This is a genomic window from Kitasatospora sp. A2-31, assembly GCF_022288725.1.
Classification (GTDB): domain Bacteria; phylum Actinomycetota; class Actinomycetes; order Streptomycetales; family Streptomycetaceae; genus Kitasatospora.
The window spans coordinates 43985-159327 of record NZ_JAKNTA010000015.1 but is presented as its reverse complement, the minus strand read 5'-3'; the positions used below and the strand labels follow the sequence as shown (position 1 = coordinate 159327).

Sequence of the window (115343 nt, the reverse complement as noted above, 5' to 3'; positions counted from 1 at the left end):
GCGCGGGGCGGGGCCGGAGTACAAGCTCCAACCCGGCAGCCCGCGGGTGCGGGGGGAGATCACGTCGGAGGCCTTCGCCTCGGCCATCGCCGGCTGACCTCCGCGGGCGCGGGGAGGACGGAGATGGCCGCTCAGATCCTCAGCGTGTTCGCGGCTGACCCCGGGGGCGCGGGGAGGACCGCCCTCCGCGCTGCAAGGGGGAGGAGGCTTCAACGGGCTGGTTCCTTACAGCTGATCGTCGTTTGAGAATGAGGTTCGGAGTTTCCGCAGGCAGATGATGCTGCAGGCGAGTTGGAGCAGGCCGAGGTGGAGGTCGGCGCGTATCTCGTAGTGGATCCGCAGGCGCTTGAACTGGTGCAGCCACGCGAAGGTCCGCTCGACCACCCAACGCGTCTTGCCGAGCCCGGAGCCGTGGGCGATGCCACGGCGGGCAATCAAGGGCTTGATGCCGCGCTTCCGCAACGAGCGGCGGTACTCGTCGTAGTCGTAGCCGCGGTCGGCGAACAGCCGGCGCCGCCGGCGGCGAGGCCTGCCGCGCAGGCCCCGGATCGGCGGGATCGCGTCCAGCAGCGGCAGGAGCTGGGTGACGTCGTGGCGGTTGCCGCCGGTCAGGGTGAGGGCGAGCGGGGTGCCGTGCCGGTCGCCGATCAGGTGGTGCTTGCTGCCCGATCGGCCCCGGTCGACCGGCGAAGGTCCGGTGTGAGCCCCCCTTTGAGCGCACTGACGTGCGAGCCGTCGATCGCGGCGTCGTCCATCTCCAACAGCCCTGCCTTCCGGAGCTCGGCGAGAAGAACCTCGTGCAAGCGCGGCCACACTCCGGCCTCGGTCCAGTCCCGCAGCCGCCGCCAGGCGGTGATCCCGCTGCAGCCGACCCGCTCCGCAGGCACGTCCCGCCAGCTCACGCTCTTGCACAGCACGTACACGATGCCGGGCAGCGCGGCACGGTCGTCCGCGGCCAGCCGGCCGGGTTAGCGGTGGCGCCGCGGCGGACGAGGCGGCAGCAGCAGCGCCACCCGCTCCCACAGGTCATCGGGCACGAGATCATCCGGCACATGCAGCACTCTGCCGCCCGGAGGCCTCAACTGCCAGGCCCCTGAACCGATCTCATTCTGAAACGATCAGTAAGGAGGTGCCTCAGCCCTCGCTGTCCCCACTGCTAATGCCCTTCGCGTCACTGACGAGCCAGTCACTGCCCTGGCGGGTCAGGTGGACGACGATGTGATCCTTCTTCACGCCGCTGCGATTCTTCGTGTTGACGACCGTCACCCGAGCGGTGTTGTCGCTGGGTAGCTCCGACGATTCGGCCTTCCACCCCTCGGCGGCGGCGATCTCGTCGTCCGAGGGCGGATCGCTCGCCACCGCCGCCTTCGCCCTCCTTGTCTCCTCGTCGGTACGGCAGCCGCTGATATGGCTGTCGCGGCCGGTGGTGAGCCCGCACATGGTCTCGATGTCCCCGACGTATCCGGCCCGGGCCCAGTCGACGGCCACCTTCTCCGCCTTCTTCCGGGGTGACTCATTCGGGCTGTCCTGGGTCACCAGGAGCGTCGTGCCGCCGCTGACCACCACCACGGCGACGAGCGCCGCGATCCACAGGGTGCCGTTCTTCTTCGTGACCCGGGTGAGGTTGTGCTGGTCGCGGCCGACCGCCACGCCCCGACCGGAGGCGGTGACGGGCGAGTCGACCTGGACGAGGCTGTCCTGGCCGGAGGCCACCACGTGCACGTTCCGGTCCACCGCCTGAACCGCCTCGCCCAGGGCCGCCGCGAAGGCGGGGTCCTCGATGAGAACGTCCCTCAGCGCGGCCGCAAGCTCCGACCGCCGCTGCACGTCCGCGGGAGCGGCCTGTAGCGCCGGAACCGCCTGGGCCGTGGCCGAGTTGATCCCGAGCCTCCCCATCACCAACTGCGCGACCGCGCTCCCGACGACCGAACTGGCCTGGTTTGCGGCACCGGTGGCCGAGGCCACCAGGAAGTCCCCCGTGACGGCCGCCGACCTCTCCGCCAACTGAACAAGATCCACTGCATCCCCCTCGAGTGGTGTCAGCGCGAGTATCCGAGTCGTCAACTCCCTGCGCAAGTAGGCGGATCAACGCTGAACGGGTGTCGACTGCCTGGGCTGCTCCGTCAGACTGCGGCGATCACCGTAGACCCAGGTTTTGACGCGATAGTCGTGACGTTGGACCGGACTCTCCCCAGGCCCTACGCCGTCACGCCTGCGGGTACCCGGCATGAGTAGGGTCGATCCAGGCTGTTGCTGGTACTGCGGACTCCCCTCCGCGAGCGTGCCCGAGCAGGTCGTCCGGGACGAGCGGTTCTACTGGCGTGACAGCCGGGTTTGCTCCGAGTGGCCGGACAAGGACTCTGACTGGGCGTTTCGCCCCTGACCTCCGAAGTCAGGGACGAAACGCCCAGTAAGGCGCATCTTCTCTGCACCGGGTGCGCCTCAGCGCTTCGCGGGGTCCTGCAGGGCGAGAGCGCAGGGAGCAGCCCACAGGGGGACAACCCGTACGGGGGCAGTGCTGCTGCGGGAATCAGGGGTACCCCCGGGACCGGTCGCCGCCGGTCGGATCGTCCACGGGCGGGTGCTGATGGTGTGAGCGGAGGTCATGTCGGCAACCTATCGGCCGGGACCGACAAGATCTGAGCCGCCGACCCCGCCTGCGCGGGGAGAACTGCTCCACCTCGCTGACACCCGGGCGTGCCCACTTGTGAGCGGACAGTTCGAGATGGCTCTGGCGCGAATTCCGTGAAAGCCGCCGTGGTGATCTTCAGGTTGCGAGGAGTACGCGCTTGCGGAGGAGGTCGAGCTTGGCGCGTCCGAACATCTGCCTTTTGAGCATCTTGATGCGGTTGACGTGGCCTTCGACCGGGCCGGAGTTCCAGCGGAGCGTGAGGCCTGCCATGACCGCCTCCCAGTCCTTGCGCAGGCCCGAGGCGAATCCGCGTAGTTCAGGCAGGCGGCTGGCTTCGGCGTCCGCGGTCCACTGTTCGAGCTCCTCCTGTCCACGGCGGTTGACGAGCATTGAGGCGAACCGCGAGACGAGGTCACAGGCCTCGTCCGACTCCCGGCAGCGGCCAATGAGTTCCTTCAGCAGAACGCGGTCGCCCTCGGGCCGGTTGTCGGGGTGGGTGAGGACCAGCCTCGTCACGTCACGGACCTTGAGGACCGGCGGGCGGGTGGCGGGCTTGGCGTTGTCGCGTAACCGGTGCACGAACCGGCGCACCGTCCGCTCGCTGACGGTCAGGCCGCGTTCGGCGAGCTCCCGGTGGAGCCGAAGCGCGCTGTGGCAGCCCTCGTTGAACCGGGCGACCAGGTAGGCGGCGTGACCGTCCAGGCTGCTCTGCCTACCGGTCCGGCGGTCGCCGATCAGCTCCTCCGCCGTGGCGGCGCGCATGAACCTCCGCACCGTCTTCGGGTCCAGGCCCAGCTCAGCCACGACCTGGCTGTGCCCCATACCCTTGTCCATCAGGGCGTGAACGGCAGCGTGACGCTCGCGGGTGCGACGTACCCGTCGCCCTTCCGGCGCCTCGGACGGCACCACCTTCTCCTTCTCGGGCACGGGCGGCGCCCACCGAGGACGCAGGCGGGCGACCAACCGCTCGACCGCATCGCCGAGGTTCGCCCAGAGGTGATACCTGTCGGCGACCTGCGTAGCGGTGCCGGCGCCGCGGTCCGCGCCCTCGGCGTAGTAACGGGCGCGGTCGCGGCAGATCACCTCGACGCCGGGGTGCTCGGTGAGCCAGGCGGCCAGGGCGTCGGCGGACCGCTCGGGCAGGACCTCGACGGGGCGCCGTCGCTCGATGTCGATCAGGACAGTGCCGTAGTGGTGGCCCTTGCGCAGGGCGAAGTCGTCGACGCCGAGCACGCGCACCGGCTCGGTGGCCGGGTCCGGCAGTGCGCGGAGCAGGCGTATCAGGGCATCCCGGCCGACGCCGACCGCCAGGTGCTCGGCCAGCCGGGCACCGGCCCGGCCGCCCAGCGCGAGGGCGACGGCCTCACGGACCTTCCGCAGTGGCACGATGCACCGGCCGTACCGAAACGTCAGGCCTGGGATCTGCTCGGCGAAGGTCCGCTTCCCGCACTCCGCGTTGTGGCAGAAGAATCGGCGGACCCGCAGGTGCAGCACCAGCTCCTGCCCGCAGACCGCGGTGTCGCCGATCCGCCGCTCGTAACCGCTATGGACCCGCTCGGACCAGGCCCCGCAGCCCGGGCAGCTTGCGCCGGCTGTCCGGCCCCGGGCGTGAACACGGACCCACCGGCCAGCCGATCCGACGAACTCGATGTGCAACAGCGCGAACTGAGGGAACAGGACGGCCAGAAGATCAGCAACAGACACCCGTCATGATCGCCAACCGGCAACATCCCCGGGTGGCTTTCACGGAACTTGCGCCCCGGCCGTTTACAGGATTCGCCTCACAGGACGGGCCGCGCCCTGTGCGGGCTGGGCGGTGGTCCGGGATGGCGGGGTGCGAGAATTCGTGCAGGTCACCGCTCATATGCCGGGTTCCGAGCGGTTCCGGCCGAGGTCGACGGTGAGCGGACGGAAGGGCAGAAGAGCGTGGGAACGTACGGAACCGGGCTGTACTCGGACGACACCGCGTGCGATGCCCGTGATGCGTACCGTGAGGCTCTGGAAGCGGGGGTGGATACGGAGGAAGCCCGGACACAGGTGCTGAATGCCTTCGCCGAGGAACTCTCCGCCCCGGACGAGTACGTCGTGGTACAGCTGGCACTGGCGGACACCCAGTTCAGGCTCGGTCGGCTGAGCGAGCCCGCCCGGCAGGAAGCCCTCGCCGTGCTGGACGCCGGCGGCGACCTGGAACGCTGGCAGGAAGCCGGTGCCGCGGAGGTACGCCGACGTGCTGCTGTCCTGCAACGGCTCCGAGCCCGCCTGGAGAGCCCACAACCCGAACCACGCCCGGTCCGTGTCCGTCGCCCGAAGCCATCACGGGCCGTCCCCGGCCGGGTGTACGCGTACCAGGCGAGGAGCGGGCAACCGTACCTGATCCGGGTGGTCGGCATCGCGGCCGTAGGCTGCTCGACGGGCCCGGTCGTCCGGTTCCTCGACCATCCCGGGCCCGGCCTGCCGGACGCGGCCCACCTGGCGGAGATTCCCGAGCGGCGCTACCACCCGCGCTGGAAGCGGACCGAGGTGATCATCGCGGACGACGGCACAGCCGCACGCGAGCACGCCGGGCTCATCCTCGTCGGCGAGCACCCCCACACGCCACCACCCCCGTCCCCCAACGGCCGGACTATCTCCACCTGGACGCAACTCTGCGCCTACGTGGAGACCCGCGACAACCTGACCCCCACCGGCAACGACTCGGTGTAGCTCGCCGAGTCAACGAGCTGCGCTTCCTTCCTGGGCGGCTGGAGGCAGGCAGGCCCTGTCGTCAACCGGCAACACCTGTAGGCGGGTGTAGGCGGTTTTCACGGAATCCGCGCCAGAGCCTTCGAGATCCGTTCTGACGGACAGTTCAGCTCCCTTTGTATGGACAGCTGATCTCCATGACTACTGGGCCGTTCGTGTCGGTTCCAAACAGGTGACCCCTCCGGCGGTTGCTCGGTGCTGCTGACAACGAGCTCCCCGGCCGGAGGGGTCGTGAAGGAGTCTTACAGGGTGATCATGGAAATCTTCGAGGCGCTCGACGCCACTGGATGCGCGCATTCGGCAGCGCGATTGGTAGGTGTGGATCCCAAGACAGTGCGGCGATACGCGCGCAGGAGGGACGCTGGTCAACCCGTTGACCAGCCGATCCGGCGACCACGCCCGCCCCGCACGGGCCCGCGCCTCCTGCGTTCGCCACGCTCTCAACTCCTCTGTAAGTTGTGCGAGTTCAGCTCTCCTTTCGAGCCTTGGCGGCGGCGGTCCGCTCCCGGCGCCGCTGGACCTCGGCCACCAGCCGGGCCAGGTCCTGCTCTGCGACCCGCCGGCACGCGGCGTCCGCCGCCCGCAGCGCACCGGCCCCAGCGTCCAGCGCTGGTCCTCCCAGCCATGCACGAGCGGACCTCGGTCCAACTCGCATGCCAACCTGGCAATCTGTCTCTCACTGAGCCTCGGACGACCGGGTGAACCTTTGGACAGGACCCCGACCTCGCCTCGCTCACGCCACTGCTGTCGCCATCGCTCCACCGACCGCTCGCTCACCGCAGCGCGGCGGCGATGTCCCGGTTCTTCTCCCCGCCGTCGAAGCGTTCCACGGCTTCCAGCCGGATCCGCTCCCGCGCGGCCCTCTCAGCGTCGGTCAACCCGCCGCCCTGCGCGTATCTCACAGCTCAGGGCTACCGGAGCCGCCCAGCAGCTGTCAGGCAAACGGCTCCGACATCCCGCTTTCAGGTTCAGTAGCGCCTAGCTAGGCTAGTGCTGGAAGAGTACTTCCGGATTGTTCGGCGAGGGGCCGTCCAGGAGCGGACTGTGGATCCCCTTCAGCGTCTGGTCGAAGAACGCTGTCACGTACTCACGCGTGATCACGATTCCACGTTCGGGGTCGAGGGGCGGCGTCGGGAACCCGGCCTGCACCCGAAGCAGGTCCCCGTCGGAGAAGCTGAAGTGGTCGGCGTCGGCGACCGTCAGCCACTTCTTGTAGCCGCCGAGGGCAGCCCAGGGCTGATCCCAATCGGTGTTGGCGGCCGTACCCAGCATGAGGAACGGTCGGTTGATCTGGCCGGGCATCGGGACCGGGTGGAAGGTGCCGTCCATGTTCACCCCGGCCCGTACCCGCGGGTCGGCGATCATCGTGTCGGCGGCCGCCGCTCCGCCGAGGGAGTGTCCGGCCATGCCGATCTCGTGCTTGTCGATGAGGTGTGCCAGGCGCCACGCGCTATTGCCGTGCGTCAACTGGTCGATCACGAAGGACACGTCCCGCGCGCGGCTGACGGCTTCGGCGTCGACGTCGAGCGTTTCCGGGTGATCGCAGATCGCGCACGGCGGCGTCTGGCCGTTCGCCAGCGTCTCACCGCTGTCCTCGTAGGTGTGGCCGACTAGCGCGACGACGTAGCCGTGACTGGCCAGGTCGGTCGCGAGCGAGGTGAGCATCATGCGCGGGTTCTCGGACGCGGGTGAGAGGACCACCAGCGGATGCTTGCCGCGCTGCGGCCGGGCGCCGTCGAAGGCGTGAGTGGTGACGCTGGAAAGGCTCTCCGGGGTGACGCCGGAGCTCGCCGGCATGTGCTGGCGCTGGAGGACTCCGGCTGCCTCGCCGAGGGTCATGTAAGGGGCCGGAGTCCCGGTACCGGGGACGGCCGGGTAGACCATCGTGACGGTCAGTTGGCGGGGGCCGGATGACGGCACCCACGGGTCGGGACGGCTGGCGTCGGTGAGGTGGATGACGTCCTCGCCGGCGGCGTAAGGACCGGTCGGCGCGGGGAGCGCGCCCCGGAAGGCCCGCGGGGGCGCGGCGGCAGCCGTGGCGGCGGTCGCGTGCACGGCGGACGGCGAAGTCGTGGCGGCGAGCCCGGTGCCGCTCGCGGCCACTGAGGCGGCGAGACCCAGGATCGCGACAGCACTGATACGGCGCTTGCGGTTCGAGGTGGTGTTCACGGGCACGATCCTGCCCGGCCCCGCCCTGACGCTCGATCATGCTGACTTCCGTCTTGACGGTGGTACTGGTTGCACCCTGGGATCTCCGGCGGCGCGAGGTTCCCTTCGCCGGCATCGTCGAGCGCCACCTTCGTCTTGGCCTACGACGAACACGACGCCAAGCCCTACCGCTGGACCTACGACGGCAGCCCGTTCGAAGCCGCAGGCCCCTGGAAGGATCAACGCGGCGTTGCACTGGTCCTGCGAGACGTGATGCTCGCGGGACACGGGCCTGCCGGAACAAGGCACGCAGACGACTACCCGTTCTGAACCTGCCGCCCACCAGCCCGCGCCGCCGGGGCCGGGAGCTCGTCCGGTCCGTGGTCCCGCACCGCCGGCAGCGCCCTGGCCCGGTGGCGAGAGCGTAGCGACGCACCACCCTGGAGACCCCCTATGACACACGACCCGAGCGACGACAGCGCCGCCGAACTCGACTACAGCGGCACCGGAATCGACCTCGCCGATTCCCTTCTACGCCCTTCCCTGGCCTGGGCTCCGCAGCACGACCGCGATGACCCTCAGCAGAGCGCCGCCGACTACCGCACGCTCCTGCGCCTGGACCAACTGCTGTGGCCTCCGCCCCGCCAGGGCGGTGCCGGCCGCCGCGACCTCCCGGCCAACGCCGGCGCGAGCCAGACCAACCCCAGACACACCAAGGACTCCGACCATGGATTCCACCACCCGCACCGCCGTCGTCCCGGAGCAGCACGGGGACGACGTGCACACGATGTTCGGCCTCTCCTACGCCCAGCACCTCGTCCTGAACCGCTCACTCCTCCAGTCGATGCCGCCGACCTGGCAGGCAGCCTCCGTCCCGCTGATGCACCAGTTCAACGAGGCCTTCGTCGGCGTGCCGAAGACCCAGGCGTACAAGGTCACCGCGGCCACCGAGCACATCGTCGGCACCCTCGGCTGCGCGGGCTCAGGTAAGTCCACCCTGGCCAGCGCCTTCGACGACGACGTACTCAGTGCTGACGCACTGAGGGGCCCATTCACCGGCAACCGGGCCGACCAGAGCGTGCCTGCCAGAAGGCGAGCTGGTGCCGGGTGTCGAGGGTGTCGGGGTGGTTGGGGCCCAGCATGCGTAGCAGGTTCTGCAGCCGTTCCACGTTCGCGGCCGCGGCTCCGGCCGCATCCTCCGCATCGAGCAGCCAGTAGACGAGGTCGCTCCAGGCGGTGAGGGTGGCGGGGGTGGTCGGGGCCGAGGACCCGTCGCCGGTCATGCAGCAGTTCGGCCGTCGCGGCCGCAGCGCCGGCCGGATCCCCCGCCTTACCTCGCCACCGGGCGAGGCCGCTTCGGGCGGTGAGGGTGTCGGGTGGTCGGGACCCTGCACCCGCAGCCGCTCCCGCAGGAGCTCGGCAAACGCCGCCGTGGCCCCCGCCGCATCTCCCGCCATCCCCCGCCAAAAGGCGAGGTGGCTCCTGGTAATGAGGGTCTCGGGGTGGTCGGGACCCTGCACCTGTAGCCGGTCCTACAGGAGTGCGGCGAACGCGGCCGTGGCCCCCGCAGCATCCCCCGCCAGCGCCTGCCAGGAGGCAAGGTCGTGCCGGGCGAGAAGGGTGTCGGGGTGGTCGGAGCCGAGGTGGTGGCGGGTTGTCTCGGTGAGGTGGTGCAAGTGGTCGCGCGCGGCGGTGGCCTGTCCGGCCTCACCAAGGCTGAATCCCGCGCGGTACAGCACTGGGTGTGCGTGCGGCTGGTGCAGGGCTTCCTCCGCGACGCCGGTGAGGGCTTCGGTGTTGGCCCGCAGCACTTGGCCGAGTGCGGTGTCGGTCTCGATGGCGGGCCGGGTTGTCACGAGCGCAACGGCTGCGGGCCGGGCCCACCGGGACGCTGGTGGAGGGCACCTGCCTGGTCGAGCTCCAGGTGCTGCTACTGAGCGTGACAGTCACCACCGGCGTCGCCGCCGGCCCAGGCGGTGTCACGGCCGACCCCGATGTGGACCCGGCGGCCGCTGATCGACGGCATACGGCACGGTGGCGGACCCGCGCTCTCACGTCCCGCTTCCCTCTGTCCCGGTCTTCCGCACGCCATAGCGGATCCACCGCCGATTGACAACACAGGCCACGACCGGACCGCCGAGCATGGACAGCATCCAAAGTCCTACGCTGGCCGGCGAGTATATGTAGTACTGCCACCGGTTTGGCAGTGCCACCGGCAGGAGGAACAGTGCAAGAAGCGTCAGCCAGGTCGCTATCCAAGTGATCACCACGCGCGCCGCAAAGTACATGCTTCCCCTATGCCGAGCTCTTGATACTTGGGCGGCAGCGGAGCACACCAAGCCCCCGCTACTTGAACGCGTTCAATATAGCGCTGCGCTGCCGCAGGCAATACAACGGAGCCTGTGCTGGTCATAGCCACTCAGCGTGGGGTGGGCATCCCCGCCAGCGGGTTTACGGTTGGTCAGGGCCCGCGATCGAGCTGCCCATTGCGCAGACATCGAACCCCAGCGTCAGCGGCTCCTCGCATGGAGCTCATCGTCGGAGGAGCCGCCATCACCATCCAGGTCCTCTCCCGTACGACCGGCCCCGGCCGCGGGACAACGCATTGCACGGTCGACGCCCCCCGGGCCTCGTTTGCATTGGTCCAGGTCAGGCGCCTCTCGTACTGTCAGTGTGTCGACCTACGGTTCGTGATCATGACCCGACGCACGCGCTTCACCGTCAATGAGCACCCCGAGCTCGCCGCACAGTGGCACCCCACGCTGGACGGCGATCTCGACAAGGCCACGGTCGGCCCGGCTCACATTGTCGGGTGTTCTGGCAGTGGCCGGCCACGTCTGCCGGGCCGCCGTGCACAGCCGGGTGGCTGGCACCGGCTGCCCCCGCTGTGCGGGCTACGTGGCGCCGGGGAAGGTCACCTTGACAGAACACATGCCAGGGCTGGCCGCTCAGTGGGCATCCTCGCAACACTTTCACCCCCGACAGCGTGGGCTCCGGCTCCCACCGGAAGGCGTGGTGGAGCTGCCCTCAGGGCCGCGACTTCCAGGCCTGAATAGCCAATGTGTTCGGACGCCGGATGTCAGCGCTGCGGTCTGGACGGCACCGAGGCCCGCCCGCTGAGCGAACTGGCCGACCTGGCCGCGCAGATCGACGTAGACACCCACCCGAACATCGACCCAGCAGAGATGCCTCCCACCGACGCCGAGCCCGGAAAGCCTGACCTCGCTCAGTGCTCAACCAGTCTCATCCCACCTGGTAATTCGATGGCGCGAGACGCACCCAACATCGACTCTGGTCACCGTGTCAGAACCCAAGCATCAGATCCGCGCCCTCCACACGGCCACCAGCGTGACGGTCTACCAGGCATACGCACCGGAGATCGGCCTGCCCGCCGCACTCGACGGCCGGTTTCCCGCGACCTGGCAGCGGGACCGAATGACGTGGATCAAGCCGTCGTTCCTCTGGATGATGTATCGCTGCGGATGGGCTGCCAAGGAAGGCCAGGAGACCGTCCTCGCGATCGAAATCACCCGAGAGGGCTTCGACTGGGCCTTGGAAAACGCCTGCCTGGCCCACTACGAGCACGGGCTGCATCCCGACCGCGCCACCTGGAAACGCCAGCTCAAGCGAGCTCCGGCCCGAGTGCAGTGGGACCCCGAACGCGACCTGCACCTACAACCGCTTGCTCACCGCTCCCTGCAACTCGGCCTCGCCGGCGAAGCCGCCGAGCGCTACGCGGAGGAGTGGATCGTCTCGATCAGCGACGTCACCACGCTCGCGCACACGATCCATGCCCACGTCAGGGACGGAGCTCTGGACGCCGCCCACCAACTCCTCCCCGCAGAACGCCCTTACCCGGCGAGCGCCAGGCTTCTGGCTCATCTGCGCGGCTGAGTCTTCACCGACGATCTGGGCTGCAGACTCCTCGTTCCTGCACCGCCTGCCTGGGCGGCTCACGACGATCTAATACGCGATGCCATCAGTATTCCGCAGTTCAGACGCATGGCGGGTGAGGGCTACCGGTGTGGCGTTCGGTTTGGCGTCACGGTGATGGATATCCGAACGGCTGGATTGAAAGGTGTGCTGGTAGTCGAAGCTTCCCTGTAGAGGTCAGAGTCGGCTTGTCGGCCGAATGTGGGCCAGCGGGGCGCGTGTTGCTGTTTTGCGTTGCGTGGGCAGATCGGAGTCTCTATCCTCGTCGGCAACGCGTTGACGGAGACGAGTAGCCGAGGACCACGCGAGCAGAGAGAGCCGCCGGAAGCTGGGAAGGCGGACTCGTGCCCGAGGTGAAGACCCTCCCGAGTGCGGGGAGGAACGGCCTTCGGGTCCGATGCCCCGCCGGTTCGCCCCCGTCACAGGGCTGAACGAGACCGCCTTCAGGCGGTGAAAGTGCGGTGGCACCGCGAGTTCCCTTCTCGCCCGCACTCCCAAGGGATCATGACGACAGCTTTGGAGAGCTGCGATGATCCACACCACAACCCGCGTCCTCACCTCCGCCTTACCGGGTCACCTCGGCCGGACCGTCTCCGTCTCGGGCTGGGTGCACGCGCTCCGCCTCCAGCGGACGATGCAGTTCCTCGTCCTGCGGGACCACTCCGGTATGACACAGGTGACCCACCGCCGCGACGGCGGCCCTCTCGACGCCCTCCTCGACTCACTCACCCCCGAGTCCGCCGTACGGATCTCGGGGCGCGTGGTAGAGGCGCCCCAGGTAAAGCTGGGCGGCCTGGAGATCGTGCCGGAGAACATCGAGGTACTGAACCGCGCGGAGACGCCGCTGCCGATCGACGACCGGTCGGGCCCGGAGCACCGGCTCGACTGGCGGTTCCTCGACATTCGCAGGCGTCCGCAGGCCGGCCTTCTGTTCGCCGTGCAGACCACATTCGAGCAGGGGCTGCGCGAGTACGCCGCCCGGCAAGGCTGCACCGAGCTGCACACCCCCAAACTGATGGGCAGCGCGTCCGAGTCCGGTGCGGAGGTGTTCAGGCTCGGGTACTTCGACCGCTCCGCCTACCTCGCCCAGTCGCCGCAGTTCTACAAGCAGATGGCCGTGGCCGCCGGCATTGACCGTGTGTTCGAGATCGGGCCGGTCTTCCGGGCTGAGCCGTCCTTCACCTCCCGCCATGCCACGGAGTTCACCGGCGTGGACGTGGAACTGTCGTGGATCGACGACGTCGAGGAGGTGATGGCCTTCGAGGAGCGGATGCTCGCCCATGCCGTCGCCAGAGTCGCCGAGGCGCACGGCGAGAGCATCCGTGCGGTGTTCGGCGTCGAGGTGGTGGTGCCACAGGTGCCGTTCCCCCGCATCACCATGGCGCGGGCGCAGAAGGTCCTGCGAGCAGGGGGGTGGGACCCGGAAGGAGTGAAGGAGGACCTGGACCCGGACGGCGAACGCCGCATCGCCGCCTGGGCGCGGGAGCGCTTCGGCCATGAGTTCCTGTTCGTCACCCACTATCCGGCAAGCGTTCGGCCCTTCTACCACATGCGCCCGGCCGACCGGCCCGACCTCACGCTCAGCTTCGACCTGCTCTGGAAGGGACTGGAAGTCACCACCGGCGCTCAGCGCGAACACCGCTCGGACGTCCTGCTCAAGCAGACCGAGGAGAAGGGCGTGGACACCGGGTCGATGCAGGACTACCTGAACGTCTTCCGCTTCGGATGCCCGCCCCACGGCGGCTTCGGCGCGGGCCTGAGCCGGCTCCTGATGGTGATGCTCGGCCTGGACTCGATCCGGGAGGCGGTGTTCCTCTTCCGCGGCCCCAACCGGCTGACCCCCTGAGCAGAGCCCCGTCCGTCTGCACGCCCGTTTCCCCATCCACACTGCGGCCTCGCGATGGGATGGGGAAACGGCAGGTCACGCGGCAAGCGCGACCGGACCGGTTTCCGTTCCCGCGGCGCGACTGCGGGCGAGCCGGCGGGTCATGAGAGTGATGGCGCTCCAGAGGAGGTGGGCCTCGGCGTAGGCAGGCAGGCGTTCGTAATCACGGCAGTTACAGCGCGCTCGCATAAACTACGCCAGACTGCGTTCCACCACCCAGCGGCGGGGCAGCACGATGAAGCCCTGACCGTCCGGCGGCCGCCGGACGATCTTGAGAGTGTTGCCAAGCTCCCGCATCGCCCAATCGACGAGTTCGCCCGCGTAGGCGGAATCCGCCCAGATCACCGTGATCTGTACGGGCGGCTGTGGGACCTGGTCGAGGGCCTGGACGCGTTTCCGCGGGGGATCGCTTGTGTACGGGTGGTCAATGACCGCGATGCTCCGAGGCGCCGTGACCATCTACAGGGGAAATGGCTTCGCCGCGGGGTCCTGGTCACGGCATGATTCCGGTCGTGCATGAGGACGGAAGCCATCGCGCGCGGATGCGGTACACGCTGGTCGAGACGGAGCACGGCCGTGCCTGGGGCGTCTGCGCCGAGGCGGAAGGGCTGTTCGGGGAATCCCAGCGCGGGACCTACGAGCTGTTCGGCTGGGTTCCCCAAACGGAGGTACGCAGTTGGGTCGGCAGCCGGGTGTGGTTGGTGCCGGAAGACAAGGCGCTTGATTCCTGGCTGTTGGAGGACACGGAGAGCCTGGGGCAGCAGCCCGGGACGGACAGTCTCGTGCTCACTGGCCTGGACGACTACGAAGGACCACCCGAGGGATACCGGGGCCCGGTACGAGTGCACGACGGGCACCGATGGCTGGGCTCCTGTCGGGAATTCACCCGCGTCCTGCCAGCGAAACGGTCGGCGCCCCCGCTCGTCCTTCGGGGGCTCGCCCCGGGGGAACAACTTCAGGCGGCGTTGAGGAAGGGCACCCGGCAGGCGCTGGACCTGGAGCAGGCAGCCTTGGAGATAAGGGACGACCGGGGCGAGCCGCTCACCGATCGACTGCTGTGGACCAGAATCAGGGGCTGGCGCCCATCCTCCCTCGGGATGGATCTGATCGACCTGGAGCTCGACGGGGGACTCTTTTCGCCCGTTCCCGAATACGCCCGGCCCATCTGGGAACGGTGGTTCGCCCGGCCGCCGGACACCCTGGGTGCCTGGGTCGACCTCGACACCCGGCGCCGCGGGGCCTGGCTCGACCTCGTCCGTGAACGGGCCTGCTGGCGAACCCTCCGCGATCGGCCAGCTGGTCACGCCTACGAACTCGACGGCCGGCACATCACCGACGAACCCGGCCTCTACCTGGCCCTCGGCGAGGCGGTGAACGGGCCGGGCGGCTACTTCGGCGGCTGCTTGGACGCCCTCGTCGACTGCCTGCGCGGCACCTTCGGATACACCGCCCCTGCAAGCCTGCTGTGGTGGGACGCCGCGACCGCAAGGGAACACCTCTCCCGGGTACTGACGCCGGACGGCCAGTCCTACGACCTCTTTACGGAAGTCCTCGATGTCCTGGCCGAAAGAGGTATGAACGTCACCCTGGCCTGAGCCGCGGGCCGCCTGCGGGTCATCGTCCCTCCCCGATGGCTCTGATCCTCGCGCGTCGTGCTGTTGTCGTCGATGGGGACGTACGGTCCGCAGGTGCTGCGACTTGGAGCCTGGTCAACCCACTTCACGATGCGGGACCTGCCCGAGCCGGTACATCCAGCTTTCACACCTACTACGTCTCGGCCGGCGACATACCGGTCCTCGTCCACAACTTCACCTGCTTCGACCCGCTCGTTGAAGCCGCTAAGTCCAAGCTCCCCCAATGGGCCGGCGGATGGACAACCGGATTCGCCAGAGGAAACAAGGGGTCCCGGGATGGCTACAGCGTGCTCAGCGGCGTGGACAACGCAACAGGCCGTGAACTGGTCGGCCCTCGACACCCTACTGGGCGACAAGACGCTCGTGGTACATTACCCGGATCCAAAGAAACCTGGCGAGTGGACCAAGAACTCGCACGGGAGGGATTAGGCCAAGTGGAAATGATCAAGGGTATTGAGGCCCGATACAAAGAAGGTCACGGTAAGAGCCCGGCCATTATCACCACTGTCGAGGGAGTCGATGAGCTCATCGACGACCTCCTGGCCGGGGAGGACACGTTCTCCACACTGGCCGAGGCCTACTCGCTTGACCGGGGCCCGTCGCCTTCCGGATATCCAGGACACCAACTCCTGGTTGGCGTAAAGAAGAGTCTCAATCTGGGAATCGTGTCCTACATGGATGAGGATGGAAACGTCTCATCGGTCGGGTCGCCGGAGACACGAGTGAAGCCCACTTACCATTTCATGTGGCATATGACGGAATTCTTTGATCACTCGGAAGTTCCTATCCCACTCGTTCGTCAAGCAGTGAAGGAGTTTCTGCTTTCTGGCGGTCGGCGTCCCAGTTGCGTCGAATGGCAGCCACAAGATTAGGTCTGAGGTTTGTGACGGCCCGCCGGTTCTTCCGGCTGGCCGTTTCGGTCTCCTCTGATGAATTATCGATGCACCTTCGGCCGCGTGGAATACCGGAACGACGATCGACGCTAAGCACCATGATCGCAGCCCACCCCTGTCCCACCTCAGACGGCAGCTCCAGCGACTGCGCCGCAGACAACTGCTGCGGACGACATGATCCAGGCAGGGCCATAGGAACGGATCTCTTCAGGGATACTGCCAGTGCTCAACGACGACAGCAGGGGCTGGAGCTGGAGGAACTCCCGCTGCCAGGTCCGCGGACGGCTGCGTCGTCGTCAGGCAGGGCCCGGCAAGGCACCTCTCACGTCCCAATACAGGGCTACGGCCCCAGCACCGCCCGCGGCAGCCAGCGAGGCCAGCCCCGGGTCGTCCACCGAAACGGCCTGCTTCGTCAGCTGATACGTCATCTCCTGGTCCGCGCTGTGGCGGCAACCGTTTGGCGGACCACGAAGATGACTGCTACGTTTCCCGAGGCCGTGCGAGAGAACGAGGAGGTGGTACCCGTGAACGCAGTATCGACATGGGTGCTCCCCTCCGGGGTCACGGTCGGGCGATAGGTCGTCCGGGAGCGCCGTTCCACAGCACTGCCGAAAGGCACGACCGTGCACTTCACTTCTGAGCAGCGTTTCGACGACGGTGTCCTCGAGCGCGAATTCACCCTCGGCGAGATCCCCGGCTTCCTGTGGACGCCCGAGTCCGCGTCCGCACCGGCGCCGCTGATCCTGATCAGCCCGCCGCCGCTCGGACTGGGCAAGACGTACCCCCGGCTCGCGGCGCGGGCCCGCTACTACGCGGCGGAGTACGGCTTCGCCGTGGCCACCATCGAGCTCCCCGGCAGCGGTGACCGGCCCCGTCTGGCCGCCCTCGACCAGGCCCGCGCCGACCTGCGCCGGGTGATCGGGGCCGGTGAGCCGGTCAGCGGCGAAATCGTCGACGCCCTCATCCTCCCGTTGGTCGAGGAGGCAGTCCCGGAATGGCAGGCCACCCTGGACGCCCTTCTTGCGCTGCCCGAGATCGGCGGCCCGGTCGGGTATGAGGGGGGCATCATTTCCATCGGCGTCCGGCTGGCCGCGGTCGAGCCGCGCATCTCGGCCGCCGGTCTCTTCGCCGGGAGCCTCGTGCCCGCCGCCATGTTCGAGGAGGCCCGCGAGGTCACCGTTCCGCTGCAGATCCTGCTGCAGTGGGATGACGAAGGGAACGACCGACAGGCGGCTCTGAACCTGTTCGACGCCTTCGGATCCAAGGAGAAGACCCTGCACGCCAACATGGGCGGGCACACCGGCGTCCCGCAGTACGAACTCGACGCCGGGGCCCGGTTCTTCGTCCGGCACCTGAAGTGAGGCCGGGCCGCCGGGCCACCGGCAGACGATAAGCCGAGCTGGCCAGGATGCTGTTCGTCGAGGGCAGGTCCTGGCGTTCTTCTGCTGTTTGCCGCGGGCCCCTGCCAACCCGGCAGGGGCCCGCGGTGCCCAACGACATGAACTGTACGGTTTCTCCACAGCTTCGAGTGCCGCCCAAAGTCGTGTACAAGTGCTGTCGGTTCTCGGGTTCTGGCTCACTGTCCGTGAAGTGGTTACGGAGAGTCATATCTTCGGGGCCATGCGATGGCGGTTTGGATGGGCGCGAAGTTGGGGTGAGGTAAGTTCGAGGGCCCGGTTGTCGCGTCCGGCGCTCATGTGGTTGAGCCAGCGTTCGTACCAGTCGAGGAAGTCGGTGGCGGAGGAGACGTGGGGGCCCCAGAACCCGTCGCTGTTGCCGATGAGGACGCGGCCGGTGAGGGGACCGGTCACCGCGATGACGCATACGTCGGTGCAGCCCATTTCGATGACGTGGAGGAAGAGGTCGCGTTCGTGACGCCCGGACTCTGCGTCGTCGAATCCGCGGGGTGCCCCCCGTTCCTCACGCGGGTTCATGACCAGCAGGGAACACCGCTCCAGCGGCATGAGGCCATATAACGGCGCCGTGCCTGAGCCGCCGATGTGCGTGAGGAACTGCCGGTAGGCGTCGGGCAGGGCGATGTCGTGCTCGGCCTCGAACGCGGCGACGCGTGCTTCTGCCAGCTTCGGACCGAGGCGGAACTGGTGTTGCTCTTCTCCGAAGGAATGGCTGCGCAGTGGCTGGAACGGGATCGCGGCCAGCTTGCGACGCAGGCGGGGTATGCGGGGATCCATGGTGCATCTTCTCTCGTCCCCGTCACCCTATGGGTGGCTGTGGTCAGCTGGCCAGGAGAACCCCGAGGCCGCCCACGAACTGCGCACCGCGCTGGCCACCCTGCGCCTGGTGGTCGAAAGCGGCGCTGCCTCGCCCACCCGCGCGCCCGCAGCCGTCAACGAAGCGCTCCGCCTCGTTGACCTCCTGGGCCTGCTCGTCACCGGGCTGCTGGCCCGGGCCCGCGTCGAGGCCGGCGCCCAGGAGGTCGAGCTCACCCCGATGCGACTTGGGTGATTGCGTGGATGGACTCAACTGCCACTCAGGCCGAGGGTGCCGGACATACGGAAGGCGTCACCGCTGCCACGGCCGAGTCGGGCCGACCAGGCCAGCGCGTCGTCGAAACTGACATCGGCACCCGCCAGACGCGCGGCAGCGAGGTTGGGCGGTACCCCCGTTGCAGTCGAAGTCGACCTCGGGCTCCGGGAAGAGGAGGGAGCCGTCCCGCACCTCGTAGGCGCCTTCTTCCAGCAGGTCCAGGTAGTGGCCGAGCAGTGAGGTCACCGAGTCCGCGACGTACTCCGGGCTGTGGTCATAGTCGCGGCCCATCTGGATGACTTGACCAGGTCGGCCCTTGCAGGCGGGGGCGGTGTCCACGGCCAGGAAGTTACCGTCCTGGCCGGAGGCGAAGGGCAGCCAGCCCGGGTGCCCGCCACAGCGACGGACGGTGTCGGCGGGGTCGGCATCGAAGACGACCGCGTCCCACTCCAAGTCCCACCCGAACCAGAGTGGTTCACTCCATTCGGCCTGGGATGCGACGAGGCCTTCCAGCGACAGCCAGAGGTTGTTGCCGAACAGGTGGAGGTTCTCGTAGCCGTTGCCGTCGCCGTCGGCGATCAGGTACAGCGCCCGAAGGTCGGCGGGCAGCGGGGTGACGAGGCGGCGTTCGGCTTCGTCGAGTGCGGTGGCCGATGCGGGTGGCGGCAGTTGCTCGGGCTGCCCCAGGATCGACGCGCGGCGCTCCATGTACGCGTGGAACCGCGCCACCGCCAGGTACGGATCGCCAGCCGGGCCGGCCGTTCCCGGCTCCTGTCGGAAGCCCGGTTGGGGCAGCCGGTAGTCGTGGTCGAGCACGACCTGGAAGCCTGCGCCGTACCCGTGGGCGTTGGTGACCGCATCCGGGAATGCGACGAGGTCGAACTCTCCCGTTGGCCGCCACCGAACTTCCATGCCGGCGTGCTCCCAGCCCCGGCTGGCGCGAATGGCCTCCGCCAGGTTCAACAGCTCGGGGTAGAAGTCGTAGCGGACGAACGGCTGCCAGGGTTCCCCGGCGACGGTGTATCCACCGGACCTCGAGCTCACACCCACACCCGCAACGCAGTTCAGCATCGCCTCGGTCCAGCCCTCCGGCGCCCGCCTGGCGACCTCCGTGCCGATCCGCCGGACGACCTGCTCGGCCACCTCAATCACGTCCTGTTCCCCTCCTGTCGGCTTTGGCGGTCATCATCGCAGTGGGTCGTGACAGGGCACTCCACCGGTGTTCGGGCTGGTAGGCGAGAGGCCGAAGTTGGTGGCGATGGCCGCGCCGGCCGGCCTCAGCCCGCTCATCCGCGCGGTCCGACGTGGCGAGGCACGCGCGGGCAGGCCTGAAATGCTCGCTCGGCCGTACCCCCAGGACACCCGAGTTTCAGACCGGCCGCCCCACCTCGTTCGGCCCCGACGACTCGGCCAACGACCACGGACGACTGAAGCCAGCCGCTATCCCTTGCGCCACACCTGTTGCACTGCATACCTTCCTCGGTCATAGCCACTGAGCTGCGAGGACCGACTTGGAGTCCGCCCCAGGATCGGCGACCACCCGAGAACTGCTCGTCGGTGGCGGCTGGAATGCTGGGCGGGGCGGCGCCCGCCCGGGGCTCGGGCGGGGCGTCCGGGCCATGGACGACGGGGCGCTGATGAGGGGGGCGGGTGTACGGGGCGGACCACGGCGACCTCGGCCCGATGCCCGGTCACGTCTAGCGGGAACGCTGCGCCGGCCCGTTGGACGGTCCCCTGCTGTTCTCTGAACTACCCAACTTTGCGGCTCTGTTCACGATGACGGGTTGTGATTCAGCCCATTTGACTTGTCGTTCAACCACTTGATCGTCATCCACGTGTGCGGTCCGCAGCGATCGTCATGCGGAAGACTGTGCGGGTGACCCTTCCTGCTCTCCTTGCCGCTGCTGAAGAGATCAACGCTCACCTTATTGACCAGCTCAACCTCGCTCTTCGCCGACCCGGGATGTACGGGGGCGAGACGGCTCTTCGGATCCTGATTGAGCACCTGCTGTTCGTGGAACGCCGGCCCGAGGCGTGGGCCCAGCTGCAACGGGGCTGGGAAGACCGGGGACTCTGGACCTCGATCGGCATCATCGGGGCCTTCCAGGACTTGTTCCCCACACAGGCCGACTGCCATGAGATCGCCTCGGTGTATGCGGAGTCCGCGCAGCAGAGTGGCTGGCTCAAGCCCGACCGGGTTCTCACGGGGGAGGCGTACGAGGCCCTCACTGGCCGTGTCCGACGGTGGGTCGCTGCGGACCGTACCTGGGCGGACGTGACGGCGGAGTTCGGTTCTCCCCCTCTGTACGGGAAGACGCTCGGTTACCTCCCCGGGGAACCGTAGGTCTTCCACTTGTGGAACGGCAGCGGCCCACGGGCTGACTCGTGGCCACCCGAGCACGGGCAACCGCGGCTTCTCGCAGTACGCCTCGGAGTGGGTTCGTTCCGCAGGTCGTTTACCTTCACCCCCGAGGGCGAGCGGCACAAGCCCAACGATCGGTGATCCTCGCGGACGAACGTGCGGGCTTGACCGGTCGGCTTTCACAGGTTCCGTGCTTCGTTCGTGCGAGCGACGATCTGGTCGAACCCGGGGATACCCATGAAGACGGGGGAGGCCCTTCGCTCCTGTTGGATGTCGAGTTAGTGGAGCTTCTCCTGCGCTGCGGTGAGGCTGATGGAGAGCCCTCGACTTCGCCGAGCCAGCCCTCACGTTGGGCTTCGGCGATCCGGTCGGCGAGGTTGTCACAGATTTCAACCAGCCCGGGTCCTCTCCGCGGGGGAGATGATGAGGACGGGGCATCGGACGCAGGCTTCTCTGAACTGGGCTTGGGCGCTTGAAGCTCAGGCTGCGCCCGTCGACGTGTCGATGGATGCTGCGAAGGCCGCGAGGGTAGTGAAGTCGTCGTTCCGCAGGCCAATCCGAGGATTGACGTGGTGGAGCAAGACGGCTGCGTGGTGGTTCGCAGCCACGTGTGCAAGATCCGCGTCGCTCTGTTCGTCGTCCACCCAAGCGAACGGTCGGCCGTTGGCGTACTCCACCAATGGCTCCAACTTCCAATGAACCCCATCAGGGCGTTCGTTGAACAGGGCATCACCGAAGTCGACGAACGGCAGCTCAGGCAGACCGAGCGTAGGTCCGATCCACTTGTTCGCGTCGCTCATCCAGGTTGTGGCCCAGCAGATCTCGTATCCGAGAGCCAGCAGCGCCGGCCCGTGATCGGGGTTGAGCCATATCCGTAGTGGCCTCGTGTGGGTCCGCGGTGCCCCGTGCCCCTCAGCTGCCCCGCTCTGCTGTGGGACGCGGAGGGTGGTGTAGCCCTCGGGGCGCTTCTCGGGCTTCGCCGCATACGGATTCAGGGGTCCGTCGACGTCGAGGAACAGCAACGGCCGACTCATGGCACCCCCAATTTGCGCTCCCAATCTACCGAGCCACCGAAGCATATCCGTCGTCACGCGTTGCTGGAGCGTCCAGCGGCTGGCGTGAAGCCAGGCATCCCGAGATCGACCGCCGCGGCTGTGCGGGCTGTGGTGGCGTCCATCTGGGCGAGCTTGTCCTCGGCACCCGCGAGGCTGACTTTCGTTCCTTCGACTTCGCCGAGCCAGCCCTCACGCTCGGCCTCAGCGATGCGGGCGACGAGGTCGCCGCGCCCGGGGAGTCCCTGTGCCCGACAAGCACTCCCGCAAGAAGGCCGTCCGCGAACGGATGGCCGCCACTGGCGAGACCTACCGGCAGGCTGTGGCCGCGCTGGACCAACGGCGCTGGGCCGAGTGGAGCGCCCAGGCCATCGAACCCAGCCACGACGACGGATCCGGCTGGGGCACCTGCACGGTTCCTGACTGCCCCGAGTGCGCCGAAGGCCGACGCCGCGGCGAGGAGCAGCGCGTGGCCCATCAGGCGATGCTCGACGCCCCCCAGTGCCCCGGACCTGAGCGGTGCGTCCTGCCGGACTGTCCCGAGGGCTGCAACGAGGAGGAAGAGCTGGACTTCTCCATGTGCAGGGACTGCTGGGCCGTCGACTTGTCGGCCGACGGCGCGAACTGCCCCTCGAGCGACGCCCCGCGGTAGACCTATGGGCGTTGCTGCGGTCCCAGCGCAGAACGCCGCACCGCCAACAGCGTCACCGACGAGCACCTCGAGGTGCTGCGCCAGCTCCTCGAGTCGAAGAACGCCCTGCTGCGCCGGCATGGCCTGGACGGGGGCGCAGCAGGGGACACGTTCGTGCAGCTGACGCATGAGCTGCCGGCGTCGATCGCGGAGTGGCTAGTTGGCACCGCGCCGGAGCGCGGGGTGTCGGTGAGCGACTTCTTGACGGAAGTGGTGGAGCAGCGCCGGGGCAGCGTTGCGGCGCAGCGCCGGGAGGGGGGTGGGGTGCCCCGGGCGGACGGGGTCGAGTGGTTCAGCGTGCAGCGGCTCGCGGGGAGACGACTGGGACGCCGGCGACGACGCTGTACGGGCTGGTCGGCAGGCCGGACGGCCCCAACCCGATCCGGCTGGGTCCCAAGGGCGGACGCTTCCTCGTGCATCAGGTGGAGGCGGAGCGGTTCGCCCGTTCCCGCGGGCGCACGTTGGCGGCCTGAGACCCGACCGGGGACGGAGACCGCGTCCGGGTCGCCGTTGCTGCGCTGGAGGGTCTCGGCGGCGGTCCAGGTGCCGATGCCGGGCGCGGTCATCAGTCGTGCGTGGACGCCTGCGCTGGTCATGGCCGAGGCCTCTTCGAGTCGGGGTGCGAGTCGCACTGCAAGCTGGATGGTGTCGGCGCCGCTTGCTGTCCACCCCGGGGCGGACGGTGTTCCCGCCCCGGGCGCCGGACGGGCCCGTCGAAGCGCGGCCCGTCCTGCGCGGGCCCGTATTTCGCTCGTATCGGTCGACGGCGGCGGGCGTTTCGGTAGCGTGGTCGGGGAAAGATCGTCCGGAGTCGCAGGCCTGACAGGACGGCAGTGCGGTCGGTGTGGGCGTTCCGCGATCGGATCCCCCGTCGGCGCGCACGGCTTCGTGCCGTCCTGCAGCGCCTCGCGCCCCGGACCACCCCGCCCCGCCCGAAGGGACCGCCAGTGACCTCGCGCCACCCGTTCGCGTTCGACCCCGAGACCGGCACCACCACCTGCCAGGACTGCGAGGCGACCGGCCAGCACACCGAGTCCGAGGAGGAGGCCGCCCTCTGGCACTCCGCCCACCGGCCCTTCTGTGCCCCGTCCCGGTAGGAACGCCGGCCCCGAGGCGCACGCGGTAGCGGTCGAGGAGGTGAGCGCGGTAGCTGCGCCGGCAGGTCAGTGCTTCAGGGCGTCGGCGCCCCGGTAGCCGGTGGGCGTGCCGTGGGCGAAGGCGACGTCGGCGGTCATGTGACGGGTGCGCAGGGGCAGGATCTCCTGGTACTCGGGGGAGTCGTACCAGGCGCGCAGCCGGTCGTGGTCGGGGAACTCGATGATGATGAGGTCCTTCCCCCAGCTGCCCTCGACCGCCTCGACCTGGCCCCCGTGGACGAGGAACCGGCCGCCGAAGGGCTCCAGGGTGGCGTCGATGCGCTGGAGGTACTCGACGATGTCGGGCCCGAACTCGACGGCGTGGACGTTGGCGATCGCGTAGGCGGCCATGGGGTGCTCCTTCATCGGGGGCTCGTTCGCTGTCGTCTCCGACGGTAGGGGAGGCCGCGCGCGGTCGAATCGGTCACGGATCGGTCGTGCGCCGGTCATGCGTCGGTCGGTGGACGCTGCAGGGTGCTGCGGACGAGTGCTTGGTTCCTCCAAGTTTGTGCTTGGAATCTCCAAGTGGCCTCTCCTATGCTGTCCGTTCATGACCGCAATCAGGGAAGACGGCTACGAGCTGTCCACGGACGCGAGCCGGATCGATGTCGGCCTGGTGCACCACTGGCTGTCCACCGATGCGTACTGGGCGCTGGGTGTCAGTCGGGAGACGGTGGAGCAGGGGGTGCGTGCCTCGCTCAACTTCGGCGTCTTCGACGCCGCGGGCGCCCAGGTCGCCTACGCGCGGGTCGTCAGCGACCTGGCCACCTTCGCGTGGCTCTGCGACGTCTACGTCGCCCCCGCGCACCGCGGCAGGGGGCTGGGCACCTGGCTGGCCGGCGCCGTCCGCGACCACCTGGCCCCGTACCGGCTCCGGCGCATCCTGCTCGCCACGCAGGACGCCCACGGGGTCTACGCGAAGGCGGGCTTCACGCCGCTGCCCAACCCCGAGCGCATGATGGTCCTGAGCCGGACGTCCTGAGCCGGACGTCCTGGGCGGCAGCCTCCTCCAACCGGTCCAACCGGTCGGCTCGGGCACTGATCTGCCGTCACCGGCGCCGCGATCGCAAGTCCCGGCGCTCCGGTGAGCGGGGCGGGTGGCACGGGGGGCGGGGGCGCGCATGTGCGCGCCCCCGCCCGGTCGTCCACGGTGCTCTGCCAAGGGCGGACCGTCGATCAGGCCGATACCACCCTGGCGCACTGGTCGAGCCAGGTCTGTCGAGCCGCGTAGTCGCCGGGGATCCTGAACTGCACAGCCCAAAAGACGGAGCCGTAGATGTTGAAGCCGGTGTCGTGATCGACCACACCGGTCTGCGGCAGGCGATGCTTGGCCTGGTAGTTGATCACAGCCGTGTAGGTGGTCTGGCCGAAGGTGCCGTCGACCGTCAGGTTGGCCGCGTTCTCGAGGTTCAAACCCTGCTGGACGCAGGTGACCGCGCGGCCGGTGTCGCCAAGCTTGGCCACGACGGTACTGGTGGCGGCGCCGGCCGGCCCGGCAGCCAGGCCGATGGCGGCACCCGCGCCGAGGGCGAGGGCGGCGGCACGAAGAGCCCATGTCTTCTGCATGGATGTGTCTCCTCAGATCGACTGATAGTGCTTCAAAAGGTCTTCTTCAGCCGGGCCCGGCGAGAATCATGTTGCCCTCGTCGGCTCCGATCCGGACAGTCGATCGACCGCTCTGGCAGGAAGCTGTACGAACCACGGTTGCCGGCAGCCCGCGGGAGGCTCCAGTTGAGTGCCAGGCGCAACGGTGGTGCGGTCACGCACACGGCCGTCGGGCGGGCGCGCCGGTGGGCGGTCAGCCCTTCCCACCGGCCTTGAGGACCTGGGCGGCCGCCACGCCGGCGGCGCTGTTGCCGTGGCCGCCGCCCTCGACCTCGGCCGCGACCGCGAGGTCGCCGCGGTAGGCGATGAACCAGCTGTTGGTGCCCTTGCCGGTGCCCGTCTCGACGGTGCCGGTCTTGGCGCCGATCTGGCCGGTCAGTCCGGACATCGGGGCACGTGCGGTGCCCTGGGTCGCGGTCCTGGACATCATCGTCCGCAGGTCGCGGGCGACGCCCTCCGGCAGCTTGCCGGGCGCCGTCACCCGCTTCGCGTCCGGGACCAGGACGGGCTGGCGGAACGTTCCGCTCTGCACGGTGGCGGCGACCGAGGCCATCGCCAGCGAGTTCACCTGGACGGTGCCCTGGCCGATGAACTCGGCGGCCGCCTCGTCCTTGGTCTTCGGCACCGGGACGGTGGCGTCCCGGCTCTCGATGCCGATGTGCCACTCCAGGCCGAGGCCGAACTGCTCGCGGGCCACCGTCGAGACCGTCCCGAGCTGCAGCTTCTCCAGGCCCTTGTCGATGAAGCCGGTGTTGCAGGAGTGCGTGAAGTCGTCGGTGAGGGTGTAGTCGGGGAAGTCCCCGCGCTCGTCGTTGTGCCAGACCCGCGGGGAGTTGGTGGTGTCCTTGCACGGTACGGCGGTGTCCGGGCGGACCCCGGCCTCCAGGAGGGCCGCCGAGGTGATCACCTTCATCGTGGAGCCGGGCGGCTGCCCGCCCGAGACGGCGCGGTTGAACTGGTCCGTGGGGGAGTCCGTGGGCGAGAACGCCATCGCGAGGATGTGGCCGGTGCTCGGCTGGACGGCGACCAGCGAGGCCGGCTTCCCGCCCGCCGACTGCTGCTTTACCGCCTCCTCCGCGACCCGTTGCAGGTCGGCGTCCAGGGTGAGCCTGACCTCCGGTGCGCTCGACGGGGTGAGGACGAACAACTGCTCCGGCGCCTTCGCGGTGCCGTCGGTGATCACCACGGCCTGTCCGCCGACGGAGTCCGCACCGGCGGGCGGAGCGATCCGGGGCAGCACGGACCTGAGCGAGGGGAAGGCGTCGAGCGGCCTGCCGTTGTGGTCGGTCGGCTTCACCACGGGAGTGGGAAGCTGCCGGACGCCGATCGTCTCGCCGGTGTCGAGGTGCGGGTGGATCACGTTCGGCGCCCACCGGACGACCGCCCGGCCGTCCGCGGCCCGGATCACGCTCAGCGCGCCGTCGTACTCCCAGGCGGCGGCCGCGCCCTCGAACTCGGCCTTCACCCGGAAGCCGACGGTCGGTTCGCTCGGTGTGCCGGAGGGGGCCGGTCCCGTCGCGGTCGCGGCGAGCGAGCGCGGCTTCAGCGCCTCGCGGAACGCCGACAGTGCCGAGCGCGCCGTCTCCTGACGGTTGGTGAGGGCGGCCGCGGCCGTGACGTCGCCCCGGCCCCAGGCCGCCAGGAACTGCCGCGCCACCGCATCGGCCTCCTCGGCGGTCGGCGGCTGCTGCGCCATGGCCGCCACGGCGGTGGACTCCGGGTGGTCGCCGTCGCCCCGGGAGCCGCCCGACACGGCGTCGACCACGTTGTACGCGCCGTACCCGCCGACCGTGACCAGCCCGGCGACGACCCCGCCCAGCGCCAGCTGCCAGACCCGGCGTGAGGCCGACCGGCGCGCGGCGCCCACCTTCTCGTCGCCGTCGTACCCGATGTACTCGCTGTGCGCGGTGAGTTCGTCGAGCTCACCGTCTTCCCGATCCTCGAACAATGCTCTTCCCCCCGTGTGCTCCTGTGGCTGGCCCGACCCCCCGGAATCCCCTACCCCTCGGTCGGCCTGCCCGCCCCGTCGAGATGGTTCGGACCCGGCCCAGCCTAGACCGGACCTGATCGATTGTCAGCGGAGGGTCTGACGATCTCGAACGGGCGGTGCGTGGGCGGGCGTCCGCCGGGTGCGTCGAGGCGCCCCCGCGTCCGGCGGGGTGCCGGGCGCCTTGCCCTCGATAGAACGATTTCGTAGTATCCGAAATCATGAAGTCCGAATCCGTACCACCTGAGCGGTCGGTGCTGCTCACCCTGCAGCGTGCGACCCACGCCACGCTGCAACTGCTCGCCGCCGAGCTCGTCGACCTCGACCTGACCGCCTCCGAGATCAACGCGCTCGCCAATCTCGCCGACGGCCGGGGCCGGACCGTGTCCCAGCTGGGTGCCGCGGTCGGTACCCGCCCGACCACGCTGACCAGCGTGCTGGACCGGCTGGAACGGCGCGGCCACATCACCCGCGGTGTGCGCGCCGGCGACCGCCGGTCGGTGCTGGTCGAGCTCACCGACTCCGGGCGCGCCGCCGCGGCCCTGATCCGGCGGACGCTGGCCGATGTCGAGAGCCGCGCGCTGGCCGGGCTGCCCGCGGAGGCGGTCGCCGGCTACTACGCGGTGCTGGACGCGCTGATCGAGGAGGGCGCGTGAGCGGGGACGGTCGGGGCGCGGCGGAGGTGGTGCCGCAGTCCGCGGAACAGACCGGTGAGCGATTCGTCGTGCCGCCCGCCGAGCGGTTCGCGGGGCTGATGGCCGAGGTGATGGCTGCGGCCGAGCGGTTCGGGCACCGCCAACACGTCCACCTGACCTGGCTGGCCGTCCGGCGCCACGGCACCGCCGCCGCGGTGGACCTGGTGGGTGAGGGCATCCGGCGCACCGCCCTGGCCGCCGGGGCCCCGGAGAAGTACCACGCCACCATGACCCGGGCCTGGGTCGAGCTGGTGGGCCACCACGCAGGCCGCGCGGGGACCGCCCTCGACGGCGGCGCCGACCGCTCCGATCGCGCCGACTTCGAGGCCTTCGCCGACCGGCACCCCGAGCTGCTCGACAAGGCGCTGCTGAGCCGCTTCTACCGGACCGCGACGCTGGCGAGCGCCGAGGCCAGGGCCGGCTGGGTCGAGCCCGACCTCCGGGCCTTCCCCTGGCACGCCGAGAGGTAGCGGGCCCTGCGGCGGAGGAGGGGCCCGCGCTCAGCGGACCGCGTCGCAGTCGCCCGCGGGCCGCACCGCGCCCGTCCCCAGGCCGACTGCGAACCGCACCTCCATCGGGCCGTCGCCCCGGCGGGAGAGCACGACGAGCTCGGCGACCGGCGCCGTGGTGCTGCCCAGCAGCGCCGCCGCCTCGGCCGCGAGGACGCGCGGATCGCGCGTCCGCCCCAGCGAGAGGTGCGGCGTGAAGCCCTCCGCCCGGCCGCGGCAGCGGGGGAAGCGCTCCACCAGGGAGTCGTACAGCGCTGTCCAGGGACGGGCGCCGTCGGCCGCCGGGTCGAGCCAGACGGTGGAGTCGCGCCGGTGGCGGAAGCTGCGCACCCCTCGCAGCCGGGCGGTGAACGGGTGGTGCTCGGCCGCCGCGGCGGCCAGCAGCGGGACGGCCGCGCCGAAGTCGGACTCCGGGACGAACCCGAACAGCACGTTGACGTGGGGCGGCCAGCGGCGGATCTGCGGATCGTGCGCCCGCCGGATCTCCTGGACGGCCTCCCACAGGCCGGACGGCGGCAGCCAGGCCACCGCCGTCCGGGGGGTGGGTACGACGTCCAGGAGGCCGGGCAGGTCGTGCGGGCCGGGCAGGTCGTGCGGGTCGTGCGGGTCCGTGTCCACCCCTTCATCGTCGTACCGGGACGCCCGGCACGGCCGGCCGCCCCACCGTGTTCGGCACGCCCGGCCCGCCGTTGCCGCGGTCCCGCTCCTCCTCGGCACTGCCGACAACGGCGCCGTCGGCACCGCTGACAACGCACCGCCGGCAACGGACGCCACCGCCGGCAACGGACGCCACCGCCGGCAACGGGCGCCACCGCCGGCAACGGACGCCACCGCCGGCAACGGCGCCGCTCGCGGCGGCGTTCTCAGCCGGCCAGGGTGGTGCGGGCCTCGCGCTGCTCGCGGTCGGTGGTGGTGCGGGCCCGGTCCTGGAGGATGCGCAGGGCCTCCGGGGCCAGGCCGGCGTGGGCGGCGTCGGCCCACTGGGCGAGCAACGCGGCCGCCTGGTCGTGCAGGCGGGGATAACCGTCGGTGCCGCCCGGGTCGGCGGGGGCGAGGGGTGCGAGCCAGGTGGCGACCAGGTTGCCGGCGGGGTCGGCGGCGAAGCTCGGCGCGGACCCGCCCCCGGCGGCCCTCAGCCGGGTGAGCACCTCGCCCTGCCAGCTGCGGCGGGCACCCTCCCCACGGCTTCGCAGGACGTCGTCCGCGATCCCGTCGAAGGCGCCGGCGGGCGCGGCGGCGCGCACCAACGGATCGACGATCGCGTTCTGCTCCTGGCCGGGCGCGACGGCGGCGAGGCCGGCCGCGCCCTGGCGCAGGTCGGCGGCCCGCAGCGCGGCGTAACCCGGCGCGTCCTCGGCGAGCCCCCGCACCGCGCCGACCAGCTGCTCCTTCTGCACCGCGAAGTGGACGCCCTTCGCGTCCTGCCAGGCGTCGGCGCTCGGGCCGTCGTGCGCGGCGTAGACGTCGTCGACCCCCGTCAGCACGGCGTGCGTGTCGGCCGCGTAGTCGGCCAGGGCCTCGGCCAGCGGGCCCCGGACCTCGGGGTGGATGCGGTGGTCCGGGCGGTCGGCGAGGACGAGGACGACGGTGCGCATGGCGTGGGCCTGGGCGAGGGTGTGGACGCCGGGCCGGTCGCCGGTGGTGGCGCCGCGCAGGCCCTCCGCCAGCTCGCGGCAGGGCAGGTCGGACCGCCACACCCCGTCCAGGACGGTGCGGATCCGCCCGTCCGTGCGGAGACCGGCGCAGTCGCGGTCCGGGTCGTCGCGCCCGAGCGTCCACCAGAGGCCGAGGCCGGCCGCCGCCACCACCAGGGCGGTGGCGGCGGCAGCGGCGCGCGAGCGCCGGGGGGTCGGCAGCACCCGGGTTCGCGTCCGGGGGCTCATCAGGCGTTGCCCCGGCCGAGGTAGCGGCCGGCGACGTCGTTGCTGCGGTTGCGGCTGTTGAGCATGTCGTCCTGCAGGGAGTTGATGTCCGGGCTGTCGGGGTCCATGCCGCGGTCGCGGGCCCAGATGCCGATCATGTCCGACATCTGGCGGTTGGCGCCCAGGTAGGTGTCGGAGACCTTCGCGTTGGCCTCGGAGTTGTTCTGGTCCTTCTCCTCCAGGCTGACGGCGTAGGTCCAGGTGTCGACCAGGCGCTGGGCGGCGTCGCCGAGCGGGGCGATCGGGGTGATCGGTGCGCCGATGGTGTGGTACAGGACCTTGGCCTTCCAGTCGGCCTCGGCGTTCTTGTCGTCGCGCAGGTCCATCGCGGTGTCGGCGCGGATGGCGTCGAAGACACCGAGCGCGGCCGCGCCCTTGCCCATCGGGTCCTTCATCTGGGCCTCGGTGGGGTGGGGCCCGATGGCGGCGAGCTCCTGGTCGATCCGGCCCGTCTCGGCGCGGTGCAGGGTGCCGTAGGCGGCCGGGTCGTCCGACAGGCCGCGCATGAACCGGACCAGGCTGTCCTGGCCGACCGCCATCCGGACGGTGTCGCCGTCCTTCCACACCGAGTCGTGCCCGGTGTGGCCGTTGTAGACGTCGTTGCGGCCGTTGAGCAGCTCGTGGGTGTCCCCGACGTAGTCGGCGAGCGCGTTGGCGAGCGGCTGGCGCAGGGTGGCCTTGATCTTGTCGCCGCCGTGGTCCTCGTCCATGGTGACGATGGTGTCGTGCATGATCCGGGCCTGGGCCTCGGTGTGCTTGCCGTCGTGGGCGGTGCCGGCCCGCTCGCCGGTGGAGGCGGCCTCGATCGCGGCGGCCAGGCCGCTCTGCGACAGCGGGTCGTCGGCCCTGATCATGCCGGTGTAGCCGGTGATGTAACCCTGCGGCCAGTCCCGTTCCTTCAACAGGAAGTGCAGTCGCTTGTTGCCGCCGTCGGAGCCCGGGTCCAGGTAGGACGTCGCGGCCTCCGGCTGGCGCCCCATCACGCCGAGCACCTCGTCCAGCGGGTCCGCGCCCAACGAGGTGCCGTCGTGGGACGCCTTGTAGCTCCACAGCCCCGGGTGCTTCTTCTCGCTCGCGGTGATGTCGTCGGCGAGGTCGGTGAGGAAGGGCGTGGAGTACTTCGCGTCGCCCTTGGACATCAGGGTGCCCAGGATCTGGTAGCCGTAGACCGGCTCCGTGTTGGAGCCGAAGTTCTTCGTCCCGTTCTCCTTCAGCCCCTCGCGCCACTTCCGGTAGAACTCGGTGTTCGGGTCCTGGGTGGCCGAGGCGATGGCGCGGGTCAGGTCGGTCTGCAGGCCCGGGTACGCGGCCTTCCTCCCGCCGTCCTTGCCCGGGTTGTTGAGCTTCTCGGCGAGGTCGAGCGTCTTCTCCGGACCGAGCCGGTCGAGCAGGGTCTGCGAGAACTGCGGGCTGTCGGCGTCGGCCCGCATCAGGTTCGCCAGCTGCGCCCGCTCGTCGTCGTTCAGGCTGTCGATCCGGGTGGCGAGGTCGGCCGCGCGCTGCGCGTCGGCCGCGTCGCCGCCGCCCAGGGCCTTGCCGTTGAAGGTGTTGTCGATGCTGCCGGCCTTCGACGCGCTGCGCAGGGCGCGGGCGGCGCGCTGGTCGGCGTCGGTGGCCCGCTGGATGCCGGCCTCGATGGCCTGCGTCCACTTGCCCGCGGCCTCCTGGTAGGCCCGCTGCGTGTCGGCGTCGTGGTGGAGGTCGTTCAGGGTGCCCTTGTCGAGCGTGCTCGGGTCGAGGACGGCGACCCCGGTGCCGGTCACCTTGAAGCCGGCCTTGACCGCGCCGTCCGCGGCCTCGCGCACCTGTTTCTGCGCGGCCTCGAAGTCCGCGCGGGCGTCGTCGAGCAGGGAGGCCATCGCGTTCGCCTCGACCTGGGCGGCGGCGATCTGCTCCTTGGTGGCCATGAGCTGGAAGTTCGCCAGACCGGCGGTGCCGCCCGTCCACAGCCCGTTGCGGGTCACCGAGAGCACGTCCCGGTCGAAGTTGCCCTCCATGGTGTGGAACTTCTGGGCCATCTCCCGCCACTTGGCCGCGGCGGTGGACAGGGTGCCGGGGTTCGCGTTGAGGACGTCCTCGTATCCGAGCATGGTCACTTCACCTTGAGCGAGTCGGCGATGGACTGGTTGGTGGTGTGGTAGTTCAGCGTGGTCTGCTGCATGGCCGCGCTGTTCTGGTGCAGGCGCGCGGTCAGCTGGTCGACCTGCTCATGCCACTCGGTCAGCGCCGCGCGCAGTGCGCCGGCGGTGTCCCAGCCCTTGTGGGCGGCGGCCGCCGCGCCGGTCGACTCGTCCGCGGTCGCGCCGATGGTCTTGCTGTCCAGCGCCATCCCGTTGAGCGCCGACTGGGCCCCGCTCATGGCCTGGGTGTTGACGCTGAACTGGTCGTTTGCCGCAGGTGTACTCACGTCTGGACTGCCCCCGTTCGGATCGGTCTGCCTGGCGGCGCGCCCGCCGGGGCCCGGCCGTCTGCTCCGGCGGGCCGAACCGGCCCCACCAGCACCACTGGTGACGCACCGTCCGCGCGATCGTACGCAGGGCGGTGATCGTTCTGTCCAGGTGGGAAAGCGTAAAGATTTCCCCTGGAGGCGGGGGAGGAGCGGGGCGGCCGCGTCCCGTCGGTCGGCACGGCGCGGGGTTCGGCCGCCGGTCCGCAGGGGGGTGGTACCGCCGCTCACCGGGGTGCGCAGGCCCGGCTCACCGGGGGGCGGCCGGCCGGTGAGCCGGCGGTGAGGGCGCGGTGAGCGGGCACCGGCAGTCTCGAGCCATCGCCGGGCCGACGGAGGCCCGGACAACCGCACGAAGGAGCACGATCATGGGTGAGCTGACCGGCAGGGCGGCGCTGGTGACGGGTGGTTCGCGGGGCATCGGCCGGGCGGTCGCCCTGCGGCTGGCCGCGGCGGGCGCCCTGGTGGCCGTGCACTACGGCGGCAACGAGGCCGCCGCGAACGAGACCGTGACGCGGATCGAGGAGGCGGGAGGCCGGGCGTTCGCCGTCGAGGCCCGCTTCGGCGAGCCCGGCGCGGTGGACCGGCTGTTCGCCGGCCTGACCGCAGGACTCGCTGCCCACGGTGCGAGCGGGCTGGACATCCTGGTCAACAACGCGGGCATCATCTCGGGCAACCCGATCGCGGCCGTCACCCCGGAGGAGTTCGACCGGGTGTGGACGATCAACGTCAGCACGCCGTTCTTCGTCGTCCAGCGGGCGCTGCCGCTGCTCAACGACGGTGGCCGCATCGTCAACATGGGCTCGACCGCCAGCCGGTTCGCCGTCTCCACGCAGATCGCCTACACCGTGAGCAAGGCGGCGCTGGAGTCGATGGCGCCCTCGCTGGCCAACGAACTCGGCCGGCGCGGGATCACCGTGAACACGGTCGCGCCCGGTGCGGTGCGGACCGACATGACCGCCGGCCACACCGCCATCCCGGAGGTGGTCGCGGGGTTGGAGTCGATCACCGCGCTCGGACGCCTCGGCGAGCCCGAGGACGTCGCGGACGTGGTCGGCTTCCTGGCGGGCCCGCAGGGTCGCTGGATCACCGGCCAGACCGTCGACGTCTCGGGCGGCACCTTCCTCGGCCCGATCGTCCCGGCGTGAGCCGGTCCGCGCGCTCACTCGGACGGGGCCGGGACGGCCCGGCCCGGGCGCCCGTGCCGGCACTCGGGCCGGGCTGATCGTGCCGGCACCTGGCACGGGCGCCACGGTGATCGGATCTGCGCGACCCCGTCCGTTCGCCCGTGTCTGCAAGATCGAATCTGATGCATAATCACCCGCATGCTGTTCGGAATCCTCGGCGAGACCCGGGCGTGGCACGACGACGGGTCCGAGGTGCCCCTGGGCGGGCCCGCCCGCCGGGCGCTGCTGGCCCTGCTGCTGGTCCGCCCCGGCGAGGTGGTCTCCGCCGACCGCCTGGCCGAGGAGATCGACCCGGCCGCCGGACTCTCCGCCCACGCGGTGCAGTCGCAGGTGTCGAGGCTTCGCGCCGCTCTGGGCTCGGCCGCCGCGATCGAACGGGCGGGCGCCGGCTACCGGATCGTCGTGGCCGCCGACGCCGTGGACGCCGGCCGGTTCGAACGGCTCGCCGATCAGGGCCGCGCGGCGCTTCGCGACGGCGACGCGCACCGGGCCGCCGCGCTGCTCCGGGAAGCGCTCGGACTCTGGCGCGGGTCTGCGCTGGCCGAGGTCGCCGGGACCGAGACGGCCTATGCGGTCGCGGTCCGGCTGGAGGAACTGCGGCTCGGGGCACTGGAGGACCGGTTCGAGGCCGCCCTGCGCCTCGGCGAACACCGCACCGTCGCCGCCGAACTGCGGGAGCTGGTCGGCCGCCACCCGCTGCGCGAGCGCCTGGCGGCGCTGCTGATGCGCGCCCTGTCCGCCTCGGGCGGCCAGGCCGAGGCCCTGGTCGTGTTCGAGGAGAGCAGACGCCACCTGGCCGACGAGCTGGGCGCCGACCCCTCGCCCGAACTGGCCGCGCTCCACCGCGAGCTGCTCGACACCGGCACCGTGCCGGCGATCGCCGCACCGCCGGCCCAGCTCACCTCCTTCGTGGGCCGTGACGACGACGCGGCCGAGACCGCCGAACTGCTGCGGGTGGCCCGCCTCGTCACCCTGGTCGGCCCCGGTGGCGTCGGCAAGACCCGGCTCGCCGTCGAGGTCGCCGCACGCAACGCCGCCGACACCGGCGCCGGCGAGGTCTGCTTCGTGGAGCTCGCCCCCCTGAGCGACGGCGCCACCCCGGCGCAGGCGCTGCTCGGCGCGCTCGGCCTGCGCGAGAGCGGACTCCACGTGGACGGCTCGCGCACCCCGCTCGACCGGCTGGTCGCCGCGCTCTCGGACCGGCTGCTCCTGATCGTCCTGGACAACTGCGAACACCTCGTCGACGCCACCGCCGAGCTGGCCGCCAGGCTGCTCGCCGCCTGCCCCCGGCTCCGCATCCTGGCCACCAGCCGCGAGCCGCTCGGCATCATCGGCGAGAGCCTGCAGCAGGTGGGGCCGCTCGACGAGGACGCCGCCGCCCGCCTCTTCACCGACCGGGCCGCGGCCGTCCGGCGCGGGCCCACCGCCGACCCCGCGCTCGTCCGCCGGATCTGTGCCGCGGTCGACGGCCTCCCCCTGGCCATCGAGCTCACCGCCGCCCGGCTGCGCACGCTGGAGATCCACGACCTCGCCGAGCGGCTGGACGACCGGCTGGCCATCGCCGCCCGCGGCACCCGCGCCGCCGACCAGCGGCACCGGACGCTCCGCTCCGTCGTCGCCTGGGGCTGGGAACTGCTCTCCGAACCCGAGCGGCAGGCCGCCCGGCGGTTCGCCGTCCTGGCCGGCGGCGCGACGGCCGAGGCCGCGGCGCAGGTCTGCGACACCGACGCCGAGACCCTGGAATCGCTCGCCGACAAGTCCTTCCTCCAGGCCGCCCGCGGCCGCTACCGCATGCTCGAGACCATTCGTGCCTACGCCGCCGAACAGCTCGCGGCCGCCGGCGAGCGGGACGTGGCCGAACGCGCCCACACCGGGTACGTCCGGCAGCTCCTGCGCACCGCCGACCCGCACCTGCGGAAGGCCGAACAACTGGACTGGCTGCCGCTGCTCGCAGCCGAGCACGACAACGTGCTCACCGCGCTGCGTCGGACGATCGCGGCCGGCGAGGTGGAGACCGCGCTGGAACTGCTCGCCTCCGCCTCGACCTACCTGTGGATCCGCGGTACCGCCGCCTCGGTGGCACCGGACGCGGCCGCCCTGCTCGCGGCGATCGGCGACCGGTCGGCGATCGCCGACCCGACGGCGGTGGGGGACCGGGCCGGCGTCCGGGACCGGCACACGGTCGGTGCCCCGCAGGGCGTCCGGGACCCGGCGTCGGCGGGTGGTGCGGTGCCGGCCGGTGCGGTGCCCCCGGCCGGGCTCGGCGAGGAGTACGCGGTCTGCACGCTGCTCGCCGCGCCGGGCTCCGCCGGGATGCCCGTCTGGCAGCAGCACCGCGCCGCCGCCGAACGGGCGCTGGCCGCCGCCTGGCCGGGCGACCGGCCAGGACGGTACCCCGCCGCGCTGCTGGTGTGGATGATGCGCAACGCCGGCCAGACCGCCCTCCAGCAGCGCCAGAGCGCCTTCGAGCTGGTCTCGGCGCAGCGCGACTGCCCGGAACCGTGGGCCCGCGCGGTGGCGCGGTACGTGTCGGGCTTCGGCCCCCTCGGCGCCGGCGACCGGGAGGCCGCCGAGCGCGAGTTCGCCCAGGCCGGCGAGGGCTTCGACGCACTCGGCGACCGCTGGGGCGCCGCACTGGTCCTCGACCTGCTCGCCGGGGTGGCGGCCGGCCGCGGCGACCGCGCCCGGGCGATCGCCCTCACCGAGCGGGCGCTCGCCCTCACCGAGGAGCTCGGCGCCCTGGAGGACGCCGCCGATCTGCTGGTCAACCGCGGGGACCAGCTCGCCGCCGACGACCTGCCGGCCGCCCGCGCCGACTACGCCCGGGCCGCGGAGCTGGCCGTCCGCGCCGGCAGCGCCGACGGTCTGGGAGCCGCCCTGCGGGGCCAGGCCGACCTCGCCCTCGCCGAAGGCGACGCGGCCGCGGCCGAGCGGCTGTACACCGAGGCACTGGAACGGATCGACCCGCACTGGATCAAGGCCCTCGGCAACCGGGTCCGCGCACTCGCCGGGCTCGCCCGCGTCGCCGAGGAGAACGGGGACCGGGCCGGCGCCCGGACGCACTACCGCAGGGCCGCCGAGTCCGCGGCCGCGGTGGGGCCGTCCGCGCCGGACGTGCTGCGGGTGCTGGGCCTCCCCGACGCCCTGGTGGAGGCGGTGAGCCAGGGGTGAAGCCGGCGGTGAGGCCGGCCGTGAGGCCAACGGTGAGCCCGCGGCGAGCCGGTCCTGCGCGGTCTCCCCGGCTCCGACCGGGGAAGGACGCAACGGCGCAGCGGCGTGCGGGCGGCGACGGGAGATCCCGTCACCGCCCGCACGCCGTCAGGCAGGGGATCACTCGCAGCCGCGCTGCCAGTTCCAGCCGATGAAGGTGTGGCGCAGCTCGACGTCGAAGGTGCACGACGCGGTCGCGTCACCGTTCAGCTGCACCGCGGAGTGGTGGGTGTTGAAGTACCAGTTGCCGGTGACGTCGAAGATCCCCTGGTAGCTGAACTCGGCGTCGGCCTTGGTGTGGACGACCGCGCAGTCGGTGGTGCAGTCGTCCGTCTTGGCCGCGGACTTCACCGACCAGCCGGCGTTCCACGGCTCGCGGTTGTTGCCCTGGGTCGCCTCGGTGGCCGCGGTGGTGATGCGGCCGCCGTCGGTGGTCCACGTGGACGTGGTGTACAGCCCGGTCATCCGGATGTTGCAGCAGTCGAACATCTCGTTCCAGCTGCGCAGCTGCCGGGTGGTGCCGGCGGCGGCCGCTCCCTGGACGGCGGCCGCGGTCTTCGACGCCGCGGCCGTGGCCGGCCTGTAGGTGACCGGGCCGAACTGCGGCGTGCAGTCGGCGCCGATCGTGACCTGCTGCTGGACGGCCTGGCCCGGGGCCGGCGCCGGCAGCGAGCCGGTGAGGCGGACGGCGCCGCACTCCCGGCCCTGGCCGGCCGGCGACTCGGCCGGGGCGGCGACGGCGGTGGTGGACCCCAGGAGGGAGAGCAGGCCGGCCGCGGCCAGCGCGACAGTGGTGGAACGGAACGTCACGTTCCTTGCCCCTTCGACGATTTCGATCATGCTCGGACGGCTACGGAGCATATCCGTGAAGATCGCGTTCGAACGGGGATCGCCGAGAGGTTGGCAGGAAGGTGCAACCCGGGTCGTTCCGCATGCCGCCGCCCCACCGCGCGAGCCGCCGGCCGGGACACCCGGCGGTGGCGTGTTCGAGGCGGCGGGTCCAGCCTGGGCCTATGAAGGAATCGCCGGACGTGCGCCGCGCGGGTCCCGAGCACCCGCGGCACCGGGCGCTGATGCTGCCGGGCGGGATGTGCAGCGCCGAGTTCTACGCGGACGTGATGGCGGAGCCGGTGCTGGCCGAGGCCGGGCTGGCCGCCGTGGCGGTGACACTGCCGGGGTTCGGGCGCACCGTGCCGCCGGACGACCTCGCGATGGAGAACTACGCCCGACTGATGGGGGAGTGCGCGGCGGACGAGGCCTGCGACGTGGTCGTGGGCCACAGCATGGGCGCGAACGTCGCGATCGAGATGGCCGCCGCCGGTGACTTCGCCGGGCCCGTGGTGCTCCTGTCACCGACGTTCTCGAAGAAGGACGAGGCCGCGTTCCTCGGCGTCCTGGACCACCTGGGCCGGGTGCCGGGACTGGGGCCGCTGTCCTGGACCGCGGTGATCAGGACCCTGCCGCCGATGATGAAGAAGGAAATGATCAAGGGTGGGGTCACGGAGGACCGGGCGCGGACCCTCGCGGCGGACATGAGCGACAACGATCCCGGGTTCTGCCGCCCGTTGGTGCGGTGCTACTACGAATACCTGGACCGCCACCCGTCGCTGGTCGCCCGGCTCCGCGACTCCGGGCAGCCGGCCTGGGTCGTGCGGGGCGACCGCGACGAGATCGGGCTGACGGACGAGGAGCGCCGCGGGCTGGAGGCGAGCCCCGGGATCACCATGGTGACGGTGCCGGATGCCGGGCACCTGCTCCTGGTCGAGCAGCCGGCACGGGTGGCCGAGATCATCGTCGAAGCGGCGGAGGCGGTGGGGGTCTGACGGCCGGCAGCCCGGCCCGGCGCTCGGCCCCGCCCCGACCGGGCTGACCTGTGGTTATGCTGCGCCCGTGGGGCGCGCGGAGCCCCGGGCGGCCGGCCCGTGCCTCCGTCGCCCGGCCCGCCCGACGGGCCGGCCCGTGCCTCCGCCGCCCGGCCCGCCCGACGGCTCTCCGCTGCGCTGTGAAGGACCACCGACGATGAGCACCAGGACCACGACGAACGCCACCACCCCGCAGTTCGACGAACTGGACCGCCGGATCGTGGCGGCGCTGGTGGAGAACGCCCGGGCGAGCTTCAACGAGATCGGGGCGGCCGTCGGCCTCTCCGGCACGGCCGTGAAGCGCCGCGTCGACCGGATGCGCGCCGACGGCGTGATCACCGGATTCACGGCGACGGTGCGGCCGTCCGCCCTGGGCTGGGGCACGGAGGCGTACGTCGAGGTGTACTGCGACGGTGCGGCGCCGCCGAGACGGCTGGCCGAGGTGGTCCGCAACCACCCCGAGATCGTCGCGGCGATGACCGTCACGGGCGGGGCGGACGCCCTGCTGCACGTGCGGGCGGCCAGCGTGCAGCACTTCGAGGAGGTGCTGGAGCGGATCCGCGCCGAGCCGTTCGTCCGCCGGACGGTGAGCAGCCTCGTCCTCTCCGACCTGCTCGCCCCCGGCGGCGAGCGCGGCGCCGTGCCCGGCACCGACCGCGTGGCGCGGGGCGGCGGCGCAGCGATGCTGCGTTGAGGAGGCGGAACACGCAGCAGAGCTGCGACGGCGCGGCGGCGATGCCGCTTGTCGGGGAGCGGGCCCGCTCCCTAGCGTTGAGGACGTCCCCGAAGCGGCACGCGGGGAGCGCCCGCGTGCCCGCGGATCGCCTGCGCCACCCGTCCGCACCGATCCGCACCCGCCCGCACCCAGGAGACCGGACATGACCGCAGCCGCCCGCCCCACCGACCCCGCCGGCCCGACCCTTGCGGACCGGCCGGGCCGTTCGTCCGCGGAGCTGATCCGGGCCGAGGAGCCCGTCCTCGCGCACAACTACCACCCGCTGCCGGTGGTCGTGGCCCGGGCGGAGGGCGTGTGGGTCGAGGACGTCGAGGGCCGCCGCTACCTGGACATGCTGGCCGGCTACTCGGCACTGAACTTCGGCCACCGCCACCCAGCGCTCGTCGAGGCCGCACACCGCCAGCTCGACCGGCTCACCCTGACCTCGCGCGCGTTCCACAACGACCGGCTCGCGGCCTTCGCCGAAGGACTGGCCGGGCTGACCGGTCTGGACATGGTGCTGCCGATGAACACGGGTGCCGAGGCGGTGGAGAGCGCGATCAAGGTGGCACGCAAGTGGGCCTACGAGGTCAAGGGGGTGCCGGACGGGAGGGCGACGATCGTCGTGGCCGGCGGCAACTTCCACGGCCGGACCACCACGATCGTGAGCTTCTCCGACGACCCGGTCGCCCGCGACGGGTTCGGCCCGTTCACCCCCGGCTTCCGCAGCGTCCCGTACAACGACCTCGCGGCGCTGGAGGCGGCACTGGACGAGACCACGGCGGCCGTCCTGATCGAGCCGATCCAGGGCGAGGCCGGGGTGCTGATCCCCGACGACGGCTACCTGGCGGGCGTGCGCGAACTCACCCGGCGCGCCGGGTGCCTGTTCGTCGCGGACGAGATCCAGTCCGGGCTCGGGCGCACCGGCCGGACCCTCGCGGTCGACCACGAGTCCGTCCTTCCTGACCTGGTGCTCCTCGGCAAGGCGCTCGGCGGCGGCATCGTCCCGGTGTCGGCGGTGGTCGGCCGCCGCGACGTGCTCGGCGTGCTGCGGCCCGGCGAGCACGGGTCGACCTTCGGCGGCAACCCGCTGGCGGCGGCGGTGGGTTCGGCCGTGGTCGCGCTGCTGGAGAGCGGCGAGTACCAGCGTCGCGCCGCCGAACTGGGCGCGGTCCTGGAGTCCGGGCTCGCCGCGCTGGCGGGCAAGGGCGTGACGGCCCACCGGGTCCGGGGCCTGTGGGCGGGCGTGGACGTGGACCCGGCCATCGGCACCGGACGCGCCGTCAGCGAGCGGCTGCTGGGCGAGGGCGTGCTGGTCAAGGACACCCACGGCTCGACCATCCGGCTCGCCCCGCCGCTGACCATCACCCGCGACGAGCTGGAGTGGGCGCTGGCCGCCCTGGAGAAGGTCCTCACCGGTACGGAGGGCTGAGGGGAACACTCGGAGGGCTGAGGCCGGGGGCGGCGCCGGGGGCCGCCCCCGGCCCGGACGCGTGACCGGGGTCCAGCGGTGTCTAGGGTGGTGCCCATGGGCTTCCTCGACCGGCTGACCGGCACCAAGCACCCCGACCGCGGGGTCGAACCGCGCTCCCCCGAGGGTGTCCGGGCGGCACTGCTCGGCCTCAACGGGCCGCAGGTGCCGTACGTCGTGCGCGCCGCCGCCCCGGCCGAGGGCGCCGACCTCGTCGCGGAGTGGCGCCTGCGGGAGCCCGCCTGGCACCCGTACTTCGCCCGGACGCAGCTCGACCGGACGCTCCGGATCCGGATGCGGCTGCTCCCCGCCGCCCGGGAACTCCGGGCCCTCGACGAGCAGTGGAAGGTCACCTGGACCGGGGGCACGCCCACGTTGGTCCTGGAGCGCGAGTACTCCCGCGGCCAGGTCACCGAGTCCTCCCGGGAGTGGACGGTCGGGCGCCGGGCCGACGGCCGGGTCGGGGTGGCGGAGGTGTCCCGGTTCGACGCCGCCGCGCTGAAGGAGCCGCTGCGGAACGCCGTCCTCGCCGCAGGGTGGACGTGGCGCGGCGCGGTCTTCAAGCTCTGATCCGGCCCGGCCGGTTCCCCGGCCGGGCCCCAGCACCGTCGAGGCGGAAGCGGCGGTGCGTCACGGCCCTTCCTGCAGTGCGAGCTTGAAACCCTCGTGGCTGCCGCTGAAGCCCAGCGCGGTGTAGAAGCGGTGCGCGTCCTCCCGCTGCTTGTTGCTGGTCAGCTGGACGAGCGCGCAGCCGCGGGTGCGTGCCCGGGCGGTCGCCGCCTGCATCAGGGCGCGGCCGAGTCCGCCGCCCCGGCGGTCCGCGCGGATCCGGACCGCCTCGATCAGGGCCCGTTCGGCGCCGCCCTTGCCCAGGCCCGGGATGTACGTCGCCTGGAGGCAGCCGACCACGGTGCCGCCGTGGCCCCGGTCGTCGGCGCCCTCGACCAGGACCAGCATCTCGTTGCGCGGATCCGCCTCGATCGCGGCGAAGGCGTTCTCGTACGCCTCCGTGACGGCGATCGTCGCCGGGTCGACCACCGTCTCCTCGTCGGCGAGCAGGGCGAGCACCGCGGGCAGCTCGGCACGGGTGGCGGGGCGCAGGACAGGGGCGGGCGCGGGCCCGGGAGCAGCGGACATGGCCCTGACCCTAGAGCAGAGCGCCACCGAGCCCGCCGGACCCCCTGGGCGCCCACCGAAGCCCCTCGGAGGCCGCCGGAGCACGCGAGGCGTCCCCGAGGCGCTCTGAGGCGCTCTGAGGCGCCCTGAGGCGCCGCCATCCGCGCGATACTGCGTGACAGGTGCTCAAAATTGAAGATTCAGTTGGCGTTGTTGACTGAACTGAGCAGTGACTGATGCAATCCGGGTGCACGCTCGCTCCGCCGCGCATCTGTCTCCGTTCCGAGAGGGACCGTCATGCCCCAACCGAGCGGCACCATCCGAAGCCGGCTCGCCCGAGCCCTCGGCCACCTCCGCACCCGCGACCGCACGGGTGCCTGCGACCGCACCCGCACCGGGATCCGCACCCGGGCCCGGACCCGGACCCGGACCCGCCCGCCCCGGCAACGGGTGCGGCGCGTAGGCCTGGTGACGGCCGTGCTCTCCACCGTCCTGGTCGGACTTGCCCCGGCCGGCACCGCGGCGGGGAGCACGGCCGGGAACATCACGGCCTTCCGCCAGTCCGGGACGACCTCCACCGTCTCCACGTCCTCGGGCACCGCGGTGCGGGTCGTCTTCATCCGCGCCGACATCTTCCGCATCCAGCTCGCGCCCGACGGCCGGTTCACCGACCCGGCCGGCAGCGACATCACCGTGAACACCGCGTTCGGCACCCCCACCGTCACCGCCACCGACCGGGGTCCCTTCTACGAGATCGCCACCGGCGCGGTCACCCTGCGGGCCTACAAGCGACCGCTCACCTTCGCCGCCTACCGGCCGGACGGCACGCTGCTCTGGCAGGAGTCGAAGCCGACCGCCTGGACGGCGTCGAGGACGACGCAGTACCTCACCCGGGGCCCGGCCGAGCAGTACTACGGCACCGGACTGCGGCTCGGGCCGTGGGCCCTGCGGGACCAGACCGTGCCGATCGCGGTCGACAACGAGTGGAAGCAGAACAGCAACGCCAGCCCGGCGCCGTTCTACATGTCCTCCAACGGGTACGGCGTGCTGCGCAACACCTGGGCGCCCGGTTCGTACGCGTTCACCGACCCGGTGGCCACGACCGAGAACGAGAAGCGCTTCGACGCCTACTACTTCGTCGCCGACTCGCTCAAGGGCGTGCTGGGCGCCTACACCGACGTGACCGGCAAGCCGTTCCTCGCCCCGATCTGGGGCCTGGAACTGGGCAACGCCGACTGCTTCAACGCCTCGAACCCCGACTACACCGGCGACCACACGCGGGCCCGGCACCAGACCACACCCGACGTGGTCGGGTACGCGCAGGACGCGCGGAAGGCGGACATGCCGTCCGGCTGGATCCTGCCCAACGACGGCTACGGCTGCGGCTACACCGACCTGCGGCAGACGGTCTCCGACCTGGCGGGTCTCGGCTTCCACACCGGGCTCTGGACCTCCACCGGGCTGAGCGACATCGGGACCGAGGTCGGCACCGACGGCTCCCGGGGCGTGAAGACCGACGTGGCGTGGATCGGCGGGGGCTACAAGTACGCGTTCGACGGGGTCAACCAGGCCGTCGCCGGGATCGAGGACAACTCGGACGCCCGCCGCTTCGTCTGGACCGTCGACGGCTGGGCCGGCACCCAGCGCAACGCGGTCGTGTGGACCGGCGACACCCGTGGCGACTGGCCGACCATGGGCTGGACCGTCCCCGCCGTGGTGGGCGCCGGGCTGTCCGGCCTCAACTACGCCTCCGGTGACGTCGACGGCATCTTCGGCGGCAGCCCGGAGACCTACACCCGGGACCTCCAGTGGAAGGCGTTCACCCCGGCGTTCATGACCATGTCCGGCTGGGGCGCCACCAACCCGTCCGCCGGCTACACCGACAAGCAGCCCTGGCGGTTCGCGGAGCCCTACCTGTCGGCCAACCGCAAGGCGCTGCAGACCAAGATGCGGCTGATGCCCTACCTGTACACGATGAGCCAGGCCGCCAGCACCACCGGCGTGCCCTCGACCCGTGCGCTGGTCCTGGAGTACCCGGACGACCCGGTGGCCCAGGGCAACGCCACCGCACAGGAGTTCATGGCCGGGGACTCCTTCCTGGTCGCCCCGGTGACGACCGGCGGCACCACCCGCGACGGCATCTACCTGCCCGCCGGGACGTGGACCGACTACTGGACCGGCCGGGTCTACCAGGGCCCGACGACGCTCAACGGCCACCCGGCGCCGCTCGACTCGACGCCGGTGTTCGTCAAGGGCGGCGGCATCGTCCCGATGTGGCCGCAGATGAACCACACCGGCGAGAAGCCCGTCTCCACCCTCACCTACGACCTGTACCCGTCGGGACGGTCGGCGTTCAGCCTGTACGAGGACGACGGCCTCACCCGCGCCTACTGGGCCGGCGCCTCGGCCCGGCAGCAGGTCACCGTGGACGCGCCGGCCTCGGGCACGGGGACCGTGACCGTCGACGTCGGGGCGAGCACCGGCTCCTACGCCGGCAAGCCCGCCGAGCGCGGCTACGAGCTGACCGTCCACCTGGCCGGCGCGCCCGGCGCCGTGAACCTCGGCCCGGCCCCGCTCGCCCGGCAGGCCTCCCCGGCGGACTACGAGGCAGCTGCCACCGGCTGGTTCTTCGACCCGGCCGACCGCGGCGGCGTGCTGCGCGTCAAGGCGGGCAGCCAGTCCGGAGCGTTCACGGTCACCCTGGCCGGTGCGACCCTGCCCACCCCGACGACCGGGACCGGCGGCTCGCCGGTGCTGGACAGGTCCGCCTGGAAGCTGGTGTCGGCGGACAGCCAGGAGACCGCCGCCGAGAACGGCGCCGCCGCCAACGCCTTCGACGGCAGCAGCGGCAGCCTCTGGCACACCGCCTACTCCGGCGGCACGCCCGCGGCGCTGCCGCACGAGATCCGGATCGACCTCGGCGCCCGCTACGCCGTCGACGGCCTGCGCTACCTGCCCCGGCAGGACGGCGGGGTCAACGGCCGCATCGGCCGGTACGAGGTCTACGTCTCCGACTCGGCCACGTCCTGGGGCGGCCCGGTGGCGACCGGGACCTGGGGGGACACCGGCACCGAGAAGACGGTGTCGTTCCCGGCCGCTGCCGGGCGCTACCTGCGGCTGCGGGCGCTGAGCGAGGCCGGCGACCGCGGGCCGTGGACCAGCGCGGCCGAGCTCACGGCGACGGGCGCCCCCGCGGCCAGGGCCCCCGCGACCGGCGCTGCGGCGGGCGGCGCCCCCGGGCGAACCGCCCCGGCGGGCGGGGGAGCCGGCCGCGCCGGGAGCGGCTGAGCCGCTCCCGGCCGGGACGCGCGGAGGGTGCACCGGGCGGAAGTCCGGTGCACCCGCCGGGGCCGTCCCCGCCTGTTCAGATGTGAGCAGTACATGGCGATGGTGGTCGTGCCCGCACGGCGGCCCAGCACGGCGCAGCGCCGCCCGCCGCGGCCCCCGAAGGACGGCGGAGCGCCGGATCCGCCCTGGTCGGGCCGGTCCCCGCAGCGGCGCGGCTCCGCCGTCGGACGGTGGTCCGAAGCGGTGTCCACCCCCGGAGCTACACTCCGTCCATGCTCAAAGCTGATCGCGCCGCCCGGATCCTCGCCCATGTCGCCGAGGAGGGGAGCGCAAACGTGCACGTGCTCTCCGAGCTGCTCGGGGTCTCCGGTGCGACGGTCCGCCGGGACCTCCAGGAGCTGCACGACCAGGGCCGGCTGCAGCGCACCCGCGGCGGAGCCGTGACCGGCGCGGTCAACCTCGAACTCCCGCTGCGCCACCGCAGCGAGAAGCAGCGGGAGGAGAAGCGGCGGATCGCCCGGGCGGCCGCGGAGCTGGTCCCGGAGGGAGCGGTCGTCGGGCTCACCGGCGGCACGACCACCACCGAGCTCGCCCGCGTCCTGGCCGAGCGCGGCGGGATCACCGTGGTGACCAACGCCGTCAACATCGCGGCGGAGCTGATCGTGCGCCCGGAGGTCCGCCTGGTCGTCATCGGCGGGCTCGCCCGGTCGGCGAGCTACGAGCTGGTCGGCCCGGCCGCGGACCGGATGCTCGCGCAGTACCACTTCGACCTCGCCTTCATCGGGGTCGACGGCCTCACGGCGCACGAGGGCTGCACCACGCACGACGAGATGGAGGCGCAGACGGACCGCGCCTTCCTGCGCGGCAGCGCGCGCTCGGTCGTCCTCGCCGACAGCACCAAGATCGGCCGGGTCACGTTCGCCTCGATCTGCCCGCTGGCGGACATCCACGACGTGGTGACGGACGACGGCCTCTCCGAGGAGCAGGAGAAGGCGCTGACCGACGTCGGCGTCCGGCTGCAGCGGGCCTGACCCACGGACGACGACCGGCCCTCGGGGGCGGGTCGGGGCCCGCCCCCGAGGGCCAGGGACGGGAGCGGGCGCCCGCCGGGCGGTGCGCTACTTGACCGATCCGGCGGTCAGCCCGGAGACCACCTGCCGCTCGATGAAGGCGAACAGCACCACGACCGGCACGATGGCGACGACCGACCCGGCGAACAGGTAGTTCCACTGCACGGTGTAGTTGCCGACGAAGCCGTTGATGCCCACCGTCAGCGGCTGGCTGTCCGGCTCGGTGGACAGGGTCAGTCCCATCACGAACTCGTTCCACGCCGCGATGAAGGTGAAGATCACCGCGGTCACCACGCCCGGCATCGCCAGCGGCAGGACCACCCGGCGCAGCGCCCCGAGCCGCCCGAGGCCGTCGATCATGGCCGCCTCCTCCAGGGCCACCGGGATCGAGCCGATGTAGGCGGTCAGGATCCAGATGGTGAAGGCCAGGTTGAACGCGGCGTTGCAGAGGATCAGCGTCCAGACCGAATTGAGCATGTGGAGCTGGTAGAACTCGCGGTAGAGGCCCACCAGGAGCGAGGTCGGCTGGAACATCTGGGTGACCAGGACGAGCAGCAGGAACAGCCGCCGCCCCCGGTAGCGCACGCGCGCGGTGTAGTAGGCGGCGGGCAGCGCGACCAGCAGCGCGAGCAGCGTGGAGCCGCCGGCGACCAGCAGGGTCACCCTCAGGTTGCCGCCGAGCGTCGACTCGCGCCAGACGTCGACGAAGTTGGACCAGGCGAAGTGCTCCGGCAGGTAGGTCGGGTCGCGCAGCTCGTTCGCCGGGCGCAGCGCCGTGACGACCATCTCCAGGTACGGCAGCACGAAGACCGCCGCCAGCAGCCAGGCCACGGCCGTGACGAGCAGGGTGCGCGGCCCGATCCGGCGCCCGGCCCGGCCGGGGGTGGTGCGCGCCGACCGGCGCGGGGCCCGGGGCGGGGCCGGCCGTTCCCGCGGGGCGGGTGCGGAAGCGGCCGGGGCGACGGGCGGGGTGGCCGCCATCAGTTCTCCTCCCTGTTCCAGCGGCTGACCCTGAGGAACGCCAGCACCATCAGCACCACCAGTGCGAAGTTGACGACGGACATCGCCGCGGACTCGCCGATGTCGGTGTTCTTCAACTGGTACATGAACACGGTCGTGGTGGCCGTGTCACTGCTCGGTCCGCCCTGGGTCATGCCCCAGATGACCGGGAAGGAGTTGAAGACGTTGATCAGATTGATCACCACGCCGACCAGGAAGGCCGGCCGCAGCAGGGGCAGGGTGATCCTCAGATAGGTCTGCCAGGGGGAGGCGCCGTCCACGCGGGCGGCCTCGTACAGCTCCCCGGGCACCGTCTGCAGGCCGGCGAGCAGCGTGTAGGTGGTGAAGGGGAGGGAGACGAAGACGGCGACCGCCGTCATCCAGGGCCAGGCGGTCGAGGGTCGGCCGAGCCAGTCCTGGGGGCCGTCGATCAGACCGAGGTCGGTCATCGCGGTGTTGAGCACGCCGGCGGTCTGGTTGAGCATCCACTTGAAGCCGATCGAGGTCATCAGCACGGACGCCGCCCAGGGCGCGATCAGCGCCCAGCGGGTGATCCGGCGGCCCGGGTAGCGCTGGTCGAACAGCTGGGCGAGGGCCAGCGAGAGCAGCATCGTCAGACCGACGACGGCGCCCGTCCAGGCGGCCGTCCGGAGCAGGACGGGGCCGAGGTCGGACTCGCCGAACAGTTTGCGGTACTTGTCGAGCCCGGCGGAGCCGCGGACGAACCCGCTGGTGCTGATCCGCAGGAACGAGGTGCGGACCATCTCGTAGACCGGCCACAGGACCACGAACAGGATCAGCAGGACGGCCGGGCCGATCCAGGGCAGCGGGCCGAGGCGGCCGAGGGCGGAGCGGGCGGGCGCGCGCCGACCGGACCGGCGGGGCCGCGCAGCGGTGGACTTGAGGGACACGTGCGGTGCCTTCCGGACGGGTGCGACCGCCTACTTGTTCGCGACGGCGTCCTGGGACTTCTTCTGCAGGTCGCCCAGGACCTTGGCCGGGTCGCCGGCGACGGCGCTGCCGATGCTCTTCTTGAGCTCGGCGGAGACGGCGTCCCACGTGGTGTCGCCGAGCGGGTAGAAGGAGGCCTGCGGCAGCAGGGCGAAGAACGGTTCGAGGTCCTTGTGCCGGCCGCTGGCGGTCATCTCCCGCAGGGTGTCCTGGGTGACCGGCATCAGGTTGTAGGTCTCGTCGAACCTGAGGGTGTTGTCCTTGGCGTAGACGAAGTCGAGGAACTTCTTGATCTGCTCGCGGTGGCCGTTCTTCTTGAAGGCCATCGTCCAGTCCGCCACGCCGAGGGTGGACTTGAGCGGGCCGGCCTTGCCGGGGATCGGCGCGACGCCGTAGTCGACCTTGCCGTCCTTGGCCATCTGGATCAGCGAGGGGTGGCCGTTGAGCATGGCCGCCTTGCCCGCGGCGAAGTCGGCGAAGGCCGTCTTGCGGTCGGTGGTCGCCGGGTTGGCGTACGTCAGGCCGGTGTCGACGAGGTTGGCCTTCAGCCAGCCGAAGGTGTCGATGTTCGCCTGGCTGTTGATGCTGTACTTGCCGCTCCTGTCGGTGTGGCCGCCGCCGTTGCCGAGCTCCCACATCATGCTCTCGCCCTGGGCCTCCTCGGGGCCGAGCGGCAGGGCGTAGGGGGTGACGCCGGGCACCTTCGCCTTGATGAGCTCGGCGTCCTTGCGGACCTCGTCCCAGGTGGCGGGCGGCTGGGCGATGCCGGCCTGCTGGAAGACGCCCTTGTTGTAGAAGAAGGCGCGGGCGGAGGACACGAACGGGATGCCGTACTGGACGCCGCCGACCTTGCCGGCGTCGGCGAAGGTGTCGATGAGATTGGCCCGGGTGCCCGTCGACAGCACGTCCTCGGCCTTGTAGAGGAGGTCGTCGGCGACCTTGTCGGCGTAGCCGCCGGTCTGCAGGACGTCGGGGACGTTCCCGCTCTGGATCATCGTCTTGACCTGCTTGTCGATGTCGTTCCAGTTCACCACCTGGACGTCGATCCGGATGGCGGGGTTGGCCGCGCTGAAGGCGGTGGCGACGCCGTCCCAGTAGGCCTTCGAGCTGTTGGTCTCCTTGTCGCCGTAGTCGGCGGCCACCAGTTTGAGGGTCACGTTCCCGTCGCCTGAGCCGCCGTCACCGCTGCTGCCGCAGGAGGTGAGGACGAGGACGGCGGCCGCGCACGCCGCCGGGATTCCGATGACACGTTTGTTCACTGCTGATACCGCCTTCGTCCTGCGGACCGGCGTCCTGGCGCCTGGTCCGCTCGTGGGGATTGCAGAGAGCTGTGAGCAGTCCTGGGAACGTTGTCGCGCGCTGGGGGACGGGCTGCCGCGCTGCTCGGCCGTCGGCGGCACCAGCGAACAGGCCCGCGCGCGCACCGGCGAAGCCTGCTTGCATGTGCTTGAAGATAGCCAGATTCGAGCAGATATGAAAGAGCCTGGTGGGTCGCGACGTCATCACGGAGGCGTCTCGGCAAGCATTCGGCCGCCGGTCCCAGTGGCCTTCCGGAGGCCCACCACACGGTGGCGGGCGTGGGCGGAGTGCCTCAGTCGACGGGCTGGACCTTCGGCATCGGCGACTGCACGTCGGCCGGCGTACTCGGACAGGGCCGCTGCGCGGCGGCTGGCACAGCGAGGCGCGAGGGCTCACGACGAGAGGGTTGAGAGCGGCGACCGGGTTGCACAGCGATCGGATCCTCCTCGCGCGACACTGTGGCGCAGGTCAGGTCAGGCTCAGAACCCGCCTGCCGCATCGGGCGTCTGGCTCATGTGAGCGATCCCGCAGTCCCGCAGCACCGGCTGATCCCCCCGGCGCGGGGGACGCCGCAGTCACCCGCCGGTGGCTGATGGGCGTCGGCCGACTCCCGCGCCTGCGGGGAGGAGGGCCTGCGAGTCGGCGTCGTGCTGCCTTGCCTCGGCTGACCCCTGCCCTTGCGGGCGTGCCCTCGAAGTGACATGGTCGTGGCCCTCACAGTGCGTCAGGGACGTGCCGCGCCACGGTTGCGGGCGTGACAGTCCCTTGGAGGGCCGTTCGCTAGCCTTTGACCGGTTCAGGGGCTTGCGTTAGAGCGCCGAGATGGAAGCCGGTGCGCGTTCGCTGCGGCTCAGTGCGCGCAGGACGTTGGTGGCGCCGTGGCGGCGTAGGGCGATCCGCGACAGCAAGTCCACGACGGTCTCGACGGCGGGGGCCGGGAACTCCGGAGTCGGCAACCCGACGCTGTGCGCAAGGTCGTCGGAGTGAACAGCGAGCTCCAGCATCCGGCTGGCGACGAAGTCGTCGAGACCGATCGACCACGACCCCCAGGTGGGCCGACGAACCGGGCGATCCGGCGTGGTGGGCAGGACGTCGCGCAGTTCCTCGACGCATGCGGTGACTCGCGCGGCCAGCGCGGCCGGACCGTCAGCCGCCTCTTCCTCGCCGCCGGATCGAATGGCCTGGTTGAACGGAGTGTCAAGGTCCGAGCCGATCCAGCTGACTCGCGCGTAGTACTCGTGGATCGAGATGGTGGGCTCGGTGGGGACCGGCTCTGCCAGCACCGTAGGGATGAAGAAGACCTGCCCGGCCAGGTGACCCGCCAGCCCCTGGACGCTGAGCTTCGCCAGTGCGGAGGGCTGGTGCCAGTTGTCTGCGACCTCCGGTGCAGCCAACAGCTTCGCCGCTGCGTCCGCCACGCTCAGGTAGAGCTCCCTCACCTGTGTCACCTTGCAGTTCCCCTATCGCCGTCGGTGGGTGTCTGCCGGGTCAACCTCGCGGCAAGGATGACGTATTCCCGGCGGTGGCCCGAGATTGGTGTGCGCCTCCATGGGGGCCGGAGCCTGCCGATGACCTGGTCGATCTGCTCATCGACTGGCAGGTCGGGCTCGCAGCAGATGATCTTCCAGCAGTGACAGGGGGTCGGTGAGGGTCTTGGTCCAGCCACCGAACGATTCGTTCCGGGCGATCGCGAGACTGTTCTTCTCCTCCCGCGGACCTGGGCCAGACTGTCGTCACGGGCGGGGAACCGCCTCTATCCTGGTCGCGTCGCCGATAGGCTCCGTGCGTCAAGGCCAGTTGATCTGGGGGGCTGAATGCCAACTTGGGTTCCCAAAGCCATAGCTGCGGCGGGAGTGCTGGTCAGCCTGGCCGTCGGTGTGGTCACCAACCTGATCACTGACCAGTGGAGCTGGCCCCTGACCGCCGCGCTGGGCGCGCTCACCATCGCGGCTGTCCTCATCGCGGTCACCGGTGTCGGAGGCAGTCCGGGCAGCCGCACGAGGATCCGGCAGCGGGCGGGGAGGGGCGGCTCGATTCTGCGTTCTCCCGCCCACGGGCGTGACGGTGCCGACATCGTGCAGATCGCCGTCCAGAACGGCCACATCACCGATTCCCCCGTGTCTGCCAGCAACGCTGACGTCGACCAGCGTGCGAGCAGGCATGGGCAGATCGAAGGTTCGCGCCTTGACGCAGAGTGACCCGCCACCCTCGCGTGAGCCGCTGGAGAATTCAGGGAGCTTATCCAGCGCGACGGAGGGCGGTTTCGTCGACCGCTCCGCCGAAATACAGTCCTTTCACCGGATGCTGAACCTGCAGGACGGCCCAAGAGCTTGGGTGCTCTCTGCTGGGCCGCTCCTGGGAAAGTCGACCCTGCTGCAGCATCTGGCCAGCCTGCCAGAGTATCGATGCCGGCTTATCGATCTCCGAGACCCCTACTACAATAGGCCGGACGACGATGATCCCGCTGTAACCTTGCTGGAGCTGCTGGCTGGCCAGATCGAAGCTTGGACAGGGCGGCCTTTCAAGCATTACCGCAAATGTAGGCGCAAGAATTCGAAACCTCAGAAGCCTCCCAAAGTCAACGTCAGAAGTCGCGCTCTCGCGTTGTTCGGCGGCAGGATCGAGCACAGTGCGCCCCGGGTCACTGTCGATAACCGCGAGTTCTTGTTCCAGGCCAAGCGGTTGCGTCGCGAGGCACTGACCGAGGCCTTCGGTAGCGATCTTAAGGAACTCGAGCTACCCAGGACCTGCGTGCTCTTCGACAACCTAGAGCGCATTTCCCGCTTCGACGGGCCTACCACTGGTGAGGTGCGCGATCCCTCCCCAGGTCAGTGGGGAGGATTCCGGCTCCACGGGCATTGGCTCACGACGGAGTTGGTGCGCCACTTACTCTCGATCTCCGGGATGACCGTCGTCTTCGCAGGCCAGAAGGGCGTGCAGCTTCCAGGCGACATCGATGTCCGGCACCACGAGTTGCCTCCCTGGGAGAGTAAGGACACCAGTAGGTATCTCGCTTCCCGTGGTCTTCCCCGGGAAGACCGCGAAAACGTGGCGAAGGCGTCCGCAGGGATACCCGGCTGGGCTGCGGCGCTGACGGACCTATTGCTGACTTCCCCCAGGCCCCTCAGTCGGGACGAGCTTGAGGAGAGCACCCCAGAGAACATCTGGACCAATCTCCTCGACACCCACGTCCCGGTACTGCTGCGCATAGCGATCCACGCCGCGTCCATACCCCGCACGGTGGAGAACCATGAACTCTTTCGCGCGCTGTTGAAGGCCGCGGCGGAGAGCGAGGAGGGCGAGGAGGTCAGTGACGCTGAACTCGCACGCACGGCTGCAGCCGTGAGGGCTCTGTCCTTCGCTCAGCCCACCCTCTCGGCTGACGGAACTCCCGGAACCGGCTTCCGAGTCCACGACATGATCCGAGGCAGCGTACTGCGCCACCTCCGGCCACAGCCCGCCTGGGCCGCGCTACACAGGGCCGCCGTGCGGTACTACGCACGGACGGGGTCTTTCGAGGAGGAGACATACCACCGCTTCGCCCTCGGCGACTTCAGCTGCGCCGAAGCCTGGCGTGAGCAGCTGGACTTCGCCTACTGCAACGGGCGTCTGGACGCTGCCATGTGGCTCACCGATGCGGTGCTGGCCCCGGAACAGCGCGGCGAACTGCGGCGCAGGAATCCCGGGCTCCTCCAAACCGGCTACCAGTACGCAGCGGATGTGGCACGGATCCAGGGCCGGATCGATGACGCCGAGCGCTATGGACGCAACGCGCAGGCGATGGCGCGCCTGCACGCGGACCCCCGGGGACTCGGCATCTCTCTGCTTGAACAGGCGACTCGCACGATGCGGCACGGGCGACTGACCGAAGCCGGCGGACTACTCGAAGACGCCGACGAAGCACTGGAACGGGCCAACGACACCCAGGGAAAGGTGATCCTGCTTCGGCGTCAGGGAGAGGTCTCGCTGGCGCGTGGCGACCTGAAGGCGGCCGGCGCCGCGTTCGAGGAGTGCCGCCGCTTGGCCGACGGCGGCCTCGGGCTGGCATATGCCCTGCACGGCCTCGGTGCCCTGGCACTGACAAGTGGCGATCTCAGCGCTGCGGCCCGATGGTTGAGCGCGGCGCGGAGGATGTTCGAAGACAGCGGCAATCTCTACGGTCGCTGCCTCGGCGAACGCGTCCAGGGTGAACTGGCGGGCTTGCGGGGTGAGTACCACAGGGCTGATCGCTGTTTGAACAACGCCCTCGCCATGTATCCGGGAACGGACGTCTTGGGGCAGGCGGAGACTCTGCGAGCACACGCGGAGCTGCACCTCCGATACGAGGAGTGGGCCGCTGCCCGTCACAAGTGCGAGCAAGCCCTCAGCCGGTACCGGCACAAGGGACTCCCGCTGGGTATTGCGGACACCCTACGGCTGCGCGCGTGCCTCGACCTGGCCGATGGCCGCCCCCAGGAAGCCGTACTGCACCTCGACGAGTGCCGGGACGTATACACGGACGTGGGATCTGAACTGGGGCTTGCGCGCACTCGTGTTGTCCAGGGACGGACAGCCCTCGCCGCAGGACAGCCGGAAGAGGCTCGTCGGCTACTGGCAGAGGCCCACGATCAGGTCGTAGCGATGGGTGCAGCACGGGACGGCTGCCTTGCTCTGCGCTGGTGGGCCGCAGCGGAGCGGCAGGTTGGACGGGCACCCGAAGCCCTACGACTCCTCAAGCAGGCGCTTCGATCACCTGCCCTGATCGGAACTCCGGTGGAGCACGCAACGGTCATATGCGATTCCGTGGAGATTCTTGTGGAACGAGGCGGCCAGGCGGCGCAACCCGTGCCGGGCATGCTCAGCAACGCGTGGCACGCATTCGAGCAGGCCCGGTTCCAGCCGGGCCAAGAGCGAGTGAACCGTCTGCGGCTGCACACATGAGGGTGTCGACAACGCTGCGGCGGGCGAGTGGATCGGTCCAGGATGCTGACGCGGAGACCCACTGCACGACAAGCCGACGTCGGTGTTCACGGTGACCGGTGAACGGGAAATCAACTCACCGTGCCCACCGGGCGGATGTGATTGCCGTACCGTGGCCGAGGACGAAGTGGAGGACCGATTGAGCGCCCAGCCCGACCGCATCCCCGCCCTGCCGCCGGCCCCGTTGCCCGTGCCGGCCCCGTTGCCCGTTCCGGCGCCGGCGGCCGCTGCCCGGCTGGTCGCGCGCATCCGCGCCGACCGGGACGCGGCCCGCGCCGACCGGTGGCTGCTGGCGTTCGAGCGGGACTGGGGCAAGGCGCTGGAGGACTCCCGGCAGACCTACGACCTGACGCCCCTGCACGAGGTCGTCCGCAGCTGGCAGGGCCGTCTCGACACCGCGCCGGCGGTGGACGCGTTCGTGGCCGGCGGTCTGGACGACGCGGACGGCATCGAGCTGGAGCAGGTCCTCGGGGTGCGCCCCTGAGGTCGGGCGCGCGGGGCGCCGAGGTCCGGAGGCGCGGAACAGCAGCGACGGGACGCCAGGCTGCTGCCGTCAGGGGGCCGGAATAGGCAGTGGGCCCGGACGGAATGTCGGAACATTCCGTCCGGGCCCCCTCGGGTCCGTGCTGTCTCGCGCCGCTGCCGGGACCGAGCCCCTGCGCCTCCACGGTCGGGGGCGTCGGCCTCCGGAGGCCTCGGGCGTACGGGACCGGGCCGCGTCAGTCGCGGGCCAGGAGCTCCAGCGTGTCGATGACGCGGTTGGAGAAGCCCCACTCGTTGTCGTACCAGGCGACGACCTTGACGTGCTTGCCGTCGACGCGGGTCAGGGCGGCGTCGAAGATCGAGGACGCGGGCTCGCCCGTGATGTCGCCGGAGACCAGCGGCTCGTCGGCGTAGTCGAGGATGCCCTTGAGCTTGCCGTCGGCGGCGGCACGGTAGGCGTCGAGGACCTCCTCGAGCGTGACCTCGCGGGAGACCGTGGTGTTGAGCTCGACGATCGAGCCCACCGGGACGGGGACGCGGATGGAGTCGCCGGACAGCTTGCCGTCCAGGTTCGGCAGCACCACGCCGATGGCCTTGGCAGCACCGGTGGTGGTCGGCACGATGTTCACGCCGGCGGCGCGGGCGCGGCGCATGTCGCGGTGCGGGCCGTCCTGGAGGTTCTGCTCCTGGGTGTAGGCGTGCACGGTGGTCATGAAGCCGTGCTCGATGCCGGCCAGGTCGTCCAGGACGGACGCCAGCGGGGCCAGGGCGTTGGTGGTGCACGAGGCGTTGGAGATGATGACGTGCTCGGCCGGGTTGTACGCGTCGGTGTTGACGCCGTAGGCGAGGGTCACGTCGGCGCCGTCGGACGGCGCGCTGACCAGCACGCGGCGGGCGCCGGCCTGGATGTGCGCGCGGGCGGCGTCGGCGGAGGTGAAGCGGCCGGTGGACTCCAGCACGATGTCGACACCGAGCTCGGCCCACGGCAGGGCGGCGGGGTCGCGCTCGGCGAGCACCTTGATGCGGCGGCCGTCGACGACGAGGTCGCCCTCGTCGACCGTGACGCTGCGGTTCAGGCGGCCCAGGGCGCTGTCGTACTTCAGCAGGTGGGCGAGCGACTCGGGCGCGGAGAGGTCGTTGATGGCGACCACCTCGAGGTCGCTGCCGCGCTGGAGCAGGGCGCGCAGGCTGTTGCGCCCGATGCGGCCGAATCCGTTGATGGCGATGCGGGTCATGGAGGCTTCCTTCCGGATACCGGTCGTTTCGCCATCCATGATCGGCAGCCGGGAGCTCGCCCGACAGGGGCAGGAATGACAGGGTGCGCAAGTATCTCGCCATGATCCTCGCCAACCAGCGCAAGGATCTCGCCACTGCCGCGGGGCGCCGCTCGGCGACCCCCTGGGGGTGGCGGGTCAGGGCAGGTCCAAGTGGCCCGACCAGCACGGATGTCGGGTCGCGTGGGTCGGTGCGGCGGCGTTTCGGGGCGGGGGCGAAGGCGGCGGGCGCGACGGCCCGGCCGTCGGGGAGCGCTCCGGTCGTCGAGGTGTGGCGTGCAGGCGGCCGAGTCGCGGCCGTCGGTCGGGCGGGCCGGGCGGTCGAGCCGCAGCCGTCCGTCGGTCAGGCGGTCGGGGCCGCGAAGGTGTGCCGGTACTCCGTGGGCGAGGTGCCGAGGATGCGCTGGAAGTGCAGCCGCAGGTTGGCGCCGGTGCCGAGTCCGACCCGGTCGGCTATCTGCTCGACGCCCAGGTCGGTGCGTTCGAGCAGTTCGCGGGCCAGGTCGACGCGGGCCCGCAGCACCCACTGCATGGGCGTGTAGCCGGTGTCCTCGACGAACCGCCGGGAGAACGTCCGGGCCGAGACCCGGGCGATCCGGGCGAGCGTTTCGAGGGTCAGCGGCTCGGACAGGTGGGCCAGGGCCCACTCCCGGGTGTCCGCGAACAGGTCGCCGAGCGGCTCGGGCACGCTGCGCGGCACGTACTGCGCCTGCCCGCCGCTGCGGTAGGGGGCGGCCACCAGCCGCCTCGCCACGTGGTTGGAGAGCCCGACCCCGTGGTCGCGCCGCACCAGGTGCAGACAGAGGTCGATGCCCGAGGCGGCGCCCGCCGAGGTGAGCATGTCGCCCTCGTCGACGAACAGCACGTTCTCGTCGACCGACACCAGCGGGTGCTGCTCGGCGAGCGCCTTGGTGTAGTGCCAGTGCGTCGTCGCCTTCCGGCCGTCGAGCAGGCCCGTCGCCGCCAGCGCGAACGCACCCGTGGAGATGGCCGCCAGCCGGGCGCCCCGGTCGTGGGCGGCCACGAGCGACTCGACCACCGCCGCCGGCGGCGCGGTGGTCGCCGGGTCCCGGTAGCCCGGGACGAAGACGGTGTCGGCCTGCTCCAGGGCGTCGAGCCCGTCGGCCACGTGGTACGCCAGCCCGTCGCCGCCGGTCACCAGCCCGGGGGCGGCGCCGCAGACCCGCACCTCGTAGGGCATGCTCGGCCGGGTGGAGAACACCTGGGCCGGGATGCCCACGTCGAGCGGCTTCGCGCCGTCCAGCACGAGCACGGCGACGCGGTGCTTCCTGCGGGCCATCGGTCTCTCCTCCACTCCCGTGCCTCCGGCGCCTGGCGGTCGTATCCCGGTCCTTGTCCTGACCTGAATGCCGACTGTCGCAAGTATCCTGCCATGGGCCCGTATGCGAACCGAGCGCAGGGTGCCGTCAGGGGAACGTCAGGGGAAGGGGGCGGGCCGGGGAGCGGACCCCGGCGTTCCGGCGGCCGACGGTGGCCGCCATCATGAGACGTCCGGACCTCCGTTCCCTCAGGCCTCCGGACGTTCGGATCCCGGTGTGGTCGGTCCTCCGAACGCGCCACTCCCGCACGCACCCGAAAGGCGACGACACCCGTGCGCTTCACCTCGGAGTCGACCGCGGACGGCGTCACGGAGCGCCGCTTCACCCTCGACGGCGTCCCCGGCGTCCTCTGGCTGCCGGCCGGCTCGCCCACCGGCTCGCCCGCCGACGTGGCCGCTACGCCCACCGGCCGGCCGCTGGTGCTGCTCGGCCACGGCGGTGGCCAGCACAAGCTGGCCCCGGGCCTGGTGGCCCGTGCCGGCCGCTGCGCCACCCGGTACGGCTTCGCCGTCGCGGCCATCGACGCACCCGGGCACGGGGAGCGGCCGCGGACGGCACAGGACGAACGGTTCGCCACCGAGATCGGGGAGCTCCTGGCGACGGGCCGGCCGGTCAGCGCAGACGTCGCCCGGCACACCGCGGCCCTCGCCGAGCAGGCCGTGCCCGAATGGCAGGCCGTGATCGACGCGTTGCGCAGGCTCGACGCCGTCGGCCCGGACGGCCCGGTCGGCTTCTGGGGCCTGTCGCTGGGCACCGTGATCGGCGTTCCGCTGGCCGCGGCCGACCCCCGGATCACCGCGGGCGTGTTCGGTCTGGCCGGCCACGACTCGCTGACCGAGGCGGCCCGCCGGGTCACCGTCCCGGTCGAGTTCCTGGTGCAGTGGGACGACGAACTCGTCCCGCGGGAGGCGGCCCTCGCCCTCTTCGACGCCTTCCCCTCCGGGGAGAAGACCCTGCACGCCAACCCCGGGGGCCACCTGGAGCTCCCCGACTTCGAGGTGACGGCCTCCGAGCTCTTCCTCGCCCGCCACCTGTAGGAGCGACCGGACGACGCCGCGCGCGGGCGGAGCGGGAAGTCGAACCGGCCGACTTCCCACGCCGGGCAGGGCGATTCACCGGATCACCCCCGCGCGATCAAGGCCCGCTGCCAGACTGCTGGGATGAGTACCGAGGGCAAGCCACTCGAGCTGGCGCACTACTGTTCGGGCTGGATCTGGGACAGTGCGCTCGCGGGGCGGATGAAGAGCCTGCTGCTCTACTTCGACGGCTTCGCCCTCCTGCTGCCCGACAACCACTTCCGGGAGGTGGTGGCTCGCGAGGACCGGTTGGCCGGCCAACTGCGCGCCGCGGGTCTGCTGCACAACCGGGAGCCCCAGGCCTGGCTCGACGCCGACGGCGCCCGCCTGATCCAGGAGAGCGTCGACCGGAGCCTGATCTCCGGTCTTGCCGCCTCAGCCGAGGGCTCGCGCCAGTACCGGGTTCCGCTGACCGATCACCATATCGGCCCCGAGGACCTGAGGGCCGCGCTCCTGGCGGAGATGGGGGAGAAGGGCGCAGCGGTCCGGCGCCGCCCCGATCTGGGGCCGGACATGATCGAGATGTCTCAAGACACCAGCGCGGCCGTCCTCATGGCCCTGGGACTCGCCGCGCAGCGACGGATCTCCGATCACCGCCTCCACCTGGTCGGTGACTTGCCCGGATCGGGTGGTCGCACGACGGCCGCCACGGCCGAGCAGGTCGGTCCCACGTCGTTCGTCCTGCACCGCGATCTGGTGGACACCGGCGTCGACCTCTCCCGGGTGCCGCTCGACGAGATCATCGACTACCGTCGCGAGCACGGGAGCGCCTACCGCGCCTACGCCCGAGACCTGCGCAGGTTCGTCGGTGAGCTCGAGGGCGTCGAGCACCCGGCGGACCGCGAGCGGCTGGTGCGTGACCGATCCGAGGCGATCGGCGACCAGGCCGCCGCGCTCCGGCGGGCCCGACGGGCGTGGGGCCGCCCGCTGGTGTCGCTGGCTCTCGCCGGCGCCGGCGCAGCCTGGACCTTGCACCAGGCCGATCCCGTAGGTGCGCTGGTCGCCCTCTCCGGAGCGGCAGCCGGCTTCACGCCACCGGCCAAGGCCCCAAGCTGCTTCACCTACCTCCTGGAGGCGCGCCGCCTGGCTTAGTAGCTCGTCTCGGATCCGCTGCACGGCACGCTGCCTCCGGGCTGTGACCGGGGAGGTGGTCGTGGGGCTTCGTCCGGGAGTGTTCGTCCGGCCGGTGAACGTGGAGGAAGGGCGTCGGCTGCAGCGGATCAGCCGAACCGCCAAGGATCTGGTGAAGCTGCGACGGGCAATCGTCGTGCTGATGTCCGCACAAGCCAATCCGTGCCGGACATCCCCTCATTGATACGGGTCAGCGCCAACTACGCGCGCGACGTCATCCACGCGTTCAATGAGCGGGGGTTCGACGCACTGAGGTCTCCTGGCAGACAGCCACGACCTGGAAGTCTCCGAACAACCCCGACGTCATTGCCAAGATGCGCCGGATCCTGGACCTCTACGACCCTCCGCCCGGCGACGATCGCTGAACCTGATGTCCCGCAAAGGCAGGGCATGGCGACCGGTATGCTCCCCGCGCCGGCTGCGGGCCACCCACAACCGCTACGACGGCGTAATGCACATGCTCGCCGCCCTCGACCGCGCCACCGGCAGATGTACTACCGCATCCGTCAGCGAAAACGGCGGCGCGAGTTCCTGTCGCTGCTCAAGCCCTGTGTGCCCCGTGGCCCGGAGAGAAGTTGTACGTGGTGCTCGCGCAACGTCCGAGCCGAGCCGAAGACCAACTTCGCCCCCGAATCACCCATCCGTGCCTGGACCAAGTACCCGACGAAGGCGGCGTGAGAAGTCCTCCACGGGCCCATCCGGGAGGGACGGCCACTTCTCCATGGCTTCGACGATCTCCGCCAGACGGGTTTCGAAAGCCGCCGCGTCAACCTCGCCGGTCCCATGCTCCTGCCACAGTTCAACGAGCTGATCCTCCATCGTGCCGAACTCGATCATCTTGTCGCACAGGGTGAAGCTGTCCAAGGAAGACTTCCCGACCTCCAGCACCCAACGGTTCGCGGCCGCGTCCGCGGTAATGCCGCGACCCGCCAGCTCGACAGCGCTGAACGCCGCCCCGGGGTGAGCCGCCACCGCGAGGAACACACCCAGCGACACCGAATTCCGCACAGGCTTCTCCGCCACGCGCCAACCCCTCCTTCATGTGCAGCAGGCTGCACATCCACGACAGTGATCAAGACCAGTCGGGCAGCCTACAAGTTACCCGCCCAAGGATCCGAGCCGAGCCACTGGAAGGCATGCCCTGGTCGCGACCGGACGACTTCTCGGGCCGGGTCGACCGCCGCACCACCGTCGAGTCCTCGCGCGTGTACCGGCCGGTGACGGGCGGGGTGGGCGGTCAGCCGGTTCGAGCTCACCGCCCGTCACTGCTCGTCGACGCGCCTGCACACGATGAATCCCTCGTCGATCTTCTCGCATTCGAAGACGGGCTGAATGAATCCCGCCGTCTTCGGGGTGCTCAGGTTCGGGCCGTCACCCCCCGCGGGGTGGTAGGCGAGCGAGAAGTGTCCGGCCGCCTGGGGGTACTTCGCGAGCAGATCGCGGAACTCCCCCACGAGTCCGTCGAACTCCGCCGGGATGGTGTCGTTGCTCTCGGGTCGCTCCGTCACGCCTGCACTCCTTGTCCAGAATCGCCTTGTTCAGAGAATCGCCGGTACCGCCACGCGGGCGGGCGCACATCCGGCCTCAGTCTGGCGGGGTGAGTGCGGCCGCGCCGCGTGCGGCACGCCGACCGGCCGGGGGAGTCCCGCGGCGCGGAGCGGGAAGTCGGGCAGGCCGACTTCCCGCTCCGCGCGGCCCGGCTCGGCCTCCGTGCCGGCTTCCGGTCAGCGGTGGGCCGTCGCGACGAGGCGGCGGAGGGAGGCGGCGGCCGGTGGGGCCCAGGTGGGCTGGCCGCCGGGGCGGCCGAGGCGGCCGGCCTCGCCGATGAGGAGGCCGCCGAGGGCGCGCAGGAGCGCCCAGCCGCGGGCGCGGCGCAGGGCCGCCCCGTAGGCCCGGTGGAAGTCGTCGGCTGCGCCGTCCGGGAGGAGGATCCAGGGGGCGGCGAGGTCGCAGGCCGGATCGCCCGCGCAGAGGTCGCCGAAGTCGATCACGCCGCAGATGGTGCCCTCCGCGGTGAGGACGTTGGCCGGGTGGAGGTCGCCGTGCAGCCACAGCGCCGGGCCGGTCCACACGGGCGCGGCGGCGGCGTCCTCCCAGACCGCACGCGCGGCGTCCGGGTCGGGGACGAGACCCAGTTCCGTCGCCTCGGCGAGTGCCCGGGCGAACCCCTCGGCGTGCTCGGCCAGCGGCCCACCACGGCCGCGGCCGGCGGGCGCGCCCTCCGGGGCGGGCCGGTGAAGGGCCGTCAGGAACGCGGCCAGGGCGCCGGCGGCCTCCGCGCCCCGGGTGACGGGGGCGCGGTCGGCGGGATCTCCGGGTACCCAGGTGGTGACGGTCCAGTGCCGAGCGAACCGGTCGGAGGGCTCGCCGAGCCGTTGCGGGACGGGCACCGGCAGGGGCAGCTGCGGAGCGAGGCCGGGCACCCAGGCGTGCTCCTTGCGCAGCAGGGCGTCCGCGGAGTCCGTCGCCCAGGGCAGGCGGACGGCGAGGTCGTCGCCGAGCCGCCACAGCTGGCTGTCCCAGCCGCGCGCACCGAACGTCACCGGGCGATCGGCCAGGTCGGGGTGCTGCTCGCGGAGCAGCTCTCGGACGGCTTCGGCTGTGATCTCGATCTTGGGCTGCGTCATACGGAGCAACGCTAGCCGGGCGGCGGCCGGCCGGAGCGGGAATCCGCGCACGGGCTCCGGCACGGGGCTCCGGGGGCCGATCGGTCCCGGGCTGTTCACGGGCGTGCTCGGCGAAGGGCGTCAGCGGGTCGCGTCCGGGGTGGGACGGGCGGGCGCACCGCTGTCGACGCGCTCCAGGTCGTCGAGCAGCCCGGAGAGCCACAGGGTCACGTCCACGGCGTCCAGCGCCGCGGCGTCGGACGGCGTCCGGGTGGCGAGCAGTCGGGCGTCGCGCAGGGCGGTGCGGGCGTCGGCCAGCTCGTGGTCCGTGGTGCCGGCGGGGGCGCGTATGCGCAGGGCCGCGCCCTGGCGGCGGAACGCGGCCGCGACCTGGTCCGCGCGTCCCAGCAGCGCGGCCGCCCCTTCGGGGCCGGTCGCCGCGCCGCCGGGCGGGATGCGGACCAGCAGTGGTTCGGCGCGTCGGACGGTGTGCTGTCCGGCGCGCACGGCCGCCTGCCAGTCCGGGCCGTCCTCGGCCGGGTCGTGCCGCTCGCTCCGGTACTGGGCGTAGAGCGCCTCGGTGAGCAGCGCGGAGTGCCGCGCCCGGCGCAGGGCGCCCTGCGCCGGGCCCGTCCCGGTGAGTACGGCGACGGTCTCGCGCAGGGCGGCGGCGCTCTGGTCGAGCAGTTCGGCGGTGCGACGCCGCAGGTCGTGGCCGCCGCCCTTGGGCCAGGCGCAGAGCCCGGCGAGGATGCCGATCGTCGCGCCGGTGGCCACGTTGACCAGGCGGGCCTCCGCCAGCCGCCAACCGGCCGGTGCCAGCTGGGTGAAGACCATGGCGACCACGACCGTGAAGGTGCCCTGGGCCCAGGCGAGTCCGAGCACCGGGCCGGCGGTGAACGCGAAGAGCATCACCGGCGGCAGCGCTGCGGCGTAGAAGACGGGGTGCTCGCCGACCGCGATCAGCAGCACGGCGGTGACGAGGGCGCCACCGGCCGTGCCGGCCAGAGCGGGGCGCAGCGTCATCCGGGTGTCGGCGGCACTGGTGCGCATCAGGGTGAGGGTCGCCAGCAGGACCCAGAAGCCGTGACTGAGGTCGAGGGCGCCGGCCACCAGCCGGGCCGCGCTCAGGGCCCCGGCCGTGCGCAGGGCGTTGCGGAAGTAGACGGAGCGGGGTGTCAGATTGCCGCTGATGCGGCGCCACCAGAGCAGTGGGGCCGGTTCGTGGGCGTACCAGAACGGGCCTGGACGCTCCTCGGGGGGCGTGTCGTCGGGAGGTGGGGGCGCGTGGCGGGCGGTGCGGGTGGTGAGGGTGAGGAACCGGGCGCCCTCGGCGGCGTTGAGCGCGGCCGAGCCGAGCACCAGCCGCGCCACCGCCCTTCGCCCCTGGTCGTGGTCGTCGTGGTGGTCGTCGTGATCGTGGTGGTCATCGTGCTCAGCGTCGTGGCCAAGGTCGCCGTCGCCGTCGCCGTCGCCGTCACCGGACGGCGGGTCGGGGGCCGGGCCGCGGTCGGTGGTGTCGGCGTCCGTGGACGCGACGGGCGCGGACGAGGTGCGCGCGGTCTCGAAGGCGGCGATGCGGGCCTCGATCGACTGGGCGGAGGGCAGCGGGCCGCCCGGCCGCACTCCGGCGGCGGCCGCGCGGAGGGCCTGCGCGGTGGCGGCCACCAGTCCGGCCGCCAGTGCGGAGGGACCGCCCGGGGCGCTGTAGCGGCGGACCCGCTGGAGGTCGGCGGCGACGGCGTGCAGAACGGTGCCGCTGTGGGTGAGGGCCCGGTCGACGGCGCCCGGCCCGGCGGGCCGCTCCGTCATCGGGATCCGGGAGAGCCGCAGCTCGTCCAGCCGGGCCGCGGCCTCCTTCGCCTCCGCCGTGTCGTCCTCGTCGTCGGCCGGCCCGCGCGTCGGCGGAGCGCGCCCCGCCGACGGGCCGGGCGGGTGGGGACCGGTCGGGACGGCGGGGGCCGGGCGGCGGCCGGCGCACTCGGCGGCGGCGAGGTCGGCCAACCGGGCCAGCGCCCGGGCGGCGCGGGCCAGCCGGTCGCGGTAGTCCGGCGGTGCGGGCTCCGGCCAGAGCAGCAGCTCGGCCGCGGCGAGCAGGAGCAGCCCCACGGTCACGCCGGCCAGCCGGTGCGGGAGGGTGTCCGGGGCGTACGGCGGGAAGCAGGGGAGGATGTAGAAGAGCTGGAGTCCGTTGGCCAGTCCCACCAGCCGCGGCCCGCCCACCGAGCCGAAGGACACCGCGAACCCGACGCCCGCCATGCCCAGCGCGGCCGTCCACGCGTGGACGGCCAGAGCGGTGCCCAGGCAGATCAGCACCCAGGCGGACGGCAGGGTGAGCAGCAGCGTGCGCGCCCGGGTGCGCGCACCGCCCTCGACCCGCGCCAGGACCCCGACCGCCACGGCCCCGAACAGCGCGTAGGTGGCCGTCACCGGCTGGTGGAAGCCGTAGCGGAAGGCGTAGAAGCCGGCGCACGCGGCCGCCGTCACCCGGACGGCGCGGTGCACCACCGTCGGTTCGGGGCGGGCACGGCGCTTCTGCTCCGGCCCGCCGGGCAAGCGACGCATCGCACCTCGCTCCGGTGGGGCGTTCGGACGGCCGCACCAGCCCCGGGGAACGGCACGGCCGACACGGCGGCGTGGAGGTCCTTCCCGGCCGAAGACGGGGGAGCGCCCGGCCGCGGCAAGGCCCGCCGAGACGCCGCACACCTCCACCCTAGGAGCCGCCGACGCCGCCCGCAGAGCCGGTCGCCGCCCTTGGACGCCCCGCCGAGGGGATCGCCGTCCGCACCGGGCGGGCGGTTCAGGCGGCGGCTTTGTCGGGCCGGCCGGGGACCCAGAGGGGGACGGGGGCGGTGTGCGACATGTGGCGGGTCGCGTGCGCGTCCAGGTGGCGTGCGGCCCCCGCGTGGTCACCGCCGCTCAGCTCCTGGAGCGCGGTGGCGGCGATCCGGGCGCAGGCCAGCAGGATGGCGAGGGTGTCCTGGCGGCGGTGCCGCTCGCGCACGTAGGCCTCGGCCCGCTCGGTGATGCGCCGGTCGTGGGACTCCCGGCCGTCCGCGGCGGCCTCCCCGTCGGCGTCGGCCTCCCCGTCCGCGGCGCCCCCGTCGGCGCCGGCCGCCTGCACGCCGTGCCAGACGAGGGCGAGGGCGGCGGGTTCCACCGGGTGGGACACGTCGTCCCGGCGCGCCCGGTCGCGGGCCTCGGCCGACTCCCGGCCCAGCCACTCCAGCGTCGCCAGATCGTCGTACCCGCGCGCCTGGAGGACCAGCTCCGCCGCCAGCGAGGCGACGGACCGCACGACCGCCCCCGCCGGCACCCGCAGGCCCGGCGCCGCGGTCTCGCCGAACGCGATCCAGGTGTCCGCGAACGCGGCCGCCCGGACGTGCGAGAGCCATGCCGGGGCCCCGGCCGCTCCGCCCAGCCAGTCCTCCGCGGTCAGCCGGACCAGCCCGGCCGCGGCGAGCTGCACCGCGTCCCCGTCCAGTCCTGTCCCCAGCAGCCGTCCACTTCTCACCACACACCCCCGTCAGCGGCCAACACCTCTTGACGGGCACATCTCACCACATCGGGACGCGGACGAACCAGAGAGGGTCGTCGGTGAGATGCCGCACGGTCCGCCGGCAGGTGGCGACCGGGGGCGTCACGGCCGGGGTGGTTCGCGCGTGCGCACGCGCGAACCACCCCGGCCGTGACGCGCGGGTGCCCGGGGTCAGAACCCGCGGGTGGCGGCGCCGTCGCGCAGCAGGGCGAACGCCTCGGCGGTGTCGTCGGCGGCCTGCCGGGCGACGGCGCCGATGTCCTGGCCGGCGGCGAGGCGGGTCCAGGTGGCGCGGGCGAGCAGCTGGCGGACGGACGTGTACTGGGCGGCGAGCAGGCGGGCGGCCATGCCGCCGTCCGGGTCGAGCGCCTCGGCCAGGGCGCGGGTGTCGGCGTCGACGTAGTCGCGCAGGTGGGCGGAGAGGCTGGGGGTCTCGTAGACGAGCCGGAGGAACGCGATCACCTCGGGGGCGTCGTTGAGTCCGGTGTTCGGGTCCCGGGTCGCCAGGCCCTCCTGGTGGTGGCGCTCCAGGGCGTCCAGCGGGGTCAGCCCGGCCGCGCGCTCGCTCACCACCCGGCCGGCTTCGCCGAGGTGGTCGGCGAAGCGGTGCAGGACCAGCTCCTCCTTGCTGGCGAAGTAGCGGAAGAGGGTCGGCTTGGAGACCTCGGCGGCGGAGGCGATCTCGGCCACCGAGACCTGGTCGAAGCCGCGGTCGAGGAACAGGGCGATGGCCACGTCGGCGATGGTCTGCCGGGTGCGCTGCTTCTTGAGGGTCCGCAGACCCGGGTCCGGTTCGCTGGAAGTCATGCCCAGATCCTAACCCGGAAACATTTGTTACTAGGTTGCATTCGTTACCGAGTTGCGGTTTCATGGTGCGTGTCGACAGCAGCCGACAACACCGAGACGGGCGGGGAGCCATGACGACCATGCAGAACACGACGAAGGCGGCGACGGGGATGACCGGGGTGGACGCGACGGGTGTGGTGATCGTGGGCGCGGGACCGACCGGGCTGACCCTGGCGTGCGCACTGGCCCGGCAGGGCGTCGAGGTCCGGATCATCGAGCGGGCGGAGGAATTCCACACCGGCTCGCGCGGCAAGACCCTCAACCTGCGCAGCCTGGAGATCCTCGCCGACCTCGGCCTGGGGGAGCGGCTGGCGGCCGCCGGCCGCACCCACCTGCCCTTCCGGAAGTACTTCGCCGGTGAGTTCGTCAACGAGACCGAGCCCTTCGCCGGCGCCCGCCCCACCGCCACCGTCCCCTACGAGGCGAGCCTGTGGCTGCCGCAGACCCGGGTGGAACGGCTGCTGCGCGAGCAACTCGCCGAGTACGGCGTGAAGGTCGAACTCGCCACCGAACTGGTGGACTTCCGGCAGGACGCCGGGGGAGTGGAGGTGCACCTCGCGGACGGCGGACGGATCGCCGCGGAGTACCTGGTCGCCTGCGACGGCGGCCGCTCCACGGTGCGCAAGCTGCTCGGCATCCCCTTCGTCGGCGACGGCGACCCGGAGCCGATGATGGTCTGCGGCGACGTCGAGGTCGAAGGGCTCGAACCGGACGCCTGGCACCAGTGGTTCGGCCCGCAGGGCGCCTTCATGCTCTGCCCGCTCCCCGGGACCCGCCGCTGGCAGCTCCAGGCCAGCGTGGAGACGGATGCAGAGGGCCGGGCGGTCGCCCCGTCGCTGGAGAGCTTCCAGCGCCTGGCCGCCCTGCACACCGGCCGCGAGGACCTCGAACTCACCAACGCCACCTGGCTCTCCACCTGGCGGGTCAACGTCCGGATGGCCGAGCGTTACCGCGAGGGGCGCGTCTTCCTCGCCGGCGACTGCGCGCACGTGCACCCCACGGCCGGCGGGCTCGGCATGAACACCGGCATCCAGGACGCGTGGAACCTCGCCTGGAAGCTCGGGTACGTGGTGCGCGGCCTGGCCGCACCGGCCCTGCTGGACACCTACCAGGAGGAGCGGCTGCCGATCGCCGCCTGGACGCTGGACGTCTCCTCCGCCGGGATGGCCGCCGTCGTCGCCGGTGTCGGCACCCCCGGTGTCGGAGTCGAGGCCGGCCGGGTGGGTGACACCACCGGTCTCTCGCTCGGCTACCGGTGGAGCAGGCTCGCCGGCGGGGGCGTCGCCACCGTCGCCACCGACGTCGCCGACGGCCCCGATTCCGCCCGCGTCGTGACCGGGGGTGCCGACGGCCTGCTCCTGGCCGGCGACCGGGCGCCCGACTCTCCCTGCCCCGGCTCCGAGGACGGCCCGGCCCGCCTGTTCGAGCACTTCGCCGGAGACCACTTCACGCTCCTCGGCTTCGGCCCGGGCGCCCGAACCTCCCTCGCCGCCCTGCCCGCGTACGTCCGCCCGGTGCCGCTCGACGACCCGGACGGTGCGATCCGCGCGGCGTACGGCATCACGGGCGACGCCCTCGTCCTGATCCGGCCCGACAACCACATCGCCCTGATCGCTCCGGCGGACGGCCGCGCGGACGTCCTCGCGTACCTGGGGGCCCTGTAGAGGGCCGGAGCGCCACCACGGGCGCGCGCTGCGCCGCCTGTCACGTGATGTGACAGGCGGCGCTGCCGTCATGTCGCGCCGTCATGTCGCTGCCGTGATGTCGTGCGGTGGCCCGAACGGATCGGCGGATCGGCGCATCGGGCGGACCGGGTGGGAGCAGCCTCCTGCCGCTCTCCATCGAGCGCTGATCCCCGCATCTTCCCGCAACTCCCCGCATCGAGCGCTGATCAGGTCGCCCGGCGGAGGTGCCGACCGGTCGTCGATCCGGCACGGATGCTCGACTTCGCGTCAGGGAGGTGGATCCGCCATCGTCCGGACCCGGGTGGGTGCCCGTTCGGCCCGGGTGGGCGCGGCGGGTGCGTCCCGGGTGAGGCTCGGGACCGGAGCGGGGCCGGAGCAGGGCCGGTGCCTCAACCGGCCGGGACGGCGGGCGGGTCAGAGTGAAGCAGGGCCGGGTCGCCCCCTCAGGACCGCGGCCCCCCGTTCCGATTGTGGAGGAGGTGAATTCCCGGATGCAGAACGTGCTCTCCCTGATCATCCTCGCGCTCGACGAGGACGACACCGAGCGGAGTCTGTTCGGACCCGTCGGCCAGTCGTGCAACCTGTCGAGCGGCATCAGCAACGCCTGCTGACGGCCGCCCGCCCCGGCCCGCCCGGCGGGAGTCGGCCCGGACTCCCGCCGGGCGCGGCCGAGGGAAGCGCGGTCGCCCGCTCGGGGTCACGGCCCTGGCCCGCGCAGTCGTGGAGGAGGTGAACTCCCGGATGCAGAACGTGCTCTCCCTCATCGGCCTCGCGCTCGACGAGGACGAGGTCGAGCGGGGTCTGTTCGGACCCGCCGCCTATGTCTGCAGCCTCTCCAGCGGCATCAGCAACGCCTGCTGACCGTTCGGCCGCCCCCGGCCGGCGCGTTCGGCCGGTCGGGGGCGGCCCCCCTGAACTCACCCGAACCAACTGGGACTTCCGCGCACCATCGGGACTCACCCGGACCTGTCCTGACGTCCGCTCCTGGAAGGCCCACAACATCCAGCGCCCCTGATGGAGCGTCAGCGAGGAGCGCATCATGCGCAGATTCGACGAATACCAGGCCTTCGCGGTCGCCGACCCCCTCTTCTTCGACACCCTGGGCCGGGCTCCAGCCGACCCGGATCTCCAGCGGGAGATGACCGAACTCGTCGGACCCGACGGCGAGGTGACCGAATCCGGCGTGTGGGCCGGCTGTCGGGCGGTGGCCGCGCCCGCGCTGCCCGAGCACGGCTGGAAGATCCACGTCTCGGCGGTTCCCGACGACGCGGCGATGGCGCTGCGCGCAGTGGCGGCCGAGTTCCACCGGAACCCGTTCCACTTCAAGTGCCTCCGCTCCACCCGTCTGGTCCGCCTCGGCGCGGCGCGGTGGTGGCCGCCGGGCCAGATCGGCAAGGTGGTCGTCATCTACACGCACTCCGCCGAGCAGTGCCGCGAGCTGCTGGCCCGCCTCGCCGGGCCGCTCGCGGACGTCCGGGGACCGTACGTGCTGACCGACCGCCGGTACGGCGAGTCCGGCTGCCTCTACTACCGGTACGGAGAGTTCGTAGCGTCGAACGCGGTGGGCGCCGACGGGACGGCGCGCTCCGTCCTGCACGGGCCGGACGGCCGCCGGTGGACCGACGACCGCGACCCGGTGTACCGGCGGCCGCCTTGGGTGCCGGAGCTGTTCGACGAGGAGCCGGCCCAGGGCGCCGGCTCGCACGTCCTGCACGGGTACCAGGTGGTCCGGGCGCTGCACTACGGCGGCGCGGGCGGCGTCTACCTCGCGCGGCGTGCATCGGACGGCCGGGAGGTCGTGCTGAAGGAGGCCCGCCCGCACACCGCGCACGCCGAGGACGGCTCCGACGCCCGGCAGCGGCTGCGACGCGAGTTCGAGGCGCTGCGACTGCTGAGCGGCACCGGGGTCGCTCCGGAGCCGCTGGAGCTGTTCGAGGAGTGGGAACACCTCTTCCTCGCCGAGGAGTTCGTCGACGGCCTGCCGCTCGTCACCTTCATCGGCCGGCACAGTCCGATCGCGGCCAACGAGGTGACCGAGCAGAGGATCGCCGAGTACGCGAAGGTCGTCGACACGGTGGTGGAGGGCCTGCGTGAAGCCCTGGCCGCCTGCCACGCACGCGACCTCGTCCACGGAGACGTGTCGCTCACCAACGTCCTGGTGGATCCGGAGACCCTGCGGGTGCGCTTGATCGACTTCGAGTCGGTGCGGTCCCTGAGCGCCCGCCAGGACCAGCACCCGCGGACGCCCGGTTTCGCGCCCGCGCTGCCGGCCGCGGCCGACGGCCGGGCCGCCACCGCCGACCGGTCCTCCGACGACCGGTCCTCCGACGGCCGCTCCTTCGACGGCCGCGCCTTCGACGGGTACGCCCTGGCAGCGGTCGAACTGGCGATGCTGCTGCCGCGCAACACCCTGCTCGCGCTCGACCCCCCGGCCCTGGCCCGCTCCACGCGGCACGTCGCCGCCCTGCTGCGCCGGCCGGTGGACGGGCTGCTGGGCACCCTCGGCCTGCCCCTCGACGAGGCCCCCGACGACCGCCTCGACCTGCCCGAGGCCGTGGGGCGGGCGGTCGCCTTCATGGAGGCGGTCATGACGCCGGAGCGCGATGACCGGCCCTTCCCGGCCGACCCGGCCGTCTTCCGCACCAACCCGTGGTCCGTCGCCCACGGCGCGGCCGGCGTGCTGCGGGCCGTGCACGGCATCACCGGACGCTTCCCGGAACCGATCCGGGACTGGATGGTCCGCGCCGAGCCGCGACTGGACCGCCTCCCGCCCGGCCTCTGCTACGGGCTGGCCGGCGTCGCCTGGACGCTCTGCGACGCCGGCGAGCCCGACTGGGGCGCGGCCGTCCTGGAGCGTGCGCTGCGCACCGCGAGCGGGACCACCCGCGGGAGCGGGACCGCCACCGCTCCTGCCGACGCCCCCGCGGCCGCCGACGCGTTCCCGGCCGACCTGGCCACCGGCTCGGCCGGGCTCGGCCTGGCCTGCCTCGCCCTCTGGCGCCGGACCGGCGAGGCTCGCCGCCTCCACGAGGCCGTCCGGATCGCCGACGGACTGATCGCGGCCGCCGCGGACGCCGGCCAGGGCCTGTACTGGTCGGACGGCACCGGCCGCCCGCCGCAGATCGGCTATGCCCACGGCTCCTCCGGCATCGCCCTGTTCCTGCTCTACCTGCACTGCGCCACCGGCGACGACCGGTACCTGCGCGTCGGCCGGCGGGCCATGGCGCACGACCTCGCCCAGGGCGTGGTCCAGGACGACGGCATGCTCTCCATCCCCGGCCGGGTCGGCAGCGAGGTCTACTCCCCGTACTGGCTGCGCGGTTCGGCGGGCGTCGGCACCGCCCTGGTCCGTTACTGCGTCCTGCTGCCGGACGAGGCGCCGCTGCACCGGGCGCTCGACGGGATCCTGCGCCGCGGCGTCGGCGGCGTGACCATCACCACCGGCCTCTACCGCGGCATGGCCGGCCCGACCAACCTCGCCCTCGACTGCGCCCGGCTGCTCGACCGGCCCGAGTTGCGGGAGCCGGCCGAACGCAGCGCCCGGGCGATCCTCTCCCTGGCGGGCCGGCGGCCCGAGGGCCTGGCCTTCCCGGGCGAGAGCCTGCTGCGGTACAGCACCGACTTCGCCACCGGCAGCGCGGGCATCGCGCTGGTCCTCGACCGGCTGCACCGGGGAACGGCGGACTTCAACTACACCCTCGACGAGCTCCTGCCGGCCACGGCCGCCGTCGACCGGGCCGGGGCCCCCGAAGCCTTCGCAGTACCCGGAGCCCCCGGAGCCCCCGGAACCTCCAGAGCCCCCGGAGCCCCCGGAACCTCCAGAGCCCCCGGAGCCCCCGGAACCACCCGTGCCCCCGGGGGCCGCGATGCGTGACGACGCGCTGACCGTCATCGTCTGCGGGGCGAGCGCCGCGCTCGACCTGCCCGGCTACCTGGTCCGCCTGCGGCAAGGCGTGCGGGCACCACTGCGGGTGCTGCTCACCCACAGCGCCGAGCGTTTCCTGCGGGCCGAAGCGCTCGCCTGGCACGCCGACGAGGCCTACGGCGCGGGCGACCCGGTCAACCCCACCGAGCTCGCCCGCCGCTCACGGGGCCTCGCCGTCCTGCCCGCCACCGCGAACCTGCTGGCCGGCGCGGCCCTCGGGCTGGCCGGCTCCCCGGCCCAGACCGCCCTGCTGGCCCACCCGCGACCGGCCCTGCTCTTCCCGAGCATGAACGCCGTCATGTGGGAGAAGCCGACCACCCGGCGGCACGTCGCCGCCCTCCGCGCCGAGGGGCACGTCGTCGTCGATCCGCAGCCCGGCGAGGTGTACGAGCTGTGGCGCGGGCAGGTGGTCGAGGGCCGGGGGCTGGTGACGCCGGAGCGGGCGGCCCGAGTGGTGGCGTCCTGGTGGCAGACGCTCGGGGCTCCCGAGGCGGCGCGGGCCCAGGAGCGCTCCGATGGCCACTGACCTCACCAAGCGGGACGAGGCGGCGGCCGCGGCCGGCCGACGCGACCGCCGTCGGCGCAGGCGTGCCGGGCCGCTGCGGCACCGGGACTTCCGGCGGCTCTGGTTCGGCGCGGGCCTGTCCGGCCTCGGATCGCAACTCACCGCACTGGCCATGCCGTTGTGGATCCTGGACCGGACCGGCTCGCCGGCGCTGGCCGGCCTGGTCGCCACCGTGCGGCTGGTCGCGCTGTTCGCCGCCCAGCTGCCGGCCGGTGCCCTCGCGGACCGCCGGCGCCGCCGGACGATCCTGATCGCCGCGGACGCGGGCCGGGCGGCCGCGGTCGGCGCGCTGGGGCTGCTGGTGCTCGGCGGCCAGGACGCCGGACGCGGGCCGGTCCTGCTGGCCGGTGCGCTCGCGACGGTGGAGGGCCTGCTGACCTCGGCGGCCATGCCCGCGGGCATGGCCGCCCTGCCCCGGCTGGTGCCCCGCCGGGAGCTGGACGCGGCCGTCGCCCTCGGTCAGGGCCAGTCGTACGCGGTGCAGTTCCTCGGACCATTGCTCGGCGCGGCCCTCTACCGCTTCCAGCCGGCGGTCCCGTTCCTGCTCGACGGGCTGTCCTACGCGGTGTCGCTGGTGCTGGTGCTGACCGTCCGCCGCTCACTGGGCGGCGGCAGCGGCGGCAGCAGTGGTGACGGCAGCGGTGGCGACGGCGGTGGCAACGGCGGTGGGGTTCGGGCCGCCGTCGCGGACGGTCTGCGGTACGTCGCCGGCTCCCGCTCCCTGCGGGCGCTCCTGGCCTGGTCGGCGCTGGTGAACTTCGCCACCGCCGGCATCGCCTTCGTGCTGGTCGTCGTCGCCGGCCGGGACCGCCCGCAGTCGCTGGGCGTGGCCCTGGCCGTCACCGCCGTCGCCGGGGTGGCCGGCGCGCTGCTGGCGCCCCGGTTCCCCCGGGTGTCGGACGCCCGGTTGCTCCGGGTGGTCACCGCGGTGATCGTCGCCGTCGCGGGCGGCGCAGCCCTGCGGCCGTCACCGGTGGTGATGACGCTCTGCACGGCGGCGATCGCCCTGGTCAGCCCGGCCGTGGTGGTCCGCACCAACACCCGCGTCCTCGCACTCGTCCCGGACGCGCTGATGGGCCGGGTGCAGGGCTCGCTGTTCCTGGTCGGCGGCTGCCTCTACCCGTTCGCCACCGTGGTCACCGGCTGGCTCGACGAGCGCTTCTCGGCGGGCGGTGCGATGGCGGTCCACACCCTCGTCCTCGCCGTCGTCCTCGCACTGACCTTCCTGCCCGGTCTCCGCCGGCCGCCACCCCCGGACGCGAGCCGGTGAGCGGAGCACGCGGACACCCCGGAGCGTCCCGCGTCCTGGGCCGCAGGGTCACCGGACCGCCGCTGCTCACAGCCGCCACCCGCTGCCCAGGGGCCGCGTCGCCGGAGGCGGGCGCGTCAGTCGCCCAGGAGCCGCCAGGTGGTGAGGGCGAGGGTGGCACGGGTCAGCCCGGTGGGCTGGGAGACGTCGAAGCCCAGGGCGGAGCCGATGTGCTGGAGCCGCCGGGCGACGCTGCTGTGGTGGAGGTGGAGCAGGTCGGCGGCGCGGCGCAGCGAGCCGGCGGCGCAGTAGGCGTCGAGGGTGTCGAGGTCCTCCGGGTTTCCGGCGAGGCGGCCGATCGCGGCGACGTCGGTGTTCTCCCGCGCCACGTCCCGGGGGATCCCGGCGAGCAGCGCGAGTGCGCCGAGGCCGTCGTGGTGGACGACCGGCTCGCGTGCGGTGGTGAAGCGCAGGGCGGTGCGGGCCTGCTGCCAGGACCGGTGCGGGCCGGCGGCGGCGCCGACGCCCGCCCGTACGCCGGCCGGGAACGCCGCAGGGTCGATGGTGCCGGCCAGGATGACGCCGACGTCGGCGAGTGCCGCGGCCTTCACCGGGCGGGCCGGGCAGACCAGGGCACCGAGCCGGTCGAGCGGCAGCCGCGACCGGACGGCGGCGACGCGGACCGGCTGGTCGGCGGGGAAGCCGAGCAGCCGGAGCGCCCGGGCTCTGGACGCGTCGTCGCTGTCGGCGCTGACGGCCAGTTCGACGAGGGCGGGGTCGGCCATCGTGGTGCGGGCCGGGCCGTACCGCTCGACGACGGCCGCGGCGGCGAGGGCGAGCCGGTCGAGCAGGATGTCGTCGAGCGGACCGGGCGGGCCGGGGCGTTCCAGCCACACGGTGCCGATCTCCTCCTCGTCGAGGGTGATCGACGCGGTGCCGGACGCGGACTCCGCGCCGGCCGCGAGGGCGGGAGCCACGGGCACCGGAGCTGCGGGTGCGGGCTGGCCGTCGGGGGCGAAACGGATCACCTCTCCCGTGCCGTGGAGCCGGATGCCGGCCACGCACGAGGCCAGGCCCGCCGAGGCCCGTGCGAGGGCGGGCAGGTCCACGCGACGGCGCATCAGCGTGTCGTAGAACGCGACGACGCGGATCGATCCCTGCAGGTGCGAGTCGAGATGGGACAGCCGTTCGGCCAGGGCCTCCATGCCACCCAGCATAGGCAGGCGCGGATGCGTCGAGGGACCCGCCGAGTGGCGCGTGGTCGGGGCGATCACGCGACGAACGGCGGATGAATCGGAACGGGTGCGGCGGCCAGGATGGTCGGCATGAATCCAGAACTGGAGCCCTTCGTCCCGCTGGTCCCCGTGATCGACCTGGCCGATCCGCTCGCCGACCGCAGGCACTACTCGGAGCGTGCCGCCGCGGTGCCGGCGCCGGACACCACCGGCATGGCGGTCGAGGACCGCACCGTACCCGCCGCATCACCCGTACCGGTGCGGATCTACCGCCCGTACGGGGCTCAGGGCGCCGTCGTCTGGCTGCACGGCGGCTCCTGGGCGATGGGGGACCTCAACACCGAACACCCGTGGGCCGCGCGGCTCGCGGCAGCCGCCGGGGTGGCGATGATCTCGGTCGGCTACCGGCTGGCCCCCGAGCACCCGTTCCCGGCCGCTTTCGACGACGCGTACGCCGCGCTGGCCTGGACCGCCGAGCACGCGGCCGAGCTCGGGATCGACCCGGAGCGGATCGCGGTCGGCGGCCACAGCGCCGGCGGGACCCTCGCGGCGGGGTTGGCCCTGCGGGCCCGGGACGAGCAGGGGCCGCGCATCAGGTTCCAACTGCTCAACCAGCCCGGGCTCGACGACCGGTGCGAGTCCTGGTCGACGGGGCTCGCCGAGACGCTCGGCGGGGGCCACGAGCACATGGCGAGGGCGTGGCGGCACTACGTGGGCTCCGCGCCCGCCACCCCGTACGCCGCCCCGGCACGCGCCGCCGACCTGTCCGGGCTGCCGCCCGCCTACATCGCCACCGCGGAGTACTGCCCGTACCGTGACGTCGACATCACGTACGCGCTGCGCCTGCTGCGGGCGGGCGTCTCGGTCGAACTGCACCAGTGGGCCGGCACCTTCCACGGCTCGCAGGCGATCCTCTCCGCGGAGGTGTCGCAGCGTCAGATCGCCGAGCTGGGGGCGGTCCTGCGCCGCGCACTGTCGGAGTAGCGCCGCCGGAACCGGCGAGTCCGGCCCCGTCCGTCCTGGGCCCGGCCGGGGAATGGGCGGCGCGCCGTCGCCGGGGAATGGGTCGGCGGGGACGGCGACAGCGGTGGGACGCCGGGCGGCGGCGGGGCTGTGTCGCGGGTCACATCCGCCGATGTCACAGGGGGCCGGGCCGTTCCGTCTCAAGGGGTGCAAGCCGCTGACGACGACAACAGAGGAGCCGCACCATGGACGCCCGCCTGGACTTCTTCACCGACCCCACCGCCGGCAAGGCCCTCAAGCACTTCATGACAGTGGGCAAGGCGCTCAAGGAGTCGTCGGTGCCGCCCGCCACGCAGGAGCTGGTGGCGCTGAGGGTCAGCCAGATCAACGGCTGCGCCGTCTGCATCGACATGCACACCAAGGAGGCCGCCGCGGCCGGCGAGAGCCCCGTGCGGCTGCACCTGGTCGCGGCGTGGCGTGAGGCCACGGTCTTCACCGAGGCCGAGCGGGCCGCGCTGCTGCTGGCGGAGGAGGGGACCAGGGTCGCCGACGCGGCAGGCGGGGTGAGTGACGCGGTGTGGGCGCGCGCCTCCGAGCACTACGACCAGGAGCAGCTCACCTCGCTGGTGGTGCTGATCTCGTTCATGAACATGGTCAACCGACTGAACATCATCACCCAGCAGCCGGCCGGTTCCTACCAGCCCGGAAGCTTCCACTGAGCGGTGCCGGTGCCGGTACCGGCGCCAGGCGCCGGTACCGTACCGGTCTCGGCGTGCCTCGGCCCGGAGTTCGGTTGCGAGCTCCGGGCCGGCCGTCGGGCCGTCGGGTGCGGGGCGGTACTGTGGCCCGCCGACGGCCCGGGTGATCATGATGGGGGACGGCCGCGTCCGTCCACCGGGCGGCAGGGCAATAAAGGGGAGGGACAAGACGTGGACAAGGTCGAGGAGTTCGAGGAGCTGCGGCCGCTGTTGTTCTCGATCGCCTACCGGATCCTGGGCAGTGTGAGCGAGGCCGAGGACGCCGTGCAGGAGACCTGGCTGCGTTTCGAGGCGTCGTCGACCCGGCCGGTGTCGGTCAGGGCGTTCCTGTCGGCGGTGGTCACCCGGATCTCGATCGACGTGCTGCGTTCGGCCCGCGTGCGCCGGGAGGCCTACGTCGGGCCGTGGTTCCCCGAGCCGCTGCTCGCCGACCCGTACGAGGACCCGGCGCGGTCGGCGGAGCTGGCCGACTCGGTGTCGATGGCGGCCCTGCTCCTGCTGGAACGGCTCAGCCCGCTGGAGCGGGCGGTCTTCGTGCTCCGCGAGGTCTTCGACTTCGGCTTCCCCGACGTGGCCGCGGCCGTCGGCCGCTCGGAGGCGGCCTGCCGCCAGCTCGCGGTACGCGCCCGCCGCCACATGGACGAGGGTCGGCCCCGCTTCGAAGCCGACCGGAAGGAACGCGACGAACTCGCGTCCAGGTTCTTCGACGCGCTCCGGGAGGGCGACGTGGTCGGCCTGCGCGACCTGCTCGCCGCCGACGTCTCGCTCGTCGGCGACGGTGGCGGCAAGGCTCCCCAGCTGGCCAGGACCGTCTTCGGGGCCGACAACGTGGCCCGGCTGCTGGCCGCCGTCTTCCCGCGGTTGGCCCGGATCGGCGTCGTGCTGGAGCCCCGCGAGGTCAACGGCCAGCCGGGGGCGATCCTTCGCGACCGGGACGGCGGGGTCCTCAATGCGCTGGCGCTCGACGTCCTCGACGGGCAGGTGCGAGCCGTCCGTTCGGTGGTCAACCCGGACAAGCTCGGGCACGTCGGTCCCGTCGCGGACGCCTGGGCCGTCAGCCGTGAGGTGAAGGCGACGCGCCGGTCCGTGCGCTGAGCGTCTCCGCCCGGGGTCCTGGCGGCGGGCCGGCCCGCCGCCAGGACCCCGGGGCCGGACTTCTGGCGGCGAGTCGATTGTCGATGTACCGTCACATCCCATGACCTTCGCCCGCCCCGCCAAGCTGGCCACCGCCCTCGTCGGCGCTCTCGCGGCCGTGCTGCTCCCGGCCGCCGTCCCGGCCCAGGCGCAGCCCGCGTGCAACGCGGCCGCCGCCGCTCCCGCCGCTCCCGCCGCTCCCGCCGCCACGCCCGGCACACCGGTTGCGGCCGGTACCGATGGCGAGCAGGCCCGGCTCCAGGACGCCCGGACGGCCGCCTTCACCGAACGGGCCGGGCTCGGGGACTTCGTCCGGCGCTTCCCGGCCGCGCTCTGCGCCACCCGGAGCGCGGCGGAGGCCGAGCGGCTCGTCGACGCCTGGGGCGAGGCGCTCTGGTGGGCCGCGGTCGACCGGGCGCAGGGGCGGCGCCGCGGCGGCGACCTCCCGGCCCAGGACGACCGCCCGCTGTACTGGACCAGGCTCGCCATGACCGCCCGACTCGGCCAGTGGCAGCCGGACTTCGCCGTCGACGCCGACCGGCTCCGGCAGCGCTTCGAGGACGCCTCGCGCGGTCTGCGGGACAACGGATTCAGCGGAAGCCCGGGCGTGCGCCGGGTGTTCGTCAGCGGCTTCGACCCGTTCGGCCTGGACGCCGAACTGCGCCGGGCGAACCCCTCCGGCTCCGCCGCCCTGCAGCTGAACGGCAAGCGGATCACCCTGGCCGACGGCACCCGGGCGGAGATCCGGGCGGTCGTCCTGCCGGTGCGCTACGGCGACTTCGACCGCGGCATCGTCGAGCGCGCCTTCGGCCCGCGCCTGACGTCCGGGCCGCGCGCCGCGGACCAGATCACCACGATCAGCCAGGGCTACCCCGGGCTGTTCACGCTGGAGGCGTGGGCGGGCCGGGCCCGTTCCGCGGACCCCTACCCCGACAACGTCGGAGCCCTCGCCGGCGGCACCCGCGAGCACCCGGTGACCGCGCCGGGCCTCGGTCCTGGGGCCGAGTTCATCGCCACCACCCTGCCCACCGAGGAGATGACCGCCGTCCAGCAGCCGTTCCCCGTCCGGCTGAACACGGCGGTCACCGAGATCCCGGCCGGCAGCGACCGGCCGGTGGACCGCGAGGACGGGCCGACCGCGGGCTCGCGTGCGGTGGCCGGGGGCGGCGGCGGGTACCTGTCCAACGAGGTGGCCTACCGCTCCAACCGGTTGCGCCTCGAACTCGCGCCGGCCCTTCCGGGCGGCCACCTCCACACCCCGGTGCTGACCGGCCTCCCCGCCCAGCCCGACCAGCTCACCGGCCCCGACCTGGAGCGGAACGAGGCAGCCATCACCGGCGAGGTCCTGGACATCCTCCGCCGCGCGACCGGAAGTCAGGCGCTCGGGCGTAGGTCCGTCAACGGGTTGCCGCCGGGTCGGTGATCTGGTCGGCGGGCGGGAGTGTCACGGCCACCGGGGCGTCGTAGTCGGAGAAGTCCACCGTGAGGCCGATGTCGTGGCCCTCGCTGTGGAACGACTTGATCCGCGCCGGACGTGCCGGCCCGTCCGTCGCGACGTAGCCGAGGTAGGCCCCGTCCTCCGGCGTGCTGGCGAAGACCGTCACGACCTTCCGCCCGTTCACCGTCTCGGTGCCCTCGGAGTTGACCGTCTTGGACCAGTCCCCGTCGCCGAACAGCGGGACGGTCTTGAGGTCGCACATTCCCGAGGGGAGGGCGTCCGAGGCCTCGCTCTTCGCGAGGCGGATCCACCGGTCCGCCCTGAACTCGGTGGTCGGCAGGCCGAAGTACTCGGCCAGTGCCTTCGAGCTCGGCTTCACCAGGGTCTGTCCGGACGCCCGCAGCAGCTCGGCCCGGCCGTTGCCGTCGAGCTCGAGGAAGCCCGTGCAGTCACCCGTCGCCTTCACGGACACCGTGAAGGTCGCCGTCGTGCGCGCCTTGTCCGTCACGGTCCCGGTGAGCTTCACCGAGGCGGCCTTGAGGAACTCGCCGTGGGCCCGATCGAGGATCACCACGCCGGTCATCGATTCCAGGCGTTCGGTGCTGGGGCTCGTCACGGGCGGGGCTGCGGACTTCGCATCGTCTACGCCGCCGTCGCATCCGGTGGCCGGGCCGAGGGCGAGAACGGCGGCCGCGGCAGCGACAACCCGCTTGATGCGCATGAAGGAGATCCTTGGGAGAGTTGGTGAACGATCCGTGGCTGCCGTGACCTTATCATCCGTCAGTTCGATTACCCCCCGAGTGCGCCCGGCCCGCCCGACGGCCCGCGGCGGTCAGACCGGCACCCGGGCCGTGACGACGACGGCCGTCTCGGCGAAGAAGAACCGGCCTGCGGCGGCGGCCCCCTGAACGGCCGCGTGCCACTCCTCGATCTCCGCGCGGGAGAGCGGGCCCGCACCGCGGCGCGCGGCCTCGGTGAGCGCGTGTCGGACGCCCTCGATGCGCCGGGCGGCATGGCCGGTCAGCTCTGTGGAGGCCGTCACCAGCGGGGTCACCTGCTCGACCACCAGGGGTGAGCCGGCGACCAGGCCGGGGAGCTTGCGGCCGATCCGGCCATCGGCGTGCTCCATCCACGGCTGCTGGTCGTCGGTGAAGGCGTGGCAGATCCGGCGGTCGAGCCCGCGGGGCGCTCCCGCGATCACCAGCGAGTCGAAGTCGACGTGGGCCAGCACGGCCCGCCCGCCCGGCCGGAGCACCCGCGACACCTCCCGGAGCAGCGCGGCCGGGTCAGCGAGGCACTCCAGGACGTTGTAGGAGACGACCGCATCGGCGCAACCGGTCACCAGGGGGAGCGGCTGGGCCAGGTCGGACACCCGGAGGTCGGTGCCTCCGGGGTGGCCGGCCAGCAGCTCGCGGGCGGCGTCGACGCCGGCGGGGGAGTGGTCGAGGCCGACCAGGCGGGCACGCGGGAACCGGCGGGCGAAGGCCGCGAGCGTGGGGCCCCGTCCGCAGCCCAGGTCGGCCACACAGCCGTGTGCGGTCAGTTCCGCCCGGTCCACCAGGTGTTCGTGGATCGCCTCGTCCGCCTCGGACACGTTCTTCCTCCCCGTGGAACAGCAGGGCCACAAGGTAACCGGGCCGGCCCGTGCGGCGCTGCCGGATTATCGGGCGGGCTGCTGCCCGCCTCCGGGGGCACCGAGCGCGGAGCCGTGGGGTAGCGTCGGCGGCATGGAACCCGATGCGAGGGCCGGTGCGGGCACCGATGTGGCGACCTTTCCGCCACGTCCGATCCGGGGCGTCCGCGGCCTGTACGCCCGTCAGACCGGCGGCTGCCCCTGCGACTTCGCGGACGTGACGGTGGACTTCGAGCCGTGGGAGGACGGCTTCGTGTTCGAGGTCGCGCGCGATGCCGTCGTGAGGGGCCACGCCTCGCCGGAGGAGCTGGCCGGGTACCACGCCGCGCTCGTCAACGGCATGCGGGAGGAACTGGCCGAACAGGCGGCCGGACGCCCGGTGGCGGTGGCCGTCGTGCTGCGCCGGACGGGGATCCACGAGGTCGACTCCCGCGACGGTTCCTTCCGTACCGCGGGCCGCCGTGCCGTCCGCGCGGCCTTCGCCGAGGCCTACGGCGCCGGTCGCTGAGCCGGGCGGCACCCGACCCTGCGATCGGCCTCGACCAACTGCGTGATCAGCTCCTCGGTCACAGGCTCGCGAGCAGGTCGTGGAGGGGCGCCGGGACGGGCTCGGAGTCGAGGGCTTCGACGAGGAGGCGGCCGTAGCGGATCTTGCGGCCCTTCTTCGTGCCGAGGAAGCGCCGCATCTGTCGCTGCGGGGACCGGCCCCGTTGCGCGGGTTGGCGGACGAAGGTCTGCCAGGCCGGGAGGTCGCCCTCGGCCCGGACGATCTCCTCCACCCGGGCCACGCCCAGGGCGCGGATGAGTTCGTCCTCCAGGTCGGCCATGCAGACGAAGAACTCCCGGTTCGGCACACGGGCCCTTGCGAGACCGCGGTCGTAGAAGCCCCGCTCGCCCTCGTCACACAGTCCGGCGAGGCGCAGACCCAGCCCCGGCGGCCCGAGCAGCTCGGCATAGCGGCCGACGCTCATGGCTCCGCCCATGGCGACGACACACACCCCTTCGGCGGCCAGGTCCCGCCCGTGGCGCTCGGCCAGCGCCTCGACGGCCGCGACGTCGCTCGGCCCTTCCAGCAGCACCGCCGTCCGCACATCCAGCTCTGCGGCCAACTCGCCGGCCAACTCGCCTGCCGGCCCGCCGCGGCTGCCCGCCGCCCAACCGGTCACCGCGTCCCGGAACTCTCGCATGTCCGTCATGGGGCGATCCTGCCCCGGTGCACGGAGGTGCGACACCGGTTTTCGCCGCCACGGCCGCCGCGGCCGCCGCACGGCGAGCCCTGCTCCGTGCGGGTGTCCCGGATCAGGCGGCCCGGTGGCCGTCGGCGTCGAGCGCGGCGTGCACCCCGGCTTGATGGTCCGGTCCTGCAGGCCGCTCGCCGGCCTGCCTCGGCACGGTGGTGCAGGGCCCGGCGTCCCGCTTCGGGGGCCGCCAGGCGGTCCCGGCTGTGCCGGCGCCGAGCCGTGCTCGACCGTTCCGCCGGGTGACTCCGTGGGCGTGGGGGCGGGCGAGGCCGTCCGCGGCGTCGCATAGTCGAAGTGTTGGTCATATCTGCCGATCATGAGACGAGCCGACCATGCGTCTGCCCCGTCGGCCGGTCACCACGGTGGCCGCCACGCTGCTCCTCCTCGGCCTCGCCGGGTGCGGTGACCTCGATGCCCCCGACCCCCGGGGCGTTCCCGACGCGTCCGGGGCACCGCGGCCGGACGGCGGCCGGACAGCCGCGGCCACCACCGCGTCCCCGACCGGGCCGCGTCCCTTCACCCTGGTCGCGACCGGCGACGTGCTGCCGCACACCGAGATCATCCGGCAGGCCCGGGAGGACGCCGGCGGCGACGGCTACGACTTCACCAGGATGCTCGCCGGCGTCAGGCCGCTCATCAGCGCCGCCGACCTTGCCATCTGCCACATGGAGACCGTCTACGGCGCCGACGGCGGGCCGTTCACCGGCTACCCGTCGTTCAAGTCGCCGCCGCAGGTCGCCCGTGCCCTGAAGGAGACGGGGTACACCGGCTGCGACACCGCCTCCAACCACACCCTCGACGACGGCCCGGCCGGCATCCGGCGCACCCTCGACGCCATGGACGCCGTGGGCCTCGCACACACCGGTTCCGCCCGCGACGCGACCGAGGCCGGGAGGCCCGCGCTGTTCCGGGCGGGCGGCGCCACCGTGGCCCACCTGGCCTACACCTACGGCACGAACGGGATCCCGCTGCCGGACGGACGGCCCTGGGCGGTGAACCTGATCGACCGGGACCGGATCCTCGCCGACGCACGCGCCGCCCGGGCGGGCGGCGCGGACCTCGTCGTGGTCAGCGTCCACTGGGGAACCGAGTGGCAGGACGCTCCGAACGAACAACAGCTCACCCTCGCCAAGGAGTTGGCCGCCGGGCAGGGCGGGGGTCCGTCGGACGTCGACCTGATCCTCGGCACCCACGCCCACATCCCGCAGGCGTACGAGAAGATCGGTGACACCTGGACGGTGTACGGCCTCGGCGACCAGCTCGCCGGGCACATGTTCACGTACGACGGCGCCGAGGACCCGCGCGGCAACTGGAGCTCGATCGCCCGGTTCACCTTCGTCCCGCCGGCCGCTCCGGGGCAGCGCTGGACGGTCGGCAAGGCCGAGTTCGTCCCCCAGGTGACCGACCTCGGCCCGCCCTACCGGGTCCTCGACCTGCGGGAGGCCGTGCGCCGCGACCCCGGCCGGGTCGACTACGCGCGGGCCCTGGACCACATCCGCACGGTCGTGCTCAGCCGCGGCGCCGCGTCCGCCGGCCTCACCATGGCCCCCTGAGCCCGCTGCGCCCTCGGGCGGAGGAGCCTGCCGCAGGACCGGGCCCGGGGCTGCGAGGCGGAGTACGACCAGCTCGGCTCCTCCCGGACCACCCTGTTGCAGCCCCGTCCGAGGATCGGGTGACATGTTCTCCTGCCGGGCCCCGGGTGCAGCGGCTCCGCCGGTCGGCCGCCACCGTGAGCCGGGCGAGGACGGCGGGGAGGCCGGCGATGACGCCGGCGGAGAGGACCAGCCCGAAGATCAGCAGACGCGGCGCGAGCGGCCCGCTGCGGATCGGCCAGCAGACGAGCGCGGCGGCGAGGGCGCTGAGCACGGGGACGGTGACGACCGCGACCAGGAACCTGCGGGCCGGGTTCACGCCGAAGGGTCGTTCACGCGGGGCCGGCTAGGCCGCTGGACGGTGCGGTAGCGGGGGACGTTGAGGCGCCGCAGCTGGAGGGGATCGGTGGTCCACTCGCACCCGCCCGCCTCGGGGCGGAGGTAGGCGAGGCCGTTGAGGGTGGCCATGTAGACGCCCTCGGAGGGCTGTCCGCCGGCGGTCCGGTGGGCGAGGTCGTACACCACCTCGCCCACCTTGGGCCGGTAGGAGGGCGTGCGGGGGAGGCTGGGCATGGGGGAGACTCCATCGGTAGCTCTGCGCATCGGGCCTTTCACGGCTTGTGTTTATGATGGCCCGCGCCGGTGCAGAATCGGCCCGAGATCTGTATTTGAGATTGATGATCCACAAGTTGGTGAAACGTGGTCAACCGCAGGCAACTTGATCCGACGTCGGGGCCGTGGGCGCCGTTCGGGGTGCAGCTCCGCAGGTCACGTGAGGCGAAGGGGCTGACGCAGGCTCAACTGGCCCGGAAGGTCGGATTCGACCCTTCCTACGTCTCGTACGCCGAACTTGCATCCCGGGAGCCACCGAGCGAGCGTTTCGCACGCCGGGCCGACGAGGCGCTGGAGACGGGGGGAACGCTGTTGCTGATGTGGTTGCAGAACAAGCACTCGGCGCTCCTGGAGGGCTTCCCCGAGTACGCGAGCCACGAGGCGAAGGCGGCGGAGATACGCATCTTCGAATCCGGCGTGGTGCCCGGTCTCTTCCAGACCGAGGCGTACGCCATGGCCCTGGCCATGGCCGACGTTCGCCGCGGCACGATCACCCGCGCGCAGGCCGAGGAGCGGGTGACCTTCCTGCTCGTTCGGCAGCAACTGCTCAGGCGCGCCAGTCCGCCGCTGGTCCACGCGGTCCTGGACGAGAGCTGTCTGCGCCGACCGATCGGCGGCGGTGACGTGATGAGGGAGCAACTGGCGGCTCTGGAGGACCAGTTCGAGGCCGGCCAGGTGATCCTGCAGGTGGCGCCGTTCGCCATGGCCGAGCACAGGCCGTTCGCGCTGCCGATGCGCTTGCTCACGTTGACGGATCAGTCCCTGCTGGGCTACTCCGAGTCCGAGGGGCGTAGTCATCTTGAGCGCGATTCTGACAGGCTCGCAGTTTGGAAGAGACACTACGATCGGCTGCAAGTGGGAGCGCTGGCGGAAATGGCGACTCTCGAATGGATCCGCGCAGCTCGGGAGGGAATCACATGTCCGACATCAACTTGACGCGTGCCGCGTGGGTGAAGTCCAGCTACAGCCAGCAGGGTGGTGACTGCGTCGAGGTGGCGCCCGGCTACTCGGGCGTCGTCCCCGTCCGTGACTCCAAGGACCCTGCGGGCCCGGCCCTCGTCGTCCCGGCCGAGGCCTGGCGGTCGTTCGTCTCGGCCGTCCGGGCAGGGGAGTTCGGCGTCTGAGCCCTGCGGGCCGTGGTGCATCTCGGGCGGTGAACGCCGCGACGCCGCTGCTCCCGGGCCCGGTGTGGTGGTCGGGTGGGGTGCAGCGGCGTTGTCGGGGGTGCCGGTGGGGGCTGGGGGTGTTACTTGGTGAGGCCGGCCTTGACGGAGCAGACGGGCCAGGCGCCGGGGCCCTGGGCGGCGAGGACCTTCTCGCCGATGGCGATCTGCTGGGCCTTGGTGGCCTGGTGGGCCTGGGGGGCGTAGGCGGTGCCGCCGAAGGCGGCCCAGGTGCTGGAGGTGAACTGGAGGCCGCCGTAGAAGCCGTTGCCGGTGTTGATGGCCCAGTTGCCGGTGGCTTCGCACTGGGCGACCTTGTCCCAGACGGAGGCGGGGGCGGCGGAGGCGGCGTTGGCCGTGACGAGGCCGGCCACCGGCAGGGCGGTGAGGGCCCCGGCCATGAGTGCCATGCGGACGCGGTTGCGGCGCTTGGTGGCGGTGGTGGCGGTGGTGGTCTCGTTACGGAAGGCCATGGGGTTTCCTTTCGGAAGGGGTGTGCGGGCGCGCGGAACCAGGCCCGGTCGGGGGGTGTGGTTGCGGGGACGCGCGCGGTTCGCGTGGTGGGGGCACCGGGGTCGTCCGTGGGCCGTGGGGCCCGGTGGGCGGTGTCGTGCGGTGCAACGGGTTCGAAGTTACGGGGGTGGGTGGGGGGTTTCAAGGATTGTGAGGTTTGGGCTGGTCGGGGGGTGGTTACCTGAGGTATTGATCTAGGGATTGGGCTGTTTTGAAGGCAAATGTCCCATTTTTCAAGATCGAACACGGCTGTGGAGTGGCCCGCGCCACACGGATGGGGTTGTGAGGCCGCGCACATCGTCGACGCCGGGTGACGCCCCTGCACCGGCCCGTGCACGACGTGGGGGTGGTGCACCCGTCCCGGGGTGGCCCGCACCACAGCCCTCACCCACTGTCGCGATGCCCGTCACGGCCTGTGTCCGCCGCGGGCTTGCCCGATCCTCCGGGAGGGCTTCACCGCGCCGACGTGGCGCGAGCCGCTTCCGCGTTCGGCTCTCCGGCGGACCGGGTCCGCTCGGCCCAGGCGGCCACCGAGGGGCCCGCCGCGCCCAGGAGTGCGAAGAACGCGCCGAGCAGCAGCCATCCCGTGTGTCCGAGCGCGAGGACCGCTCCGGTCAGCACCACGGGGGCGAGGGCCTGGCCTGCGTCGAAGCCGATGCCGAAGAGACCCTGGTACTGCCCCTGGGCGTGATCGGGGGCGAGGCCGAAGCCGAGCGCGAAGCCGGCCGACGACTCCCACACCTCGCCGACGCTGTGGAGGCACACGGCGAGGACGGCTAGCGCCGGTGCGGCCCACGCGGGGACGTCGGCCGTCAGCGCCATCAACGGACAGCTGACCAGGAACAGCAGCCCGGCGAGGCGGAAGGCGCGGCCGCCCTGCCGCGGGCTCTCCACGCCGGAGCCGATCCTGCTCTGGAGCAGCACGCAGACGCCGCTGTTCATCGCGTAGACCGCTGCCACGGTCCAGCGCGGTGCGGCGGTGTGGGCGGCGAGCCAGATCGGCAGCAGGAGGGAGACGGTCTGGTACTGCAGACCCATCGCGCTGTAGAGCGCCACGAAGGACACGTACGGCCGGTCGGCCAGGACGGACCACCGGCGGTGTTCCTCGGGCCGGGGCAGCGGCGGGTAGTCGGGGACGCCCAGGTAGGCGATCAGCCCGGCGAGGGCGAAGCTGGCGGCGTTGGCGAGGATCAGCGCGGTGTAGGCGGGGCGGGTGTCGATCTGGATGGCGACGGCCGCGCCCAGCGTGCCCAGGACGACGCCGAGGTTGACGAAGGTGCGGAGCCGGGCCCGGAAGGCGGCAGGGCGGTCACCGCCGACTCGTGCGACCAGTGCGCCGCCCGCGGCGCTGCCCGAGGTGGCGGCCAGCCGGTCCAGCGTGGCGACGAGTGTGAACGCGAGCCAGCCGTCGATGAGGACGAAGGCCGCCATGGTGGCGGCCTGCAGGACGAGGGCCGTCAGCCAGATCGTGCGCGGCCCGTACCGGTCGGCCAGGTTCCCCGCCGGTATGCCGGCCGCCAGGCCGCTGAGTCCGGCGATCGTCAGGCCCAGCCCCACCTGCGCGGCGGGCAGGTGCGCCACGAACGTGAAGTAGAGGACCGCGGCGGTGTTGAAGAGGCCGTTGCCCACCCTGCTGACGAAGCTTGCGGTGATCAGTGCTCGCTGCGGACCGGCCGACCCGATGGGTATTCGCCGTCCGGATCCCCTCCTGATCATGCCGGCAGGCTAACACGGGCACTTCGCAGCGGCCTCGGTGGGCCCGTCGCCCCCGTCGCATTCCTCCGCCCGTCCGTACCCGCTCCGTCGAAGTGGAGCCCTCGGGCGTTCCGGTGACTTCGGCTCAGGGGGAATTGTCAGTGCCCCGCCGTAGTGTGGGAACAACGCTGGAGGGGGCGCCAGAAAGGCGCCCGATAAAGGTGTGGGAATTCGGGGTGGAAGCATGTCTGCGAACAGGATCAACCACAAGGTCAACCACGTCTCGCTCGTGGTGGACAAGTCCGGCTCGATGCGGCAGCACGAGTCCCAGCTTGTCCGCGTGGTCGACGAGTTCGTGAAGGGACTTCAGGAGGAGTCCGACCGGCTCGGTCACGAGACCCGCATCAGCCTCTATGCATTCGACCACGAAGTACAGAACCTCGTCTGGGACATGGACGTCAAGCACCTGCCCTCCCTCAAGGGCCTCTACAAGGTGGACAACGGCGCGACCGCGCTGATCGAGGCGGCGGTGAAGTCCGTCGACGACCTGAAGAACATCTGGGAGGGCTACGGGGAGCACTCCTTCCTCCAGGTCGTCGTCACCGACGGCGAGGAGAACGCCTCCGGCTGTTCGGAGACCGGCACGATGCACACCCGCATGGGCGGCGGCCGGGGCAGCGCCGTCCTGCGCAGTTGGATGGACCGCATCCAGAGCGCGATGGACGACCTCCCCGGCCACTGGACCTCGGCGATCCTGGTTCCGAACTCCCTGGCCAAGCGCACCGCCCAGGAGTACGGCTTCCCCGCGGGCAACATCGCGATCTGGGACGCGGATTCCAGCAAGGGCGTCGAGGAGGCCATCGGCACCGTCAAGACGGCTGCCACGAGCTTCCTGCGGGGCCGCGAACAGGGCCTGCGCGGCACCAAGAACCTCTTCACGATGGGCCAGGACCTGAACACCACCGAGGTCAAGGCCAACCTCGACGCCCTGGACGCCGGCAAGTACATCCTGGTCCCGGTCGACCAGCAGCTGCCGATCCGCGAGTTCGTCACGAGCGCCGGGCACGCGTACAGGACCGGGTGCGCCTTCTACGAGCTGTCCAAGCGCGAGAAGATCCAGGGCCGGAAGCAGCTCGCCGTGGCGGAGAAGGACCCGGCCACCGGCCGGATGACGGGCAGGGTGTTCTCGGGTCCGGCGGCCCGCCGGCTCCTCGGCCTGCCGGAGTCGGAGGTCACGGTCAAGCCGGGCGAGAATCCCTCGTACACCGTCTTCGTCCAGTCCACGTCCGTCAACCGGAAGCTCGTCCCGGGCACCAAGCTGCTCGTCCTCCTGTAGTCCCCCGGTGCCCCAGGCGGGATCAGGACCGCAGATCGCGGGGGCCGGGGCCGCGGCGCTAGCGGAGGAGGTGCGCAGCGGGCCCGGGCTCGGCCCTGACCGCCGGCGGCCGCCGCGACCACGCCGGGGCGGTCAGTCGCGTTCCGCCGCCAGCAGGGCGGCGGCGATGCGGCGGGCCCGCCGAGCGGGTTCGGTGGTGCCCTCGCGGACGGCGGTGACGATCGCGCCGTCGACCAGCAGGACCAGGTGGTGGGCGAGGGCGGTGTGGTCGCGGTAGCCGGCGTCGGTGAGCAGCTGGTCCAGGTAGTCGGTGACGGCGGCCTTGTGCGCGGCCGCGACCCGGTGGGCCGCGCTGTCGCGGTCGGCTGCCTCCACCATGGTGTTCACGAAGGCGCAGCCGCGGAAGTCCCGGCGGGCGAACCGCTCCGCGAGTGCGTCGAAGACGGCGAGGGGGCGCTCCTCGGGCGGTAGGTCACGGGCGTCCACGCATTCGCGCAGCCACTCGCGCCAGCGCGCGTCGCGGCCCTGGAGAACGGCCACCACGAGGTCGTCCTTGCTCGCGAAGTGGCGGTAGAAGGACGCCCGGCCCACGCCGGAGACGCTCAGGATGCGGTCGACGCCGACGGCGCGGACGCCCTCCGCGTAGAAGAGGTCCTCGGCGGTGCTGAGGAGTCGGGCTCGGGCCTGGGTTGCCATGGGGTGATGGTACCGATCGGTTCCGACTCTGCGGAACCCCCTTGACGTCAAACGGTACCGATCGTTACCGTCCTGGAGACGAGAACGACCGGTGCCGTTTGGCGGTGCCGGCCAGACGAGGGAGGACGTCATGCCGCGCATACCGCAACTCACCCCGGACACCGCCCGAGCCGACCAGCGCGAGCTGCTGGAGGCCACCCGCAAGCAGCTCGGCCGGGTGCCCAACCTCTACGCCTCGCTCGCGAACGGCCCAGCCGCCCTGCGCGGCTACCTCGCCCTGCGCGACTCGCTCACCGGCGGCGTCCTCGACGAGCGGCTGCGCGAACAACTCGCCCTCCTGGTCGCCCAGGAGAACGACTGCCTCTACTGCGTCTCCGCCCACACCATGCGCGGCGGCCGGCTGCTGAGGATGACCGACGACGAGCTGCTCGCCACCCGCCGTGCCGAGGACGCCGACCCGCACGCCCGGGCCGTCCTGCGGGTCGCCGCCGCGGTGGTGCGCGAGCACGGCCGGCTGGACGACGAACTGCTGGCCCGCGCCCGGCGGGACGGGGTCACCGACGCGGAGCTCGCCGAGATCGTGGCCCACGTCGCGCTCAACACCCTCTCCAACTACTTCAACCACCTGGCCGAGCCCGACCTGGACTTCCCCGCGGTCGCCTCGATGGACCCCGCGCCGGCACCCGCTCGGACCCCTTCGACCGCAGACCTGGAGGCAGCACGATGAACGCCCGGCTGAACTGGCGCGACGACGCCGCCGTCGAACTCGTCCCCGGCTACGCCCTCGCCGACACCGATGGCACCGCGCGTGCCGAGGTGGCCGGCGTCCGCGTCGCCGTCGAGGGCGGCTACCTCCACGTCGCCGTCCCGGGCGTCGCCGACATCCAGGTGGTCTCCGCCCCGGCGGTCCGCCGCATCCGCTACCCCCGGGCTCCGGAGCCGACGGACGACTGACGAGCCGGCGGGCGGCGGCCGGGATGCCGGTTGCGTCCGGGCCGCCGCCGTGCGCGCACACCCGGTGTGGCCGCCGTGCGCGCACACCCGGTGTGCTGACGCTCCGGCAGGCCCAGCCTCGCCAGCCGCCCCCGTGGATGCAACCGGCCGGCAGCGTGCGGCGTCACCAGTCGCGTGACGACGATCTCTGCGGCCGTCCCCGTTCGACGGCGGGGCTGGGCATGGCTCCGAGGTGCGGCCGGTGCGGGGGTGGTCGTCCTCGGACTCGCGGCCGCCTGCGCCGCCCACCTGCTGGCCTGGGCGGCGCGCGCCTACTGCGACGCCGCCTTCGAACCGGCCCACCGTTTCGGCATGAACCTCATGGCGCTGCCGCTGGCCGGGCTCTCGGTCGTCGTGGCGATCGCCGGCTGGTGGGCCGGCCGCGCCGCCACCCGTGACCTGGCGCTCGCCTGGCGCGGCCTGCTCCCCCTCGTCTCGCTGCTGCTCGCCCTCGGTCTGCTGATCTGGGCCTACGTGGCCGCGGTCGGCACCCCGGACGGCTACCCCGGCGACTCCGGCCTCTGCCCCGACACCAACGTCCCACCGCGGTGGCCGTCCTGGCTCCCGGCCTGACCGGAGCTCGGAAGGCCGCGCCCGGGCGTGATGCGGGTCACAGGGAACCCGGCGGCGGGTGCGGACAGGGGTGGGCATGGAACTGTCACAACGAGCGCGCCTGCGCGCCGGGGACCAGGAAGCGCTCGGGGAGCTCTTCGACGCTCACGCGCAGGCCGTGTACGGCTACGCGCTCCGCACCCTGGGGGACTGGGCCGCGGCGGAGGACGTGGTGTCGCTGACCTTCCTGGAGGCGTGGCGGCTTCGCGAGCGCCTGGAGGCCGGCGACGAGAGCCTGCGGCCGTGGGTGTTCGGGATCGCCACCAACGTGCTGCGCAACACCGCCCGCGCGGCCCGCCGGCACCGGGCCGCGATGGCGCGGCTGCCCGAGCGGGAGGCCGCGCCGGACTTCGCCGACGAACTGGTGACCCGCCTCGACGACAGTGCCCAGCTTGCCGCGGTGCGCCGCGCGTTGGAGAGCCTGCGCCGGTCCGAGCGCGAGGTGTTCCGGCTCTGTGTGTGGATGGGGCTCGACTACGCCTCCGCAGCCGAGGCGCTCGGTATCCCGACCGGTACCGTCCGCTCCCGTCTCTCCAGGGCGCGCACCCGGTTGAAGTCGCTCGCCGCAGCGGAACTGACGATCTGTCGGAATGAACGGGAACGTCGCGAAGGCCGGGCGAGTCGGGAACTCGCGGCGGCCACCGGACAGGTAGCGGGTGGCGGCCCGAAGGCCGCCCGGTCGATGCAGGGGGACATCCGATGAACGACTCGCAGGAGACGCTCGCCGCCGACCGCCACCGGTTGCTGAGGGAGCACGTGATGAGTGAGATCGCCGCAGAGGCCGAACAGGTCGGGCGGGCGAAGGCGCCGCGGTCGCGGCGCAGGCTGGTGTGGCTGGTGGCATCGCCGGTCGCGGTGGGAGCGGTCGCCGCGGTGACCCTGGTCGTCCCGGGCGGCCACGAGAGCGGCTCCGGCCCGGCCGGCCCGGGCGTGCCGACCGTGTCCGTGTCCTCGGCCGCCACGACGTCGGCGCCTGCCACGTCGGCGTCCCCGACCGCACAGGCGTCGGCGACCGCGCCGGCGTCGGCGCAGGCCTCGGCATCACCGGTGGTTTCGCCGACGGACGCCGCCGGCCTGCTGGCGCAGGCGGCCAGGGCGGCGGCGAATCGCCCGGACCCGCATGCGAAGAACGGGCAGTTCACCTACCGGCGGCTGCTCCAGGACGGTGACCTGGAGTCGCGGCGCGAGCGGCGGATGTGGTTCTCCGTCGACGGCCGATCCGAGGGGCTGATCGTGGATCCCGGGATGCCCGGGCCGCAGGGCGGTGATCGGACCCCGTGGCCCGCTCCGCTGGGCGAGGCGGAGGGAGCGCCGAGGGTGGCGAGCTTCAGCACCCAGACGTACGCGTTCCTGGCCTCCCTGCCCACCGATCCGGAGGGGGTGCTGAAGGCGCTGCTCGACGCCGACCGCTCCAAGGCGGTGGCGGGGATGCCGATGACCAAGGAGTTGCGCTACCGGATCGCCTTCGGTGACGTGCAGACGGCGTTCATGAACGTCACCGCGCCGCCGGCCGTCCAGGCGGCGCTGATGCAGGCGGCCGCGAAGCTCCCCGGCACCTCGGTGGTGGCCGACGAGGTCGACGCGGCCGGCCGCCACGGCGTCGCTGTGGTCGGTATGAACGGCACCATGCGGGTGTCGCTGATCTTCGACACCGGCACGGGTGCCTTCCTCGGCGTGCGCGAGGTCCTGCTCAAGGACCTTCCACCGGTCGGTGCCGACGGCCTCCCGCCCGTGGGCGAACCGTCGCCGGGGGCGAACAAGGGCAAGGGCTACACCCACTCCTCGGCCGTCTTCGAGGAGGGCATCGTCGACCACGCGGGGGACGGGCTCAAGGGCTGAGCCGGTGGGGAGCCTGCCCCGCGCGCGGCGGGCTTCGTGCGCGTGGCGCGTGCGGGACGGGCTCCGTCCGAACCGGCCACGACTCGGGCCGGGCAGGTGCAGCCGGGGGGCCGCACCTGCCCGACCCGCCGGCCCCGCCGGCCTGAGGCGCGCGGAGGGGCCGGTCACCCCGCGCGGAGCGGTACGGGGGTCACTGGCCCACCCGTCCGTCGATGCACTCGCGCAGCAGGTCGGCGTGGCCGCAGTGACGGGCGTACTCCTCGACCCGGTGCACCAGCAGCTCCCGGATCGCGATCCCGTCCTTCCCCACCCGCTCGCCCAGGTCGGCGAACCCGGCCAGGGCGGCGTCCGTCGCGGCCTGCTCGCGCTCCAAGTCGGCGTACGCGGCGTCGACCACGGCCTGATCGGCGACGGCGTCGTCGAAGTCCGCGTCGCGCCGGCCGTACAGCTTCGGCAGCCGCTCGCCGTCGTGGAGCCAGTTGCGCCAGCCACGCTCCACCTCGGCGAGGTGGCGGACGAGGCCGAGCAGCGACATCGTCGACGGCGGGACGGAGCGGCGGGCAAGCTGTTCGGCGTCCAGTCCCTCGCACTTCATCCGCAGGGTGATCCGGTAGTTCGTCAGGAAGTCCTGCAGTGTGGGGAGTTCTCCGTCCGGGCTGACTCCCTCGCTGTTACGGGGGTCGTCGGCAGGGTCGGTCCACATGTCGGGATAGACGGTCGCCTGGGTCCATCGTTCGGGTGTGTCGGTCATGCGCGCCATGATCGCCCCGTGGGGAACGGGGTCGCCAGCGGATTTCGCCGGGAGGCTCCGGAGGAGATGGGATGGCAGGAGTCGTCCCACCGACCCGAACGGTTGCACGGTGCCGCTCAACTGGCCATCTGAGCAAGGAGGTTACTGTGTGCGGTGGGCTGGGTACGGAAGCCGTCGCCCGTCCGGGGACAGGCCCCGGAAGCACCGGGAAGGGGAGGGCTTCCGCATGCGTGGGAAACGTGAGCACGAGATCCGGACGTACCCGGATCGATGTCGCCGTCGAGGTCGCCGGATCCGGTCCGGGGTGGCGGCCCTGCTGGCCGTCGTCGTCCTGGCCTTCTGCGGACTCCAGCAGAGCGCCCAGGCAGTGCCGGTCCGCGGCTACACGGGCTGGTCGATCCTCATGTGCAAGGTCTCGGACAACGCGGCCGAACCGCACACGGCCGGCTGGCTGAGGAACTTCTTCACCGACTCGGGTGCCGGCACCGGCGGTATGTACGACTACTTCAACAGCATCTCGGCCGGCGCCGTGCAGATCCGCAACTCCAACGCCGCCGGCTGGTACACGATGCCCTACACCCTGGCCGAGGAACAGGGCCGGGACCGGTGGACCCGCTTCCAGGACTGCGTCAACGCCGCAAAGGCCGGCGGGTACACCGTCCCCGCCGGGCACCGCACGATCGTCGTCACCAACGTCGGGATCGACTGGTGGGGTGCCGGCGGCGCGATCTACCTGGACGGCACCGGCCTCGGGTCCGTCTCGGTGGCCCACGAGATGCTGCACGGCTACGGCCTCGGCCACTCCTTCTCCAACGACACCGGCTACCGCAACGCCCCGTGGTCGGCGCCCGGTGAGTACGACGACCCGTGGGACGAGATGAGCGCCGCCAACGTCTACGGGTCGGGCACCGGCGGCACCTACGGCAACACCCAGCCCGTCGGTCTGGTCGGCTACCAGCTCGACAAGCTCGGCTGGGTGGACCACGGCCGGGTGGCGGTCGCCCCGGCCGGCTGGAGCAGCCACACCCTCACCTCGTTCCAGAGCGACGACGGCTCCCACCCCAAGCTCCTGCGGGTGCCGATCGGCTCCGACCCGTTCCACTACTACACCGTGGAGTTCACCCGGAAGCTCGGCTACTCCGCGGGCATCCCGAACGACGTGGTGCTGATCCACGAGATCGTCAACGGCACGCCGTACCTGCAGCGCACCCTGGACGGCGGTGCCCGGCTCCCGGTCACCTCGCTGAACGCCAACGGCGACTCGATCTCGACCTCGATCAGCGGGGGCACCGCGACCGTCACCGTCTACTCGGCCACGTCGGTGGCGATCTACGGCCCCAACACCTGCGTCTCCGGGTACGTCTGGCGAGACGGCGACTACCGCGACTACACCTGCGTGGCCCCGGCGACCCGGAGTCAGGCCGCCGCCGACAACGCCGCCCGGTACAGCCGCTGGGTGTCCGGGCCGTACGGGCCCCACACCTGCATCTCCGGCTACGTCTGGCGGGAGGCCTGGCCCGGTGACGACGTCTGCGTGACGCCCGCCGTCCGTTCCCAGGCGTCGGCGGACAATGCGGCCGCGCCCTCCCGCGTGCTGCACCCTTGATGCTCGACGGGATCCGCGAGGGGATGCCCGACAGGATCCGCCAAGGGATGCCCGAGGGGATGCGCGACAGGACCTACGGCGGGCTCCGTGGCGGCAGTTCACGGTAGAGCCCGGCGGTCGACCGGCCCCGGCACCGCGATCACGCGGTGCCGGGGCCGGTCGCTGTTCGCGTGCCGACGGGCGGCAGCCGGTCGGCGGGACGGGGGGACGAGGGCGCGCCAGCCGCTCAGATGTGGCAATCGCCCGGTCCGTCATTCGCCGGCTGTCCGGCCGACCTCGGAGCGGGAAAGGAAAAGCCGTGGGTGATTCCGGCGGGCGGGCTCCGGGAGTGGTGGGCCCGGCCGTACTTCGGCTTGGAGCGAGGCACCGTTCCGGTACGGAGCTGTTCCGGTGCGGTGCGGAGATGGTGAATTCCTTCCGATTCCCGAACATTTCAGCGTCGGGTGAACCGTGTGCGCACCACGGCCGGAGGAATTCGGAGCGGCGAGCACCTTCCGTCTTCGGATCGTCACTCTTCGTGGCCTCTGGAGTCGCAGCAGCCCGTCCCGACGGGCTCTCTATCGTTCACATGTCAACCACACATCCTTGAAGCAACATCCTCAACAACCATTGTGGCTACGCATGTTCGAAGGTAGAGTCCCGGCTCGCCGAGCACCGACAAGGGCTCGCTGGGCATTCTTTGGGGCGGGCATGACAAAGAACCGCAACATCCACGGAGCCGGTTCCGACCTGATTGACGCGTTCACGGAAACCGTGCGCCGATATCCGGAACGGGCGGCGATCGTCCACCACGGACGCGCCCTGACTTATCGCCAACTCGCCACGTTGGCAGGCATGACGGCCGACCGGCTCGGCGCCGCCCCGGGGGTCGTCGCCGTTCCGGCGGTGCACCTGCCGGAGACGGTGGTCGCGCTGCTCGGTGTGCTGGCGGCCGGGGGCGCGTACTGCCCGGTCGACCCGGCGTTCCCGGCGCAGCGCCGGCAGGCGATGCTGGCTGCGGTGGGGTGCCGGACCGCGCTGGCCCCCGCCACCGGAACGGACGGGCCGCGGACGGACGACGAGCCCCCGGCGGCCGAAAGCCTCCTGGCGGACGGCGTCGACCTGGTCGAACTGCCGCGATTAGCCGTTGCGGACGCGGCGCCGCCGTCGGGGCCCGGCGCCACGGCGCCGCGGGCAGACGAACCGCCGACGACCGTGCCGGGCGCGGTCGATCCGGAGCAGCCGGCCTATCTCCTCTTCACGTCGGGTTCGACCGGGCAGCCGAAACCCGTCGTGACGCCGCGCCGGGCGATCTCCGCGGCCGTCGCCTCGCTGCGCGAGGTGTTCGCCCTGACGCCGGACGACCGGGTGCTCCAGTTCGCCTCGCTGAACTGGGACACCTGCTTCGAGGAGATCCTGCCGACCCTCACCGCCGGCGCCGCCCTCGTCCTCGACGCCGAGGCGCACTCCGGTTCGTTCCCGCGGTTCCTGCGACTGGTGGAGCGCGAGCGGATCACCGTCCTGGATCTGCCGACCGCGTTCTGGCACGAGCTGGTGCTGCACCTCGCCGAGGAGGGGCGCACCCTCCCCGCATCCGTCCGGCTGCTGGTGATCGGCGGCGAGGCGGCCAACCCGGCCCGGCTCGCGGACTGGGCGGCGCTGGACACCGGCCGGATCCGGCTGCTCAACACCTACGGCTCCACCGAGACCACGCTGATCACCCATGTGGTCGATCTGCACGGGCCGCAGGCGCCCGTGCGGGAGCGGCCTTGGGCGGTCGGCGACCAGGTGCCGATCGGACGGGCGTTGCCGCACGTCCTCGAACGGCTCGGCAGCCAGGACGAGTTGCTGATCGGCGGGCCGGCGGTGGCGCTCGGGTACCACGGGCTGCCGGAGGCCACCGCGGCGCGGTTCACCGACCCCGGGGACGGCATCGACCCCCAAGGCGACCCCGCGAGCGGCGCCGGTGCCGAAGGTGACGTCGAGGGTGACCCCGCGAGCGGAGCCGGTGCGGGCGCCGCCGGGGTCCGCTGGTTCCGCACCGGTGACCGGGTGAGCCGCGCGCCGGACGGCGTCCTCACCCACCAGGGCCGGCTCGACGGCGAGGTGAAGGTCCGCGGCATCCGGGTGGACCCGGCCGAGGTCGAGGCGGAGATCGCCGGTCACCCCGGCGTCGCGGCGGTCGCCGTGACCGGGGCGACGCTGGCCGGTCGCTCGGCGCTGGTCGCCTACGTGGTGCCGCGCCCGGGCACTGCCGCCGGCACACTGGACGCCGACCTCCGGGCCCACCTGAGCGGCCGGGTGCCCGGCCACCTCGTCCCCAGCCGGATCAGCGTCGTTCCGGCGCTGGTGCTCACGGCGAGTGGCAAGGTCGACCGCGCCGGCTCGCACCGCCGCTACGCGGCGAACGGATCGGGCTCTGGGCAGACCCCCGGCACCACCCCGGTCCCGTCCCACCCTTAGGGCGTGGTCCGAAGGGCGCGCCCTGGGCGGCGAGCCCACCCGACGGCCACGGAGCCGTCGGGGAACCGCGGAGCGGACGCGCCCCGGACGGCCGGGCCCGGCGCCCACCACCAGGCCCGCCCTGCTCGGGGCCTGCCCGTCCAGACCCGCCACCAGGTGCCCCACGGGTCCACCCGTAGGTAAAGGAGAGCATGTGATGAGCAGCGTTGACACCAGATCGGCCGAGGTCGCGGGCGTGGCGGAGATCTTCCGGCGCGTCCTGGAGCGCAGTGACGTCGAGGCGGACTCCGACTTCTTCCACCTCGGCGGCGACTCCCTGATCGCCACCCGCGTGCTGAGCGCCGTCGCCCGGACGTACGGCGTCGAGCTGACCTTCGACGACTTCGCGCTCGCGCCCACCCCGGCCGGCCTCGCCCGGCTGATCGCGGCCGCCGGATGAGCGCCGGGAACAGCGGCGCCGTCGCCTCGGCCGTGGTGATCGGGGGCGGGGTGGCCGGGCTGACCGCCGCCACCGGCCTTGCGGCCCGCGGGGTCGAGGTCACCGTGCTGGAGGCGCGCGAGCGGGTCGGCGGGCGGACGCGCGGGATCGAGGTCGCCCCCCGCGAGTGGGTCGATGCCGGAGCCGCCTACCTCGGCGACCGGCACACCGAACTCCTTGCTCTCCTGAAGGAGTTGGACCTGGCCATGACGCCGACCACGATGGCCGGCGCCAGTCGCTTCGCCCTCGCCCGCACGGACGCGGGTACGGACGCGGGTACGGACTCCGGCCCCGGCGCCCGTTCGGACGCCCCGCCGGACGCCGATCCGGATGCCCACCCGGGTGCCCACCCGTCCGGGCGCGGCGACGCGTGCGTCACCCGGGACGGCCGCTTCCCCCCGCTCAACGCGGTGGCGCTCGGCGACCTCTTCGACCGGCTCGCCGAACTCACCGCCGCGGTGGAGCCGGAGGCGCCGTGGCTCACCCCGGAGGCCGCCCGGCTGGACACCCTGACCGCCGCCGAGTGGGCCGGGCAGGAGCTCTCCCACCCGGACGCCCGGCTCTTCTTCCCGCTCTTCCTGGGCGAGATGATGGCCGCCGACCCGGCCGACGTCTCCGTCCTGCACATGGCCTTCTACCTGCGCTCGGGCGGCGGACTGCGCTATCTCAACGCCTTCGAGGGCGGCGCCCAGCAGGACCGCGTGGCCGGCGGGGCGCACCTGCTCTGCGAGCGGCTGGCCGCCCGGCTGACGGCCTCGCCGTACGGGCGGCTCCGGCTCGGTGAGCCGGCCCTCGCGGTCCACCAGGACCCCGACGGGGTCACCGTCCGCACGGCGCGCGGCGAGTACCGCGGGGACGTCGCGGTCGTGGCGCTGCCGCCGCTGCTCGCCGACGCCCTGGACCAGCGCCCCGCACCGCCGTCGCCCCGCGCGGGGGAGCGGACCGGGCGCGGCTGCGCGGTCAAGCTCCACCTGGTCTACCCGGCACCGATCTGGCGCGAGCACGGGCTCTCCGGCTGGTCGGTCAACGCCGAGGGGCCGCTGCTCTCCACGGTCGACGACTCGCCGTCCGGCGGCGGTGCCGGGGTGCTCACCGGGTTCGTCACCGGGGCCGAGGCGCACCGCTTCGCCGCCCTGGATCCGTCGCAGCAACGCGCCGCGGCGGTCGCGCAGGCCGCCCGGCTGTTCCCGATGCTCCCCGAGCCGATCGGCTTCCACGTCACCGACTGGGTCAACGAGACCTACAGCAAGGGCTGTTACGCCGCGTTGTTCGGGCCCGGCGACTGGCTTCGGCTCGGTCCGGCGCTGACCGCCCCGCACGGCCGGGTGCACTGGGCGGGGACCGAGACCAGCACCGAGTTCTTCGGGCTGTTGGAGGGCGCGGTCCGGTCCGGCCGCCGCGTCGTCGCGGAGATCCTCGACCGCCCGGCCGGCTGAGGCGCCGGGGTGGAACCGCCTCCGGCCCGAACTCCCCTGCGCGAAAGCCCACCTGCAACACCACATGCGGGATCACTGCACCGCCCAGCACCACCCGCGGGACCACCGCATCCGTACCACCACGCGAGGATCACCGTGCGTGCCGCACCGGTGGGCGGGCCGGGCACCGGTCGGCACCGGATCGCCCCGCCGAGTCTCCGCCCCGCCGAGTCTCCGCCCAGCAAGCCCCGTTGAGTCCGTCCGTCGAGCCCGGCCGGCCGTCCGCTCCACCGGAGCCGGCGGCGGGCCACACCTTCACGATTGCGAGACCCCGATGAGCGACCAGCCTTCCCCCCAGAGTCCCGTCGCGCCCCTCGCCGCCCGCGAGCGGCTGATGACCGAGCCCGACCTCGGCGCCGGAAACTTCCTCGACCACGCCATCGCCGTGAACCCTAACCGCGCGGTCCCGTACGCCTACAGTCACCACACCGACCACCGCGGCGCCGTCGTGCTGCGCGGCCACAGCCTGCTCGACCTCGCCGCGCTGCGCGACCGGTACGCCGCCTGGTACCACGCCAACGGCGTGCGCCCGGGCGAGCCCGTGGCCGTGGTGATCGGCGAGGGCCTGGAGCCGTTGCTGCACTTCCTCGCGCTGACCGCGCTGGGTGCTGTCCCGGCGCTGGTCAACGACGCGATGCGGCACGACGTGATGGTGCGCTACCTCAACCACGTGGGCGTGGTCGGCGTGGTCGCCGACGACACCACCCGTCTGGCCGCCGCCTACCGCCAGGACCCGCAGCGCCGGCCGCGCTTCCTCGCGCTCGCCGCCGAGGTGCAGGCCTTCGACGCGGACGCCTCCGGCGGACTGCCCGCGGCGTACCCGTACCGGCACGCGGCGGACGACGTCGTCGCGCTGATCCACTCCTCCGGCACCACCGGCACGCCCAAGTCGACGATGCTGGCGCACCGACAGTTCTGGGACGGCAAGCAGCCGCGCATGGTGCGCTTCCCGGCCGAGTCGTACGACCGGCTGATGTCGCTGATGCCGCACACCCACGCGGGCGGCCTGAGCTACTTCCTCACCGCGACCCTGCTCGGCCTGCCGACGGTGGTGATGGCCGACTGGCGGCGCTCGGTCGTGGAGCCGGTGATGGAGGCGTTCCAGCCGACCATGGTGGCGTCCTTCCCGCGCACCTTCGTCGAACTCGCCACCGGGGAGCTGCCGGTGCGGGGGGCGGCCAAGGTGCACTCGTGGTTCAACACCGGTGACAGTGCGCACTACGGGCACATCCGTCGGCTGGTCCAGCTGGGGGAGCGGCCGGCCGGGCTGATCCGGCCCTGGCTGCTGCCGCGTGAGAAGGCCGAGCAACCCGCCCTGCCCGGCTCGCAGTTCATCGACGGACTGGGTTCCTCGGAGATGGGCATGGGCCTGTTCGGCCAGGTGACCACGCCGGAGAGCGCGCGGGACGACCGCTGCGTCGGCAAGCCGCTGGAGGTGGTCCGCCGGGCGGCCGTGCTCGACCAGGACGGCGCGGAGGTCCCGGACGGCACGGTCGGGCTGCTCGCGGTGGACACGCCCTCGCGGACGCCGGGATACTGGAACAACGCCCGACTCACCAGCAGCTTCGAGCTGGCCGGCTACTGGCTGACCGGGGACGTCGCCCGGCGCGACGCCGAGGGCCGGTTCTACCACCTGGACCGCACGGTGGACGTCATCGACACCGCGGCCGGCCCGGTCTACAGCCTGCCGATCGAGGAGGTGCTGCTCGCGGACTGCGCCGAACTGGTGCGGGACTGCTCGGTGATCGGCGTCCCAGGCGCCGCGGGCGAGGCCCAACGGCCCATCGCAGTAGTCCAGTTGCAGTCGGCGGCGGAGGCCGCCGATGTGCGGGCGGAGGACGTCCTGGAGGCGGCGAACAAGGCGCTGGCCGGCGCCGGACTGGCCACGCTGGCCGCCGTCCGGATCGCCCGCACGGCGGAGGAGTTCCCGCTCGGGCCCACCGGCAAGGTGCTCAAGCGCGAACTGCGCACCCGCTTCGCGACCCTCTTCGCCACCCAGTAGCGCTCGGATGGACCGCCCCGACCCCGGGCACCCGGAGAACCCGCGCCCGGAGAACCCGCGCCCGGAATCCGAGCGCGCCGAACCGCCGCGCGCCGAACCGCCGCGCACCGAACCGCCGCGCACCGAAGCGTCGCGCACCGAAGCGTCGGTGGGCGCCGCCCGGCCGCGGCAGCCGTACCAGTACGTCCGGACCGCGCTGGTGGAGCCGGACTGGCGCCGGCTGCCGGGTTGGCGCGACGTGACCGACGCCCAGTGGCGCGACGCCCAGTGGCAGCGGGCGCACTGCGTCAAGAACGCCCGCCAGCTGCAGGCCGTCTTCGGTGACCTGCTGACCGGCGACTTCTACGACCAACTGGCGTCGGATCAGGCCCAGTTCGCCACCATGTCGATGCTGCTGCCGCCGCAGATGCTGAACACCATGGCCGCCGACGCCGCGGCCGAGCGGCACGCCTTCACCGCGGCCTTCCTGGCCGACCCGGTCCGCCGCTACATGCTGCCGGTGCACGCCGACCGGCACCCGCGGTGGCCCAGCCACCCCAAGGCCGAGCGCGACTCGCTGCACGAGGCGCAGATGTGGGTGGTGGAGGGGCTGACCCACCGCTACCCGACCAAGGTGCTGGCGGAGCTGGTCTCCACCTGCCCCCAGTACTGCGGCCACTGCACCCGGATGGACCTGGTCGGCACGTCCACGCCGCAGGTCACCAAGACCAGGCTGGTGCTGCGGCCGTTCCACCGGCAGGAGCTGATGCTCGACTACCTCAAGCGGACGCCGACCGTGCGCGACGTGGTCGTCTCCGGCGGTGACCTCGCCAACGTGCCCTGGCCGCAACTGGAGTCGTTCCTGATGCGGCTGCTGGAGCTGGAGACCGTCCGGGACATCCGGCTGGCCAGCAAGTCGGTGGTCGGTCTGCCGCAGCACTGGCTGCAGCCGGAGGTCCTCGAAGGCGTCCACCGGGTGGCCGGGGTGGCCGCCCGACGGTCCGTCAACCTCGCGGTGCACACCCACGCCAATCACGTCCGGTCGGTGACCCCACTGGTCGCCGAGGCGGCCCGGGCGCTGCTGGACGCGGGGGTGCGGGACGTCCGCAACCAGGGCGTGCTGATGCGCGGTGTCAACGCCACCCCCGAGGACCTGCTCGACCTCTGCTTCGCCCTCCAGGGGGAGGCGAACATCCTGCCCTACTACTTCTACCTCTGCGACATGATCCCCAACGCCGAGCACTGGCGCACCAGCGTGCACGAGGCACAGCGGCTCCAGGAGGCGATCATGGGCTACCTGCCCGGCTACGCCACCCCGCGGCTGGTCTGCGACGTGCCGAACCTCGGCAAGCGCTGGGTGCACCAGGTGGTCGGGTACGACCGCGAGCGCGGCATCTCGTACTGGACCAAGAACTACCGCACCGAACTGGAGGTCCGTGCCGCCGGCGGGACGCCGCTGGAGCGGCGCCACCCGTACTACGACCCGGTCGACACCCTTCCGGAGGCCGGCCGCCGCTGGTGGGCCGAGCAGGCCGCACGGTCCGAGCCGGCCGCACGGGAAGGGCAGGCCGCACGGGAAGGGCAGGGCACGCGGCCGGGGCGGCCCGGACGGCGGGGGCTTCCCGCGCTCCTGGCCGCTCCGTTGCCGGCCCCGCCAGCCCTGCCTGTACTGCCGGCCCCGCCGGCCTCCACCTCGCCGGCCGTCCCGGCCCCACGGCCCGCCCCGACCCCGCAGACCACCCCGGAAGGAGCCCGGTGAGCCCCACTAGCCCCGCCCACGACCCCGGCCCGCTGCGCCGGATGTGCTGGATCTTCCCCGACCGCGAGTCCACCCGGATGACCGCCACCTGGCACCACTTCTTCTGGGACCTCTACGCGGAGACGGCCGAGGAGTTGGGCCTCACCTGGTGCCGGCACGCACCCGACGCGGTCACCGTGGACGCCACCGACCCGGCCCGGCCGGTGGTCTACGTGGACGAGGAGCCGGTGACCCCGCAGGACACCCTCTTCATCACCGCGCTCTACTCGCTGCCCTACCAGGCGATGGACGTCTTCAACCAGTACGCGCTCTACGCCGTGCTCGACCAGGCCGGCTTTTACCTGCCGTTCCCGCCGCACATCTCCCTCATCGGCAACGACAAGCTCGCCACCGTACTGCACCTGGCCGACTCCCCGGTGCCGCCGATCCCGACGGTGCGGATCGGCACCGGGCGCGACATCAGCAAGCACCGGTACGAGGTGGCGCTGGGCAACCTCACCTACCCGGCCATCGTCAAGCCCTCCGGCTGGTGCGGAGGCGGCGGGATCAACCTGGCCCGCGGACCGGAGGACATCCGCGGCCTGGCCAGCCTCGCCCAGGGTGGCGACACCACGCTCGTCGTCCAGCCCTACCTCGGTGACGGCACCGTCGACTACCGGGTCTACGTCGTCGACGGCCGGCCCTACGCGGTGATGAAGCGGATCCCCGAACCCGGTTCGCCGGTCGCCAACGCCAGCCGCGGCGGGGCGATGGAGTTCCCGCCGGTGCCGCCCGAACTGGCCGAGGCCACCAGCTACTTCGCCGAGAAGCTGGGCATCCCGTTCTTCTGCGTCGACTTCCTCCACGACGGCGAGCGGTACTGGTTCTCGGAGCTGGAGCCGGACGGCGTGATCGCCCCCGACTGGTCCGATCCCGACCGGACCCTCCAGCGGGACATCACCCGCGCCCGGTTCACCGCCTACCGCGACGGCCACGCCAAGTGGCTCGCCGACCAGACCGCCACCACCCCACGGACGGACCCGCGATGACCGACGCGTTCTCCCTCCCGCCCGAGGCCGTCGAGCCGCACCTGGCCGTCGCCGCCCGCGCGCTCGGCCTGCTGCGGACGGTGCCCGCGCTCGCCCCGCGCTACGCCGGCCGGCCGGCCGGCCTCACCACCCTCGACGAGCTGGCCGCCCTTCCTCCGCTGGTCAAGGACGACCTCAACGTCGCCCTGGCCCACCTGGAGCCGCGCGCCGGAACCGGCGCCACCTGGCTGTTCCAGAGCGGCGGCTCCACCGGCGCCCCCAAGATCGGCTACGCGCCCACCGGCTTCTACATGGCCGGCGTGCACGCCCACTGGCAGCCGCTCGACCGCGACGACACCTTCGTCAACGCCTGGGGCGCCGGCCGGATGTGGGGGGCGCACTTCCTCGCCGCCGCGCTCGCCGACCTCGCCGGCTGCCGGGTGATCGCACTCGGCTCGGTCACCCGGGAGGAGTACGGCGACTGGCTGGGCTTCCTCGCCGACCAGCGGGCCACCGCGATCGGCGGAACGCCCAGCGTGCTGCGGCTCTGGTTCTCGCACGCCCGCGCCGCCGGCCTGAAGCTGCCCGCCCTGCGCAAGGTGATCTGGCTCGGCGAGGCCTGGCAGCCGCAGCTCGCCGAGGACATCGCGGCCGTCTCGCCGCAGGCCCGCCGCTGGGGCATGTTCGGCTCCACCGAGACGTGGGTGGTCGGCACCAACACCCCCGACTGCCCGGCGGACACCTTCCACCCGCTGCCCGAACAGCTGGTCCACGTCGGCCCGGACGGGCTGCTGGACTTCACCACCCTCAACCCCGAGATGCTCAACCCCGTCCTGCGCTACCGGACCGGCGACGCCGGTGAGTTGACCACCTGCCCGTGCGGACGACCGGGCCGGGCGATGCGCGTCCTGGGCCGGCGCGACAGCGTCGTCCAGGTGCGCGGCCTCGGCCTGCACGTGGACGAGTTGGTCGCCCGGGCCGAGCAGGAGCCCGGCGTCTCCCGGGCCCAGGTCGTGATCACCGAGCACGGCGGCCGGGCGACCGGAGTCGACGTCCTGCTGCTCACCCACGGCAGTGCCGGACCGGGCACCGCCGGTGACGCCGCCGTCGACACCGCCCGGCTACGCACCGAACTCCTCTCCGCCACCTTCACCCTCAGCACCGCCTTCCAGCACGACCCGGAGAACTTCCGGGTCCGCGCGGTCGAGGAACTGGTCAGCAACGACCGCACCGGCAAGACCGCCGGCTTCGTGGTCCGCCCGGCCGACCAGGAGGACGCGTGAAGGCCCGGCGCCCCGCCGACCTGGGGCGCGGATTCAACCTGTTCTGGGCCGGACAGACGGTCAGCGTGGTCGGCGACCGGGTCACCGTCTTCGTCGTCCCCACCCTGATGATCTTCGTCCTGCACGCCTCCGCCCTCCAGGTCGGCATCGTGGCGATGGCCCAGTACCTCGGCATCCCCCTGCTCGGGCCGGTGGCCGGCGTCCTCGTCGACCGCTGGAACAAGCGCCGGACCATGCTCACCTGCGACCTGATCCGGCTGGCCGCCGTCGCCGTGATCCCGGTCGCCCACTGGCTGGACGTCCTCTCCACCCCGCTGCTGTTCTGCTGCGTCGCCGTGATCAGCGGGGCGACCATCTTCTTCAACATCGGCTACCTGATCGCCGTGCCGGCCGTGGTGGAGGAGGACCAGATGGTCCGCGCCTACTCCCGGCTGGAGGGCAGCGGCTCGGTCGCGGAGGTCGCCGGCCCCTCCATCGCCGCCGCCCTCTACGGCGCGCTCGGCGTGGCCGCCCTGCTGGTGGACGCCGCCAGCTACCTGGTCTCCGCGGCCTGCTTCCGCCACATGAGCCCGTGGGGCGAGCGCGCGGTCGTCGAGGGAACCGTCCGGGACCGGCTGACCGCGGGCTTCCGGATGAACTGGGCCGACCCGGTGCTGCGCCGCGTGGTGCTGGCGGCCGTCACCCTCAACTGCGGCGGGCCGGTCTTCGTGACCGTGCTGCCCGTCCTCGCCTACCGCGGCCTGGACGTCCCGGTCGGCGTCTTCGGCGCGGCGATGTCCGTCGGCGCGGTGGGCGCCCTCGCCGGTGCCGTCGTCGCCCCGCGGATCAGCGCACGGTTCGGACTGGGCCGCACGCTCGCGTGGGCCCTGCTGCTGCACTGCCTGGTCGGCCTCGGCGTGCTGGCCGCGCCCACGCTGCCGGCCGGGCCCGTCATCGCCGTGACGATGGGCTGCTACGGGTTCTTCATGTCCTGCATCAACGTCTGCAGCGCGCCCACCCGGCAGTCCCGGATGTCGGCCGAGCACCAGGGCGTGATGCACGCCGCCTTCCGCACCGTCACCTGGGGCGTGATCCCGCTCGCCGCCCTGCTCGGCGGGCTCGCCGTCTCGGCCCTCACCGGGCCCCTGGGCGTCCTGGACGCCGCCCGCTGGACCATGGTCGGCGGCACCCTGCTCGCCGCCTGCTCCTTCCTGCCCGCGCTCGGCATCCAGTCCCGCCTCGACGCCGCCGAGCGGGAACGGAAGCAGCCCGCCGACCCGCAGCCCGAGCTCACGGAGACAGCGCCGTGAGGGCCGGTGGGGAGGGCGTCGTCGGCGCCGGCGGGGACGACGACGTGAGGGCCGACCGGGACGGCGCCGACGGCGCCGCGCGCGGCCGGGTCGTTCTGATCACCGGCACCTCCTCCGGCATCGGCCTGGCCACCGCCGTCGCCGCCGCCCGCGCCGGCTTCACGACCGTCGCCACCCTGCGCGACCCGGCCCGTGCCGGGGCGCTCACCGAGGCCGCGGCCCGGGCCGGCGTCACCCTCGACATCCGCCCGCTCGACGTCACCGAACCCGCCTCCGTGGCCGCGTGCGTCGACGGCGTCGCCGAGACCCACGGACGCCTCGACGCGGTGGTCAACAATGCCGGCGTCTCCAACTTCGACCCGACCCTGGAGATGTCCACGATGGACGCGCTGCGGGCCAACCTGGAGGTGAACTTCTTCGGCGTCATCGCCGTCAGCCGCGCCGCCCTGCCGCTGCTGCGCGCCTGCGGCGGCCGGCTGGTGACCATCGGCAGCGTCCACGGCGTCGTCGGCCAGCCCTTCAACGAGGCCTACTGCGCGGCCAAGTTCGCCGTCGAGGGCTTCATGGAGAGCCTCGCCCCGGTCGCCGCGGCGCACGGCGTGCGGGTATCGGTCGTCGTCCCGGGGTTCGTGCCGGACACCGAGTTCGGCGTCTTCCCCGACATCAACCGCAGGACCATCGAGGCCGCCTCCGGCCCCTACGCTCCCACCTTCGCCGACTACCTCGCCTGGGTCGGCGGCCAGGGCTGGGAGGCGGCCGGACAGCCGGCCCGCGAGGTCGCCGAGGTGGTGGTCCGCACCCTGCGCGCCGAACGGCCCGCCTTCCGCGTGCCCACCAACGACTGGGCCGCCGAGTACCTGGAACAGAAGCTCGCCGACCCGGACGGCGCCGCCGTCCAGACCCTCGCCCGTACCTGGATCGGCCGCCCCGACCCCGGCTGACCTCGTCGGAGCGACACCCGAAAGCGGCCGGCCCCGCCGAATCCCGCCGCTCCGAGTCCCGCCGCTCCCAACCCGGTCGTCCCGAGTCCGGTCGTCCCGAGTCCCCCGCCGCCCCGAGTCCCGCCGCTCCGAGTCCGGCCGTCCTACCGAGGAGAGTCCCGTGCCCGCCAAACCGCTGCCCGAGCTGGTCGACTTCGCCCGGCGCCACTCGCCCTTCTACGCAGAGCTCTACCGTGACCTTCCCGCCCGCGTCGAGCACCTCCACCAGCTCCCCGTCATCGAGCAGACCGCCTTCTGGGCCGCCAACTCCTGGCCGGACAACCGGCTGCTCACCGGCCCGCTGACGGACGCCGGCGTCTACAAGACCGGCGGCACCACCGGCGTCCCCAAGTTCTCCCCCTGGACCCGCACCGAACACGCCGACTCGGTGACCGCCTTCGGCGCCGGCCTCGTCCGGGCCGGCCTGCGCCCCGGTCACCGGGTGGCCAACCTCTTCTGCGCCGGCGAGCTGTACGGCGGCTTCCTCTACATCGAGAACGCCCTGCACCACGCGCCCGTCGACAACGTCCGGCTGCCGGTCGCCGCCGCCCCCGACGCCTACGTGGCCGCCCTGATCGAGGACTTCGGCGTCGACGTACTGGCCGGCGAGCCGATGAAGCTCAGCTCGGTCGCCGAGCACCTGGTCAAGCATGGCAAGGCCGCCGAACGCGTCGACCTGCTGCTCTTCGGCGGGGACCTGCTCTTCGCCGACCTGCGCCCGATCCTCGCCCGGGCCTTCCCCAGGGCGGCCGTCGCCTCGATCGGCTACGCCTCGGTCGACGCCGGCCTGGTCGGCGCCCCGGTGCCCGGCGACGACGTCCGGGTGCACGAGGCGTTCGCCGACCGCACCGTGGTGGAACTCGTCGACGACGTCACCGGCGAGCCGATTACCGCCCCGGGCACGGCCGGCCGGGTGGTCGTCACCAACCTGTTCCGCACCCTGATGCCGATCCTGCGCTACCCGACCGGCGACCGCGCCGAGTGGATCGACGGAGAGTGCCGGCGGTTCCGGCTGGTCGGCCGGTCGGTCGAGGGCGCCAGGGTCGGCACCGTGGCCATGCCGACCGAGGAGATCCGCGGCGTCCTGGTCGCCCACGACCCGGAGCAGGCCATCTCGGGCATGCAGCTGGTCCAGCGCCGTTGGGACGGGAAGGACGGCCTGATCCTCCGGCTCGGCTGCACCGAGGAGCCCCCGCCGGGGCTGGGGGAGCGGCTGGTCGAGGCGGTGTACCGGGCCCGCCCGCTCTACCCGGCGGAGGTCGCCGCCGGCGCCATCCACCACCTCACCGTCGAGTGGGTGCCGCGCTCCGGGCTCACCACCAACCCGCGCACCGGCAAGCTCCAGCAGGTCGTGGACGAGCGTCCGCCGGCCTGATCGGCGACCCGGCGGGTGGCCCGGGGCGGGACGGGACGCCGGTCAGCCGGTGTGCGGCTTCCCCGCCAGCATCACGCTCTGCCCGCGGAACTCCGCGACCACCTTGGCCGCGGAGTTCCGCACCGTCACGTCGTAGATCCCGTTGCGCCCGGACCGGACCCGCTCCACCGCCTCGGCGGTCAGCTCGTCCCCGACCGCCGCCGGCGCCAGGAAGGTGACCTGCGCCGCCTGCGCCACCGTCACCGGGCCGTAGCTGTTGCAGGCGTAGGAGAACGCCGCGTCGGCGAGCAGGAAGAGGAAGCCGCCGTGCGCGATGCCGTGGCCGTTCACCATGGTCGGGCCCACCGTCATGCGCATCCGCGCCCGCCCGGGGGACACCGCGTCGAGCGCGATGCCCAGACTACGGCAGGTCTCGTCGCGCTCGTACAGCGCGGCCATCCGGGCGTTCAGTCCGACCGCCCCCGTTTCCCCCGTGGTGTCGGCGGTGTCCGTGGTCTCCGTGGCGTCGTGGTCCGTGCCGTGCGCGCCCATGACTTCCTGCTTCCCCCGGGAACAGCCCGAAACGGTCGGTGTGCCGTGCATGTGCCGTGTGTGCCCTGCGTGCCCTGCGTGCCGTGGTGCACGTCGTGTGCGTCGTGTGCCGCACGGCACAGGCATTACATCGATCACCGTGACGGGCTGTCAACGGTCCACCGGCTGAACACCGGTCGGCCGGCCCTCCCGCTCTACGAGCGGCGGCCCGACCGGTCGGGTCCGAGCCTGACCGGCAGTTCCCGGTGACCGTTGGAGATCAACGACTCCAACGGCCGCAGCCGGGCGCCGGGCGCGAAGGCGGCCTCGGGGAAGCGCTCGAAGAACAGCCGCAGCGCGATCTCCGCCTCCATCCGGGCCAGCGGCGCGCCGAGGCAGAAGTGCACTCCGTTGCCGAAGGCGAGGTGGTCCTTGACCGCGCGCAGGGCGTCGAAGACGTCGGCGTCCTGGCCGTGGACGCCGGGGTGACGGCCGGCGGCGGCGTACGAGGCGAGGATCGCGTCGCCCCGCGGGATGGTCGGCCCGCCGGGCAGCTCGATGTCGGCGACGGCGTAGCGCAGCGGCAGGTGCGCCACCGGGGCACTGTGCCGCAGGCTCTCCTCGACGACGTCGCTCCACGAGGCTCGCCCGGCGCGGACGTGGTCGAGCTGGCCGGGGTCGGCGAGCAGCGCCGCGACGGCGTTGTCGATGAGGTTGACGGTGGTCTCGTAGCCCGCGGAGATGACCAGCAGGAGCGTGTCGAGCAGCTCCTGCTCGGTCAGGGCGGTCCCGTCGCCCTCGGTGTCGCGGGCGGCGATCAGCAGCGAGGTCATGTCGTCGCCCGGCGCGGCGCGCTTGGTGGCGATCAGCTCGGCGAGCATCGCGTACAGCGCCTCGGTGTTGGCGTGGGCCTGCTCGACGGTGAGGGTGGTGTCGAAGACGTTGTCGACGTTGCTGCGGAACCGGTGCTGCAGCTGCTCGGGCAGCCCCATCAGGTGGCTGATCACCTGGATGGGCAGCGGGTAGGCGAGGCGCTCGCGCAGATCGGCGGCCTCCCCGGCGGGGGTCGTGGCGAGCTCGTCCAGCAGGGCGGCGGTCATCTGCTCGATCCGCGGCCGCAGCGCCTGGATCCGCCGGGCGGTGAACGCGCCGCTCACCAGGCGGCGCAGCCGGCGGTGGTCCGGGCCGTACGCGGTGAACATGCTGCGCACCGCCACCCACAGCGCCAGTGGCCAGGTGCCGACCACCTCGGGCAGCTGCGGCCAGTGCCGATGGGCGTCCTTGGAGACGCGCGGATCCTTGAGCAGCGACTGCAGGACGGCCGGATCGGCGACCGCCCACGCCTGGACCCCCAGGACGTCGACGCGGGTGGCGGAGTTGTTGTGCAGGACGGCGCTCTCGGCGTCCCGGTCACGGCCGGCAGGGTCGAGGACGAGCGGCGGGTTCACACGGACTCCCTTCGGGTGCGGTCAGCAGCTCGTAGCGTTCTACGAACCACCGCCCCGCGAAAGACCGCCCCGCCAACCCTCCCCTCCCCGACATCGCGCCGCTACCCTGACGCGGTGACAACCGTGAACGCACTGTCGATCGGCGTGGACGACACGCACGATCCGCCGCTTCGGCCGTTGCCCCTGACGGTGGCCGAGCTGCTGCAACGGCTGGATGCCCCACCTCGTCTCGTCGCCCACCTACGAGCCGTGCACGACGTCGCGCGGCAACTCGTCGACTGGGTCGAGCGGCAGCATCCGGAGCTGGCCTTCGACCGCGCGGCCGTGCTCTACGGCGCTGCAACCCACGACATCGGCAAGATCCTCCACACCGCCGAGCTCTCCGGCCCCGGCGCGGAGCACGAAGAGGCCGGGCGAGAGCTTCTCGCCGAACACGGCGTGCCGGCAGAACTCGCCCGCTTCGCCGCCACTCACGCCTCCTGGAGCGAACCGGGCGTCGGGATCGAGGATCTGCTCGTGAGCCTTGCCGACAAGGTCTGGAAGAACAAGCGCGTCTCCGACCTCGAGGACCGGGTCGTGGCCGAGCTCTCACGGGCCGGCGCGCGGCCCGCCTGGGAGGAGTACATGCACCTGGACGAGGTCCTCGTCCGCATCGGGGACGGCGCCGACGAACGACTGGCCTATCAGATGTCGCACCCTCTGCGGTACTGAACGCCGGCGCCGGACGGGACGGGTGCACCGCGGCTGCGCCGATCGAGTGGAGTGCCGTCCAGGTGATCCGTCCCGTCGCCGCGCGGGCCGCGCTCACGCCGCATAGCCTGGTCGCGATCCCCGTGCCGTCGACGGCCGAGTGGGGCCCCCGGCTGTCCGAACACCGGAACTCCCGGGCTCATCGCCAGCGACGGCTCAGGCCCGACGTACCGGAGAGCACCGCCATGAAGATCCACCTCACCAGCGTCTTCGTCGACGACCAGGAGAAGGCGCTGCGCTTCTACACCGATCTGCTGGGCTTCGTGAAGAAGCACGACGTCCCGCTGGGCGGCACGGACCGGTGGCTCACGGTGGTCTCGCCGGAGGAACCGGACGGAACCGAACTGCTCCTGGAGCCGTCCGGCCACCCGGCGGTGCAGCCGTTCCGGACGGCGCTGGTCCGGGACGGAATCCCGGCCGCCTCCTTCGCCGTGGACGACGTTCCCGCGGAGTTCGAGCGGCTGCGCACGCTCGGGGTGCACTTCACCCAGGAACCGAGGGAGATGGGCCCGGTCACCACGGCGGTCCTGGACGACACCTGCGGCAACTTGATCCAGATCGTGCACAGCCAGTAGGACGTGCCCGGACCGAGCGGACGGCTCAGAGCTCCTCGACGCCCGGGCAGTGGCTCCGAAGGTCGTCGAGGACGCGTTCGTCGGCGGCCCTGACACGTCGGTGAGGGCGACCACCGGCACGCCGTCGGCGAAGCCGCGGGCCTCGGCGTCGCTCAGCTGGCGGGACGGGTGGTCAGCGACAGCAGGGTCACGGGGTCCAGCCCGGGGCCGGCGAGGGAGCGCTCCAGCTCGTCGCAGCGAGGATCCACCCTCTCGTCGACCTCGACGCGCCAGGTCAGCCGGAGGCCGAAGCTGCCGAGCCGAACCAGCAGTTCGGCCATCGTCACGTCGTGGCGTCCCTGCCAGACGGGGAACAAGATCCCCTTCATCCCTGCCCCCCGTTCAGCCACATGCCGTGGTGACCGTTCCCGTCCCGGAGCCGTCCACCCTGGGCGCCGGGACGGACCACGTCACAACGGGTTTACGCCGCACGCGCCGGGGCCCACCCTACCGGTCGAATTGTGGCGGGCATGACAATCCTGTGTGGCTGGCGGGACGGCGAATGCGTTGTGCGACTGGGTGGTTGGGGCGCGTCTCCGCCGTCGTGTGGGTGCTTATGGGTGGGGGGTTGGTGTGGTGAGGATGCCTTGGAGGATGAGGTTGAGGGTGGTGTGGAGTTCGTTGGTGAGTTGGCCGGGGGTGGTGTGGGGTTGGCCGCACCAGCGGTAGAGGGTTCCGAGGTAGAGGTCGCGGAGGGCGTGGCCGATTTGGTGGGGGGTGAAGTGGGGTTTGAATTCGTTGTGGGTGATGCCCTGCTGGGCGATGTGGGCGAAGAGTTCGGCGAGGTAGGGGTCTTCGAGAAGGGGTCGGCCGGCGCGGACCCAGGCCATGAGGAGGGAGTTGGTTTCTTGTTGGTGGGTTTCGTTGATTTGGCCGAGTGCGGTCATGCAGTGGCGGAGTTGGTTGACGGCGGTGTCGGTGGGGGTGGGGTTGTGGGTGTCTTGTTGGTTGTTGGTGGTGTGGGTGAGGGTAGCGAGGAGGGTGTGGCGGCGTTTCTCACCCCAGGCGCCGAGGAGGTCTTCTTTGCGTTGGAAGTAGTTGAAGAAGGTGCCGCGGGCGACGTCGGCGCGTTCGGCGATTTCGTCGATGCTGGTCTCGTCGTAGCCCTGTTCGGCGAAGAGGGTGATGGCGGCGTCGTAGAGACGTTCTTTGACTTTGAGTTTGTTGCGTTCGCGGCGGCCGAGGGGGGTGGGTTGGTCGGTGGTGGTGGGGTGTTGCATGGGTGGGTCCGTTCTGGTTGACGGCTGGAAGGCCCGGGGTGTCCTTCCGTGTGGGTGGACCACAGTTTAACTATGTTTCGGGGTCAAAGTTGATGGGTGGTGGGGTTGGGGTTGGGTGGTGTGGGGGGTTGGGGTTGTGGGGGCTGCCCGGGCGGGTTCATGGTGGGGCGATTTGTATAGGTTTGGCCGGTTTCAGGGCTGGTTCAGGGCTGCTGCGGGGTGGGGGGTTGGTCGGGTGGTCGGGTGGGTTGGTGGTAGTGGCGCTGAGGGGTTGGTTGGTGGTGGGGGCGGTGCGGTGGGCCTGGTGGGGGGGGGGGG

At 72.3% G+C, this 115343-nt stretch carries 102 protein-coding genes and 2 pseudogenes; 60 read left to right on the top strand and 44 right to left on the bottom strand.

Annotation, left to right across the window (positions count from 1 at the left end):
- Positions 1-225 precede the first annotated feature (225 nt).
- The 3 genes and pseudogenes from MCM47_RS32235 to MCM47_RS32225 all read right to left on the bottom strand — a co-directional run bounded on the left by MCM47_RS32235 (position 226) and on the right by MCM47_RS32225 (position 4336).
- Positions 226-1052 (bottom strand): annotated as a pseudogene (locus tag MCM47_RS32235) (IS5 family transposase).
- A gap of 82 nt (positions 1053-1134) precedes the next feature.
- Complete coding sequence (locus tag MCM47_RS32230) at positions 1135-1965, bottom strand: hypothetical protein (RefSeq protein ID WP_238949478.1); 831 nt, start codon at positions 1963-1965, stop codon at positions 1135-1137.
- Between the two features lie 802 nt (positions 1966-2767).
- The gene (locus tag MCM47_RS32225) at positions 2768-4336 is read right to left on the bottom strand and encodes an ISL3 family transposase (protein WP_238949476.1); all 1569 of its coding nucleotides are present in this window, start codon (positions 4334-4336) and stop codon (positions 2768-2770) included.
- Between the two features lie 333 nt (positions 4337-4669).
- On the opposite strand from MCM47_RS32225, the gene MCM47_RS32220 reads away from it, so the two are divergent.
- Positions 4670-5335 carry a hypothetical protein gene (locus tag MCM47_RS32220; protein ID WP_238949475.1) on the top strand — a complete coding sequence of 222 codons (666 nt, stop codon included), beginning with the start codon at positions 4670-4672 and terminating at the stop codon, positions 5333-5335.
- 1026 nt (positions 5336-6361) lie between these two features.
- On the opposite strand, the gene MCM47_RS32215 is transcribed toward MCM47_RS32220, so the two are convergent.
- The 3 genes from MCM47_RS32215 to MCM47_RS32205 form a co-directional block, all read right to left on the bottom strand.
- Positions 6362-7543 (bottom strand): alpha/beta hydrolase, encoded by a 1182-nt coding sequence (locus tag MCM47_RS32215; protein ID WP_238949474.1) that lies wholly within the window; start codon positions 7541-7543, stop codon positions 6362-6364.
- 1031 nt (positions 7544-8574) lie between these two features.
- Positions 8575-8805: a hypothetical protein gene (locus tag MCM47_RS32210; RefSeq protein WP_238949473.1), complete on the bottom strand. Its 231-nt coding sequence runs from the start codon at positions 8803-8805 to the stop codon at positions 8575-8577.
- Between the two features lie 249 nt (positions 8806-9054).
- Positions 9055-9378 carry a hypothetical protein gene (locus MCM47_RS32205; protein ID WP_238949472.1) on the bottom strand — a complete coding sequence of 108 codons (324 nt, stop codon included), beginning with the start codon at positions 9376-9378 and terminating at the stop codon, positions 9055-9057.
- A 1121-nt stretch (positions 9379-10499) separates the two neighbouring features.
- Between MCM47_RS32205 and MCM47_RS44175 the strand changes: the two are divergent.
- The 3 genes and pseudogenes from MCM47_RS44175 to aspS form a co-directional block, all read left to right on the top strand.
- Positions 10500-10574: pseudogene (locus MCM47_RS44175) on the top strand (zinc-ribbon domain-containing protein); the annotation flags it as partial.
- A 248-nt stretch (positions 10575-10822) separates the two neighbouring features.
- Positions 10823-11416 (top strand): DUF4291 domain-containing protein, encoded by a 594-nt coding sequence (locus MCM47_RS32200; protein ID WP_238949471.1) that lies wholly within the window; start codon positions 10823-10825, stop codon positions 11414-11416.
- Positions 11417-11984: 568 nt separating this feature from the next.
- On the top strand, positions 11985-13301 hold the full coding sequence (aspS, locus tag MCM47_RS32195) for an aspartate--tRNA(Asn) ligase (protein WP_238949469.1): 1317 nt from the start codon (positions 11985-11987) through the stop codon (positions 13299-13301).
- A 231-nt stretch (positions 13302-13532) separates the two neighbouring features.
- On the opposite strand, the gene MCM47_RS32190 is transcribed toward aspS, so the two are convergent.
- Positions 13533-13685, bottom strand: coding sequence for a hypothetical protein (locus tag MCM47_RS32190; protein WP_238949466.1), 153 nt, complete (start codon positions 13683-13685; stop codon positions 13533-13535).
- Positions 13686-13840: 155 nt separating this feature from the next.
- On the opposite strand from MCM47_RS32190, the gene MCM47_RS32185 reads away from it, so the two are divergent.
- The 3 genes from MCM47_RS32185 (at position 13841) to MCM47_RS32175 (ending at position 17228) form a co-directional block, all read left to right on the top strand.
- A complete protein-coding gene (locus MCM47_RS32185) occupies positions 13841-14935 on the top strand; it encodes a barstar family protein (protein WP_238949464.1) in 1095 nt (364 codons plus the stop codon).
- Positions 14936-15414: 479 nt separating this feature from the next.
- The gene (locus tag MCM47_RS32180) at positions 15415-15846 is read left to right on the top strand and encodes an Imm1 family immunity protein (protein ID WP_238949560.1); all 432 of its coding nucleotides are present in this window, start codon (positions 15415-15417) and stop codon (positions 15844-15846) included.
- Between the two features lie 644 nt (positions 15847-16490).
- The gene (locus MCM47_RS32175; protein WP_238949462.1) at positions 16491-17228 is read left to right on the top strand and encodes an alpha/beta hydrolase; all 738 of its coding nucleotides are present in this window, start codon (positions 16491-16493) and stop codon (positions 17226-17228) included.
- A 243-nt stretch (positions 17229-17471) separates the two neighbouring features.
- On the opposite strand, the gene MCM47_RS32170 is transcribed toward MCM47_RS32175, so the two are convergent.
- A complete protein-coding gene (locus tag MCM47_RS32170) occupies positions 17472-18059 on the bottom strand; it encodes an SMI1/KNR4 family protein (protein WP_238949460.1) in 588 nt (195 codons plus the stop codon).
- Here MCM47_RS32170 and MCM47_RS32165 point away from each other — a divergent pair.
- Complete coding sequence (locus MCM47_RS32165; protein ID WP_238949458.1) at positions 18058-18333, top strand: hypothetical protein; 276 nt, start codon at positions 18058-18060, stop codon at positions 18331-18333. The two genes, MCM47_RS32170 and MCM47_RS32165, sit on opposite strands and share 2 nt — an antisense overlap.
- 57 nt (positions 18334-18390) lie before the next feature.
- On the opposite strand, the gene MCM47_RS43520 is transcribed toward MCM47_RS32165, so the two are convergent.
- Positions 18391-19506: an SMI1/KNR4 family protein gene (locus MCM47_RS43520; protein WP_238949455.1), complete on the bottom strand. Its 1116-nt coding sequence runs from the start codon at positions 19504-19506 to the stop codon at positions 18391-18393.
- 724 nt (positions 19507-20230) lie between these two features.
- On the opposite strand from MCM47_RS43520, the gene MCM47_RS32155 reads away from it, so the two are divergent.
- Positions 20231-20698, top strand: a complete 468-nt coding sequence (locus MCM47_RS32155) for a hypothetical protein (RefSeq protein WP_238949453.1) — start codon at positions 20231-20233, stop codon at positions 20696-20698.
- Between the two features lie 497 nt (positions 20699-21195).
- Here MCM47_RS32155 and MCM47_RS32150 read toward each other — a convergent pair whose 3' ends face one another.
- A complete protein-coding gene (locus MCM47_RS32150) occupies positions 21196-21750 on the bottom strand; it encodes a hypothetical protein (RefSeq protein WP_238949451.1) in 555 nt (184 codons plus the stop codon).
- A 265-nt stretch (positions 21751-22015) separates the two neighbouring features.
- Here MCM47_RS32150 and MCM47_RS32145 point away from each other — a divergent pair, with 265 nt between their 5' ends.
- Positions 22016-22420, top strand: a complete 405-nt coding sequence (locus tag MCM47_RS32145) for a hypothetical protein (protein WP_238949449.1) — start codon at positions 22016-22018, stop codon at positions 22418-22420.
- A gap of 986 nt (positions 22421-23406) precedes the next feature.
- Positions 23407-23556, top strand: a complete 150-nt coding sequence (locus MCM47_RS32140; protein WP_238949446.1) for a hypothetical protein — start codon at positions 23407-23409, stop codon at positions 23554-23556.
- A 66-nt stretch (positions 23557-23622) separates the two neighbouring features.
- On the opposite strand, the gene MCM47_RS32135 is transcribed toward MCM47_RS32140, so the two are convergent.
- Positions 23623-23961, bottom strand: a complete 339-nt coding sequence (locus MCM47_RS32135; RefSeq protein WP_238949444.1) for a DUF1330 domain-containing protein — start codon at positions 23959-23961, stop codon at positions 23623-23625.
- A 184-nt stretch (positions 23962-24145) separates the two neighbouring features.
- Here MCM47_RS32135 and MCM47_RS32130 point away from each other — a divergent pair, with 184 nt between their 5' ends.
- Positions 24146-24577 (top strand): GNAT family N-acetyltransferase, encoded by a 432-nt coding sequence (locus MCM47_RS32130; RefSeq protein ID WP_238949442.1) that lies wholly within the window; start codon positions 24146-24148, stop codon positions 24575-24577.
- 194 nt (positions 24578-24771) lie between these two features.
- Here the strand turns inward: MCM47_RS32130 and MCM47_RS32125 are convergent, their stop codons facing one another.
- Together MCM47_RS32125 and MCM47_RS32120 are read right to left on the bottom strand one after the other, a co-directional pair.
- Positions 24772-25161: a peptidoglycan-binding protein gene (locus tag MCM47_RS32125; protein ID WP_238949441.1), complete on the bottom strand. Its 390-nt coding sequence runs from the start codon at positions 25159-25161 to the stop codon at positions 24772-24774.
- A 232-nt stretch (positions 25162-25393) separates the two neighbouring features.
- Complete coding sequence (locus MCM47_RS32120; RefSeq protein ID WP_238949438.1) at positions 25394-27148, bottom strand: penicillin-binding transpeptidase domain-containing protein; 1755 nt, start codon at positions 27146-27148, stop codon at positions 25394-25396.
- A gap of 260 nt (positions 27149-27408) precedes the next feature.
- On the opposite strand from MCM47_RS32120, the gene MCM47_RS32115 reads away from it, so the two are divergent.
- On the top strand, positions 27409-27843 hold the full coding sequence (locus MCM47_RS32115) for a MarR family winged helix-turn-helix transcriptional regulator (RefSeq protein WP_238949436.1): 435 nt from the start codon (positions 27409-27411) through the stop codon (positions 27841-27843).
- Positions 27840-28352, top strand: a complete 513-nt coding sequence (locus MCM47_RS32110) for a hypothetical protein (protein WP_238949434.1) — start codon at positions 27840-27842, stop codon at positions 28350-28352. The genes MCM47_RS32115 and MCM47_RS32110 overlap by 4 nt, the downstream gene beginning before the upstream one ends.
- Before the next feature lie 30 nt (positions 28353-28382).
- On the opposite strand, the gene MCM47_RS32105 is transcribed toward MCM47_RS32110, so the two are convergent.
- The 4 genes from MCM47_RS32105 to MCM47_RS32090 form a co-directional block, all read right to left on the bottom strand.
- On the bottom strand, positions 28383-29009 hold the full coding sequence (locus MCM47_RS32105; protein ID WP_238949430.1) for a 2'-5' RNA ligase family protein: 627 nt from the start codon (positions 29007-29009) through the stop codon (positions 28383-28385).
- Between the two features lie 245 nt (positions 29010-29254).
- On the bottom strand, positions 29255-30250 hold the full coding sequence (locus MCM47_RS32100) for a hypothetical protein (protein ID WP_238949583.1): 996 nt from the start codon (positions 30248-30250) through the stop codon (positions 29255-29257).
- A gap of 23 nt (positions 30251-30273) precedes the next feature.
- Positions 30274-32403 carry a DUF6571 family protein gene (locus MCM47_RS32095; RefSeq protein WP_238949429.1) on the bottom strand — a complete coding sequence of 710 codons (2130 nt, stop codon included), beginning with the start codon at positions 32401-32403 and terminating at the stop codon, positions 30274-30276.
- A gap of 2 nt (positions 32404-32405) precedes the next feature.
- A complete protein-coding gene (locus MCM47_RS32090; protein WP_238949428.1) occupies positions 32406-32720 on the bottom strand; it encodes a hypothetical protein in 315 nt (104 codons plus the stop codon).
- A 407-nt stretch (positions 32721-33127) separates the two neighbouring features.
- Between MCM47_RS32090 and MCM47_RS32085 the strand changes: the two genes are divergently transcribed.
- A complete protein-coding gene (locus tag MCM47_RS32085; protein ID WP_238949427.1) occupies positions 33128-33907 on the top strand; it encodes an SDR family oxidoreductase in 780 nt (259 codons plus the stop codon).
- A 177-nt stretch (positions 33908-34084) separates the two neighbouring features.
- Positions 34085-37117: a BTAD domain-containing putative transcriptional regulator gene (locus MCM47_RS32080; RefSeq protein WP_238949426.1), complete on the top strand. Its 3033-nt coding sequence runs from the start codon at positions 34085-34087 to the stop codon at positions 37115-37117.
- Positions 37118-37276: 159 nt separating this feature from the next.
- Here the strand turns inward: MCM47_RS32080 and MCM47_RS32075 are convergent, their stop codons facing one another.
- Positions 37277-37966 (bottom strand): hypothetical protein, encoded by a 690-nt coding sequence (locus MCM47_RS32075; protein ID WP_238949425.1) that lies wholly within the window; start codon positions 37964-37966, stop codon positions 37277-37279.
- A gap of 203 nt (positions 37967-38169) precedes the next feature.
- On the opposite strand from MCM47_RS32075, the gene MCM47_RS32070 reads away from it, so the two are divergent.
- From MCM47_RS32070 to MCM47_RS32055, 4 genes are all read left to right on the top strand, one after another.
- Positions 38170-38979: an alpha/beta fold hydrolase gene (locus MCM47_RS32070; RefSeq protein WP_238949423.1), complete on the top strand. Its 810-nt coding sequence runs from the start codon at positions 38170-38172 to the stop codon at positions 38977-38979.
- Positions 38980-39175: 196 nt separating this feature from the next.
- The gene (locus tag MCM47_RS32065; protein ID WP_238949421.1) at positions 39176-39712 is read left to right on the top strand and encodes an Lrp/AsnC family transcriptional regulator; all 537 of its coding nucleotides are present in this window, start codon (positions 39176-39178) and stop codon (positions 39710-39712) included.
- 184 nt (positions 39713-39896) lie between these two features.
- Positions 39897-41165 carry an ornithine--oxo-acid transaminase gene (gene rocD / locus MCM47_RS32060; RefSeq protein ID WP_238949419.1) on the top strand — a complete coding sequence of 423 codons (1269 nt, stop codon included), beginning with the start codon at positions 39897-39899 and terminating at the stop codon, positions 41163-41165.
- A gap of 96 nt (positions 41166-41261) precedes the next feature.
- Positions 41262-41774, top strand: coding sequence for a hypothetical protein (locus MCM47_RS32055; protein WP_238949417.1), 513 nt, complete (start codon positions 41262-41264; stop codon positions 41772-41774).
- Positions 41775-41834: 60 nt separating this feature from the next.
- Here MCM47_RS32055 and MCM47_RS32050 read toward each other — a convergent pair whose 3' ends face one another.
- Complete coding sequence (locus tag MCM47_RS32050; protein WP_238949415.1) at positions 41835-42341, bottom strand: GNAT family N-acetyltransferase; 507 nt, start codon at positions 42339-42341, stop codon at positions 41835-41837.
- 276 nt (positions 42342-42617) lie between these two features.
- Between MCM47_RS32050 and MCM47_RS32045 the strand changes: the two genes are divergently transcribed.
- Both MCM47_RS32045 and MCM47_RS32040 read left to right on the top strand, forming a co-directional pair.
- Positions 42618-45608: a TIM-barrel domain-containing protein gene (locus tag MCM47_RS32045; protein WP_238949412.1), complete on the top strand. Its 2991-nt coding sequence runs from the start codon at positions 42618-42620 to the stop codon at positions 45606-45608.
- Between the two features lie 272 nt (positions 45609-45880).
- Positions 45881-46639, top strand: a complete 759-nt coding sequence (locus MCM47_RS32040) for a DeoR/GlpR family DNA-binding transcription regulator (RefSeq protein WP_238949409.1) — start codon at positions 45881-45883, stop codon at positions 46637-46639.
- Positions 46640-46726: 87 nt separating this feature from the next.
- Here MCM47_RS32040 and MCM47_RS32035 read toward each other — a convergent pair whose 3' ends face one another.
- From MCM47_RS32035 to MCM47_RS32020, 4 genes are all read right to left on the bottom strand, one after another.
- Positions 46727-47659 (bottom strand): carbohydrate ABC transporter permease, encoded by a 933-nt coding sequence (locus MCM47_RS32035; RefSeq protein ID WP_238949408.1) that lies wholly within the window; start codon positions 47657-47659, stop codon positions 46727-46729.
- Positions 47659-48588, bottom strand: a complete 930-nt coding sequence (locus MCM47_RS32030) for a carbohydrate ABC transporter permease (protein ID WP_238949406.1) — start codon at positions 48586-48588, stop codon at positions 47659-47661. Before MCM47_RS32030 ends, MCM47_RS32035 begins: the two co-directional genes overlap by 1 nt.
- 30 nt (positions 48589-48618) lie before the next feature.
- Positions 48619-49887 carry an extracellular solute-binding protein gene (locus tag MCM47_RS32025; protein WP_238949405.1) on the bottom strand — a complete coding sequence of 423 codons (1269 nt, stop codon included), beginning with the start codon at positions 49885-49887 and terminating at the stop codon, positions 48619-48621.
- Between the two features lie 849 nt (positions 49888-50736).
- The gene (locus MCM47_RS32020) at positions 50737-51366 is read right to left on the bottom strand and encodes a maleylpyruvate isomerase N-terminal domain-containing protein (RefSeq protein ID WP_238949404.1); all 630 of its coding nucleotides are present in this window, start codon (positions 51364-51366) and stop codon (positions 50737-50739) included.
- Between the two features lie 414 nt (positions 51367-51780).
- Here MCM47_RS32020 and MCM47_RS32015 point away from each other — a divergent pair, with 414 nt between their 5' ends.
- The 3 genes from MCM47_RS32015 to MCM47_RS32005 all read left to right on the top strand — a co-directional run bounded on the left by MCM47_RS32015 (position 51781) and on the right by MCM47_RS32005 (position 55370).
- Positions 51781-52125: a hypothetical protein gene (locus MCM47_RS32015; RefSeq protein ID WP_238949403.1), complete on the top strand. Its 345-nt coding sequence runs from the start codon at positions 51781-51783 to the stop codon at positions 52123-52125.
- Entirely contained in the window at positions 52112-54847 is a 2736-nt protein-coding gene (locus tag MCM47_RS32010; protein WP_238949402.1) for a lipopolysaccharide assembly protein LapB, read from the top strand. Before MCM47_RS32015 ends, MCM47_RS32010 begins: the two co-directional genes overlap by 14 nt.
- 178 nt (positions 54848-55025) lie before the next feature.
- Positions 55026-55370: a DUF6247 family protein gene (locus tag MCM47_RS32005; protein WP_238949401.1), complete on the top strand. Its 345-nt coding sequence runs from the start codon at positions 55026-55028 to the stop codon at positions 55368-55370.
- A gap of 235 nt (positions 55371-55605) precedes the next feature.
- On the opposite strand, the gene gap is transcribed toward MCM47_RS32005, so the two are convergent.
- Both gap and MCM47_RS31995 read right to left on the bottom strand, forming a co-directional pair.
- Entirely contained in the window at positions 55606-56604 is a 999-nt protein-coding gene (gene gap / locus MCM47_RS32000) for a type I glyceraldehyde-3-phosphate dehydrogenase (RefSeq protein ID WP_238949400.1), read from the bottom strand.
- A gap of 382 nt (positions 56605-56986) precedes the next feature.
- Positions 56987-57943 (bottom strand): GlxA family transcriptional regulator, encoded by a 957-nt coding sequence (locus MCM47_RS31995; protein WP_238949399.1) that lies wholly within the window; start codon positions 57941-57943, stop codon positions 56987-56989.
- Between the two features lie 312 nt (positions 57944-58255).
- On the opposite strand from MCM47_RS31995, the gene MCM47_RS31990 reads away from it, so the two are divergent.
- Together MCM47_RS31990 and MCM47_RS31985 are read left to right on the top strand one after the other, a co-directional pair.
- Entirely contained in the window at positions 58256-59020 is a 765-nt protein-coding gene (locus MCM47_RS31990; protein ID WP_238949398.1) for a lysophospholipase, read from the top strand.
- 123 nt (positions 59021-59143) lie between these two features.
- Complete coding sequence (locus MCM47_RS31985; protein WP_238949397.1) at positions 59144-60151, top strand: hypothetical protein; 1008 nt, start codon at positions 59144-59146, stop codon at positions 60149-60151.
- Between the two features lie 672 nt (positions 60152-60823).
- On the opposite strand, the gene MCM47_RS31980 is transcribed toward MCM47_RS31985, so the two are convergent.
- The 6 genes from MCM47_RS31980 to MCM47_RS31955 all read right to left on the bottom strand — a co-directional run bounded on the left by MCM47_RS31980 (position 60824) and on the right by MCM47_RS31955 (position 67141).
- Positions 60824-61213, bottom strand: coding sequence for a hypothetical protein (locus MCM47_RS31980; protein WP_238949396.1), 390 nt, complete (start codon positions 61211-61213; stop codon positions 60824-60826).
- 239 nt (positions 61214-61452) lie between these two features.
- A complete protein-coding gene (locus tag MCM47_RS31975; RefSeq protein ID WP_238949395.1) occupies positions 61453-61698 on the bottom strand; it encodes a hypothetical protein in 246 nt (81 codons plus the stop codon).
- 216 nt (positions 61699-61914) lie between these two features.
- A complete protein-coding gene (locus tag MCM47_RS31970) occupies positions 61915-62817 on the bottom strand; it encodes a phosphotransferase (RefSeq protein ID WP_238949393.1) in 903 nt (300 codons plus the stop codon).
- Positions 62818-62937: 120 nt separating this feature from the next.
- On the bottom strand, positions 62938-65361 hold the full coding sequence (locus tag MCM47_RS31965; RefSeq protein WP_238949391.1) for an FUSC family protein: 2424 nt from the start codon (positions 65359-65361) through the stop codon (positions 62938-62940).
- Between the two features lie 235 nt (positions 65362-65596).
- The gene (locus tag MCM47_RS31960; RefSeq protein ID WP_238949388.1) at positions 65597-66310 is read right to left on the bottom strand and encodes a hypothetical protein; all 714 of its coding nucleotides are present in this window, start codon (positions 66308-66310) and stop codon (positions 65597-65599) included.
- Positions 66311-66505: 195 nt separating this feature from the next.
- Positions 66506-67141, bottom strand: a complete 636-nt coding sequence (locus tag MCM47_RS31955; protein ID WP_238949386.1) for a TetR/AcrR family transcriptional regulator — start codon at positions 67139-67141, stop codon at positions 66506-66508.
- A gap of 110 nt (positions 67142-67251) precedes the next feature.
- Between MCM47_RS31955 and MCM47_RS31950 the strand changes: the two genes are divergently transcribed.
- From MCM47_RS31950 to MCM47_RS31930, 6 genes are all read left to right on the top strand, one after another.
- A complete protein-coding gene (locus MCM47_RS31950) occupies positions 67252-68844 on the top strand; it encodes an FAD-dependent monooxygenase (protein ID WP_238949384.1) in 1593 nt (530 codons plus the stop codon).
- A gap of 491 nt (positions 68845-69335) precedes the next feature.
- Entirely contained in the window at positions 69336-69476 is a 141-nt protein-coding gene (locus MCM47_RS31945) for a hypothetical protein (RefSeq protein WP_238949383.1), read from the top strand.
- A 118-nt stretch (positions 69477-69594) separates the two neighbouring features.
- Entirely contained in the window at positions 69595-69726 is a 132-nt protein-coding gene (locus MCM47_RS42005; RefSeq protein ID WP_255753083.1) for a hypothetical protein, read from the top strand.
- Between the two features lie 178 nt (positions 69727-69904).
- Positions 69905-72739: a class III lanthionine synthetase LanKC gene (lanKC, locus tag MCM47_RS31940; protein WP_238949382.1), complete on the top strand. Its 2835-nt coding sequence runs from the start codon at positions 69905-69907 to the stop codon at positions 72737-72739.
- Complete coding sequence (locus MCM47_RS31935; RefSeq protein ID WP_238949376.1) at positions 72732-73316, top strand: flavoprotein; 585 nt, start codon at positions 72732-72734, stop codon at positions 73314-73316. Before lanKC ends, MCM47_RS31935 begins: the two co-directional genes overlap by 8 nt.
- Positions 73306-74625 carry an MFS transporter gene (locus MCM47_RS31930; protein WP_238949373.1) on the top strand — a complete coding sequence of 440 codons (1320 nt, stop codon included), beginning with the start codon at positions 73306-73308 and terminating at the stop codon, positions 74623-74625. The genes MCM47_RS31935 and MCM47_RS31930 overlap by 11 nt, the downstream gene beginning before the upstream one ends.
- A 116-nt stretch (positions 74626-74741) precedes the next feature.
- Here MCM47_RS31930 and MCM47_RS31925 read toward each other — a convergent pair whose 3' ends face one another.
- On the bottom strand, positions 74742-75809 hold the full coding sequence (locus MCM47_RS31925; RefSeq protein WP_238949361.1) for a helix-turn-helix domain-containing protein: 1068 nt from the start codon (positions 75807-75809) through the stop codon (positions 74742-74744).
- 120 nt (positions 75810-75929) lie between these two features.
- Between MCM47_RS31925 and MCM47_RS31920 the strand changes: the two genes are divergently transcribed.
- The 4 genes from MCM47_RS31920 (at position 75930) to MCM47_RS31905 (ending at position 80117) form a co-directional block, all read left to right on the top strand.
- Complete coding sequence (locus MCM47_RS31920) at positions 75930-76823, top strand: alpha/beta hydrolase (RefSeq protein ID WP_238949359.1); 894 nt, start codon at positions 75930-75932, stop codon at positions 76821-76823.
- A 224-nt stretch (positions 76824-77047) separates the two neighbouring features.
- A complete protein-coding gene (locus MCM47_RS31915; RefSeq protein WP_238949357.1) occupies positions 77048-77521 on the top strand; it encodes a carboxymuconolactone decarboxylase family protein in 474 nt (157 codons plus the stop codon).
- Between the two features lie 210 nt (positions 77522-77731).
- On the top strand, positions 77732-78655 hold the full coding sequence (locus MCM47_RS31910; RefSeq protein ID WP_238949355.1) for an RNA polymerase sigma-70 factor: 924 nt from the start codon (positions 77732-77734) through the stop codon (positions 78653-78655).
- A gap of 100 nt (positions 78656-78755) precedes the next feature.
- A complete protein-coding gene (locus tag MCM47_RS31905; protein WP_238949353.1) occupies positions 78756-80117 on the top strand; it encodes a pyroglutamyl peptidase in 1362 nt (453 codons plus the stop codon).
- Here MCM47_RS31905 and MCM47_RS31900 read toward each other — a convergent pair.
- Both MCM47_RS31900 and MCM47_RS31895 read right to left on the bottom strand, forming a co-directional pair.
- Positions 80092-80853: a hypothetical protein gene (locus MCM47_RS31900; protein WP_238949351.1), complete on the bottom strand. Its 762-nt coding sequence runs from the start codon at positions 80851-80853 to the stop codon at positions 80092-80094. The two genes, MCM47_RS31905 and MCM47_RS31900, sit on opposite strands and share 26 nt — an antisense overlap.
- A 111-nt stretch (positions 80854-80964) precedes the next feature.
- Entirely contained in the window at positions 80965-81726 is a 762-nt protein-coding gene (locus MCM47_RS31895) for a methyltransferase domain-containing protein (RefSeq protein WP_238949349.1), read from the bottom strand.
- A 133-nt stretch (positions 81727-81859) separates the two neighbouring features.
- On the opposite strand from MCM47_RS31895, the gene MCM47_RS31890 reads away from it, so the two are divergent.
- Positions 81860-82273: a hypothetical protein gene (locus MCM47_RS31890; protein WP_238949347.1), complete on the top strand. Its 414-nt coding sequence runs from the start codon at positions 81860-81862 to the stop codon at positions 82271-82273.
- A 58-nt stretch (positions 82274-82331) separates the two neighbouring features.
- On the opposite strand, the gene MCM47_RS31885 is transcribed toward MCM47_RS31890, so the two are convergent.
- Positions 82332-82961 carry a TOPRIM nucleotidyl transferase/hydrolase domain-containing protein gene (locus MCM47_RS31885; RefSeq protein ID WP_238949346.1) on the bottom strand — a complete coding sequence of 210 codons (630 nt, stop codon included), beginning with the start codon at positions 82959-82961 and terminating at the stop codon, positions 82332-82334.
- Positions 82962-83338: 377 nt separating this feature from the next.
- Here MCM47_RS31885 and MCM47_RS31880 point away from each other — a divergent pair, with 377 nt between their 5' ends.
- The gene (locus MCM47_RS31880) at positions 83339-84559 is read left to right on the top strand and encodes a CapA family protein (protein ID WP_238949345.1); all 1221 of its coding nucleotides are present in this window, start codon (positions 83339-83341) and stop codon (positions 84557-84559) included.
- A 354-nt stretch (positions 84560-84913) separates the two neighbouring features.
- Here MCM47_RS31880 and MCM47_RS31875 read toward each other — a convergent pair whose 3' ends face one another.
- Positions 84914-85171, bottom strand: a complete 258-nt coding sequence (locus tag MCM47_RS31875; RefSeq protein WP_238949343.1) for a hypothetical protein — start codon at positions 85169-85171, stop codon at positions 84914-84916.
- Positions 85172-85297: 126 nt separating this feature from the next.
- Between MCM47_RS31875 and MCM47_RS31870 the strand changes: the two genes are divergently transcribed.
- Together MCM47_RS31870 and MCM47_RS31865 are read left to right on the top strand one after the other, a co-directional pair.
- Positions 85298-86146, top strand: a complete 849-nt coding sequence (locus tag MCM47_RS31870; protein ID WP_238949341.1) for a helix-turn-helix transcriptional regulator — start codon at positions 85298-85300, stop codon at positions 86144-86146.
- The gene (locus MCM47_RS31865; RefSeq protein ID WP_238949339.1) at positions 86128-86334 is read left to right on the top strand and encodes a DUF397 domain-containing protein; all 207 of its coding nucleotides are present in this window, start codon (positions 86128-86130) and stop codon (positions 86332-86334) included. The genes MCM47_RS31870 and MCM47_RS31865 overlap by 19 nt, the downstream gene beginning before the upstream one ends.
- 122 nt (positions 86335-86456) lie before the next feature.
- On the opposite strand, the gene MCM47_RS31860 is transcribed toward MCM47_RS31865, so the two are convergent.
- Both MCM47_RS31860 and MCM47_RS31855 read right to left on the bottom strand, forming a co-directional pair.
- Positions 86457-86846: a transglycosylase family protein gene (locus MCM47_RS31860; protein WP_305068072.1), complete on the bottom strand. Its 390-nt coding sequence runs from the start codon at positions 86844-86846 to the stop codon at positions 86457-86459.
- A 493-nt stretch (positions 86847-87339) separates the two neighbouring features.
- A complete protein-coding gene (locus MCM47_RS31855; RefSeq protein ID WP_238949337.1) occupies positions 87340-88602 on the bottom strand; it encodes an MFS transporter in 1263 nt (420 codons plus the stop codon).
- A 223-nt stretch (positions 88603-88825) separates the two neighbouring features.
- On the opposite strand from MCM47_RS31855, the gene MCM47_RS31850 reads away from it, so the two are divergent.
- The gene (locus MCM47_RS31850; RefSeq protein WP_238949335.1) at positions 88826-89917 is read left to right on the top strand and encodes a vWA domain-containing protein; all 1092 of its coding nucleotides are present in this window, start codon (positions 88826-88828) and stop codon (positions 89915-89917) included.
- 132 nt (positions 89918-90049) lie between these two features.
- Here the strand turns inward: MCM47_RS31850 and MCM47_RS31845 are convergent, their stop codons facing one another.
- Complete coding sequence (locus MCM47_RS31845) at positions 90050-90613, bottom strand: TetR/AcrR family transcriptional regulator (protein ID WP_238949332.1); 564 nt, start codon at positions 90611-90613, stop codon at positions 90050-90052.
- Between the two features lie 130 nt (positions 90614-90743).
- Between MCM47_RS31845 and MCM47_RS31840 the strand changes: the two genes are divergently transcribed.
- From MCM47_RS31840 to MCM47_RS31820, 5 genes are all read left to right on the top strand, one after another.
- A complete protein-coding gene (locus MCM47_RS31840; protein ID WP_238949330.1) occupies positions 90744-91340 on the top strand; it encodes a carboxymuconolactone decarboxylase family protein in 597 nt (198 codons plus the stop codon).
- Entirely contained in the window at positions 91337-91567 is a 231-nt protein-coding gene (locus MCM47_RS31835) for a hypothetical protein (protein WP_238949328.1), read from the top strand. Before MCM47_RS31840 ends, MCM47_RS31835 begins: the two co-directional genes overlap by 4 nt.
- Before the next feature lie 174 nt (positions 91568-91741).
- Entirely contained in the window at positions 91742-92179 is a 438-nt protein-coding gene (locus MCM47_RS31830) for a hypothetical protein (RefSeq protein ID WP_238949325.1), read from the top strand.
- Between the two features lie 76 nt (positions 92180-92255).
- On the top strand, positions 92256-92921 hold the full coding sequence (locus MCM47_RS31825) for an RNA polymerase sigma factor (protein WP_238949323.1): 666 nt from the start codon (positions 92256-92258) through the stop codon (positions 92919-92921).
- Positions 92918-94057 (top strand): CU044_5270 family protein, encoded by a 1140-nt coding sequence (locus tag MCM47_RS31820; RefSeq protein ID WP_238949320.1) that lies wholly within the window; start codon positions 92918-92920, stop codon positions 94055-94057. Before MCM47_RS31825 ends, MCM47_RS31820 begins: the two co-directional genes overlap by 4 nt.
- A gap of 190 nt (positions 94058-94247) precedes the next feature.
- Here the strand turns inward: MCM47_RS31820 and MCM47_RS31815 are convergent, their stop codons facing one another.
- Positions 94248-94817: a DinB family protein gene (locus MCM47_RS31815; RefSeq protein ID WP_238865488.1), complete on the bottom strand. Its 570-nt coding sequence runs from the start codon at positions 94815-94817 to the stop codon at positions 94248-94250.
- A 217-nt stretch (positions 94818-95034) separates the two neighbouring features.
- On the opposite strand from MCM47_RS31815, the gene MCM47_RS31810 reads away from it, so the two are divergent.
- The 11 genes from MCM47_RS31810 (at position 95035) to MCM47_RS31760 (ending at position 110483) form a co-directional block, all read left to right on the top strand.
- Complete coding sequence (locus MCM47_RS31810; protein ID WP_238865485.1) at positions 95035-96414, top strand: hypothetical protein; 1380 nt, start codon at positions 95035-95037, stop codon at positions 96412-96414.
- Positions 96415-97035: 621 nt separating this feature from the next.
- Entirely contained in the window at positions 97036-98856 is a 1821-nt protein-coding gene (locus MCM47_RS31805; RefSeq protein ID WP_308222533.1) for an amino acid adenylation domain-containing protein, read from the top strand.
- A 196-nt stretch (positions 98857-99052) separates the two neighbouring features.
- On the top strand, positions 99053-99295 hold the full coding sequence (locus MCM47_RS31800; protein WP_238865482.1) for a phosphopantetheine-binding protein: 243 nt from the start codon (positions 99053-99055) through the stop codon (positions 99293-99295).
- Complete coding sequence (locus tag MCM47_RS31795; RefSeq protein ID WP_238865480.1) at positions 99292-100770, top strand: FAD-dependent oxidoreductase; 1479 nt, start codon at positions 99292-99294, stop codon at positions 100768-100770. The genes MCM47_RS31800 and MCM47_RS31795 overlap by 4 nt, the downstream gene beginning before the upstream one ends.
- 313 nt (positions 100771-101083) lie before the next feature.
- Positions 101084-102811, top strand: a complete 1728-nt coding sequence (locus MCM47_RS31790; protein WP_238865473.1) for a class I adenylate-forming enzyme family protein — start codon at positions 101084-101086, stop codon at positions 102809-102811.
- A 7-nt stretch (positions 102812-102818) separates the two neighbouring features.
- A complete protein-coding gene (locus MCM47_RS31785; RefSeq protein WP_238865472.1) occupies positions 102819-104549 on the top strand; it encodes a KamA family radical SAM protein in 1731 nt (576 codons plus the stop codon).
- Complete coding sequence (locus tag MCM47_RS31780) at positions 104546-105577, top strand: RimK family alpha-L-glutamate ligase (protein ID WP_238865470.1); 1032 nt, start codon at positions 104546-104548, stop codon at positions 105575-105577. Before MCM47_RS31785 ends, MCM47_RS31780 begins: the two co-directional genes overlap by 4 nt.
- The gene (locus tag MCM47_RS31775) at positions 105574-106839 is read left to right on the top strand and encodes an AMP-binding protein (RefSeq protein WP_238865468.1); all 1266 of its coding nucleotides are present in this window, start codon (positions 105574-105576) and stop codon (positions 106837-106839) included. Before MCM47_RS31780 ends, MCM47_RS31775 begins: the two co-directional genes overlap by 4 nt.
- Entirely contained in the window at positions 106836-108128 is a 1293-nt protein-coding gene (locus MCM47_RS31770) for an MFS transporter (RefSeq protein ID WP_238865466.1), read from the top strand. The genes MCM47_RS31775 and MCM47_RS31770 overlap by 4 nt, the downstream gene beginning before the upstream one ends.
- Positions 108125-109069 carry an SDR family NAD(P)-dependent oxidoreductase gene (locus tag MCM47_RS31765; RefSeq protein ID WP_308222531.1) on the top strand — a complete coding sequence of 315 codons (945 nt, stop codon included), beginning with the start codon at positions 108125-108127 and terminating at the stop codon, positions 109067-109069. Before MCM47_RS31770 ends, MCM47_RS31765 begins: the two co-directional genes overlap by 4 nt.
- A 160-nt stretch (positions 109070-109229) precedes the next feature.
- A complete protein-coding gene (locus tag MCM47_RS31760) occupies positions 109230-110483 on the top strand; it encodes a phenylacetate--CoA ligase family protein (protein ID WP_238865464.1) in 1254 nt (417 codons plus the stop codon).
- A 42-nt stretch (positions 110484-110525) separates the two neighbouring features.
- Here the strand turns inward: MCM47_RS31760 and paaI are convergent, their stop codons facing one another.
- Entirely contained in the window at positions 110526-111014 is a 489-nt protein-coding gene (gene paaI, locus MCM47_RS31755) for a hydroxyphenylacetyl-CoA thioesterase PaaI (RefSeq protein WP_374209243.1), read from the bottom strand.
- Between the two features lie 194 nt (positions 111015-111208).
- Complete coding sequence (locus MCM47_RS31750) at positions 111209-112441, bottom strand: cytochrome P450 (RefSeq protein ID WP_238865462.1); 1233 nt, start codon at positions 112439-112441, stop codon at positions 111209-111211.
- 114 nt (positions 112442-112555) lie between these two features.
- Here MCM47_RS31750 and MCM47_RS31745 point away from each other — a divergent pair, with 114 nt between their 5' ends.
- Positions 112556-113152, top strand: coding sequence for an HD domain-containing protein (locus tag MCM47_RS31745; protein WP_374209242.1), 597 nt, complete (start codon positions 112556-112558; stop codon positions 113150-113152).
- Between the two features lie 224 nt (positions 113153-113376).
- Positions 113377-113766 (top strand): VOC family protein, encoded by a 390-nt coding sequence (locus MCM47_RS31740; RefSeq protein WP_238865460.1) that lies wholly within the window; start codon positions 113377-113379, stop codon positions 113764-113766.
- Positions 113767-113918: 152 nt separating this feature from the next.
- Here the strand turns inward: MCM47_RS31740 and MCM47_RS31735 are convergent, their stop codons facing one another.
- Together MCM47_RS31735 and MCM47_RS31730 are read right to left on the bottom strand one after the other, a co-directional pair.
- Positions 113919-114134, bottom strand: a complete 216-nt coding sequence (locus MCM47_RS31735; RefSeq protein WP_238865458.1) for a hypothetical protein — start codon at positions 114132-114134, stop codon at positions 113919-113921.
- Between the two features lie 225 nt (positions 114135-114359).
- Positions 114360-115025, bottom strand: a complete 666-nt coding sequence (locus MCM47_RS31730) for a TetR/AcrR family transcriptional regulator (protein ID WP_238865457.1) — start codon at positions 115023-115025, stop codon at positions 114360-114362.
- Positions 115026-115343 lie beyond the last annotated feature (318 nt).

Coding starts and splice junctions, on each gene's coding strand:
- MCM47_RS32210 (WP_238949473.1), bottom strand. CDS start 8,805: ATGACCGGCGACGGGTCCTCGGCCCCGACCACCCCCGCCACCCTCACC.
- aspS (WP_238949469.1), top strand. CDS start 11,985: ATGATCCACACCACAACCCGCGTCCTCACCTCCGCCTTACCGGGTCAC.
- MCM47_RS32185 (WP_238949464.1), top strand. CDS start 13,841: ATGATTCCGGTCGTGCATGAGGACGGAAGCCATCGCGCGCGGATGCGG.
- MCM47_RS32180 (WP_238949560.1), top strand. CDS start 15,415: ATGATCAAGGGTATTGAGGCCCGATACAAAGAAGGTCACGGTAAGAGC.
- MCM47_RS32165 (WP_238949458.1), top strand. CDS start 18,058: ATGGTGCATCTTCTCTCGTCCCCGTCACCCTATGGGTGGCTGTGGTCA.
- MCM47_RS32170 (WP_238949460.1), bottom strand. CDS start 18,059: ATGGATCCCCGCATACCCCGCCTGCGTCGCAAGCTGGCCGCGATCCCG.
- MCM47_RS32150 (WP_238949451.1), bottom strand. CDS start 21,750: ATGAGTCGGCCGTTGCTGTTCCTCGACGTCGACGGACCCCTGAATCCG.
- MCM47_RS32135 (WP_238949444.1), bottom strand. CDS start 23,961: ATGAAGGAGCACCCCATGGCCGCCTACGCGATCGCCAACGTCCACGCC.
- MCM47_RS32130 (WP_238949442.1), top strand. CDS start 24,146: ATGACCGCAATCAGGGAAGACGGCTACGAGCTGTCCACGGACGCGAGC.
- MCM47_RS32125 (WP_238949441.1), bottom strand. CDS start 25,161: ATGCAGAAGACATGGGCTCTTCGTGCCGCCGCCCTCGCCCTCGGCGCG.
- MCM47_RS32115 (WP_238949436.1), top strand. CDS start 27,409: ATGAAGTCCGAATCCGTACCACCTGAGCGGTCGGTGCTGCTCACCCTG.
- MCM47_RS32095 (WP_238949429.1), bottom strand. CDS start 32,403: ATGCTCGGATACGAGGACGTCCTCAACGCGAACCCCGGCACCCTGTCC.
- MCM47_RS32085 (WP_238949427.1), top strand. CDS start 33,128: ATGGGTGAGCTGACCGGCAGGGCGGCGCTGGTGACGGGTGGTTCGCGG.
- MCM47_RS32080 (WP_238949426.1), top strand. CDS start 34,085: ATGCTGTTCGGAATCCTCGGCGAGACCCGGGCGTGGCACGACGACGGG.
- MCM47_RS32070 (WP_238949423.1), top strand. CDS start 38,170: ATGAAGGAATCGCCGGACGTGCGCCGCGCGGGTCCCGAGCACCCGCGG.
- MCM47_RS32065 (WP_238949421.1), top strand. CDS start 39,176: ATGAGCACCAGGACCACGACGAACGCCACCACCCCGCAGTTCGACGAA.
- rocD (WP_238949419.1), top strand. CDS start 39,897: ATGACCGCAGCCGCCCGCCCCACCGACCCCGCCGGCCCGACCCTTGCG.
- MCM47_RS32055 (WP_238949417.1), top strand. CDS start 41,262: ATGGGCTTCCTCGACCGGCTGACCGGCACCAAGCACCCCGACCGCGGG.
- MCM47_RS32050 (WP_238949415.1), bottom strand. CDS start 42,341: ATGTCCGCTGCTCCCGGGCCCGCGCCCGCCCCTGTCCTGCGCCCCGCC.
- MCM47_RS32045 (WP_238949412.1), top strand. CDS start 42,618: ATGCCCCAACCGAGCGGCACCATCCGAAGCCGGCTCGCCCGAGCCCTC.
- MCM47_RS32040 (WP_238949409.1), top strand. CDS start 45,881: ATGCTCAAAGCTGATCGCGCCGCCCGGATCCTCGCCCATGTCGCCGAG.
- MCM47_RS32035 (WP_238949408.1), bottom strand. CDS start 47,659: ATGGCGGCCACCCCGCCCGTCGCCCCGGCCGCTTCCGCACCCGCCCCG.
- gap (WP_238949400.1), bottom strand. CDS start 56,604: ATGACCCGCATCGCCATCAACGGATTCGGCCGCATCGGGCGCAACAGC.
- MCM47_RS31995 (WP_238949399.1), bottom strand. CDS start 57,943: ATGGCCCGCAGGAAGCACCGCGTCGCCGTGCTCGTGCTGGACGGCGCG.
- MCM47_RS31985 (WP_238949397.1), top strand. CDS start 59,144: ATGAGTACCGAGGGCAAGCCACTCGAGCTGGCGCACTACTGTTCGGGC.
- MCM47_RS31970 (WP_238949393.1), bottom strand. CDS start 62,817: ATGACGCAGCCCAAGATCGAGATCACAGCCGAAGCCGTCCGAGAGCTG.
- MCM47_RS31965 (WP_238949391.1), bottom strand. CDS start 65,361: ATGCGTCGCTTGCCCGGCGGGCCGGAGCAGAAGCGCCGTGCCCGCCCC.
- MCM47_RS31955 (WP_238949386.1), bottom strand. CDS start 67,141: ATGACTTCCAGCGAACCGGACCCGGGTCTGCGGACCCTCAAGAAGCAG.
- MCM47_RS31950 (WP_238949384.1), top strand. CDS start 67,252: ATGACGACCATGCAGAACACGACGAAGGCGGCGACGGGGATGACCGGG.
- lanKC (WP_238949382.1), top strand. CDS start 69,905: ATGCGCAGATTCGACGAATACCAGGCCTTCGCGGTCGCCGACCCCCTC.
- MCM47_RS31935 (WP_238949376.1), top strand. CDS start 72,732: ATGCGTGACGACGCGCTGACCGTCATCGTCTGCGGGGCGAGCGCCGCG.
- MCM47_RS31930 (WP_238949373.1), top strand. CDS start 73,306: ATGGCCACTGACCTCACCAAGCGGGACGAGGCGGCGGCCGCGGCCGGC.
- MCM47_RS31925 (WP_238949361.1), bottom strand. CDS start 75,809: ATGGAGGCCCTGGCCGAACGGCTGTCCCATCTCGACTCGCACCTGCAG.
- MCM47_RS31920 (WP_238949359.1), top strand. CDS start 75,930: ATGAATCCAGAACTGGAGCCCTTCGTCCCGCTGGTCCCCGTGATCGAC.
- MCM47_RS31915 (WP_238949357.1), top strand. CDS start 77,048: ATGGACGCCCGCCTGGACTTCTTCACCGACCCCACCGCCGGCAAGGCC.
- MCM47_RS31905 (WP_238949353.1), top strand. CDS start 78,756: ATGACCTTCGCCCGCCCCGCCAAGCTGGCCACCGCCCTCGTCGGCGCT.
- MCM47_RS31900 (WP_238949351.1), bottom strand. CDS start 80,853: ATGCGCATCAAGCGGGTTGTCGCTGCCGCGGCCGCCGTTCTCGCCCTC.
- MCM47_RS31890 (WP_238949347.1), top strand. CDS start 81,860: ATGGAACCCGATGCGAGGGCCGGTGCGGGCACCGATGTGGCGACCTTT.
- MCM47_RS31885 (WP_238949346.1), bottom strand. CDS start 82,961: ATGACGGACATGCGAGAGTTCCGGGACGCGGTGACCGGTTGGGCGGCG.
- MCM47_RS31880 (WP_238949345.1), top strand. CDS start 83,339: ATGCGTCTGCCCCGTCGGCCGGTCACCACGGTGGCCGCCACGCTGCTC.
- MCM47_RS31875 (WP_238949343.1), bottom strand. CDS start 85,171: ATGCCCAGCCTCCCCCGCACGCCCTCCTACCGGCCCAAGGTGGGCGAG.
- MCM47_RS31865 (WP_238949339.1), top strand. CDS start 86,128: ATGTCCGACATCAACTTGACGCGTGCCGCGTGGGTGAAGTCCAGCTAC.
- MCM47_RS31860 (WP_305068072.1), bottom strand. CDS start 86,846: ATGGCCTTCCGTAACGAGACCACCACCGCCACCACCGCCACCAAGCGC.
- MCM47_RS31855 (WP_238949337.1), bottom strand. CDS start 88,602: ATGATCAGGAGGGGATCCGGACGGCGAATACCCATCGGGTCGGCCGGT.
- MCM47_RS31850 (WP_238949335.1), top strand. CDS start 88,826: ATGTCTGCGAACAGGATCAACCACAAGGTCAACCACGTCTCGCTCGTG.
- MCM47_RS31845 (WP_238949332.1), bottom strand. CDS start 90,613: ATGGCAACCCAGGCCCGAGCCCGACTCCTCAGCACCGCCGAGGACCTC.
- MCM47_RS31840 (WP_238949330.1), top strand. CDS start 90,744: ATGCCGCGCATACCGCAACTCACCCCGGACACCGCCCGAGCCGACCAG.
- MCM47_RS31835 (WP_238949328.1), top strand. CDS start 91,337: ATGAACGCCCGGCTGAACTGGCGCGACGACGCCGCCGTCGAACTCGTC.
- MCM47_RS31825 (WP_238949323.1), top strand. CDS start 92,256: ATGGAACTGTCACAACGAGCGCGCCTGCGCGCCGGGGACCAGGAAGCG.
- MCM47_RS31820 (WP_238949320.1), top strand. CDS start 92,918: ATGAACGACTCGCAGGAGACGCTCGCCGCCGACCGCCACCGGTTGCTG.
- MCM47_RS31815 (WP_238865488.1), bottom strand. CDS start 94,817: ATGGCGCGCATGACCGACACACCCGAACGATGGACCCAGGCGACCGTC.
- MCM47_RS31810 (WP_238865485.1), top strand. CDS start 95,035: ATGCGTGGGAAACGTGAGCACGAGATCCGGACGTACCCGGATCGATGT.
- MCM47_RS31805 (WP_308222533.1), top strand. CDS start 97,036: ATGTTCGAAGGTAGAGTCCCGGCTCGCCGAGCACCGACAAGGGCTCGC.
- MCM47_RS31800 (WP_238865482.1), top strand. CDS start 99,053: ATGAGCAGCGTTGACACCAGATCGGCCGAGGTCGCGGGCGTGGCGGAG.
- MCM47_RS31795 (WP_238865480.1), top strand. CDS start 99,292: ATGAGCGCCGGGAACAGCGGCGCCGTCGCCTCGGCCGTGGTGATCGGG.
- MCM47_RS31790 (WP_238865473.1), top strand. CDS start 101,084: ATGAGCGACCAGCCTTCCCCCCAGAGTCCCGTCGCGCCCCTCGCCGCC.
- MCM47_RS31785 (WP_238865472.1), top strand. CDS start 102,819: ATGGACCGCCCCGACCCCGGGCACCCGGAGAACCCGCGCCCGGAGAAC.
- MCM47_RS31775 (WP_238865468.1), top strand. CDS start 105,574: ATGACCGACGCGTTCTCCCTCCCGCCCGAGGCCGTCGAGCCGCACCTG.
- paaI (WP_374209243.1), bottom strand. CDS start 111,014: ATGGGCGCGCACGGCACGGACCACGACGCCACGGAGACCACGGACACC.
- MCM47_RS31740 (WP_238865460.1), top strand. CDS start 113,377: ATGAAGATCCACCTCACCAGCGTCTTCGTCGACGACCAGGAGAAGGCG.
- MCM47_RS31735 (WP_238865458.1), bottom strand. CDS start 114,134: ATGAAGGGGATCTTGTTCCCCGTCTGGCAGGGACGCCACGACGTGACG.
- MCM47_RS31730 (WP_238865457.1), bottom strand. CDS start 115,025: ATGCAACACCCCACCACCACCGACCAACCCACCCCCCTCGGCCGCCGC.